The sequence below is a fragment of the Clostridium oryzae genome, from assembly GCF_002029235.1.
GTDB lineage: Bacteria > Bacillota > Clostridia > Clostridiales > Clostridiaceae > Clostridium_AE > Clostridium_AE oryzae.
Window position 1 is genome coordinate 115,344 of the sequence record NZ_MZGV01000001.1, and the last position, 115,343, is coordinate 230,686.

At 36.2% G+C, this 115,343-nt stretch carries 101 protein-coding genes (1 of these 101 only partly in view); 88 read left to right on the forward strand and 13 right to left on the reverse strand.

The features are described from left to right. Positions 1-7: 7 nt before the first annotated feature. Complete coding sequence (locus CLORY_RS00435) at positions 8-619, reverse strand: sugar transferase (protein WP_079421610.1); 612 nt, start codon at positions 617-619, stop codon at positions 8-10. A 262-nt stretch (positions 620-881) separates the two neighbouring features. Here CLORY_RS00435 and CLORY_RS00440 point away from each other — a divergent pair, with 262 nt between their 5' ends. The 3 genes from CLORY_RS00440 (at position 882) to CLORY_RS00450 (ending at position 2,999) form a co-directional block, all read left to right on the forward strand. After that, positions 882-1,709 (forward strand): YihY/virulence factor BrkB family protein, encoded by an 828-nt coding sequence (locus CLORY_RS00440; protein ID WP_079421611.1) that lies wholly within the window; start codon positions 882-884, stop codon positions 1,707-1,709. Between the two features lie 30 nt (positions 1,710-1,739). After that, positions 1,740-2,570, forward strand: coding sequence for a dTDP-4-dehydrorhamnose reductase (gene rfbD / locus CLORY_RS00445; protein WP_079421612.1), 831 nt, complete (start codon positions 1,740-1,742; stop codon positions 2,568-2,570). 87 nt (positions 2,571-2,657) lie between these two features. Next, the gene (locus tag CLORY_RS00450; protein WP_079421613.1) at positions 2,658-2,999 is read left to right on the forward strand and encodes a single-stranded DNA-binding protein; all 342 of its coding nucleotides are present in this window, start codon (positions 2,658-2,660) and stop codon (positions 2,997-2,999) included. A gap of 222 nt (positions 3,000-3,221) precedes the next feature. Here the strand turns inward: CLORY_RS00450 and CLORY_RS00455 are convergent, their stop codons facing one another. Further along, positions 3,222-5,864 (reverse strand): FAD-dependent oxidoreductase, encoded by a 2,643-nt coding sequence (locus CLORY_RS00455; protein ID WP_079421614.1) that lies wholly within the window; start codon positions 5,862-5,864, stop codon positions 3,222-3,224. A gap of 387 nt (positions 5,865-6,251) precedes the next feature. Between CLORY_RS00455 and CLORY_RS00460 the strand changes: the two genes are divergently transcribed. From CLORY_RS00460 to murB, 24 genes are all read left to right on the forward strand, one after another. Beyond that, a complete protein-coding gene (locus CLORY_RS00460; RefSeq protein ID WP_079421615.1) occupies positions 6,252-7,322 on the forward strand; it encodes a Gfo/Idh/MocA family protein in 1,071 nt (356 codons plus the stop codon). A 2-nt stretch (positions 7,323-7,324) separates the two neighbouring features. Next, positions 7,325-8,458 carry a DegT/DnrJ/EryC1/StrS family aminotransferase gene (locus CLORY_RS00465; RefSeq protein ID WP_079421616.1) on the forward strand — a complete coding sequence of 378 codons (1,134 nt, stop codon included), beginning with the start codon at positions 7,325-7,327 and terminating at the stop codon, positions 8,456-8,458. Positions 8,459-8,706: 248 nt separating this feature from the next. After that, positions 8,707-9,066, forward strand: a complete 360-nt coding sequence (locus tag CLORY_RS00470; RefSeq protein WP_242954275.1) for a DUF6514 family protein — start codon at positions 8,707-8,709, stop codon at positions 9,064-9,066. A 284-nt stretch (positions 9,067-9,350) separates the two neighbouring features. After that, positions 9,351-10,049, forward strand: coding sequence for a TMEM165/GDT1 family protein (locus CLORY_RS00475; protein ID WP_079421617.1), 699 nt, complete (start codon positions 9,351-9,353; stop codon positions 10,047-10,049). Positions 10,050-10,313: 264 nt separating this feature from the next. Then, positions 10,314-11,282, forward strand: coding sequence for an IS1595 family transposase (locus CLORY_RS00480; protein ID WP_079421618.1), 969 nt, complete (start codon positions 10,314-10,316; stop codon positions 11,280-11,282). A 241-nt stretch (positions 11,283-11,523) separates the two neighbouring features. Further along, on the forward strand, positions 11,524-11,901 hold the full coding sequence (gene acpS / locus CLORY_RS00485; protein ID WP_079421619.1) for a holo-ACP synthase: 378 nt from the start codon (positions 11,524-11,526) through the stop codon (positions 11,899-11,901). After that, positions 11,898-13,406: an NAD(P)H-hydrate dehydratase gene (locus tag CLORY_RS00490; protein ID WP_079421620.1), complete on the forward strand. Its 1,509-nt coding sequence runs from the start codon at positions 11,898-11,900 to the stop codon at positions 13,404-13,406. The genes acpS and CLORY_RS00490 overlap by 4 nt, the downstream gene beginning before the upstream one ends. A 60-nt stretch (positions 13,407-13,466) precedes the next feature. Then, on the forward strand, positions 13,467-14,078 hold the full coding sequence (locus CLORY_RS00495; protein ID WP_079421621.1) for a germination lipoprotein GerS-related protein: 612 nt from the start codon (positions 13,467-13,469) through the stop codon (positions 14,076-14,078). A gap of 81 nt (positions 14,079-14,159) precedes the next feature. Continuing rightward, positions 14,160-15,293 (forward strand): alanine racemase, encoded by a 1,134-nt coding sequence (gene alr / locus CLORY_RS00500; protein ID WP_079421622.1) that lies wholly within the window; start codon positions 14,160-14,162, stop codon positions 15,291-15,293. A gap of 309 nt (positions 15,294-15,602) precedes the next feature. Next, positions 15,603-15,923 (forward strand): CopG family transcriptional regulator, encoded by a 321-nt coding sequence (locus tag CLORY_RS00505; protein ID WP_079421623.1) that lies wholly within the window; start codon positions 15,603-15,605, stop codon positions 15,921-15,923. Then, positions 15,883-16,254 (forward strand): type II toxin-antitoxin system PemK/MazF family toxin, encoded by a 372-nt coding sequence (locus CLORY_RS00510; RefSeq protein ID WP_079421624.1) that lies wholly within the window; start codon positions 15,883-15,885, stop codon positions 16,252-16,254. Before CLORY_RS00505 ends, CLORY_RS00510 begins: the two co-directional genes overlap by 41 nt. Before the next feature lie 133 nt (positions 16,255-16,387). After that, positions 16,388-17,242, forward strand: a complete 855-nt coding sequence (locus CLORY_RS00515) for a YitT family protein (RefSeq protein WP_079421625.1) — start codon at positions 16,388-16,390, stop codon at positions 17,240-17,242. Positions 17,243-17,359: 117 nt separating this feature from the next. Further along, on the forward strand, positions 17,360-18,046 hold the full coding sequence (gene ftsE, locus CLORY_RS00520) for a cell division ATP-binding protein FtsE (protein WP_079421626.1): 687 nt from the start codon (positions 17,360-17,362) through the stop codon (positions 18,044-18,046). Beyond that, complete coding sequence (gene ftsX / locus CLORY_RS00525; RefSeq protein ID WP_079421627.1) at positions 18,036-18,926, forward strand: permease-like cell division protein FtsX; 891 nt, start codon at positions 18,036-18,038, stop codon at positions 18,924-18,926. The genes ftsE and ftsX overlap by 11 nt, the downstream gene beginning before the upstream one ends. A gap of 42 nt (positions 18,927-18,968) precedes the next feature. After that, entirely contained in the window at positions 18,969-20,216 is a 1,248-nt protein-coding gene (locus tag CLORY_RS00530) for a murein hydrolase activator EnvC family protein (RefSeq protein WP_169911482.1), read from the forward strand. A 340-nt stretch (positions 20,217-20,556) separates the two neighbouring features. Beyond that, positions 20,557-21,906: a S41 family peptidase gene (locus CLORY_RS00535; RefSeq protein WP_242954276.1), complete on the forward strand. Its 1,350-nt coding sequence runs from the start codon at positions 20,557-20,559 to the stop codon at positions 21,904-21,906. 37 nt (positions 21,907-21,943) lie between these two features. Further along, positions 21,944-23,242, forward strand: coding sequence for a PDZ domain-containing protein (locus tag CLORY_RS00540; RefSeq protein ID WP_079421629.1), 1,299 nt, complete (start codon positions 21,944-21,946; stop codon positions 23,240-23,242). An 830-nt stretch (positions 23,243-24,072) separates the two neighbouring features. Beyond that, positions 24,073-26,058 (forward strand): excinuclease ABC subunit UvrB, encoded by a 1,986-nt coding sequence (gene uvrB, locus CLORY_RS00545; protein ID WP_079421630.1) that lies wholly within the window; start codon positions 24,073-24,075, stop codon positions 26,056-26,058. A gap of 149 nt (positions 26,059-26,207) precedes the next feature. Beyond that, positions 26,208-29,030 carry an excinuclease ABC subunit UvrA gene (uvrA, locus tag CLORY_RS00550; RefSeq protein ID WP_079421631.1) on the forward strand — a complete coding sequence of 941 codons (2,823 nt, stop codon included), beginning with the start codon at positions 26,208-26,210 and terminating at the stop codon, positions 29,028-29,030. Between the two features lie 67 nt (positions 29,031-29,097). After that, complete coding sequence (locus tag CLORY_RS00555) at positions 29,098-29,532, forward strand: FHA domain-containing protein (protein ID WP_079421632.1); 435 nt, start codon at positions 29,098-29,100, stop codon at positions 29,530-29,532. A gap of 13 nt (positions 29,533-29,545) precedes the next feature. Next, entirely contained in the window at positions 29,546-30,745 is a 1,200-nt protein-coding gene (locus CLORY_RS00560; RefSeq protein ID WP_079421633.1) for an FtsW/RodA/SpoVE family cell cycle protein, read from the forward strand. Between the two features lie 16 nt (positions 30,746-30,761). Further along, a complete protein-coding gene (locus tag CLORY_RS00565; RefSeq protein WP_079421634.1) occupies positions 30,762-32,177 on the forward strand; it encodes a peptidoglycan D,D-transpeptidase FtsI family protein in 1,416 nt (471 codons plus the stop codon). Between the two features lie 25 nt (positions 32,178-32,202). Beyond that, positions 32,203-34,071, forward strand: coding sequence for an excinuclease ABC subunit UvrC (uvrC, locus tag CLORY_RS00570; protein ID WP_079421635.1), 1,869 nt, complete (start codon positions 32,203-32,205; stop codon positions 34,069-34,071). Between the two features lie 159 nt (positions 34,072-34,230). Beyond that, the gene (gene murB / locus CLORY_RS00575) at positions 34,231-35,166 is read left to right on the forward strand and encodes a UDP-N-acetylmuramate dehydrogenase (RefSeq protein WP_079421636.1); all 936 of its coding nucleotides are present in this window, start codon (positions 34,231-34,233) and stop codon (positions 35,164-35,166) included. A 138-nt stretch (positions 35,167-35,304) separates the two neighbouring features. On the opposite strand, the gene CLORY_RS00580 is transcribed toward murB, so the two are convergent. Both CLORY_RS00580 and CLORY_RS00585 read right to left on the reverse strand, forming a co-directional pair. Beyond that, entirely contained in the window at positions 35,305-37,095 is a 1,791-nt protein-coding gene (locus CLORY_RS00580) for an ABC transporter ATP-binding protein (RefSeq protein WP_079421637.1), read from the reverse strand. Beyond that, positions 37,088-38,839 carry an ABC transporter ATP-binding protein gene (locus tag CLORY_RS00585; RefSeq protein ID WP_242954277.1) on the reverse strand — a complete coding sequence of 584 codons (1,752 nt, stop codon included), beginning with the start codon at positions 38,837-38,839 and terminating at the stop codon, positions 37,088-37,090. The genes CLORY_RS00580 and CLORY_RS00585 overlap by 8 nt, the downstream gene beginning before the upstream one ends. Positions 38,840-39,187: 348 nt before the next feature. Here CLORY_RS00585 and rapZ point away from each other — a divergent pair, with 348 nt between their 5' ends. The 15 genes from rapZ (at position 39,188) to pyk (ending at position 64,614) form a co-directional block, all read left to right on the forward strand. Next, positions 39,188-40,072 carry an RNase adapter RapZ gene (gene rapZ / locus CLORY_RS00590; RefSeq protein ID WP_079421638.1) on the forward strand — a complete coding sequence of 295 codons (885 nt, stop codon included), beginning with the start codon at positions 39,188-39,190 and terminating at the stop codon, positions 40,070-40,072. Next, positions 40,069-41,406, forward strand: a complete 1,338-nt coding sequence (locus CLORY_RS00595; RefSeq protein WP_079421639.1) for a gluconeogenesis factor YvcK family protein — start codon at positions 40,069-40,071, stop codon at positions 41,404-41,406. The genes rapZ and CLORY_RS00595 overlap by 4 nt, the downstream gene beginning before the upstream one ends. A gap of 5 nt (positions 41,407-41,411) precedes the next feature. Beyond that, entirely contained in the window at positions 41,412-42,368 is a 957-nt protein-coding gene (gene whiA, locus CLORY_RS00600; RefSeq protein WP_079421640.1) for a DNA-binding protein WhiA, read from the forward strand. A gap of 8 nt (positions 42,369-42,376) precedes the next feature. Beyond that, complete coding sequence (locus CLORY_RS00605) at positions 42,377-43,681, forward strand: DRTGG domain-containing protein (protein ID WP_079421641.1); 1,305 nt, start codon at positions 42,377-42,379, stop codon at positions 43,679-43,681. A 251-nt stretch (positions 43,682-43,932) separates the two neighbouring features. Continuing rightward, entirely contained in the window at positions 43,933-44,904 is a 972-nt protein-coding gene (locus CLORY_RS00610; RefSeq protein WP_079421642.1) for an ABC transporter permease, read from the forward strand. A 19-nt stretch (positions 44,905-44,923) separates the two neighbouring features. Then, positions 44,924-45,817 carry a carbohydrate ABC transporter permease gene (locus CLORY_RS00615; RefSeq protein WP_079421643.1) on the forward strand — a complete coding sequence of 298 codons (894 nt, stop codon included), beginning with the start codon at positions 44,924-44,926 and terminating at the stop codon, positions 45,815-45,817. Between the two features lie 64 nt (positions 45,818-45,881). Continuing rightward, complete coding sequence (locus CLORY_RS00620; RefSeq protein WP_079421644.1) at positions 45,882-47,549, forward strand: ABC transporter substrate-binding protein; 1,668 nt, start codon at positions 45,882-45,884, stop codon at positions 47,547-47,549. Positions 47,550-47,693: 144 nt separating this feature from the next. Then, complete coding sequence (locus CLORY_RS00625; RefSeq protein ID WP_169911483.1) at positions 47,694-49,337, forward strand: extracellular solute-binding protein; 1,644 nt, start codon at positions 47,694-47,696, stop codon at positions 49,335-49,337. A 93-nt stretch (positions 49,338-49,430) separates the two neighbouring features. Next, positions 49,431-51,200 (forward strand): cache domain-containing sensor histidine kinase, encoded by a 1,770-nt coding sequence (locus CLORY_RS00630; protein ID WP_169911484.1) that lies wholly within the window; start codon positions 49,431-49,433, stop codon positions 51,198-51,200. Further along, on the forward strand, positions 51,178-52,713 hold the full coding sequence (locus CLORY_RS00635) for a response regulator transcription factor (RefSeq protein ID WP_079421647.1): 1,536 nt from the start codon (positions 51,178-51,180) through the stop codon (positions 52,711-52,713). Before CLORY_RS00630 ends, CLORY_RS00635 begins: the two co-directional genes overlap by 23 nt. Positions 52,714-52,950: 237 nt before the next feature. Further along, a complete protein-coding gene (locus CLORY_RS00640) occupies positions 52,951-55,236 on the forward strand; it encodes a glycoside hydrolase family 95 protein (RefSeq protein ID WP_079421648.1) in 2,286 nt (761 codons plus the stop codon). A 319-nt stretch (positions 55,237-55,555) separates the two neighbouring features. Then, on the forward strand, positions 55,556-57,691 hold the full coding sequence (locus CLORY_RS00645) for a glycoside hydrolase family 3 C-terminal domain-containing protein (RefSeq protein WP_079421649.1): 2,136 nt from the start codon (positions 55,556-55,558) through the stop codon (positions 57,689-57,691). A 130-nt stretch (positions 57,692-57,821) separates the two neighbouring features. Further along, positions 57,822-61,427: a DNA polymerase III subunit alpha gene (locus CLORY_RS00650; RefSeq protein WP_207652147.1), complete on the forward strand. Its 3,606-nt coding sequence runs from the start codon at positions 57,822-57,824 to the stop codon at positions 61,425-61,427. A 350-nt stretch (positions 61,428-61,777) separates the two neighbouring features. Further along, positions 61,778-62,737, forward strand: a complete 960-nt coding sequence (pfkA, locus tag CLORY_RS00655; protein WP_079421651.1) for a 6-phosphofructokinase — start codon at positions 61,778-61,780, stop codon at positions 62,735-62,737. Positions 62,738-62,856: 119 nt separating this feature from the next. Next, positions 62,857-64,614 (forward strand): pyruvate kinase, encoded by a 1,758-nt coding sequence (gene pyk, locus CLORY_RS00660; RefSeq protein WP_079421652.1) that lies wholly within the window; start codon positions 62,857-62,859, stop codon positions 64,612-64,614. Between the two features lie 484 nt (positions 64,615-65,098). On the opposite strand, the gene CLORY_RS00665 is transcribed toward pyk, so the two are convergent. Both CLORY_RS00665 and CLORY_RS24140 read right to left on the reverse strand, forming a co-directional pair. Continuing rightward, on the reverse strand, positions 65,099-65,401 hold the full coding sequence (locus tag CLORY_RS00665; RefSeq protein WP_169911485.1) for a hypothetical protein: 303 nt from the start codon (positions 65,399-65,401) through the stop codon (positions 65,099-65,101). Further along, positions 65,346-65,711, reverse strand: a complete 366-nt coding sequence (locus CLORY_RS24140) for a TetR/AcrR family transcriptional regulator (RefSeq protein WP_423236510.1) — start codon at positions 65,709-65,711, stop codon at positions 65,346-65,348. Before CLORY_RS24140 ends, CLORY_RS00665 begins: the two co-directional genes overlap by 56 nt. Positions 65,712-66,005: 294 nt before the next feature. Between CLORY_RS24140 and CLORY_RS00675 the strand changes: the two genes are divergently transcribed. The 5 genes from CLORY_RS00675 to CLORY_RS00695 all read left to right on the forward strand — a co-directional run bounded on the left by CLORY_RS00675 (position 66,006) and on the right by CLORY_RS00695 (position 72,549). Further along, positions 66,006-66,899 carry an alpha/beta hydrolase gene (locus CLORY_RS00675; RefSeq protein WP_079421655.1) on the forward strand — a complete coding sequence of 298 codons (894 nt, stop codon included), beginning with the start codon at positions 66,006-66,008 and terminating at the stop codon, positions 66,897-66,899. A gap of 212 nt (positions 66,900-67,111) precedes the next feature. Then, entirely contained in the window at positions 67,112-67,798 is a 687-nt protein-coding gene (locus CLORY_RS00680) for a response regulator transcription factor (protein WP_079421656.1), read from the forward strand. Positions 67,799-68,183: 385 nt separating this feature from the next. Next, positions 68,184-69,125: a sensor histidine kinase gene (locus CLORY_RS00685; RefSeq protein ID WP_079421657.1), complete on the forward strand. Its 942-nt coding sequence runs from the start codon at positions 68,184-68,186 to the stop codon at positions 69,123-69,125. 145 nt (positions 69,126-69,270) lie between these two features. Further along, a complete protein-coding gene (locus CLORY_RS00690) occupies positions 69,271-71,859 on the forward strand; it encodes an ABC transporter permease (protein WP_079421658.1) in 2,589 nt (862 codons plus the stop codon). A 24-nt stretch (positions 71,860-71,883) separates the two neighbouring features. Next, entirely contained in the window at positions 71,884-72,549 is a 666-nt protein-coding gene (locus tag CLORY_RS00695) for an ABC transporter ATP-binding protein (RefSeq protein WP_079421659.1), read from the forward strand. A 118-nt stretch (positions 72,550-72,667) separates the two neighbouring features. Here CLORY_RS00695 and CLORY_RS00700 read toward each other — a convergent pair whose 3' ends face one another. Then, positions 72,668-73,138, reverse strand: coding sequence for a GNAT family N-acetyltransferase (locus CLORY_RS00700; protein ID WP_079421660.1), 471 nt, complete (start codon positions 73,136-73,138; stop codon positions 72,668-72,670). Positions 73,139-73,149: 11 nt separating this feature from the next. Continuing rightward, entirely contained in the window at positions 73,150-73,377 is a 228-nt protein-coding gene (locus tag CLORY_RS00705; protein WP_079421661.1) for a DUF896 domain-containing protein, read from the reverse strand. Between the two features lie 257 nt (positions 73,378-73,634). Between CLORY_RS00705 and CLORY_RS00710 the strand changes: the two genes are divergently transcribed. Further along, complete coding sequence (locus CLORY_RS00710) at positions 73,635-74,138, forward strand: GNAT family N-acetyltransferase (protein WP_079421662.1); 504 nt, start codon at positions 73,635-73,637, stop codon at positions 74,136-74,138. Positions 74,139-74,362: 224 nt separating this feature from the next. Here CLORY_RS00710 and CLORY_RS00715 read toward each other — a convergent pair whose 3' ends face one another. After that, entirely contained in the window at positions 74,363-74,992 is a 630-nt protein-coding gene (locus CLORY_RS00715; RefSeq protein WP_079421663.1) for a DUF6064 family protein, read from the reverse strand. Between the two features lie 130 nt (positions 74,993-75,122). Between CLORY_RS00715 and CLORY_RS00720 the strand changes: the two genes are divergently transcribed. The 8 genes from CLORY_RS00720 (at position 75,123) to CLORY_RS00760 (ending at position 84,044) form a co-directional block, all read left to right on the forward strand. Next, positions 75,123-75,662, forward strand: coding sequence for a TetR/AcrR family transcriptional regulator (locus CLORY_RS00720; protein ID WP_079421664.1), 540 nt, complete (start codon positions 75,123-75,125; stop codon positions 75,660-75,662). An 80-nt stretch (positions 75,663-75,742) separates the two neighbouring features. Then, on the forward strand, positions 75,743-75,955 hold the full coding sequence (locus tag CLORY_RS00725; protein ID WP_079421665.1) for a hypothetical protein: 213 nt from the start codon (positions 75,743-75,745) through the stop codon (positions 75,953-75,955). A 415-nt stretch (positions 75,956-76,370) separates the two neighbouring features. Further along, entirely contained in the window at positions 76,371-77,294 is a 924-nt protein-coding gene (locus tag CLORY_RS23600; RefSeq protein WP_242954278.1) for an AraC family transcriptional regulator, read from the forward strand. After that, complete coding sequence (locus CLORY_RS00740) at positions 77,291-79,357, forward strand: beta-glucosidase (RefSeq protein ID WP_242954279.1); 2,067 nt, start codon at positions 77,291-77,293, stop codon at positions 79,355-79,357. The genes CLORY_RS23600 and CLORY_RS00740 overlap by 4 nt, the downstream gene beginning before the upstream one ends. An 11-nt stretch (positions 79,358-79,368) precedes the next feature. Further along, complete coding sequence (locus CLORY_RS00745) at positions 79,369-80,718, forward strand: MFS transporter (RefSeq protein ID WP_079421666.1); 1,350 nt, start codon at positions 79,369-79,371, stop codon at positions 80,716-80,718. A 228-nt stretch (positions 80,719-80,946) separates the two neighbouring features. Continuing rightward, positions 80,947-82,305, forward strand: a complete 1,359-nt coding sequence (gene rlmD / locus CLORY_RS00750) for a 23S rRNA (uracil(1939)-C(5))-methyltransferase RlmD (RefSeq protein ID WP_079421781.1) — start codon at positions 80,947-80,949, stop codon at positions 82,303-82,305. 328 nt (positions 82,306-82,633) lie between these two features. Then, complete coding sequence (locus tag CLORY_RS00755; protein WP_079421667.1) at positions 82,634-82,987, forward strand: helix-turn-helix domain-containing protein; 354 nt, start codon at positions 82,634-82,636, stop codon at positions 82,985-82,987. A gap of 4 nt (positions 82,988-82,991) precedes the next feature. Further along, positions 82,992-84,044, forward strand: a complete 1,053-nt coding sequence (locus tag CLORY_RS00760) for a DNA cytosine methyltransferase (RefSeq protein ID WP_079421668.1) — start codon at positions 82,992-82,994, stop codon at positions 84,042-84,044. A 44-nt stretch (positions 84,045-84,088) separates the two neighbouring features. Here the strand turns inward: CLORY_RS00760 and CLORY_RS00765 are convergent, their stop codons facing one another. From CLORY_RS00765 to CLORY_RS00780, 4 genes are read right to left on the reverse strand one after another with little or no spacing between them, the layout of a single operon-like run. Further along, on the reverse strand, positions 84,089-85,045 hold the full coding sequence (locus CLORY_RS00765) for a restriction endonuclease PLD domain-containing protein (RefSeq protein ID WP_079421669.1): 957 nt from the start codon (positions 85,043-85,045) through the stop codon (positions 84,089-84,091). 14 nt (positions 85,046-85,059) lie between these two features. Further along, positions 85,060-86,919: a Z1 domain-containing protein gene (locus CLORY_RS00770; RefSeq protein ID WP_079421670.1), complete on the reverse strand. Its 1,860-nt coding sequence runs from the start codon at positions 86,917-86,919 to the stop codon at positions 85,060-85,062. An 11-nt stretch (positions 86,920-86,930) separates the two neighbouring features. Next, on the reverse strand, positions 86,931-88,079 hold the full coding sequence (locus CLORY_RS00775) for a restriction endonuclease PLD domain-containing protein (RefSeq protein WP_079421671.1): 1,149 nt from the start codon (positions 88,077-88,079) through the stop codon (positions 86,931-86,933). A gap of 4 nt (positions 88,080-88,083) precedes the next feature. Next, positions 88,084-88,314 (reverse strand): helix-turn-helix domain-containing protein, encoded by a 231-nt coding sequence (locus CLORY_RS00780; RefSeq protein WP_000028496.1) that lies wholly within the window; start codon positions 88,312-88,314, stop codon positions 88,084-88,086. A gap of 488 nt (positions 88,315-88,802) precedes the next feature. Here CLORY_RS00780 and CLORY_RS00785 point away from each other — a divergent pair, with 488 nt between their 5' ends. The 32 genes from CLORY_RS00785 to CLORY_RS00940 all read left to right on the forward strand — a co-directional run. Next, positions 88,803-90,383, forward strand: coding sequence for a helix-turn-helix domain-containing protein (locus CLORY_RS00785; protein ID WP_242954280.1), 1,581 nt, complete (start codon positions 88,803-88,805; stop codon positions 90,381-90,383). Positions 90,384-90,853: 470 nt separating this feature from the next. Then, positions 90,854-91,423 carry an ECF-type sigma factor gene (locus CLORY_RS00790; protein ID WP_242954281.1) on the forward strand — a complete coding sequence of 190 codons (570 nt, stop codon included), beginning with the start codon at positions 90,854-90,856 and terminating at the stop codon, positions 91,421-91,423. A 46-nt stretch (positions 91,424-91,469) separates the two neighbouring features. Beyond that, positions 91,470-91,688: a hypothetical protein gene (locus CLORY_RS00795; protein WP_012103008.1), complete on the forward strand. Its 219-nt coding sequence runs from the start codon at positions 91,470-91,472 to the stop codon at positions 91,686-91,688. After that, positions 91,663-91,986, forward strand: coding sequence for an rRNA biogenesis protein rrp5 (locus CLORY_RS00800; protein ID WP_079421674.1), 324 nt, complete (start codon positions 91,663-91,665; stop codon positions 91,984-91,986). The genes CLORY_RS00795 and CLORY_RS00800 overlap by 26 nt, the downstream gene beginning before the upstream one ends. Then, the gene (locus CLORY_RS00805; RefSeq protein ID WP_079421675.1) at positions 91,979-93,127 is read left to right on the forward strand and encodes a DUF2800 domain-containing protein; all 1,149 of its coding nucleotides are present in this window, start codon (positions 91,979-91,981) and stop codon (positions 93,125-93,127) included. The genes CLORY_RS00800 and CLORY_RS00805 overlap by 8 nt, the downstream gene beginning before the upstream one ends. Then, complete coding sequence (locus CLORY_RS00810; RefSeq protein ID WP_001064737.1) at positions 93,120-93,668, forward strand: DUF2815 family protein; 549 nt, start codon at positions 93,120-93,122, stop codon at positions 93,666-93,668. Before CLORY_RS00805 ends, CLORY_RS00810 begins: the two co-directional genes overlap by 8 nt. A 72-nt stretch (positions 93,669-93,740) precedes the next feature. Next, on the forward strand, positions 93,741-95,675 hold the full coding sequence (locus tag CLORY_RS00815) for a DNA polymerase (RefSeq protein ID WP_079421676.1): 1,935 nt from the start codon (positions 93,741-93,743) through the stop codon (positions 95,673-95,675). Between the two features lie 93 nt (positions 95,676-95,768). Continuing rightward, the gene (locus tag CLORY_RS00820; RefSeq protein ID WP_079421677.1) at positions 95,769-96,530 is read left to right on the forward strand and encodes a phage antirepressor KilAC domain-containing protein; all 762 of its coding nucleotides are present in this window, start codon (positions 95,769-95,771) and stop codon (positions 96,528-96,530) included. Continuing rightward, positions 96,520-96,954, forward strand: coding sequence for a DUF7768 domain-containing protein (locus CLORY_RS00825; RefSeq protein ID WP_079421678.1), 435 nt, complete (start codon positions 96,520-96,522; stop codon positions 96,952-96,954). Before CLORY_RS00820 ends, CLORY_RS00825 begins: the two co-directional genes overlap by 11 nt. Beyond that, positions 96,951-99,317, forward strand: a complete 2,367-nt coding sequence (locus tag CLORY_RS00830) for a virulence-associated E family protein (RefSeq protein WP_079421679.1) — start codon at positions 96,951-96,953, stop codon at positions 99,315-99,317. Before CLORY_RS00825 ends, CLORY_RS00830 begins: the two co-directional genes overlap by 4 nt. A gap of 220 nt (positions 99,318-99,537) precedes the next feature. Next, on the forward strand, positions 99,538-99,819 hold the full coding sequence (locus CLORY_RS00835) for a VRR-NUC domain-containing protein (RefSeq protein WP_061129976.1): 282 nt from the start codon (positions 99,538-99,540) through the stop codon (positions 99,817-99,819). Continuing rightward, entirely contained in the window at positions 99,800-101,161 is a 1,362-nt protein-coding gene (locus CLORY_RS00840; RefSeq protein WP_242954282.1) for a DEAD/DEAH box helicase, read from the forward strand. Before CLORY_RS00835 ends, CLORY_RS00840 begins: the two co-directional genes overlap by 20 nt. Then, positions 101,158-101,379, forward strand: coding sequence for a hypothetical protein (locus tag CLORY_RS00845; protein WP_015926212.1), 222 nt, complete (start codon positions 101,158-101,160; stop codon positions 101,377-101,379). The genes CLORY_RS00840 and CLORY_RS00845 overlap by 4 nt, the downstream gene beginning before the upstream one ends. After that, positions 101,376-101,789: a DUF1492 domain-containing protein gene (locus CLORY_RS00850; RefSeq protein WP_079421681.1), complete on the forward strand. Its 414-nt coding sequence runs from the start codon at positions 101,376-101,378 to the stop codon at positions 101,787-101,789. The genes CLORY_RS00845 and CLORY_RS00850 overlap by 4 nt, the downstream gene beginning before the upstream one ends. Positions 101,790-101,943: 154 nt before the next feature. Next, entirely contained in the window at positions 101,944-102,303 is a 360-nt protein-coding gene (locus CLORY_RS00855; protein ID WP_079421682.1) for an HNH endonuclease, read from the forward strand. A gap of 111 nt (positions 102,304-102,414) precedes the next feature. Then, positions 102,415-102,966, forward strand: coding sequence for a P27 family phage terminase small subunit (locus CLORY_RS00860; RefSeq protein WP_079421683.1), 552 nt, complete (start codon positions 102,415-102,417; stop codon positions 102,964-102,966). A gap of 20 nt (positions 102,967-102,986) precedes the next feature. Beyond that, a complete protein-coding gene (metK, locus tag CLORY_RS00865) occupies positions 102,987-104,162 on the forward strand; it encodes a methionine adenosyltransferase (RefSeq protein WP_139375936.1) in 1,176 nt (391 codons plus the stop codon). Beyond that, positions 104,143-105,384 carry a site-specific DNA-methyltransferase gene (locus CLORY_RS00870; RefSeq protein ID WP_079421685.1) on the forward strand — a complete coding sequence of 414 codons (1,242 nt, stop codon included), beginning with the start codon at positions 104,143-104,145 and terminating at the stop codon, positions 105,382-105,384. The genes metK and CLORY_RS00870 overlap by 20 nt, the downstream gene beginning before the upstream one ends. Then, complete coding sequence (locus CLORY_RS00875; protein WP_079421686.1) at positions 105,377-107,536, forward strand: DNA cytosine methyltransferase; 2,160 nt, start codon at positions 105,377-105,379, stop codon at positions 107,534-107,536. The genes CLORY_RS00870 and CLORY_RS00875 overlap by 8 nt, the downstream gene beginning before the upstream one ends. Positions 107,537-107,636: 100 nt before the next feature. Further along, positions 107,637-108,329 carry a virulence protein gene (locus tag CLORY_RS00880; protein ID WP_079421687.1) on the forward strand — a complete coding sequence of 231 codons (693 nt, stop codon included), beginning with the start codon at positions 107,637-107,639 and terminating at the stop codon, positions 108,327-108,329. Then, positions 108,326-108,553 carry a DUF4314 domain-containing protein gene (locus CLORY_RS00885; protein WP_055742201.1) on the forward strand — a complete coding sequence of 76 codons (228 nt, stop codon included), beginning with the start codon at positions 108,326-108,328 and terminating at the stop codon, positions 108,551-108,553. The genes CLORY_RS00880 and CLORY_RS00885 overlap by 4 nt, the downstream gene beginning before the upstream one ends. A gap of 23 nt (positions 108,554-108,576) precedes the next feature. Continuing rightward, entirely contained in the window at positions 108,577-108,765 is a 189-nt protein-coding gene (locus tag CLORY_RS00890; protein WP_079421688.1) for a DUF5049 domain-containing protein, read from the forward strand. Between the two features lie 94 nt (positions 108,766-108,859). Further along, positions 108,860-110,464, forward strand: coding sequence for a terminase large subunit (locus tag CLORY_RS00895; RefSeq protein ID WP_079421689.1), 1,605 nt, complete (start codon positions 108,860-108,862; stop codon positions 110,462-110,464). A gap of 43 nt (positions 110,465-110,507) precedes the next feature. After that, on the forward strand, positions 110,508-111,752 hold the full coding sequence (locus tag CLORY_RS00900; RefSeq protein ID WP_079421690.1) for a phage portal protein: 1,245 nt from the start codon (positions 110,508-110,510) through the stop codon (positions 111,750-111,752). Next, entirely contained in the window at positions 111,753-112,442 is a 690-nt protein-coding gene (locus tag CLORY_RS00905) for a head maturation protease, ClpP-related (RefSeq protein WP_039236527.1), read from the forward strand. A 19-nt stretch (positions 112,443-112,461) separates the two neighbouring features. Further along, positions 112,462-113,655 carry a phage major capsid protein gene (locus CLORY_RS00910; RefSeq protein ID WP_079421691.1) on the forward strand — a complete coding sequence of 398 codons (1,194 nt, stop codon included), beginning with the start codon at positions 112,462-112,464 and terminating at the stop codon, positions 113,653-113,655. Between the two features lie 12 nt (positions 113,656-113,667). Beyond that, positions 113,668-113,880 (forward strand): head fiber protein, encoded by a 213-nt coding sequence (locus CLORY_RS00915; RefSeq protein WP_079421692.1) that lies wholly within the window; start codon positions 113,668-113,670, stop codon positions 113,878-113,880. Positions 113,881-113,906: 26 nt separating this feature from the next. Then, the gene (locus CLORY_RS00920; RefSeq protein ID WP_063442158.1) at positions 113,907-114,227 is read left to right on the forward strand and encodes a head-tail connector protein; all 321 of its coding nucleotides are present in this window, start codon (positions 113,907-113,909) and stop codon (positions 114,225-114,227) included. Between the two features lies 1 nt (position 114,228). Then, positions 114,229-114,564: a head-tail adaptor protein gene (locus CLORY_RS00925; protein WP_079421693.1), complete on the forward strand. Its 336-nt coding sequence runs from the start codon at positions 114,229-114,231 to the stop codon at positions 114,562-114,564. A gap of 5 nt (positions 114,565-114,569) precedes the next feature. After that, a complete protein-coding gene (locus CLORY_RS00930) occupies positions 114,570-115,001 on the forward strand; it encodes an HK97-gp10 family putative phage morphogenesis protein (protein WP_079421694.1) in 432 nt (143 codons plus the stop codon). Then, positions 114,998-115,339, forward strand: coding sequence for a hypothetical protein (locus CLORY_RS00935; protein WP_079421695.1), 342 nt, complete (start codon positions 114,998-115,000; stop codon positions 115,337-115,339). The genes CLORY_RS00930 and CLORY_RS00935 overlap by 4 nt, the downstream gene beginning before the upstream one ends. 3 nt (positions 115,340-115,342) lie before the next feature. Continuing rightward, position 115,343: a 1-nt sliver of a major tail protein gene (locus tag CLORY_RS00940; RefSeq protein WP_035197483.1), read on the forward strand. It continues 590 nt past the right edge of the window; a 1-nt sliver of its 591-nt coding sequence is all that appears in the window; the start codon is cut by the window's right edge — 1 of its three bases falls inside, at position 115,343; the stop codon falls past the right edge of the window.

The window sequence follows — 115,343 nt, forward strand, 5'->3', positions numbered from 1 at the left end:
AATATATCTAATAAGCATTGTCTCGCATCAGTACGCATACTAACGTGCTACACAGAATTTTGAAATCCTCATATAATGAAAAATTGTCGATATATTCTAAATCATAATCAATAGTCTCACTTAAAGTGAGAGCGCTTCTTCCATTAATTTGCGCAAGTCCTGTAATTCCAGGAGTCATGATAAGCCTTTTTTTATAACGTTTAGGGTATTTAGCAACAATTTCTGGAATTTCTGGACGAGGCCCAACTAAACTCATATTTCCAATAAGTACATTAACGAGCTGCGGTAATTCGTCTAAGCTTGTTTTTCTAAGAAATCTCCCTATTCTCGTTATCCGATTGTCATCTTTGTGCTGGAAAATAAAATCATCTATACATTCTGTATTGATTTCATATTGATAATTAACACTCGTATCTTGCAGCATAGTTCTAAACTTATATATTTTAAATTCTTTGCCCATCTTTCCAACTCTAGTTTGTATAAATAAGTAGTTTCCTGGCGAATCTAATTTTATTAATAATGCTATCATCATAAAGAGGGGAAACAGCAGTATTAATAGTAACAGTGAAACTACTATGTCAAACCATCTTTTTAGTAATAGTTCAGTTTTTTTTCTCATTTTATCACCTAGATATTTAAGTTCTGTAGTAGTTTTTCTAAATAGAAGTATTTTATGCTGTTAATTTATGGCACTTATTGGTAAAGAGTACATAGATGGTCTATTGATACATTACGTTTATTATTTACCTTACATATGTTATAATAATAGAATCTTATAGTGAGATTTTGTACACTTAAGAATACGTGTAGATTTTTTTTCATATAATATTTAATGATTTCATTTACTTAGTTAATATTAAGCGATTTTGTCGAGGGTTATTATGAATAAAAAGCTGCATTTTATATCATTACTTATAAAAAGATACAAGGAAGATGAACTAGCGGTGATATCTTCAAGAATAGCATATAGTCTCCTTTTATCGTTTATACCACTACTTATTTTTTTACTTACTATACTAGGATTTACTCATATAAAAAGTGGCAACATCATGATATATATATCTGATATTGTCCCCAAAGATGTATATCAGCTTATAAGTGAAATACTTAAGGAAGTGGTGGATACTAAAAGGTCAAATCTTCTGTCTTTTAGTTTGATAGCAACATTATGGTCTGCATCAGGAGGAATAAAATCTATAATGTGGGCACTTAATAGAGCTTATGATGAAAAAGAAAAAAGAGGGTTTATAAAATTTAACCTAATCTCTTTGCTATTTACCATAGGTATAATAGGTATAGTATTTATCTCAATGATTATGGTGGTATGGGGCAATGTCATTGGACAGTATGTCATTTATAAATTACATATAACTGGTATATCGATATTATTATGGAATATTTTGAGATATTTAATAGTAACTGTGTTTATGTTTATTATTTTTATATCTATATACTATTACTTGCCATGCAGGCGGCAAAGATTTAGGGATATAGTATCAGGCACTCTTTTTTCTACAATAGGGTGGATTTTGAGTTCATTTGCATTTTCTTATTATGTAGATAATTATGCTAATTATTCTAGAGTGTACGGAAGTATTGCCTCTATTTTTATTCTTATGCTGTGGTTTTATATTTCCTCAATAATACTTCTTTTAGGAGGAGAAATAAATGCAGTGCTTTTGGAGGCAAAAAAAAGAAACACAATATAATATATAGAGCTACTGAAGGGAGATTTTTAATTGAAAGTACTTATTACCGGAGCTAACGGCCAATTAGGAAGAGAAATGACTAAAGTTTGTTCAAACTTATCATATGATATGCTTTTAACAGGCTCAAAGGATTTAGATATTAGAGATATTGATGCGACCTACAAAATAGTTAAGGATTTTAGACCGGAGCTTGTTATTAACTGTGCTGCACATACTGCAGTTGATAAATGCGAAGAGGATGTGGATAATGCTTATAGGATAAATGCCATAGGAGCAAAAAATTTATCACAGGCCTCTTATGCTGTAGGTGCAGAGCTTGTGCACCTTTCTACAGATTATGTATTTGATGGAGAAAAGGACAGGCCACTTACAGAGTTTGATGATACAAATCCTCAAACGGTATACGGAAAATCTAAGCTTGCTGGTGAAAAAATGGCAGCTGAATTTAACCCTAAACATTATATACTTAGAACAGCGTGGCTTTATGGAGATGGAAAGAATTTTGTAAAGACAATGCTTAACTTAGCTGCGGGAGATAATGAAATAAAAGTGGTGACAGATCAATTTGGATGCCCAACAAGTACAGCTAGTGTAGCAAAGCTTATCATAAAACTTATTAATGAGAAAAATTATGGGCTTTTTCATGCTGCTAGCAAGGGAAAATGCAGCTGGAACGATTTTGCTAAAGAAATATTTAGATTAAAGGAAATTAATAAAACAGTAAATCCATGCACTTCTGAGGAATTTGTTAGACCAGCAAAAAGACCCCAATATTCAGTATTAAGAAATTACATGCTGGAGCTTACAACTGGTGATATAATGCCAACTTGGCAGCGAGACATATACGAATATCTAAAATAATTTTATTGATTATGATTACAAAAACCGAAAATGGCTATAATCACTAATATAAGTTATAAACTTATTAAATTATTTGGAGGTTTTTGTATGAACAGAATTATTTTAGTGGGAAGGCTTACAAAAGATCCGGAGCAAAGAATGATTGAGGATAAGAATAAGCTGATGGCCAAATTTACACTTGCTGTAGATAGGGGTTTTAAGAATGCAGAAGGTGAAAGAGAAGCAGACTTTATTCCCATAGTTCTATGGGGAAAAAGAGCAGAAGTTGCAATGGAATTTTTGCAAAAAGGAAGCCTGATAAGCATATGTGGAAGACTGAATTGCAGAAGCTATGAAGATAGTCAGGGAATAAGAAGGTATGTATCAGAAGTTATTGGAGAGTCTTTCCAGTTTATAGATAATATCAAAACTGAAAATACGGCAGTTTAGTATATAGTGCCAGATGCCTGCATTAATGTTAGTCAGGTGTCTGGCATTAATATTATCAATTATAGAATGCTACAAAAAAGTGCTGTTACACCAAAATGTTGGTGTGAGTAAACACCAACACTCTTTTGTAACAACACTTTCATATAACATAGCCTGAGGGCAAGTTTGTAGTAGCAGCAGCAAATAACATAAACATGATATCTTCAATTTTTACTTAAAGTTTTAAACCAGAAGCTTTTCTGCATTAGCATAGCTTGAATTATTTTTCATGGCTAATATAATTTTTCCTGCATTTTTGGTATCACCTAATAATATAGCACCTGCTAATGTGTCGTCCTTAAAAAATAATTTTTTATATACACCTTTTGTTTTATCCTCTAAGATGCTGCTTTTTAATGAACTATCGCTAAAATCAATAGTCCCAGCGGAGAAAACTTCTGTATTAAGAGCTTTAAAAATAACAGAGGATACGAAATGCTTAAATTTACTGTTTGTAGAAGCATCTACTGAATTGGCGCCAGCAACTTTTCCCATTTCAATAGCTGCAGTCCAATTCCCGTACACTAATCCGTTAAGTTCTGCCACATCGCCGCAGGCAAATACATCTTTAATATTAGTTTCCATTTTTTCGTTTACTATGATACCCTTATTACAAGCTATACCTGACTTCTCTGCAAGGTCTTTATTAGGCCTTATACCTGTTGAGAATAACACTAAATCGGCGGATATTATTTTCCCACTGCTTAGCTTTACAGCATCTACTTTATTTATTGAATCATCGGCAATAAGTTCAGCAGCAGAGTCATTTAGAATTAATTCAACTCCGGAATTGTTAATTAATGCTTTGAAGAGTTCTGCACTTTTATCATCAAGCTGTCTTGGTAAAAGTCTGTTAGCAAATTCAACAACCGTAACAGCTATGCCGGATTTTTTTAGTTCCCAAGCTGCTTCAAGACCGAGAAGGCCTCCTCCTATTATTACTGCTGATTTGGCATCTTTCATGGCTAATTTAATTCTATTTGCATCACTCTTGTATTTCAACGTATAAACTCCAGAAAGATCTGAACCCTTAATATGGGGAATGAAATTATAGCTGCCATTAGCAAATATTAATTTGTCATATTTAAGTGTATAGCCGTCCTCTGATACAAGTTCTTTATTATTGACTCTTACATTAGATATTTTTTTACCTAAAATTAATTCGATTCCATTTTTATCATACCATTCTTTATTTGATATATAGAACGAACTTTCTTTAATTTCCTCTGAGAGATAATCTGAAAGTTGAGGTCTATAATATGTCAGTTCATTTTCAGCTGAAATAATTTTAATTACAGCTTTAGAATTATTTTTTCTTATAGTAGCAGCAGCGTAGTATCCAGCTGCTCCGTTCCCAATAATAGCATAGACTTCAGCTTTGGCAGTATCATGAGAAGCTTTTTCGTTTAATTCGTCTGTTACATCAATAAACTGATCTGCTCCAGCTCCACATACAGGGCACGGATCAGGAGGAAATTCACCTTCGAAAACTTCGTTACACACTAAACATTTCCATTTTCTGACTTTCCCGGTGTTTACGCTATTCATTTTATCAGCTAATTTACTGTCAGATTGCTTTTTTTTTTCTATAGCTTGAGGCACAGCATCAGCAGGAAGTTTACCAAGGTTAACTAAAACTCTTTTCCCGAACTCAGAGCCGAAGTCAAAAGCTTTTTTTAAATCGTCTTTAGAAGGTTTAAAGCTAATTTTTAATCCAGGCTGCTGCTTCATTTTAAGCTGTTTTAATCTTGCCTCAATATTAGGAACAGCCTCTCCGCTCCAACCATAAGAACCAAAGGCTGATGCTACTTTACCGCCATGAACTATTGGATTGAGCTTTAAGAGAAGTTCTCCTATAGGTTCCAATAAATCACCATTTATTGTAGGTGACCCGAAAAGTATACCATCGGAAGTAGAAATATCTTCAAGTATTTTATTTTTGTCGTGATGAATTACATCATATAATGTTATGTCAAAATCTCCGTTGGATTTTATTCCGGCAGCTATACTATTTGCAAGTTCTGCAGTATAACCATAAGCGGATACATAGGAAATTGTAACTTTAGGTTTTTCTGACTTAGCAGCAGCAGTACTCCACTCTTTGTAGAGATTTACTATTCTCCATGGATCCTGTCTCAATATAGGACCATGACCAGTACAAATCATATCTATATCAAGATTTTTTATTTTATCTACAGCTTTTAATACATAAGGCTTAAATGGTCCCATGATACAATCGAAATAATAACGAAGAGCTTCCATATATTGTTCTTCATTCTCGTTCAGGTCATTAAAAACTTTACTGTTGCAATAATGACTTCCAAAAGAATCACAAGTTATTAGAACTTTATCTTCTTCCACATAAGTATACATAGTATCAGGCCAGTGTAAAAATGGAGCAGTAATAAATTTTAAGGTTTTGTTGCCAAGGCTAAGGGTATTACCGTCAGCAACAGTTATATATTCAAAAGGTCTATTTACTATAGATTTTAGAAAATGAAGCGCAGGCGTTGTTCCTACAACCTTTGCATTTGGAGAAAGATCTAACAGCCTTTCAACTGAACCAGCATGATCAGGCTCAGTATGATCTACTATGATGTAATCAATTTTCGTAATGTCGATATTCATTGATTTTAATCTTTCTAGATATTCATCAAAAAACTGTGCCTTTACTGTTTCCATTACAGCAACTTTTTCGCTGCCTTTAACTACATAAGAATTATAAGTAGTTCCATAAGGAGTGTACATTATAATATCAAAGATTCTAAGTCCTGGGTCTAAAGCACCTACCCAATAGATGTTATTTTTTACTTCTAAAGATTTCATTAAAAACACGTCCTCTCAAAAAAAATGGATTGTGAAATAATTAACTTCAATTTACATAGCTTATTATTAGTATTATATCCTTTTCAAATTTTAAAAGTACTTTTAATTAAATAGAGATAAAGCTAAAATTATGTATCCAATAAAAAAGACGTGATCCCCAATGAATCACGTCTATTAGGGAGTCAGAGGTGGATAAAACGGTAATGAGTTTATCCAGTACATTTTATTGGAAGTAATATTTAGATAATAATAATTATCTATTAATAATTATATAGCTGATTTTCTAAAATATCAATACCTTTTGTGTAAAATTAGTACATATTTAGTATGCGCTAATAATATATATAAATAATAAATTTAGGTATTTTGTTTAGAGAGGAAGAATTCATGAATTATACTTTGATTGGATGCGGACGTATATCACCTAATCATATTCAGGCAGCTATTGACAATAAATTGAATATTGTAGCCTTGTGTGATGTTGATGCTGACAAGATAGGGAAAGCACTGAACCTATTTAAATTGTCACCTGATATAAAGCAATACACAGATTATAAGGAAATGATTAAAAATGAAAATATAGACATTGCAGCTATTGCTACAGAAAGCGGCAAGCATTCAGAGATTGCGTTAAATTGTATTGAGAAAAATATCAATACAATTATAGAAAAGCCCATTGCTCTTTCACTAAGTGATGCAGATAAAATAATAGAAGCTGCAGAGGAGCATCATGTGAAAGTAAGTATAAGCCATCAAAATAGATTTAATAAATCTATCAAGAAAATTCGAGAGGCTGTTGATAATAATAAGTTTGGCAGGTTATTCTATGGCACTGCTCAAGTACGCTGGAATAGAGGCGAAGACTATTATAAAAAAGCAGCTTGGAGGGGAACCTGGGAACAAGATGGAGGTGCGCTGATGAATCAGTGCATACATAATGTTGATATTTTGCTGTGGATGATGGGCAGTGAGGTATCTGAGGTTATGGCTTATACCGATAAGCTGGCTCATGATTATATAGAGGCAGAGGATTTTGGGATTGCACTTATTAAATTTAAAAATGGTGCTTATGGTGTTATAGAAGGCACTACCGATATATATCCTGAAAACCTTGAAGAGACGTTATATATTTTTGGTGAAAAAGGTACAGTTAAGGCAGGAGGAAAATCGCTGAATACTATTGAGCAGTGGAGATTTGGAGATAAATCTGACAATGAGGAGGAAATAAAAAGAATATACAGTGAGAATCCTCCCAATGTTTATGGATTTGGGCATAAACCGTTATACGCTGATATGATTGATGCAATCAAAAATAATAGAAGACCATATGTTGATGGTAATACAGGTAGACGGGCCTTGGAATTGGTTCTAGCTATTTATAAATCGGCAGCCCTTGGAAAGCCTGTTACATTACCTCTTGAGAAATGTAGCACTATAGATTTTAAAGGGAGATTTTGATTATGGAATTTAAGGGATTAAAAGCTCAGTATAAAGCGTTAAAGGATAAAATAGATTTAGCTATGATAAGAACTGCCTTAGAAGGAAATTTCATTATGGGTAAACAGGTAAGTGAGCTTGAAGATAGTCTTGCTGAATATGTGGGAGTTAAGCACTGCATAACATGTGCAAATGGTACAGATGCATTGACAATGTCGTTAATGTATTTTGGAGTAAAAAAAGGGGATGCTGTTTTTGTTCCAGATTTTACTTTCTTTTCGTCAGCAGAAGTCGTTTCTTTTCTTGGAGCTACACCTGTGTTTGTAGATGTAGATCAGTATACATTTAATATTGATCCTAAAAAACTTAAAGAGGCCATTACTATGGTTAAAAAGCAAGGTAAGTATAATCCTAAAGCTATAATCGCCGTGGATTTATTTGGGCTGTGTGCAGATTACTACAGAATAAAGCAGATAGCAAAGGAATATGATCTGCTGTTATTAGAAGACGGAGCTCAAGGCTTCGGAAGCACGATAAAAGGTGATGCTGCTTGCTGCTTTGGAGATATAGCCACTACTTCCTTTTTCCCAGCAAAGCCTTTAGGGTGCTATGGAGATGGCGGAGCTGTTTTTACAAATGACGATGCAGCTGATGAATATTTAAGGTCAGTGAGGATACATGGGAAAGGTTCACATAAATATGACAATGTAAGGATAGGTATAAATTCTCGGCTCGATACAATTCAAGCTGCCATTCTTCAAGTTAAGTTTCAGGCATTAAAAGAATATGAACTTGATGCATTAGCTGAGGCTGCAGCAGCATATACCGAAAGTCTTAGGAATGTAGTAGCTATACCAACCATTCCAAGAGATTATAGGTCAAGTTGGGCTCAATACACTATAGCTCTGAAAAATGAGCAGCAAAGAAATAATTTACAAATATTCTTAAAGTCAAAAGGAATACCAACCATGATATATTATCCCAAAGCTCTGCATATGCAAGGCGCTTTTAAATATTTAGAATATTCATCTGGGGATTATCCTATAACTGAAAAATTATGCAAGTGTGTTTTGTCACTTCCAATACATCCTTATATAACAAAAAAAGAGCTGTTAAAAGTTACAGATATGATAACTACCTATATAAATAGAAGATAATATATAAATTATATGCAATAAAAAATAGATATATTTCGACAAAATTCAATACCGATTAGAAAGTATTTTCCAGGTAAGGAACAATTTATAATTATAATATGTTATACATAAAGTAAAGTTGTCATATCATAAGGTTAAATTATCTTTACCAATAACATGTAACGACAGTATTCTTATCACGAATGTGATAATATAAACGTATATAAAGTGAATATGTGCATAATTATTGTATTATTAGGGGGAATTGAATGATGGTTGTAATGGAATGTTTGACTAGGAGTATAGCAGATGGTGAAATGACATACACTTATTTCTATAGAATTGTAAAGCATGAGGTGCAGTTGGAAGAGAATACAAGCATTATAAAAGTCCAAACATATGGAATAGAAGCCGAAAGATACGATTATAATAATGGCACTTTAGTTAACATCGAAAGAGATTGTATAAATAATATTGGTCCTCAAAGGCATAAAGTACATAATTTATTAAAATTGCTTTATGATAATGCGGTTTCGCCTATTCACTTAGTAGATGTTTTAGGAGTTTATGTGGATGAACAGGTGTCAGATTTTTGTAGTAATGAAAATATGGTAGCAGTACAGAATTAAATCTTGCGTTTTGAATATTGGTGTGGTAATATTACTCTTAATGATATTTGTAGTTAAGAGGGAGTAACTGCCTTTTGGTGATAAAGTCAACATACTGGTTATTTAATAACCTGGCTTTATTGTGACGTTTTGTCAAGTGAGACTTTTAACACAATAAAATTTGTTACAGAATCATTTAATAGTTTTTATTTTATGATTTTGCTTTAATTTTATTGTGCTAAGGGTCTTTTTATTTTATATAAAATAAAAACTTATAATAACAAATGATCACAGGAGGTTTTTTTATGACATCATTTATTAAAGCACTGATGTTTGTAGTTGTTGCAGAAATGGGGGACAAGACTCAGCTGTTGGCTATGGCTATGGCTGGGAAATACAAGATCAAGCAGGTATTATTAGGAGTATTTGTAGCTACTGTTGTTAATCATGGTATTGCAGTAGCAGCTGGAAAGTACTTAGGTTCACTGATACCTATGGGGACAATAAGAATAGTTGCAGCAGCATCGTTTATTTTGTTTGGTCTCTGGACTTTACGAGGAGATAAAATTGATGATGATAAAGAAAAGAAGAGTAAGTTTGGACCTGTTATAACGGTAGCTATAGCATTTTTTATGGCAGAGATGGGCGATAAAACACAACTTATGACTATAGCTATAGCAGCACAAAGTGCACAACCAGTACTTGTACTTTTAGGAACTACTACTGGAATGATGATAGCAGATGGTATAGGTATAATAGGCGGTGCTTGGATGTGTAAACATATCCCGGATAAGTATATTAAATGGGGAGCTGGAATTATATTTATTTTCTTCGGAACTCTTACTTTCTATGAAGCAGTACCAACAAAATTTTTAAACCCTGTATACATAATTATATATTTTATAGTAATAATTCTAGGAATATATATTGCAGGTGTTAAATTTTCTTATGAAAGTCAGTTATGTAATTTGACTGACAAGAATAAGCAGACTAATGAAGCATAGATTTATGCAAATTGTTAGAGCGTAAATTAGAAATATTAAATATAAATATAAATATAAATATCATAATGAACCTGTCCCAAAATTATTTGGCTATTAGTCGGGATGGGTTATTTTTGTGCCTATAGCAATGTTTCATAAAAATGTTGGTATTTTGATATTATAAATTATGGACAAACTATATTTAAAATAAATACTTGCAATGTGATTATTAGTAAAAATATGTGGCAATAATCAAAATATAAAATATCTTTAACGAGGTGCTGCATGAAGTTTTTAAAATATAGTTCAACCGTAAAAATCATAGATACTAAAAAAATGTTTGACCATTATGAGTATATTATTAAGTTGATTAATAAAGCATTTTTAAAAAGAAAAAATAATTGTCCGCATTGTAACAGCAGACAAATTATTAAATATGGTCATTTTGGTGAAAATAAGCAAAGATATAAATGCAAGGCTTGCGGAAAAACTTTTAATATATATACCTATACTATATTAAGTTACAGTAAGAAAGATGTAAAGGACTGGATAGCATATATTAATTGTATGCTTAGAAAGCTCACGGTAAGATCAAGTGCAGGAGAGATTAAAATTAGCAATACAACTTCATTTTATTGGAGACATAAAATACTTAAGCTGCTAAAAGATGAAATGCCCAACGACTTATGTGGTATTATCGAAGTAAAAACTTCTTATAGTATTGAAAACCTTAAAGGCAGAAGATACCGATGTAGTCAAATTGTTGATAACAGCAAAAAAGATAGAAGAATATCTACGATATGCTGTGTTGATAGAAGAGGCGATATATTTTCTAAAGTGGTATGCAGAGGAACTATGAACTATAGGAGTGTTGAGGAGACATTAAAGGATAGGATAGCTTCAAATTCTATACTATGTTTAGATAATAATATGGCTTATGTAAGTTTTGCGAAAAAATATAAGTTAAGGTTTCATAAAATTAACTATGCAAGACAGATAGTTAATTTTAGATTTCATATATTAAATGCAATTGGGTTTATAAAAAATGTTCAGGATTTAATCCACTGTTTTAGGGGAGTTGCTACAAGATATTTGAATTTTTACTTAAATTGGATAAAATGGATTGATGTAATGAAAAGACAAACAGTAGGGCAGTATGTTAATAATTTTTTAGATATGGTTACTAAAAAATATATATTTAGAATATATGATTTCAAAATGATCGGAGAGCTTGGACAATATACAAGACTTTAATTGTTTAGTATAGCTTGTACCAAAAAGATTAAGTAGTAACAACATTCTTTTGAAACATAAGTATATGCAATAAAAATACATACCAACATACTCACATAAAGTCAGCACCAAACCACATTGGCGAAAAAAATCTTCATAAATGGTATGTGCAGTATTTATTTACAAATATAATCACCAGTTATAAAATTGAGATAGGAGTATCGTATAAGTATGGTCAAAAAACACAGGAGTGATTAAGTAAATGATTATAGGCATTGGAACAGACATAGTAGAAATATCTCGAATTGATAAGGCACTATCATCACAAAACAGCTTCCTAAAAAAAGTATATACTGACGTAGAAATTGAATATATGAAAAGCAGAAATATGAATCCACAGCATGCGGCAGGAATGTTTGCTGCAAAGGAAGCAGCAGCAAAGGCTTTAGGTACAGGTTTTAGAAATTTTGGGCTAAAGGATATCGAAATATATAGAGATGCTTTGGGAAAACCAGAAATAAATTTAAAAAAAAATGCCCGTAAGCTGGCAGAAAGCTATGGAAACTATAAAATACATTTAAGTATTTCACATTGTAAGGATAATGCTATAGCCTATGTAATATTGGAGGTATTAACATGAGAGTTGCAGGAGCTGATGAACTTAGGCAGATCGATAGGAGCTGCGTAGAGGATTATGGCATTCCAATGATCGTACTTATGGAGAATGCTGCCCTAAAGTTATTAAAACACTGCTTAGATATGGCAGATAATGATTATGTTATTGTAGCTGGCTGCGGAAACAACGGTGGTGATGGATTGGCACTAGCCAGACATTTGCATTCTATTGGAAAGAAAGTCAAAGTGTTTTTTGTTGGAAACATAGAAAAAGCAAGTGAATGTTTTAACGTAAATTATAACATATTGATGAAGCTTAATATAAAAATACAGAATGTTGAACGAGAAGAAGACTTAGAAAAACTTCAAATGTCTGTGGAAACTGCACAACTTGTTATAGATGGTATTTTTGGCACAGGATTAAATAGAGAAGTAACTGGTTTATTTAGTGAAATTATTAAAACTATTAATTTGAAAGCATCAAAAGTATTATGCATAGATATACCTTCAGGTATGAAGTGTGATGATGGACAAATAATGAACTGTTGTATAAAAGCCAGCAGAACGATTTCCTTTGAAATGAGTAAATTGTGTTTTCTGACTTATGATGCACAGGAATTTTGCGGTGAAGTAGTTGTGGAACCAATTGGTATATGTGAAGAGATTATTCATAAATATCATAGAGGAATATTTATCACTGAGAAAAGTATTCTGAAAGAGCATATTAAAAGAAGAAACTTAATATCTCACAAAGGTGATTATGGTAGGGCAATGATAGTTGGTGGATCGCCGGGACTGTATGGCGCCCTTTATATAGCAGTATCAGCTGCTGTAAGAGCAGGAAGTGGGTTAGTTACTGCGGCTTCCTTTAGCTATGTCATCAGCGAAGTGAGCTCTAGATTTGTTGAAGCTATGACAGTGGATGTCAATAGTGAAAGGTTTAGTTCAGTGCTTGAAAAGTCAGATTGCATAGGTGTGGGACCTGGACTGGGTAAAAGCATGCAGAGTAAACAATTGTTGGAAAGGCTTATTAAGAATTGTAATTGTCCAATTGTAATTGACGCAGATGGACTTAATTTAATTGCTGAAAATGATGCTATTAGAAAGCTTGTATATAAGGCAAATCAAAAAATAATTATGACGCCTCATGTTGGAGAAATGGCAAGACTAACGGGATATACTGCAGAGTATATAAATAATAATAGAATTCAGGTGGCTAAAGATTATGCTGAAAAAGAGAAGGTTATATTGTTATTGAAAGGTTATAACACGGTGATAACCGATGGAAGCTTGGTCTATGTAAATCCAACTGGAAGCAGTGCTATGGCTTCAGGGGGTATGGGAGACTGTTTAACTGGAATTATCACATCATTTATTTCCCAGGGAATAGAACCATACTGGGCTGCAGTTTGTGCTGCCTATGTGCATGGATATTGCGGTGATAACCTTAGTGATGCAAGACATAGTGTATGTGCATCTGACATAATAGAAAAAATACCTTTTGCTCTTAAAGAAATATTGTATATCTAGAATATTACTGGAATATATGGAATATTAGTAGTAATGGTATAAATATTGCAGGAGGAGCGAATGGGTTCAATAAAAAAATCAGTATTACTTTTTCTTGTGCTCTTGTTTGCAGTTTTTACAGGGTGCAGTAATACTGAGACAAAACATGAGGATGCAATTAGACACATTAAGGCTATAAAAACGTATTATTGTAAAGCAGATATAAGTGTAATAAATGATAAACAGAAGCTAGAATATAAATGTAGGATTTATCATGACAGCAAGAGAGGCAGTGCAATAGACATAAACGATAAACGAAAGCTTATATTTAAGGACAATTGCATTTATGTAACTGATAAGGCGAGTGGTAAGAAATACATACAGAACAGAAATTTTGATGAGGTTTATCATCTAGCATTTATAGACGATTATATTAATCTTATGTATAAAAATCAAAAAGCTGAGTGCAACAGGAAAGAGATTAATGGAACGCAGTATGAGCTGATAAGCTTTGATATAAACGGCAACAACAGAAATATAAGTAAAGGTACTTTGTATTTAAGTGAAAAAGGTTTTATGCCGAAAAAACTTATCATATATGATAATACTGGAACTGAAAAAATAGTGATAACTTATTCTGGGTATGTTGCAAACAAAAAAATAAGCAGTAAACTCTTTAAATTTAATATATAAATATACAATATAATAATAAAACAGATGATTGCTTATATTCAAAATTTAACATAAATAAATGTTACGAATGAGGTGTAAAAAGTGAACAGTAATAATGAAAAGTTAAGGCCTGTATGGGCAGAAGTTGATTTAAATGCAGCTGCCCATAATATGAGAGAAATAAGAAGAGCATCAAAGTCAAAAGAGCTAGTTGCTGTAGTAAAAGCAAATGCATATGGACACGGAGCAGTACAAATGGCATCTGTGTTTTTAAAAAATGGAGCTACTAGATTAGCTGTAGCTATTATATCTGAGGCTATTGAATTAAGACAAGCTAACATAACAGCTCCAATAATGATATTGGGTTATACACCATTGGAGTATGCAGAAGAATTGGCCAGATATGAGATAGGTACAGCAGTATATTCCTACGACTACGCATTGGAATTATCCAAAAGAGCTAAAAATTATGGTATGAACATAAAAATACATATCGCACTAGATACTGGAATGGGAAGAATTGGATTTTTAATGGACGAGAAAAGCGTTGAGGATGTATATAAAATAAGCAAATTGCCCAACCTAGTTATAGAAAGTATATTTTCACATTTTTCCACCAGTGATGAGAAGGACAAAACGTATTCTATGGAGCAGTTTAAGAGGTTTAATAATTTTTGTGACAAGCTAAACAAATTGGGAGTGGACTATGGAGTTAGAAATATAGCTAACAGCGGAGCTATTATAGATATGCCGGATACTCATCTCGATATGTGCAGAGCTGGCATAATATTGTATGGATATCTTCCATCTAATGAGGTTAAGCAGCATGAGCTTGATATTAAACCTGTTATGTCTGTTAAGGCAAAAATAGTTAATATAAAAAGAGTACCAGCTGGTGAGAGTATAAGCTACGGGAGGCAGTATAGAACAGAAAGAGAAAGCATTATAGCAACTTTACCCATTGGTTATGCAGATGGATTTACAAGGCTTTTATTCAATAAGGCCAAGGTTATAGTTAAGGGGAGGTTGGCTCCTGTTGTAGGAAGAATATGTATGGATATGTGTATGATTGACGTTACTGATATTCCAGAGGTAGCTGCGGGTGATGAGGTAGTGATTATGGGTTCTCAGGGCGAAAATAGTATTACGGCCGATACTTATGCAGATTTATTAGGCACTATAAATTATGAGGTGCTTTGCGGGGTAGGAATGAGAATTCCAAGGATATATAAATAATCACCATATTCGTAGAAATATTTATTCTGGCGTATGTATGAACCATAAATTCAAATACATTTAAAGTATTAAAATATCTTGCTGGAGAAATCTTTTAAAGAGGTATTTTAAAATTCATAATATAAGAATTTTGGTGCATTATATATAGATAATGTTTTGACATATGTTTTTAAAATGGTATAATGATTGTGTGATTGTCAGTTAGCAGTTTTTTTTTATTCGTAAGTACCGTCAGTCTGTTATTAGTATCAGGTAACTCAATAAGCTTACATATTTTTGCTTAGGAGTAATAGGAGGTATAAATATATTATGTCAAGTCAAAAAAAGATGATTAAGAACCTCTCTGAAACACTTAGTAGAGAATTTGAAAAGGAACGTCATGACAATGGCAAAAAAAATAGTCAATTTATTAAGGAAGCCATAATATTATATATAGAGCAGAGAAAAAAAATTGAATATTTAGAAAAAATGAAAAAAGGCTATATTGAAATGGCAGACATTAATGTAGAGATGGCTGATATGGGATGTTCCGATGATTTTAAGAGTTTGCAAGAATATGAGGTATGGCTTACGGAGAGTGATTTGCCTGATGACAATGATAGTGAAACGAGGAGATATATTTTATGCTGACCTAAGTCCTGTAGTCGGATCTGAACAGGGCGGAGTCAGACCTGTAATAATAATTCAAAATGATGTTGGAAATAAATACAGTCCTACAGTAATTGTTGCAGCAATTACTTCACAAATAAATAAAGCTAAACTTCCTACACATGTAGAAATTTCTTCAGAGGAATATGGATTAAATAAAGATTCAGTAGTACTTTTGGAGCAGATAAGAACGTTAGACAAAAAACGGCTAAAGGAGAAAATAGGCCATATGAAGGAAGCAGATATGCTTTTAGTAGATAAAGCTCTATTGGTTAGTATTGGGCTTAGCCAGTATTATAAAGATTTGAATTAGACTATTCTGACTGCTGTTTTGGGTCATCATCTTGTGATGATGTCCCAATCTGTTATCTGAATAGTCTTTTTGTTGACTTAAGAAAATTAGTATTTAAGAAATTTAATGTAAAGAATTATTGGGTGGTGTTTGTATGAAAAAAAGAATTAGTGAATATATGATGATAACTCTAGGTGTATTTTTGGTAGCTTTTAGTATAGAATATTTTATGGCTCCTAATAATATAGCTGCTGGAGGAGTAACTGGTATTGCTATTATTTTAAATAGTATTGAGCCTAAATTATCTATAGGGTTAATAACTCTTGTTCTTAATATTTTGCTTTTCATTTTAGCTTTTGTGGCTATTGATGGTAAATTTGGAGCTAAAACCATATATGCAAGCTTGTCACTTTCGGGTATACTTTGGGTCATGGATGCTTTTGCAAAGCCCAAAGCTGGAATTACCAGTGATTTGATGTTGGCAGCAATATTTGGTACGCTGATTTCTGCAATAGGAATGGCAATAGTATTCAATATGAATGCATCTACCGGTGGTACTGATATTTTAGCAAAGATGATCAACAAGTTCTTTAATGTTGATATTGGTAAATCCCTTTTAATTGTAGATTTTTTAATAACCATATTTAGTATTGCTGTATTTGGTGTGGAAGCAGGTCTGTATGCACTTCTTACAGTTATAATAAGTGGTTTTATAGTTGATTATGCTATAGATGGTTTTAACGTTTGTAAGCAGGTTATAATTATAACTCAGAAGGAAGCTGAAATTTCAGAGTTTATTATAAAAGAGCTGGATAGAAGTTTTACAAGGCTTTATGGAAAAGGAGGCTATAAATCTTCGGAGGCTTGTATAATTTATACTATACTAAGCCGTAAGGAGTATATTGAACTTAGAAATTATATAAAGCAGGTAGATAAGAGAGCTTTTGTTGCTGTTAATGATTCTCATGAAGTATTGGGTGAAGGATTTAAAGATTTGCAAGAGATCTAAATATTTTTTAAGTTTATGATATGTTAAAAAAATAGAAACATACAAAACTTTAGGATATGCTATAATAGTATAAAAAGGCTTAAAAATTTACATTATAGTGTAGAAAGGGCTGAAAAAATGATAGAATTTATAAACGTAAATAAAACATATGATAATAAGCATTTTGCTTTGAATGACGTGAACATAGCCATAGAAAGAGGAGAGTTTGTGTTCCTCGTAGGGCCGAGTGGAGCAGGAAAATCTACTTTTATAAAATTGCTATTAAAGGAAATAGAGCCTTCATCTGGCACTATTAAGCTGAATGATATTGTAGTCAATGACATAAGAAGAAAAGAGATACCATTTTATAGAAGAAAAATAGGTATGGTATATCAGGATTTTAGACTAATTCCTACGTTAAATGTGTATGAAAATGTCGCTTTTGCGTTAAGAGTTATAGAGTCAGCACCAAGAGAAATTAGAAAGAAGGTACCTATGGCACTTTCACTAGTGGGGCTTTCAAGTAAATTTAAGCATTTTCCCAATGAATTATCAGGCGGTGAGCAGCAGAGAGTATCTATAGCTAGAGCCATAGTTAATTCGCCGTCAATCATAATTGCGGACGAGCCTACTGGAAATCTTGATCCTGAGACTGCTAGGGATATAATGTCCACATTAGAAGACATAAATAAGTCAGGAACAACGATACTTATGGCAACTCATGCAAAGGATATAGTTGATAGCATGAAAAAGAGAGTTGTCGCTATAGAAAAAGGACAAATTATGAGAGACGAGGAAAGGGGAAAATACGGATATGAAGATTAGTACTGTAAATTATTTTATCGTAGATGCATTTAAGAGCTTTAAGAGAAACTTAACTATCAGCATAGCTTCTATAGCTACTGTAGCAGTAACACTTTTCGTATTTGGAGTATTTCTTCTGCTAATACAAAATGCGAACCTATTGATGGGAAATATTCAATCTCAAGTAGAAATAAAAGTTTTCCTTACTAAGAACGTTGATTCTGCTACTCAGCAGAATATTGAAGATACTCTTAATGCTACAGAAGGAGTAAAATCTGTAACCTTTGAAAGCAAGGAGCAGGCACTTGAAAATTTCAAAAAGACTTTAGGAAAAGATAGTGATATTTTAAATGGTTACAATTCTAATAACAATCCTATACCAGCTTCTTATAAAGTAGGACTTAAGGATCCTAAATATGCATCAAAAGTGGCCGATAGTATAAAAAAGGTTAAAGGTGTGGATACCGTTGCCAATGACAGAAACTTGGTAAAAACTATAATAAAAATATCTAAAGCTGTAAAATGGGTCGGTGTAGGAATTTTTATACTGCTATTAGGAGTTTCTTTATTTCTTATCGTAAATACTATAAGGCTTACAGTGTATTCCAGAAGGCGAGAAGTTGGAATAATGAAGTTTGTTGGAGCAACAGATTGGTTTATTAGGTGGCCTTTTATTATTGAAGGTATGATTATTGGAATTATCGGTGCTGTAGTTTCAGATATAGTTTTGTTCTTTGGATATAAAGTACTTTATCAAAACGTAAAAAGTTTCATGTTTACAATGCCTCTTGTACAGCCGAGCTACGTGTTAAATCCTATTTCCTTTCTATTCCTTGTAACAGGAGCGATAATTGGAGGAATAGGAAGTATTATAGCTTTAAGAAAATTCTTAGCAGTTTAATTTTGTGGTTAGGCCATGGTTATTCACAAGTCAGGAGGAGTAATGAAAAGAAAAATATTTGCAATCTTTACATTATTGTTGATCTGTGTTTTTTCGGTTGATGCATATGCTGATACTAATATAAAAAAAGCTAACAATCAGCTGAATGATGTGAAAAACTCCATAAACAATAAAAAGGGAAAAGTTAAAGAAATTGGAGAGCATCAACAACAGGTGAAGGATGAGCTCAATACTCTGGAGCAAAATATAAGAAAGACTTCTGGTGAAATTTCTGGCATTAATATAAAGATAGATTCTGTAAGCAGCAGTATGGTTAAATTAGCTAAGGATATATCTTTGAAGAAGAAAAATATAACTAAGCAGCAGAAGCTTTTAGATAAGAGAATAGGAACATTATATAAAGCAGGCAGTTTTGGTTATCTTACGATATTGTTTGGTGCGAAGGATATATCTGATTTATTACAGAAGGCAATATATTTGAGTAAGATAGTAAATATAGACAAGCAACTTATACGTTCATTAAACAGCGATAAGGCTGATCTTGAAAAGGATAAAAAGCAGCTGGCTGGCAGAAAAAAAGAATTATTTGCTATGAAATCTCTTGCCAATAAAAAGATGGATCAGCTCAACAGCCAAAGTGATGAAAAGCAAAAGTTGATGGACAAGCTATCTAAGGATAAGAAAGAGTATGTAAAACAGATTGAAGAAGATGAACAGGCTGCTAAGGAGTTAACGGGCAAGATTAAATCTATGAAAGCTATGATACTTGCAGCAAAGAGAGAAGCAGAAAGAAAAAGGGCTGAAGCAGCTAAGAGGGCTGCTGAAGCAAAAAAAACTAAGCAGACTAAAAATAATCAGAGTAATGGTGGTGATTCTGATTCATCACCAAATCAATCAGGAAATTTTTATTGTGTTACTGGAAGACCGTATAGTATAACTTCTAGTTATGGTTATAGAATTCATCCTATAACAAATAAAAGGACTTTTCATGCAGGTATAGACATAGGTGTTCCTATGAATACACCTATATATGCTTTAGCTGATGGTATTGTTACTTATGCAGCATGGATGAATGGGTATGGAAATGTTGTTATGATAGCACACGGAAACATAATAAGTGTTTACGGTCATAATTCATCACTGTCAGTTTCTACTGGACAGCATGTAAAGGGTGGACAGCTTATTAGTCATTCAGGCAGCACAGGTAATTCTACAGGGCCGCACCTTCATTTTGAAATAAGAGATAATAATGGAAATACGATTAATCCAGTTTCATATTATGTACATTAGATTTTTTTATTATATTTGTAGATAAAAAAAACTTATAGTGTTAAAATTAAATATAATTATTCAAATATTATATAGGGCGGCTAATAGCGGCCCTATATGTTTAGTTAATTACGGTATATTAGATTGGGACGTATCACGTTTAAATAAAAACTATAGTTATTTTTTAAAAAATAGCATACAATATTAAGAGCGAAGCAAATTAATTGGGAATTAGAAATTAAAATTAGGAATGAAGGTAAAAATTCTGCTGTGCAGAATTACATCCTACCTATTTAACTCACAATTTATTTGTATTCTGGAACTAATCAGTGATATGGCAGGAAAGATGGGAGTGTAGTAAATGGACATTAAAGAGCATAAGGAAGTAGAGATGGAAAAAGACCATTTCAATGACGATGACAGAGGAAACTTTATAAGGAAAAGTAAAAGAAATAAAATAGTAATCGTGGTTATAATTTTATTGATTTCGAATATAGCCTCGTTGTATTTGGGTGCGTACGCTTCGATTCCATTAGGCAATAAAGTTATAGTTTCAAAGAAGGATTATCAGAAATTGAAGCGTGTTGAAGGTATTATGGCTTCAAACAGTGATTTATATAAAACCTTTAATGAGTATCCAGATGTGCTTAAATTCAAGCAGTTATTTCAAATAAATGATATATTACATAAATACTATTATAAGAATATTGATGAGGATAAACTTGTTGAAGGAGCAATCAAGGGCATGGCAGCTTCATTAAAAGATCCTTATACTGTTTATATGAATACTAAAGAGTTTAAAGACTTTTCTACTGAGACAGGAGGAACATATGTAGGTGTAGGCTTACAGGTAGCAGCTAAAAACAATAAGATAACAGTTATCTCAATTTTTGATGGCTCACCGGCTCAAAAAGCAGGAATAAAAGCTGGAGATGTAATTACAGCTGTTAACGGAACAACTGTCACTGGAAATGAATTAGAAAAAGCTGTAACCATGATGAAGGGTAAAAAAGGAAAACAGATAACATTGACTATAGATAGAAAAGGAAAAGGTAAAGTTACTGTTAAGGTTGTTGCAGCTAAAGTACAGATAACTACTGTAAAAGGAAGAATGGTATCCAAGAATATAGGACTTATAGAACTTAGCATGTTCGATGAAAATTCAGATGAGCAGTTTATTGCTAAAGCTAAAGAACTTAAAGCTAAAGGAATGAAAGGTATTATACTTGATTTGAGAGAAAATCCAGGTGGAAGATTGGATACATGCGTAAATATAGTTTCTCAATTTATCGATAAAGGAAAGCTTATAGTTTCTACAAAAGATAAGAATGGAACTGAAGAGAGGGATACAGCGGTAAAAGGGCAACTGCTTAAAGGAATGCCAATGGTAGCATTAATTGATGGCAATTCTGCCAGTGCTTCAGAAATTACATCTGGAGTTATAAGAGATTACAAAGTAGGTACCCTTATAGGAACAAGAACTTTCGGAAAAGGAGTAGTTCAAATAGTACTTCAAACACCAGGCAGCACAGCACTTAAGGTAACAATTTCAAAATACTATACTCCGAGCGGTGAAAATATCGATAAGATAGGAATAAAACCTAATATAACAATACAATATCCTAAGGAATTTAAGGCAGAAGATCTTAATACTGATAAAGATCCTCAGTTTAAGAAAGCTATACAAGTGATAAATGATAAGCTTAAGTAGTACTTTATGACGTAGGATTAAGGGGGATTATATTTTAATGAACTTAGGAGTATATACACTTAAAACGATAGCGTATGCTATTGTAAATAACCCATATTCACTGGTATTGATAATTTTGGCAGTAACTTTATATTTTAAAAATAGAGGAGTTACTGCCATGCAGAAGGCAGTTGTTGGACAAAGCCTTCAATCGACGTTGGAACTTACTCTGTCTCAGCTTGTAATCGGAATATTCGGCGGAGCATTGGCAAGTGTAATGATATCTTATATGGGGATTATGTTTAATGAAAAATCGGGAATAGAACTTCTTTTTTTAGTTTCTTTATTGTTGATTTTGGTTAAACCAAGATTTGTATGTTTTTCCTATTCAGGAGCTGTTATAGGAATAATTAGTTTAGTTAGTCATGATGTATATAGGATTATATATGGTAAAGCTCTGATTAGCAGCTTTAATATAAATATAGTTGCTCTTATGTCTTTAGTAGGAATTCTCCATATTGTTGAGGGTCTTATGGTCATGCTCGATGGATATAGGGGAGCAATACCTGTTTTTACAAATAACAATGGTAGAATATCAGGAGGGTTTGCTGTCAAGCGATACTGGCCTATGCCTATCATAATAATGCTTTTCATGGCAGCAAAAAGCAGCGGGCCTTCTTTTAATATAAATTTACCGGACTGGTGGCCGTTAATAAATACAGGTTACAGTGCTAAAGCTTTGGCATATGGGACTTTGGCTATGATGCCTATGTATGCCATAATAGGATATAGTTCTGTTACGTTTACTATGTCAAAAAGCAGAAAGGCTCTAAGTTCTGGCTTATGCATATTATCCTACGGAATTGTATTAACTTTGATAGCTCAATTAGCACCTTTAGGATTGGTTTTTAAATTTATTGTAGTTATTTTGGCACCTGTATTGCATGAGCTAATGCTGAATATTCAAAGCAGAATTGAGTTTAGAAGAGAGCCTAGGTACGTAAATGATGATGAAGGAATTATTGTTCTTGATGTTGTTCCTGATTCAGTGGCTGATAAAGTTGGTATAAGAACAGGGGATAAGCTTCTTAGAATAAATGGAAGAGAGATAATTAATGAACTTGATATAATTGAGGGAGTAAAAGAAACTATAGATACCGTGATGCTTACAGTAAGAAAAGCGAATGGTGATAAAAAGGACCTTGAGTACAGTGCTTTCTCGCCGCAGCAAAGGCTAGGAGTAATATTTGTACCTAAGACTATATCTCAGCAGAGCAAGGTCGTAGGCTATGAAGAGAATAACTTTAAAGAGATGCTAGATAAGCTTAAGGATGATAAGAAGGACGATGACAAGTGAGTAGGTTGCTTGTCATCGTCCTTTTTATAGGTGCAAAATCCATAAGTGTTCCGGCAATTCATGATCTTTGTATCTAGAATTTAAGCTTAGCTTATGTATCACAAAAATGTTGTTACTGCATAATTCCCAATATATTACAATACTTTGCCTTTGTGTTTCTTATCTGTATTGAATAACCTGCTTGTTTATAGGATAGAATTAATTATACATAGTGTAGTGAAAGAATTAAATATATTGCGAACTAAATGCGCTAGACGGAATAGTTTAGAGAAAGTGCATTAAATAGGTGTGAGAGTAAAGAGTAAAGAGAAAAGAGTAAAGTGAAGGTTAAAATTCAGCTGAGCTGAATTTTGATCGTATAGAGACTCTTAATTATTTAGATAATTTTTTTGTAATACTAGGTATAGTCTTAGTTTTTAGAAAGTTATTTGCCGGTAATCAGATTTAAATTCTCAGAAATTCTGCACAGCAGAATTTCTTCCTTCACTTTTCACTTTTCTCTTACCTATTTAAAGCATACTCTAACTGCTAAATATTATCTTCATTTAATTCACTTTCTTGGTTCGTAATATAATTAAAAAGCGAACTTATATTCGTAAAACTATTTACATTTAAAAATTATTAGGTATAATAAAGTTCATAGGTTATTTTTAGTCTCTAGTAATTTATATGGGATTGACAATCAGAGATAACTTTTAATTTTATAATAATATATTACTTTCAATATTTTAAAAATGCATAGAGCTGGTTTAAGGGGTGAGTGACTGGCAGAGGCATTTTCAGCAGACAGAGGTCACTTACCCCTCATTATATATTTTTGGAGTGATTATATGGGTGAATTTAGAATAAAATCCAAATTTAAGCCTACGGGAGATCAACCTCAAGCTATTGACAGTATAGTAAATTCTATAGAAAGCGGAAGCAAAGCTCAGGTACTACTTGGCGTAACTGGTTCAGGAAAAACTTTTACAATGGCAAACATAATAGAGAGAGTTCAGAAGCCAACTCTTGTTTTAGCACATAATAAAACCTTAGCGGCTCAATTGTGTTCGGAATTTAGAGAATTTTTTCCGGATAGTGCTGTGGAGTATTTCGTGTCTTACTATGATTATTATCAGCCAGAGGCATACGTACCTCAAACTGATACATATATAGAAAAGGATGCATCGATAAATGAAGAGATAGAGAGACTTAGACACTCAGCCACATCTGCGCTTTTTGAGAGAAGAGATGTGATAATAGTGGCTTCAGTATCCTGCATATACGGACTTGGTAATCCAGAAGAATACAAAAAGCTTACGCTGTCATTAAGAGAGGGTATGACTAAAGATAGAGACGAAATAATTAAGAAGCTAGTTGAAATACAATATGAAAGAAATGAAATAGATTTTCACAGAGGAACGTTTAGGGTTCGTGGAGATGTTCTTGACATAGTTCCTGCAGCAAATAATGAAAAAGGAATAAGAATTGAATTCTTTGGCGATGAAATTGAGAGAATTAGAGAATTTGATATTTTAACAGGTGAGATATTTAGTGAACTAAAGCATGTTTCCATCTTCCCTGCTTCTCACTTTGCTACGTCTCAGGAAAGATTAGAGATAGCCATAAAAAAGATAGAAGAAGAACTTGAGGATAGAGTAAAGGAGCTTACTTCCGAGGATAAGATATTAGAGGCTCAAAGGTTAAAACAAAGAACGAATTTTGATATAGAGATGATGAGAGAAGTTGGTTATTGCAGCGGTATTGAGAACTATTCTAGAATACTCGATGGACGAGAGCCTAATACATCACCGCAGACATTGCTTGATTATTTTCCTGACGATTTCCTTATGTTCATAGATGAAAGTCATGTTACGCTTCCGCAGGTAAGAGCTATGTATGCTGGTGACAGATCAAGAAAAGAAACTCTAGTTAACTATGGATTTAGATTACCATCAGCTTTCGATAATAGACCATTGAAGTTTCCGGAATTTGAGAAGAAGATTAACCAAATAGTGTTTGTTAGTGCTACACCTGCTGCTTATGAACTTGATCATGCTCAGAATGTGGCTGAACAGATAATAAGACCTACAGGATTGCTGGATCCTGAAATAGTAATAAAACCTATTAAGGGACAAATAGATGATTTATATGAAAATATAAAAGAAGTTACAGCAAGAGGATTCAGAGTACTGGTAACTACCCTTACAAAGAGAATGGCTGAGGATTTAACAAAATATCTGAAGGAATTGAACGTGAAAACAACGTATTTACATTCAGACATAAGTACCATAGAGAGAATGAAGATTATTAGAGATTTGAGAAAGGGCGAGTACGATGTACTTGTTGGAATAAATCTACTGCGAGAAGGACTTGATATACCGGAGGTAGCACTTGTAGCTATTCTGGATGCTGATAAGGAAGGTTTTTTGCGATCGGAAACATCTTTGATTCAGACGATAGGAAGAGCAGCTAGAAATAGTGAGAGTAAAGTAATAATGTATGCCGACCAGGTTACTAAATCTATGAAATACGCTATAGATGAAACTAATAGAAGAAGAGCCATACAGATGGAGTACAATAAACAACATAATATTACACCTAAAACAGTAATTAAGGATATAAGAGAGATTCTTGAAATTTCTAAAGTTTCAGAGGAAAGTGCGAAATATGACACTATGGAGGAGGCATTGGCTGGAACTAAAGAAAATATCACGAAAACTATTGAAAAGCTTGAAATGGAGATGCGGGCAGCAGCTAAGGATCTGCAGTTTGAAAGAGCTGCTCAACTTAGAGATGATGTAGCAGTACTAAGGAAAAAACTTAAGACTGTGTAAAGTTAATAAGGATTATATGCAGGAATAATCAACTGAATAAATTAGAAATTAAGAATGAAGAATTAGGAATGAAGATGAAAATTTAGTTTTGCTGAATTTTGTATTCATCATTTTTGATTATTAATTAATAAGGAACTGAGGTTTTAAATATGAGAGAAACAATAAAAATCAAGGGTGCAAGAGTAAACAACTTAAAAAATGTTAATTTGGAGATACCTAGAGATAAGTTGATAGTATTTACAGGTTTATCAGGTTCAGGAAAGTCTTCTTTGGCTTTTGATACGCTTTATGCGGAAGGGCAAAGAAGATATATAGAATCACTTTCTTCCTATGCAAGACAATTTCTTGGCCAAATGGATAAACCAGATGTGGATTACATTGAAGGATTATCGCCTTCAATATCTATTGACCAGAAGACTACCAGTAGAAATCCACGTTCTACCGTTGGTACTGTTACTGAGATATTTGATTATTTAAGACTTTTATATGCAAGAATAGGAATTCCTCATTGTCCAAAATGCGGCAGGGAAATAAAGCAGCAGTCCGTGGATCAGATGGTAGATAAAATAATGCTGCTGCCTGAAAGAACAAAAATTCAGGTGATTGCTCCAGTAATAAGAGGCAGAAAAGGAGAACATGAAAAGGTACTAGACAGTATAAAGAAGAACGGATTCGTTAGAGCAAGAATTGACGGCGAGATGTATGATCTTACAGAAGACACTATAGAATTGCAGAAGACAAAGAAACATACTATAGAAGCTGTAATAGACAGAATAGTAATCAAAAAAGATATACACGGAAGACTTTCAGATTCAATTGAAACAGCATTAAAACTAGCAGATGGGTTAGTTATAATAAACGTTATAGATGGAGAAGATATTCTATTCAGTGAGAAATTATCCTGCCCGGATTGCGGTATAAGTATGGAAGAATTAGCACCTAGATTATTTTCATTTAATACACCTTTTGGTAAATGTGACTGCTGTGATGGTTTGGGAACACTTATGGAAATTGATGAAAATTTGGTGGTACCTGATAGAAGCAAGAGTATTATGGAAGGAGCCATAGCCTATTGGAGAGAAGGAAGGCTTAAGGATGATTCTTGGACATTCAGCGTGCTTAAGGCATTAAGTGAAAAGTATAAGTTTGATTTAAATACACCATTTAATAAATTACCTGATAAAATTGTTAATATTATTTTGTATGGTACTAATGGCGAGAAAATAAAAGTAAAATATAATAAGGAATTTTCAACTGGTGAATTCAACCATAGCTTTGAAGGCGTTATAAATGAAATGAAGAGAAGATATATGGAGACTGGATCGGATTACATTAAAACTGAAATTGAGCAGTTTATGAGCAATAATCCTTGTCCGAAATGTAAGGGAGCAAGATTGAGGCCGGAAGCATTGGCTGTTACAGTAGGAGATAAGAACATACACCAGTTCTGTCAAATGTCAATTAGAGATGAATTGAATTTTATTAATGGACTTGAACTTTCAGAAAAAAATAAGCTTATAAGTGCACAGATAGTAAAAGAGATTAACAGCCGATTAAGCTTTCTAGTGGATGTAGGATTAGATTATTTAAATCTTTCTAGAAGTGCAGGAACCTTGTCAGGAGGAGAATCACAAAGAATTAGATTAGCAACCCAGATAGGTTCAAGTTTAGTAGGTGTTTTATATATACTTGATGAACCAAGTATAGGATTGCATCAGAGAGATAATGATAAACTTATTGCTACATTAAAGCATTTAAGAGATATAGGAAATACCCTTGTAGTTGTTGAACATGATGAGGATACTATGAAGGCTGCTGATTATATTGTAGATATTGGGCCTGGAGCAGGTGAACACGGCGGCGAAGTAGTAGCAGCTGGTACTTTGAAGGACATAGAAAATTGTAAGGAATCTATAACAGGACAATATTTGACTGGTGCAAAATCTATAGAGCTGCCTAAAGAGAGAAGAAAATGCCATGGAAAATGGATAAAGGTGAAAGGCGCTAAAGAGAATAACCTTAAAAATATTAATGTGAACTTTCCTATGGGAGTGTTCACAGCAGTAACTGGTGTTTCTGGTTCTGGTAAGAGCACACTGGTTAATGAAATTCTTTATAAGGGCTTATATAAACTCTTAGGTAATGCCAGAGTATATCCAGGAGCCTATAAGGAAATAATAGGTTATGAAAATATAGATAAGATAATAGATATAAATCAAAGTCCTATAGGAAGGACGCCAAGATCCAACCCTGCAACCTATACTGGCGTATTTGATATAATAAGAGAGACTTTTGCCAGCACTGCTGAAGCTAAAATGAGAGGATATAAATCAGGAAGATTTAGTTTTAACGTAAAAGGCGGAAGATGCGAAGCTTGTAGCGGTGATGGAATAATAAGAATTGAAATGCAGTTTCTTTCTGATGTCTATGTACCTTGCGAAGTATGTAAAGGAAAAAGATATAACAGAGAAACATTAGAGGTTAAATACAAGAACAAGAATATTGCAGAAGTACTTGATATGACTGTTGAAGAGGCTCTTAGCTTCTTTGAAAATATACCTAGGATTAAAAATAAAATGCAGACGCTTTATGATGTAGGGCTTGGATATATTAGACTTGGTCAACCTTCTACACAACTGTCTGGAGGAGAGGCTCAGAGAATTAAGCTAGCATATGAACTTTCTAAAAAGTCAACGGGAAATACTCTTTATATACTAGATGAGCCAACTACAGGACTTCATGTGGATGATGTAAGCAGACTTGTGGATATATTACAGAGACTTGTGGATATGGGAAATACAGTAGTAGTAATCGAGCATAATCTAGACGTAATTAAATGTGCGGATTATATAATAGATTTAGGACCGGAAGGCGGGGACAATGGTGGTACAATCATTGCAGAAGGCACGCCGGAGCAAATTTGCAAGAAAGAACAGTCATATACAGGACAATACCTCAAAAAAATGTTATAATCAATATGTATTTTAAACTAGCATTTTATAATGCTAGTTTTTAAGAATGATTTTGGCAGGTGATAAGATGGATTTAACAAAGATGTTAACACCCATATTTAGTATTGTATTTATCATTATAGTGTATTTTATTATTATTACTGCATTAAAAATAATGAATAGTGATGTTAAAAATGGGGATAAGAAAAAAATATTAAAAAAATCACTTGGACTTGAGGTTATGTCTACCAGTGAAGGTTCCAATGTAAAGAAAGGAAGTATTGTTCCTATTGGAGGAGTTGTTACAATAGGAAGACATGAAGATAATTCTGTGATCTTGAAGGATCCTTATGTTTCGGGTTATCATGCTAAGATATTTGTAAAAAATAAAGATTGTTACGTTGAAGACATGGGAAGTACAAATGGTACTTTTCTAAATGAAGAAAAGGTAAAAACTAAAACCGTATTGGAAATAGGGGATGAGATATCTATAGGAAATACGCTGTTAAAGGTTATAGGGTAAAGGTTGTGATATTATGAGAACAAGAAGAGGTGAATTTAAGCTCTTAATGCTTACTTACCTTCTTACAATTGCTGTGTTTGGAAATTTGGCAATTTTAAAACAGCCCATTGATACTGGGGCGATAATTATGGGTGCCATAATATTTGTATTGGTTACCTATGCTTATTTTATAATTAGAAAATTTTTTCCTGATGGAGATAAATTTATATTGCAGTTTGCTGCAATTTTTTCAGTAATTGGCATAGCCATGATATATAGGTTAAAACCAGCATATGCTATAAGGCAGGTAATTTGGTTTACTATAGGTGTTACTATGTTTGTACTCATAATAGTAATACTGCCGAATATAAAATCATTTGTTAAATATAAACGCATATATATGATTATAACGCTTATATTTATGGCAATGGCTACTTTTATTGGAAGAGATGTTTACGGTGCTAAGAACTGGGTGTTTATAGGAGGCTTTGGCTTTCAGCCATCAGAGATTGGAAAACTATTTTTTGTAGCATATTTAGCTGCGGCATTAAAGGATTATAAGGATTTTAAAAATCTTATTGAGCCTGCATTAGTTGTTATGGCTACATTAGGTTTTATGGTGCTTCAAAGAGATTTAGGCTCTGCCCTTTTATTTTTTGGCATATCTATTACGATGCTCTATATTGCTACGTCAAAAGCAAAATATATAGTAGTGTGCATTATTCTTTTTGCAATAGGTGCATTTGTGAGTTATAAACTTTTTGGGCATGTTAGGGTTAGAGTTGATATATGGCTGAATCCATGGGAGGATCCGACGAAAAAAGGCTTCCAATTAGTTCAATCTCTGATTGCTATAGCTTCAGGGGGATTTTTAGGTACTGGTCTAGGAATGGGACATCCAGGCTTTGTTCCAGTAGCTGATAGTGATTTTATATTTGCTGCTATTTGTGAGGAATTTGGAGTATTTGTAGGTTTTGGCATAATGATTTTCTACTTCCTGTTATTTTATAGGTGTATGAGAATATCATTATTTGTAGAGGATAAATTTACTCAGCTTTTAGTAGTTGGTTATAGTGCAATGATTGCAACACAGGCACTTGTTATTATTGGAGGTGTAGTAGGGGCTATACCGCTTACTGGTATAACTTTGCCGTTGATAAGTAAGGGAGGAAGTTCTATGTTTTCAATATTCTTCGCCTTAGGAATATTACAAAAGGCTTCTGAAGGTGAATGATTAAGGAGAGGATAACATGGGAGATTTATCTAAAAATATAAAGAAAGTTTTGATAGTCTATTTGATGCTTTTTATATGCTTAATTTCATATTTTACTTACTTCGTTGTAGCAAAGGGACCAGGTATAGCTAAGAGTACATATAATAAGCGATTGTGGGCTAAGAGAAACGAAGTGCTTAGAGGAACTATATACGATAGAAAAATGAATGCATTAACTAAAAGTAAAAAGATAAGCACATTAAATCAGAAAAGAGAATATACTGGAGGAGCTGTATTTGCTCATGCATTAGGATATGTAGATCCTGTTTATGGTATTACAGGATTGGAAAATAAATATGATTCTCAGCTTATGGCAGATAATAGTTTAAATTTTGTTCAGCTGTGGAAGAATAAGGGGAAAAACAGAAAGAAAGTTGGAAATAGTTTAAAGACTACGCTGGATTCTAAAATACAGAAAACAGCTTATAATTTACTGGGGAATAGAAAAGGTGCGGTAGTGGTTCTTAATCCATCCACTGGAGAGATACTAGCTATGGTTTCCAAACCTTCCTTCAATCCTAACGACTTAAAAAAAACCTGGAAATCAATAAATACTAATCCTCACAGACCGCTTCTCAACAGGGCTGTTTCAGGTTTATATCCGCCTGGATCTTCATTTAAAATAATAACAACAGCTTCTTCGCTTGAAAATATAAGCGGAATTGAGCAAAGAACTATTAATGATACAGGAAAACTAGTGTTAAATAGAAAGTATTCATTGAGAAATTTCGGAGGGCATGCTTACGGGGTTTTAAATATAGATAGAGCTTTTACTAAGTCCAGCAATGTGTTTTTCGGTCAGATGGCTCTAGAGTTGGGTAATGATAAATTAAGAGCTACGGCAGAAAAATTTATGTTTAATAAAGATATTACAGGTAATGGAATTGTTATAGATAAAAGCAGATTTCCCGAACTTAAGAGTTATGAAAAAGGTAATATAGCACAAAGCGGAATAGGTCAGGCAAGTGTGTTAGCTACTCCTATGGAAATGGCAATGGTAACTTCAGCTATTGCTAATGAAGGAGTTATGATGCAGCCTCGTATTGTAGATCAGATATTAACTTACGATGGGAAACCACTTTCATCTGTAGAAAATAAAGAACTTACTACAGCTGTTTCAACTGATATTGCAGATAAGATTAAAGGCTATATGCGAAATGTTGTAACTTCAGGTACAGGAAGAGCAGCTGCAGTGCAGGGAATAGAAGTTGCCGGGAAAACAGGTACAGCTGATCATGGTAAAAAAGGAACTACACCTCATTCCTGGTTTGTTGGTTTTGCACCTTACAATAAACCTACAGTGGCTTTGGCGGTTCTTGTAGAAGATGGAGGACAGGGAGGAATAGCAGCAGCACAGGTTGCCTCAGGTGTATTTAAAGCAGCATTGAAGTAGTAAACATAAAAGGAGAGAAATTTCAATGTTTGATTTTGAATATCAATTAAAGATACTCCCCGATAGACCTGGAGTATACATTATGAAGAACAGCCTTGGAGAAGTTATATACGTAGGTAAGGCTAAAATACTGAAAAATCGTGTAAGACAATATTTTCAGCATAATGTTAATCATACTACAAAAGTTAAAGCTATGATTAAGAATATAGCTGAATTTGAATATATAGTTACAGATTCTGAAAAGGAAGCACTGATTCTGGAGTGTAATCTGATAAAGAAGTATCGTCCAAGGTATAACATCCTTTTGAAGGATGATAAACATTATCCTTTTATTAAAATCACAACAAATGAAGAATTTCCAAGAGCGTTTGTTACAAGAAATTATGTTAAGGATGGAAATAAATATTTTGGACCATACCCGGATGCATCTAGTGTCCACGAGACTTTAGATACAATTAAAATGATATTTCCGCTTAGAAATTGCAAGAAGAACATCAGTGAGAATTCTCCTAAGTTCAGGGCATGTCTCAATTATCATATTGGACTTTGTAAAGCGCCATGTGAACATCTTATCAGCCGTAAAGAGTATTCTGAAATTGTGCAGGATGTTATTAATTTACTTTCTGGCAGTGATACTAAGGTTGTGAAAGTTATGGAAAAATCAATGCTGGAAGCTTCTGAAAATTTAGAGTTTGAAAAGGCAGCAGCGTTTAGAGATAAAATAAATGCTCTTAAGAAAATACGTGAAAAGCAAAAGATTATAATTGGAAATTTTGAAGATGAAGATTATATAGATCTATATAGTGATGACAAAGATACTTGTGTTCAGGTTTTCTTTTTAAGACAGGGAAAGATAGTTGGAAGAGAACATTATATGTTGGAGGATACTGCTGAGGAAAGAGTTGAGTCTGTCATATCACAATTTATAAAAGAGTTTTACGGCGGTACTCCGTTTTTTCCTGCACATATATATGTTCCTGAAGTTGAGGATAGTGATTTATTAGAAGAGTGGCTATCTGCCAGAAAAGGCAGTAAGGTAGATATAAAAGTACCTAAAAGAGGAGAAAAGAAATCACTTTTAGATATGGTGAAGAATAATGCAAAAATTACTCTTGAACAATTCAAAACAAAGCTGATAAAAGATAAGCAGATGAATGAAACGGCAATACGTCAATTATCAGAGGTGCTAGAGCTTGATGATGTGCCACATAGAATAGAATCTTATGATATTTCTAATATACAGGGATTCGATTCTGTTGGAAGTATGGTGGTATTTGAAGAAGGCAAACCTAAGAATAGTGATTACAGAAGGTTTAAAATAAAAACTGTTCAAGGCGCAAATGATTATGATAGTATGAGAGAAATATTAGATAGAAGATTTAGTCATGGTATTGAGGAGATTAAAAGTATTCAGCAGAGGAACTTACAGTACAGTATGGGAAAATTTTGTATTTTTCCTGATGTAATATTAATGGACGGTGGAAGAGGACAAGTTAATATAGCTCTTCAGGTACTTGAAAAATACGGTATAAATATTCCTGTATGCGGAATGGTTAAAGACGATAAGCATAATACTAGAGGACTTATATATAATAATGAGGAATTGCCGATATCAAGCAATTCTGAAGTTATGAAGCTTATAACTAGAATTCAAGATGAAGTGCATAGATTTGCAATATCCTATCATAGAACTTTAAGAGATAAAAGGGTGCTTCATTCATTGTTGGATGAAATACCTGGTATAGGAGAGAAAAGAAGGAAAGAATTGCTTAAAAAATTTGGATCCGTCAATAATATTAAAGATGCTACATTTGAGGAATTGACTGAGACACCATCTATAGATAGAAAAGCGGCAGAAAGTATAATAAATTTTTTTACTTCTAGCAAGTCATAGGCAGCAATTAAGGAAAAATCTTTATTCTTGATTGCTCATATGCTGCAAAAAATGCAGGTTATATTGAATTATACGCTACAAAATTGAACTTTTATGCTATACTACATAAGGGGGAAGTATAAATTATATATTTTAGAACTTTAGGTTAGGGGAAAGTTTATGAACGTATTTTTAAAATTTATACCAGATATTGTATCTTTAGCAGGTAAAGACAATGTTTTTGTAGATGAAAAAATGAGTAATCATACATCTTTTAAGGTTGGCGGACCTGTAGATATACTGGTTACACCAGAAAGCAAGGAAATTGTAAGAGAACTTATAAACTTCTTTAAAGAGAAAAAAATTCCTTTCTACGTCATGGGTAATGGTTCAAACATGCTTGTGAAAGACGGCGGAATAAGAGGAGCTATAATTAAATTAGTTAAACTGAATAACATAACTTTGGAAAAGAACAAAGTAATTGCAGAAAGTGGCGCACTATTAAGCGATGTATCTGATTTTGCTATGAATAGCAATCTGACTGGTTTTGAATTTGCTTGTGGTATCCCTGGATGTGTAGGGGGAGCAGTAGCGATGAATGCCGGTGCATATATAGGTGAAATAAGGGATATCATAGAAAGTGCATTAGTTGTGGATACAGAGGGAAGTTGCAGGAGAATATATAAAGATGATCTTGAACTAAGCTATAGAAACAGCATAATACTTAAGAACAATTATACTGTTTTAGAAGCAGTTTTCGAATTGAAAGACGGAATATATGAAGAGATAAAAAGTACCGTAGAAGATTTTCAGCGTCGAAGAAGAGAAAAGCAGCCATTAGAGTATCCTTCAGCTGGCAGTACTTTTAAAAGGCCGGAAGGGCATTATGCCGGAAAATTGATTCAGGATGCAGGTATGCAGGGAAAAGCAGTAGGCGGCGCTCAAGTTTCGAACAAACATTCAGGTTTCATTATTAATAAGAATAATGCTACTGCAGACGACATACTCAATCTTATAGAACTTGTTCAAAAGAATGTTTTGGAAATGTTTCAGGTCAAGCTAAAACCTGAGGTTAGAATAATGGGACAAGAAAAAAGAGAAAAGAGAAAAGAGTAAAGAGAAAAATTATGGAGAGAATTCAGCTTGGCTGAATTCTTTTTTATAAGAAGAAAAGCTTCCCATTTGGGAAGTTTTTCTTCTGAAATTCGGCACGGCCGAATTTCTACCTTAACTTTTCTCTCTACTCTTTTCTCTTTAGATGGCTTCTAAAAATTTATACTGTGATGTATATAGTTCGTAGTAATTTCCTTTAAGCTCCATTAGCTCTTCATGAGTACCTTTTTCTACAATAGAGCCTTTATCTATGTACATAATAAGCTTTGAGTTCTTTATAGTAGAAAGTCTGTGAGCTATTATAAAAGAGGTTCTTCCTTTTAGAAGTTCTTGAAGCCCCTGTTGCAATAATATTTCTGTGTTTGTGTCAATACTTGAGGTAGCTTCATCTAGTATTAGTATTGCAGGATTGGCTAAAAGTGCTCTGGCGAAGGCTATAAGCTGTCTTTGACCAGCAGATAATCTTGAACCTCTTTCATTTACATAGGTATAATAGCCATTTTCCATATCTTTAATGAATTCATGTGCACGAACTACTTTAGCAGCTTCGATTACTTCTTCATCGGTAGCATCTAATTTACCATAGCGTATATTATCCATTATTGAACCAGAGAATATAAAAGAGTCCTGAAGCATTACGCCCATTTGGCTTCTTAATGAATTCAATGTCACTGAGCTGATATCAACGCCATCGATAAGGACTTTTCCCTCGTCAATATTATAAAATCTACTAAGCAGATTTATAATAGTAGTTTTACCTGCGCCTGTAGGCCCTACTAATGCTACACTATGACCAGGAGGGACACTAAAGTTGATATCATTTAGAATCTTGTGGCCCGGATCGTAAGAAAAGTTTACATTTTCAAATTCAACAGTGCCATTGATTACTGGCATTTGTATGGCATTCTCTTTATCTTTTACTGTAACTTCTTCATCCAGCGTTTCAAAGATACGTTCAAGATAGGATAAACCATTTATTATTGAATTATAAGTATTTGCAATGTTGGAGATTGGTGCCCAAAATCTGCTCATATATCCTAAGAAAGCTACCAATACACCTATTGAAACATCGGAAGCTCCACCGTTAAGCCAGGTTATACCTAAAACATATATACAGCATATAACTATGTTGGAGATATTATCAACAAAAGGTGATACGAGAAATTGTATTCTTATGCATCGCATCCAGGCTTTTTTGTAGCCTCCATTTAATTCTAGAAAAATGTCCATGTTAGTATTTTCTCTTGCAAAAGCCTGAGTTACTTTAACACCACAGATACTTTCATGAATGTATGCATTTAAATTGGACAATTTATTGTTAAGGCGTCTCCAGGATTTTCTCTGCAAGGTTTTAATAACAAAAGCTACAGCAATTAAAAATGGCATTGAAGCAAGGCAGATAAGTGTAAGGCGCACATTAATAGCAAACATAAATGCGATTATTATAATCAGTGTAAACATATCAGTAAATAGATTTATTATACCTGTGGATAGCAAATCACTAAGACTGTTTACGTAATTTACTACTCTAACTAAGATTTTTCCATGGGGTCTTGTATCATAATATGTGAAAGGAAGTTCCTGAAGGTGTTCGAATAAATCTTTTCTCATATTTAAGATAATGTCTTGACCAACATGATTCATTTTATTTATTTTAAATTGAAGACCTGCTGAATTAATTATCTGAGATAAAAAATATATAACAGATAATATTAACAATCCCTTTACATCTTTATTAGGAATAGTCGTATCCAGTGCTACCTTGGTAAGGTAAGGCCCAAGCATATTAATGGCGGCACAGAATAGCATCAATATGGTAGTTATAATAATTTCCTTTTTGTATGGAATGACATACTTTACAACTCTTCTCAGGTAGTGTATATTTACACTAGAATTTAAATCCTCGTCCATGTCGAATTTATTTCTAGCCATTGCTAACCACCTCCTTTAATTCCTGTTCGGAATTTCCTAATTGGCTCATATATATATCGTAATAGTAACTTTTATTTTTCATAAGTTGTTCATGATTTCCGAGTTCTACTATCTTACCTTCATCAAGCACTATTATTTTATCTGAGTTTTTCACAGAAGATATTCTATGTGCGATAATAAAAGTTGTTCGTTTACTGCTGTAATTTTTAAGTCCTTTTTGAATTTCATGTTCTGTTTCCATATCTACAGCAGAGGTAGTATCATCTAATATCAGTATATCAGGGTTTCTCATTAGAGCTCTGGCAAGAGATATTCTCTGCTTTTGCCCTCCAGACAATCCGACTCCTCTTTCACCGATAATTGTGTCATAGCTTTCTGGAAGTTCATTGATAAAACCATGAGCCTGAGCAAGAGAGGAAGCTTTCTTCGCATCTTCAAAAGGTGCATCTGGCATTCCATAGGCTATGTTTCCTTCGATAGTATCCGAGAAAAGAAATATATCCTGCATAGAAATTCCTATGTGGCCTCGCAGGTTTTGAAGATTATATTTTTTTATATTTTCGCCATCTATTAATATGCTTCCGCTGGTACAATCATAGAAACGGCAAAGCAAGTTGATAAAGCTGGTTTTTCCTGCTCCTGTTGCACCCATGATTCCAATCGTTTCTCCTGAATTTATCTTTAGGTTTATATTATGGAGTACCTCAGTGTCGTCATAGGAGAAGCATACATCTTTAAATTCTATAGAACCGCTAAGAGAAGATTTTTCTATAGCATTTGGTTTGTTATATATTTCTGGTTTAGCTTTCAATATTTCAAGTATTTTTTCTGAGCAGGCAGAAAACCTTTGAATATCATTAATGAGCCATCCAGACATTCTTATAGGGTTGTTTACAGTAAAAATAAGTGAGTTAAAGGTTATCAGTTCTCCTATGGTAAGAGAGTTCTTAATTACCATATAGCCTCCAATTATTATAGTAACTATATTCAGTGAACCAGATAAAAACTCTAGTACAGGTAAATATTTGCACCATACGTTTGAGGATTCTATGTTTCTTTCTTTGAATTTTACATTTGCTTTCTGAAATTTTTCAATTTCGTAATTTTCTTTGGCAAAGGCCTTTACAACCTTATTACCGCTAATGTTTTCTTCAACTACAGTATTCAATTTTGAGAATTGAGTTCTTATTCTAGTAAAAGTAGGTTTTACTTCAACTGCAAGTCTTCGTGCAATATATGCAGTAGGAATTGTTATAACAAAAACTATAAGTGCAAAACGAAAATTGATGTAAAACATTATTGCTAGTCCAAAGATAAAAATAAGTGCGTTTTCATATACATTATATACAACATATGCTATGAAATGCCGCACAGCATCTACATCACCAGTAAGTTTTGACATTATGTCACCTGTTCTGGTTTTGTCATAAAACTTGGCATCAAGTGTCTGAATAGAGTTGTATAGATCTTGTCTTATCTTGTAAATTATATTCTGTGATATATTTTCAAAATTCAAGATAAAACCATATCTTAATAGTGAACGGACAAGTGTAACTGAAAGTATAATTATCATATAAGGAATTAATAGATTCATCATATGTTTCTTAATAACATTTTCAACTATTACACCTGAAAGATATGGAACTATCATATTTAGTGCAGACGTTATCGTTACGACAACAAGACCTAAGCCAAACATTAATTTGTAAGGTGCTAAGTATTTTTTAATGAATTTTAATGCCAAAGAGAGGACCTCCTTTTCAAAAAATATATAATATATAATAAATACTAACCCATTATCGTACACTAGGGTTTATAAGTAAATGTATTATATTTAAGGATTTATTGGATTTTTTTATATGTTGTTTAGTATAAGACATTAAAAAAAGAGAAAAGAGAAAAGAGTAAAGAGTAGGTAAAAATTCAGCTGTGCTGATAATGATCAAAATTAAATTCTTAAAAATTCTGCATAGCAGAATTTCTTCCTTCACTTTTCTCTTTACTCTTTTCTCTCTTGTAAGCATTGGAAAGCAATTTAGCTGTGTGTTATAATGAAAAATATAGCTAACACTAGACGAAGGAGATGGAGCTCATGAGATTTGTAATTGTTACAGGGTTGTCTGGAGCAGGAAAAACTCAGGCTATGAGAAGCCTTGAAGATATAGGTTATTTTTGTGTTGATAATTTGCCGCCTACACTTATTTCAAAATTTGCAGAAGCTTGTTTTCAAACTGATGGAAAAATAGATAAAATTGCATTAGCTATGGACATAAGAGGCGGAAAGTTTTTTGATGCTTTTTTTGAAAGTCTTAAGTATATGGAGAAAAATGAGCATAAATATGAAATATTATATTTAGATGCCAAAGATGAAGTACTAATAAAAAGGTATAAAGAATCAAGAAGAAAGCATCCCTTATCACCAGAAGGAAGAGTATTACAGGGTATTTCTCTTGAAAGAGCTAAGCTAAGTGAGATAAGGAATAGAGCAGATAATATTATTGATACATCAAAGCTTTCAATATGGGATCTTCGACAGAAAATTTCAGAGATATACGGAGAAGAGGGACAAAAAGAGATAGAGCTTATGATAACAGTTTTGTCTTTCGGATTTAAATATGGTATACCGGTGGATTCCGATTTAGTATTTGATGTTAGATTTATACCAAATCCATTTTATATACCTGAACTGAAACAATATTCAGGTAACGATGAGCCTGTGAAAAAATATGTAATGGGATTTGATGTTACAAAAGAATTTATGAAAAACCTGCAAAATATGATGGAATTTCTTATACCGAACTATGTAAAGGAGGGAAAAAGACAGCTTATTGTATCTATAGGCTGTACTGGAGGCAGACACAGATCTGTGGCTATTGCTAATGCAATATACCAAGAGCTGCTTAATAAGGGGCATAAGGTTAATATTGAACACAGAGATGTGGAAGAGGATGTTAACAGGGGTGGTATGAAATTATGAAGTTTACTGACTGGCTTAGGCCTGGAATCAAAGTAAAAAGGTGGATACTTTTTGGAATCATGGGACTTCTTTTAATATTAACTGGACTCGTAGATTTTGTGCAGCATGGTATTTATAATAATTATTATAAGGCTTTCTGGGTTCTGTTAAACTTTATGGGTATATTTGTCATATATATATCTATAACTCAGTCAATGAAATCAATAATAGGATTAATTAATAAAGGGTATATTAATGTAAAACTTGACTCTAAAAAATTAGAAACATTAATATATGAAAAAAGACTTCTGATAAAAGGAGCTAAGATAGTTGTAATTGGCGGTGGAACAGGGCTTTCTACTATGCTTAGAGGATTGAAATATTACACTTCAAATATAACAGCAATTGTAACTGTGGCAGATGATGGCGGGGGATCTGGAGACCTGAGAGAGGATTTAGGTATACTCCCTCCAGGTGATATAAGAAACTGTATTTTAGCCTTAGCAGATACTGAGCCTCTTATGGAGGAATTGCTTCAATATAGATTTCCTGACGGAAAACTTAAGAACCAAAGCTTTGGAAATCTTTTTTTGGCTGCAATGGACGGAATATCTTCTACCTTTGAGGAAGCTGTTCAGAAGATGAGTTCAGTATTAGCAGTAACTGGAAAGGTGCTCCCGGTTACGCTGGATAACATGGTATTAAAGGCAAAATTGAAGAATGGTTCTATTGTAATGGGAGAATCAACTATTGGGCAGGAAGCAATAAAGCAGAAAAGCCCCATAGAAAGACTTTTCATTGAACCTGAGGATGCTAAGGCTGTTGATGAGGCAATTAAAGCTATTAGGGAAGCTGATGCGATAATTCTTGGCCCTGGTAGTCTTTATACAAGTGTCATTCCTAATATACTAGTAAAGGATATAGGTGCAGCATTGAAGAGGTCAAGTGCTGTAAAGATATATGTATCCAACATTATGACGCAGCCTGGAGAAACAGACGGGTATGATGTAGCCGATCATATAAAGGCGATACACAAGCATATAGATGGTGAAATTATTGATTATGTTATGGTGAATAATGGTAAGATAGGCGATGATCTTGAGGAAAAGTACAAAAACGAGGGATCAAACTTAGTTGAGATAAATAAAGACAACATAAGTAAACTCGGCGTGGAGATGGTTGAAGGAGATTTTGTGAAAATAAAGGATGGCTATATACGTCATGATGCGGAAAATCTGGCTTCAATGCTTATCGAAACGATTATGGACAGAAAATTATTCTATGATAAGAAGAAGATTGTGGAGTATTTTTACCTGTCTGAGAGGCTTAAACAAAATAAAAGAAACAGGGAGTAATGGCTATGTCATTTTCAGCAAAAGTTAAGGAAGAGATATGTAGAGAAACTGATTTTAGTAAAGAGGAGGCCAGAGCTATACTTTCTGGTGTGATGAAGGTTAGCGGTACTTTGGCTTTTACTTCCCATAAACAGTTAAATTTTAGAATTACTACGGAGAATGCCGGCATTGCAAGATTTATTTTTAAAATTTTAAAAGAATATTTTAATATGCGTACTCAGCTTATGGTAAAGAAAAATAATTCATTAAAAAAGAGTAATATGTATATGGTTGTTATCAGCGAAGAGATGGGAGCAAGAGAGCTTCTTGAACAAGTTGGAATCTTTAAAGTGGATGATAATGGTACTATGTCAATAAGCTATGGTATAGAGGAAAACATTATTAATACTGATAAAAATAAGAAGGCATATATTAAAGGAGCATTTTTAGGCGGAGGAAGCGTAAGTAATCCGGAAAAGGCTTATCATATGGAATTTGTTACCCATGATCTTGAATATGCTAACTCACTCAGCAAAATAATAAACGATTATAATCTAGCATCAAAAGTGATACAAAGGAAGAATAGTTATATTGTTTATCTTAAGGAAGGAGAACAGATATCTGATGTATTAAGTGTTGTTGGTGCATATAACTCATTATTAGAATTTGAGAATATAAGAATAATGAAAGAAATGAGAAATAATGTTAATAGATTAGTAAATTGTGAAACTGCCAATTTAAGTAAAACAGTAAATGCTGCAGTAAGACAAGTGGAAAGCATAAAGTTTATAGAGAAAGAAATAGGTTTTGGGAGGCTGCCTAGAAATCTTCAGGAGATTGCAGAACTAAGATTAAAGCATCCTGATGAGTCTCTCAAAGAGTTAGGAGCCATGCTTAATCCGCCCGTAGGTAAATCTGGTATTAATCACAGGCTTAGAAGAATAGAGAAGATCGCTGATGAACTTAGAAAAGAAGGAAGGTAGGGGGATGTATGTCAAAGCACGAGGACATAATTAAATACATTCTTTCTCTGGAAGCTGGCTATAAAATTTCTGTAAGAGGAGTAGCCAACAAATTGGGAGTGAGTGAAGGTACTGCCTACAGAGCTATAAAGGACTGTGAAACACTAGGTATAGTTTCAACAATACCTAGAGTCGGTACAGTAAGAATAGAAAAGGTGGAAAAAAAGAGCATAGATACACTTACCTATGCTGAAGTTGTAAATATTGTAGAAGGTTCAATCCTTGGCGGTAAGGAAGGAATACATAAAACTCTGAATAAATTTGTTATAGGTGCTATGACAATAGATGCTATGGAAAGATATATAACTCCAGGGTGTCTTTTGATAGTAGGAAACAGAGAAGAAGCACAGGAATTAGCACTAAATAGTGAAGCAGCTGTTTTGATAAGCGGCGGGTTCAGCTGCAGTGAAAGGATAAAGAGACTAGCCAATGAAAAGTGTCTGCCTATAATATCTTCTAGTTATGATACATTTTCTATAGCTACAATGATTAATAAGGCTATTTCAGAAAGCCTAATAAAAAAGGATATTATTCTTATAGAGGATATTATGAAGGATAACCCTGTAAGTGTAGGTATAAATTGTACTGTAGTTCAGTTGAAAAAACTTATAGAAACCACGGGGCATGAGAGGTATCCGGTGGTGGACGAGAATAAAAAGGTGATGGGAATCATAACGCCAAAGGATATCCCAGCAAATTGTTCAAATGAGGAATTAGTTTCAAGAGTAATGACCAAAAATCCTATTTCTGTCACGAGTAAGACTACAGTGGCTTATGTGGCTCATATTATGGCTTGGGAAGGAATTGAGATGTGTCCAGTTGTGGATAATAAAACGCTTATAGGTATTATTACAAGACAGGATGTGATAAAAGGTCTGCAATATGCTTCTAGACAGCCGCAGTTTAGTGACACATTAGAAGACGTTATACTCAAAAATTTTGAGTTTGAATCTGAAGGAGACATTACTCATTTTAAAGGAACAATTATTCCTCAGATGCTGGACACGATAGGGACAGCTTCCTGGAGCTGCCTAAATATGCTGCTTTCTACAGCAGGACTGATGGCATTGAGACAGAAGAATAATATAAATACTGCAGTTGACAGTACTATGACATATTTTATGCGTCCTGTACAGGTGGACAACGAAGTACATTTATATGTTAAAATCATAAATGTGGGACGGAGTTTTAGTAAAGTTGAAGTGGATATGTTTGATAACAATAACAATCAGCTTGCGAAATCTATGCTATCAGTTAAAGTTATCAGAAGATAATTAATGGTTATGAATTAATGCAGAAGTTTAGTATAGTTAAATTTAAATAGTATGAAAATATGTTGGAAGAGGGACTTGCCAGAATCAAATGTTTGATTCTGGCAAGCCTTTTTTTGTTTTTAGGAATTCTCTAATTTTTACATGAAAACATATACATTTTTTGGGGTTTTTTTAAATTTTAAAAGATAATATCATTAAATAGAAGACGGTGTTTACATAGTTTATATCATCAAATTAATGGGGGAGAGTATATGGAAGCTTCAGTAGAATCTATTCAGAAAAGAAATAAAAATTTGGATAAAAAGAAAAATAAGAAAATTACCTTAAAAAAATTAAAAGAGCAGAAATTTTTGATATTAATGTCTTTTCCGTTTGTAGTATGGGTAATAATCTTTTGTTATGTACCTCTAGCAGGATGGGTTATGGCCTTTGAAGATTATATGCCGGGTCAATCATTTTTTAAACAGCATTGGTCTGGACTTAAACAATTTAAAATGCTGTTTCATGATGATCAATTTTATCAGACTCTGGTTAATACATTAGGAATGAGCTCACTAGGATTGATATTTGGATTCACTATACCTATTATTTTTGCTTTACTGCTTAATGAATTGAGATCGATAAGGTTTAAAAGAACTGTTCAAACTATTTCATATCTGCCTCACTTTGTTTCATGGGTAATAGCATCCAGCATAATTATCAAAATGCTTTCTGTTGATGGTGGAGTGGTAAATATAATTCTAATGCATCTGCATTTGATTAGTAAACCATTGAATTTTATGGCCAAGCCCAATATGTTTTGGGGAATAGTCACAGCATCAGATGTATGGAAAGAAACAGGCTGGAATGCCATCATATATTTAGCAGCCATAACTGGTATAGATCAGGAACTTTATGAGGCAGCAAAGGTTGATGGTGCTAATAGGTTTAAACAGATGATACATATAACACTGCCGGGTATAAGACCGACTATAATGGTACTTCTTATTATGAGCATAGGTAACATTATAAATATAGGATTTGAAAAACAATTTCTTTTAGGAAACAACATTGTTAAGGATAAAGGCTATGTAATTGATTGGTATGCCCTTGATTATGGTATTGGGTTATTTAGATATTCTTATGGTACTGCTATAGGCATATTTAAATCCGTAGTAAGTATAGTTCTGTTGTTTGCTGCTAATCAGTTCGCAAGAAGGACTGGTGAAGGCGCCATAATTTAAAGGAAGGGAGAATTAATCAATGACTAAGGGAATAAAAAAGATGACAATTTTTGATGTGATACTGATTTTGATATTTGCGTTTGTTATTGTAATAACGATATACCCATTTTTGAATGTATTAGCTATATCCTTTAATAATTCTATGGATACGGTAAAAGGAGGCATATACATACTTCCAAGAAAATTTACGCTGGCGAATTATCAGGAAATATTCAAATCCAGCAGTAAATTACCTCATGCATTTGTGATTTCAGTGCTTAGGACAGTTATTGGAACAGTTCTGGGAGTAATTAGTACTGCTATGCTGGCATTTACCATAAGCCGTACGGATTATGTATTTAGAAAGCCAGTTACCGTTATATTTGTGCTTACTATGTATGTAAGTGGAGGACTTATCCCTTCTTATATGCTGATAAGAGATCTCCATCTTATAAATAAATTTGCTGTTTATATAATTCCTGGACTTATAAGTGCTTATAACGTTATTGTAATTAGATCTTTTATAGACGGGCTGCCTTACGCTCTTCAGGAATCTGCAAAGATTGATGGAGCTAATGATCTTACAATATTTTTTAAAATTGTATTGCCCTTGTGTGTGCCAGTAATAGCAACTATTTCATTATTTATAGCTGTTGGTCAATGGAACAGTTGGTATGATACATATCTTTATGCAAGAGAAAAACAGAGCCTTAGCACACTTCAGTATGAACTTATGAAAGTATTGCAGAATTCACAGCAATCTTCTTTTGTTGATAATAATACTGCAGCACAGCTGGCAAAACAGAATACTGTAAATCCAGAATCTATAAAGATGGCTATTACTATAGTAGCTACAGTACCAATACTACTTGTATATCCATTTGTTCAGAAATACTTCGTTACAGGTATGACATTAGGAGCTGTTAAGAGCTGATAACCTTTTAAATGTATATATCATTTGAAGGTTCAGATAAATTTTTAGATGAGGGGGAAAAATTATGAAAAAGTTTAAGATTGCTGGAATTCTGCTTTCAGTATGTCTTATAGGAACAGTTTTTGCAGGCTGTTCTAAGAAAAAGACAGAAGATACCGGCAAGAAAATGGACAAAAGTCCTATTACACTATCATTCTATAGTGTAGATTTAACTAAGGATGATGATTTTAATAATCCTGTAGCAAAAGAAATAACTAAAAAGACAGGGGTTACATTAAAAATGGAGCATCCTACTGCAGGTGATACTACTAATGCTATCGCTCTTTTGATAGCAGGAGGAGACTACCCTGATATGATATATGCTAAAGGGGATTTGAGTAAACTTGTAGATGCCGGCGCTGTTATAAAGTTAGATGATTATTTTGAGAAGTATGGTTCAAATCTAAAAAAACTATATGGAGATCAATTTAGCAGACTTAAATATAGTCCTGATGATCCGTCTATATATACAGTTGGTGCTTACGGAGTTCATAAATCTACTTGGGATTCAGGCGGAGTAATGCAGCTTCAGAATGCAGTTTTAAAAGAAGAAGGCTATCCGCAGATAAAGACTGCAAATGATTATGAAAAAGCTATAAAGACATATTTGGCAAAACATCCAACAATAGATGGAAATAAGACCATAGGTATTTCTCTTCTTGGAAGTGACTGGAGATGGCTTATAACTTGCGGAAATCCATCAGGTTTTGCATTAGGAATGCCTGATGATGGTCAGTGGAGCGTTAATGACGAAACTGGTGAAGCTACTTATAAGTTTATGGTTCCTGCAATGAGAGACTATTATAAATGGATGAATAAGTTGAATCATGAAGGATTATTAGATCCGGAATCCTTTACTCAAAAGCAGGATACTTACCTGGCAAAGATATCTTCAGGAAGAGTTCTTGGTTTGATGGATCAAACCTGGGATTATCAAGAGGCTACAAGGAATTTAATTAAAGATAATAAAGCAGAGAGAGCTTATGCTAGACTGCCGGTTACATTAAATAGCAGCTATAAAGATCCAGAATTGAAATATATGGGGTATACCGGCGGCTATGGGATAGCAATATCCCATAAATGCAAAAATCCAAAGAGAGCATTTCAATTCTTAGACTGGATGGCATCTGACGAAGCTCAAGTACTTAATAACTGGGGTATCAAAGGCAAGAACTATGTTGTAAAGAATGGAAAGAGAATAGTTCCAGCAGCTGAAATGCAAAAGAAGACTTCTGATAAGGACTATTCGCTGGAAACTGGTGTAGGACAATATGTTTATCCATTCCCATGTCAAGGTGATGGAGTAAAGGACTCAACTGGAAACTACTATTCAACAAATAGCCCAGAAAACTATATAGCTAGTTACAGTTCAGCAGATAAGGAAACTTTAAAGGCTTATGGTGCTAAGTTGTGGACTGATTTGATGCCTTCACAGAAAGAGCTTGGAACGTCTAAACATGGACAGGCGTATTTGTATAGTGTACCAAGTAGCAGCGATCTTTCCCTTATACAGAAAAAAGCTGATGACTATACACAGAAGGCAATTACACAGGCGATACTTACTGATCCGAGCAAATTTGATGCTGCATGGGATGCTATTCAGGCAAAACTTAAGAGTTTAGGAATTGAGAAAGCTAATAAAGAGATGACAGAACTTACACAAAAAATGATGAAGTTATACGGAACAAAATAAGTTGATAGGAAATGGCAGTGGAGTGTGAAAATCTCATACTGTCATTCCTTTTTTTGAATTGATAGAGTATATTTATTCTTCCATAAATGTCTTATAATATAAATAACTATAAATATATTAGATTAAATTAGGGGCTCTATGCTTATGAAAAAAATAGCAAAAATCATTTCAATAATTGTCACACTATGTATTCTATTAAGCGGATGCAGCAAAAAAATCAATAAGAACCGTAATATTACGAAGATAACTATGTTTAGCGAAGATGCCAATCGAGATGATGATGGTTTTCAAAATCCAGTTGCAAAGGAAATAACTGAGAAAACAGGAATATCACTTGATATACAATATCCAACTATTAATGTAATTCAGCAAATAAAGATATTAGTAGCTGGAAAAGAATATCCAGATTTAATATTTGCTAAAGGGGCTAATCTTGATACCTTTATTAATGCTGGTGCTATGAGGGATTTGACACCTTTAATTAATAAATATGCTCCGAATTTAAAAAAACTTTATAAGGGAAAATGGAATACTATGCAGTATAGCGAAAAAAACAAGGCTATTTATGCACTTGATTCTGTTGCTGTAGATGATAAGCAGCTGCAGCCTAGCATGGGGTTTGAACTCCAGAATGCAGTAGTTCGGGAATTAGGATACCCTAAGATGAGAACTGTTAAAGATTTCGAGAATGCACTTATTAAATATAAAAGGAAACATCCCAGTATTGACGGAAAGCCAACTATTGCTCTTTCATTGTTAACTAGCGATTGGTATTGGGATATTACTTTAGGGAATGGAGCTACCTTTGCACTAGGTGAACCTGATGACGGTAACTGGTATGTGGACCCTAAAACTTATAAAGTAGAATACAAATTTGCTAGAAGCAATGAAAAACAATATTATAAATGGCTTAATCACATGAATAATATGGGTTTATTAGATCCAGATAGCTTTGTACAAAAGCCTGATGAATATATTTCAAAAATTGCCAGCGGCAGAGTTCTTGGACTTATTGATGCAAAATGGGATTACTGCAAGGGAGAAGATATCTTAAGGACAGAAGGTAAATTTGAAAGAACGTATGGTATGTATCCAGTACAATTAACAAAGCATACTAAAGCAGCAGATTTTAAATCAGTAAAATACTCTGGAAGCTGGGGAATAGGGATATCTACTTCCTGTAAAGACCCTGCAAAAGTTATTAAATTTCTAGATTGGATGGCGAGTGATGAAGGTCAGATACTAAGAAATTGGGGAGTAAAAGGTAAGAATTATAATATTGTTAATGGTAAAAGAAAGTTAACGGATAAAGATAAGAACGATATGGTAAATGATAACGATTATAAAAGGAGAACTGGGATTGGAGCATACTTATACCCATTTCCAAGATGGGGATCATGCAAAAAAGATTCAACTGGACAATATTACAGTACTACAAATAAACAAAGTATCATTGATAGCTATAGCAGCATAGAAAAAGAAGTGCTTAAGGGATATGGAGTTAAGATGTGGAAGGATCTTTATCCATCTTCAAGGAAATTTAAGGTATCACCTTGGGGAAAAGCGTTTATGCTAGGATTTCCTAGCGATTCAGCTTCAGCAGACAAACTAAATAAATGCGAAAAAATAGCTAAAGAGGAACTGATCGAAATGGTTTTGAATTCGCCAGATAACTTTGATAAGGATTGGAATAATTTTGTAAAAAAACTTAAAGCTAATGGAGTGGAACAAGTAAATAAAAAGTTCACTAAAATCCTTAGAAATAGAATGAAGTTAGACAATAGATAATATGAAAATTACTTTTTAGATATGAAGTGAAACTATGGATAAGAAAGGGTAATATCTATGCTAATGCTAAAGGCAGCAAGGATTATCAATAATATGAAAATTAAAAAGAAGCTGGTATTGATTTATTTAATGGCAGTTCTTTTACCAATACTTTTGGTAGGGACTTATCTTACAAGCGGTATAAGAAATATGGTAATAGACAGAGCTATAAGCGAAGCAAAGACAAATTCGGACAGAATAGTTGAGCGGTTGAATGAAATAATAAGAATCGCTAACTATGTTTCTGATAGGATGTATTTTAACGATAAATTAGCAGGAATAGTAAATAAAAAGTACAAAGATTATGCGCAGGTGGTAAAAACATATGATGACAATAAGGATATATTTGACGAATATCTTAATTATTATAAAGAAATTGCAAGTATAAGATTTTACGTGAATAATAACACGATGCTGAATGATTCAGAATTTATTAAAGTGGACAAATATATACAGCAGGCATATTGGTATAAGGAAGCTATAAAAAATGACGGAAGGATACTATGGCTTCATATATATGATGACATTTCTAGGACAAAATATCTCAGTCTTATAAGACTTATTAAAGATAGTAATGGAAAGATACTAGGAGTATTGGTTATTAACATTAGTGGAGATAGTATAAGAGATATAATAAAAGATGAACCTTATGACACATTTATATGTATTAATGGACAAACTGTTAATAGCAAAAACAATGAAAGTCTGTCTTTCCATGTGATGAAAAAGTCGTTTTTTTTAAGAGATAATAAGAGCAGAAAAACAAAGGTTAAATACAGAGGAAGAGAATATGACATTTTAACAAGCACATTCTATGACGCTAAGGCGTCGAAAAGTAAGTTTCAGGTGCATATGATAGTTCCTATCGTTAACATTACAAATGAAGCAAATAGTATCACAATAAAAAGCGGTACTATAATGCTCGTAAGTGTAGTTACCTCTATTTTACTGACTTTATTGCTGCTTAAATCCTTCAGCAGAAGGGTGGTTTTACTTCGAGAAGAGATGCATAAGGTGGTTCAAGGAGATTTTAATATAACAGAAAGAATAGACGGCAAGGATGAAATAGGAGAATTATATGAAGATCTTTGCACAATGATTAATAGTATAAAACAACTAATTAATGAGGTGTATGTTTCCAAGATTCAGCAGCAACAACTCAATAACAAACAAAAAGAAGTACAATTTGAAATGCTGGCAAGCCAAATTAATCCTCATTTCCTGTACAATACTCTTGAAACAATAAGGATGAAAGCATATTGTAATGGACAAAAAGAAATTGCTGACATTGTTAAGATGTTAGGAAAAATAATGAGAAGAAATCTTGAAGCAACAAGTAGACTTGTTACATTAAACTCAGAATTAGACTTGGTTAAAAGTTATCTTGAAATACAGAAATTACGATTTGGAGATAGGATAGACTATTCTATAGATATACTTTGTGACATAGATCATTATGAAATTTTGCCGCTGCTGCTGCAGCCTGTAGTAGAAAATGCTTTTGTCCATGGTCTGGAAAGCAAAGAGGGCAGCGGAATAATCAAAATTGTAATAAGAGAAGAAGAACGTATGGTGATAAGTATATCGGATAATGGTCTCGGTATAGATAGGGACAGGCTGGAACATATACATAAACTTCTGGAGGATTATGACAACAGTGATCATAAGAGTATAGGCCTTAGTAATGTTAATCAGAGAATCAAACTTTATTATGGCAAAAAGTATGGAGTAGAAATTAAAAGTGAAATAAATAATGGAACTGCCGTAGATATTTTTTTGCCGATAGGGGAGGAAAAGAAAAATGCTAAAAGTCTTGATAGTTGATGATGAACCATTAGTTAGGGAAGGGCTCAAAAATATAATACCGTGGGAAGATTATAATTTTTCTATTTGTGGGGAAGGCAGTGATGGAAGAGATGGCTTGAATGAAATCAAGCAATTAAAGCCTGATCTGGTACTCATAGATATCAAGATGCCTGGATTGCCTGGTATTGAAGTTATGAGGCAGGCAAGAGAGCAGGGATACCAATGTAAATTTATTATACTTACAGGATATTCAGATTTTCAATATGCAAAAAGTTCCATTGAACTTGGAGTGGAGTCCTATCTTCTAAAACCTATAGATGAGGATGAACTTATAGAAAATGTTCGAAAGGTTGCAAAACAGATTGAGGAAGAGCAGGTTATAAAAATGCATGTGGAAAACAGCGAAAAATATATGCGAGAAGCTATAATAAGAGATATTTTATTAAGCAACGTAGACATTGAATGCGTAAATGGCATTTTCAATGATGAATGCAGCGTTTTTCGGGCTGCAATTTTGGATATAGTTGATTCAATTAAGGACAGAGATAAAATAAATAATGAAATTATAAAATTAATTGAAGACAATTTTATAAGGTTAATTAACCTAGAAGCACTTGTAGTTGATAATAAAGTATGTGTACTTTTTATTAATCAGGAGAAGGATATTGTAATTGATATATTGAAAAAAATAAGTAATAATATAGAATCATATTTAAATAAAGAAGTATTTATATCGGTTGGAAGTGTTGAAAACAATTGTGAAAGCATAGGTAATTCTTACAGAACAGCTAGGATGCTCGGTGATAAAAAATTCATATTTTTAGGAAAAACTAATATTGTATTAGCTGATGATGTGGAAACGAATACTATCTCAATAGGTAATTTTGATATTGAAAAATTTGAACAGGAGCTTTCTACTTATATTGAAATTAATGATGAAGAAAAAATAATAAGGATATTGGATAGGATAGAATTTAATTTTACGAAATCAGATTATTCTGCTGAAATGATAAAAAGTATCTGTTCAAATATCTATGTTAAAATCAAATACAATTTAATTGATAATTATGATGAACTAGAAGATTATTTTCCAATGGATTCGTATATAATACAGCAGGTTTATAAAATGGATAGGCTAAGCAGTATAATAAGTTATTTACACAAAGAATTTACTTGTATAGGAACTAAGATATGCAATAGTTGTTCTGGAAACGTTATGAAGAGGATATTAAGTTACATAGAAAAGAACTACTATAAGGACTTAAAATTAGAAACCCTGGCTGAAATATTTAATTATAACAGTGCATATCTTGGAAAAATATTTAAGAATTATACTAACGAAACTTTTAATACTTATGTTGATAAGGTAAGAATTGAAAATGCTAAAAAACTTCTTCTTGAGAATAAGCTTAAGGTATATAAGATATCTGAAAAGGTTGGTTACAAAAACACAGATTACTTTTATGGTAAATTTAAGAAGTATGTTGGGGTGAGTCCGAAAGAATTTATAAAGCAAGAGGCATACAATTAACTGCCAAAGAGTGAAGCATAGAGAATATATTAATCAAACTAATAAAGGGTACTATGTAAATTCATAAACGTTTAACAATATGCTGTTTTATAAATAGGTTAGGTGTATTTATTATCTATATATAATGTGATAAAATTAATAGACTCTGTTTTCTGAAATAAAATTCATGTGCATTTTGGAAAACAGAGTCTGTTATAAATTTTAATTATACATAGAAGTGATAAGAGGAGGATTCAGATGAAATTATGGTACGAAAATCCGGCTAAACCAGATGATTGGAATGAAGCTTTACCATTGGGTAATGGAAGCCTTGGTGCCATGGTGTTTGGTGGAGTTGAAACAGAACATATACAAGTTAATGAGGAGACTGTATGGGATGGCGGCCCAAGAAACAGAGTAAATAAGGATGCTTTAAAATATATTCCGAAGGTAAGACAACTTCTGCTTGAGGGAAATGTAGCTGAAGCTGAGAAACTAACTGAACTTGCCTTATATGGAACTCCTATAGAGGCAAGAAATTATGAAAGCTTGGGAGATATATTCATAAAATTTTATAATCATGGTCAAAATGGTTATGATAAATATTCAAGACAGTTAGATTTGGATAAAGCTGTACTTAACGTTGACTATGAAATAGACGGAGTAAAATTTTCAAGGGAAATGTTTGTATCAGCTGTACATAATGTACTTGCAATAAAGATAGCTGCGGAAAAACAGAAAACCCTTTCTTTTCAGGTATCACTAGATAGAGATAGGTATTATGACGATATGAAGGCCTGTAGTGAAGATACTATAATGATGAATGGAAAGACTGAAGGCAGTAAAGGAATAAGTTTTTGTGCTGAATTAAAAGCAGTTTCAGAGCAGGGGAAAATATACGCAATAGGAAATAAACTTATCGTTGAAGAGGCTCCAGAGGTACTTTTACTGTTTACAGCAAGGACTGATTTCTGGGGAGAAAACCCTGAGGATTGGTGTAAAGCTAGACTTGAAGGAGCTGCAAAGTTATCCTTTGACGAGCTGAAAAGTGCACATGTTGCAGATTATAAAAAGCTTTATGATAGAGTAAAATTAGAACTTGTCAGCAGTGATAATGAAGAACTTGAAAAACTTCCAACAGATGAGAGGCTGGATAGAATAAAGCAAGGAAAAGAAGATTTAGCACTAATTAAGCTTTATTTTCAGTTTGGAAGATACTTGCTTATAAGCTGCAGCAGACCAGGAGGACTTCCAGCAAATCTTCAAGGTATCTGGAATAGAGATATGATAACTTCAGCCTGGGGCTGCAAGTTTACTGTAAATATTAATACTGAAATGAACTATTGGCCAGCAGAGAGCTGCAACCTTCCAGAGTGCCATATTCCATTATTTGATCACCTTGAAAGAATGAGAGTAACTGGAAGAAGAACTGCAAGAGAAATGTATAATTGCGATGGTTTTGTGTGTCACCACAATACTGATATATGGGCAGATACAGCACCTCACAGTTCATGGATGCCTGGAACTCAATGGCCTATGGGGGCGGCATGGCTTTGTATTCATATTTGGGAACATTATCAATTTACAAGAGATAGGAGTTTCTTAGCAGATAAGTATGGAACTATGAAGGAGGCGGCTGAATTCTTCGTAGATTTCCTTATAGAAAACAAGGAGGGAAAACTGGTTACATGTCCTTCTGTATCACCAGAAAATACTTATAGATTGCCTAACGGTCAAAAAGGAAGTGTGTGCATAGGACCTTCCATGGATAGTCAGATACTTTATGCTCTTTTCTCTGCTTGCATAGAAGGATCAGAGATACTTGGAATAGATGACGAGTTTAGAGTAAAGCTTACTGATATAAGAGAGAGACTTCCAAAGCCTTCCATAGGAAAGTATGGACAGATACAGGAATGGGCTGAGGATTACGATGAGGTAGAGCCAGGTCACAGACATATATCTCAGCTTTTTGCGCTGCATCCATCTAACCAGATTACTGTCCAAAACACTCCTAAATTGGCTGAGGCTGCAAAGAATACAATAAAGAGAAGACTTTCTTTTGGTGGAGGACATACTGGCTGGAGCAAGGCTTGGATAATAAATATGTGGGCTAGACTTGAAGAAGGTAATCTTGCCTATGAAAATATATTATCTTTATTTTGCAAATCTACACTTAACAACTTATTTGATAATCATCCGCCATTTCAGATAGATGGCAATTTTGGAGCTGCTGCAGCCGTTGTCGAAATGCTTGTACAAAGCCATACCGGCTATATAAAACTGCTTCCAGCTTTGCCTGATGCATGGCACAGCGGAGAGGTTTCAGGCGTATGTGCAAGAGGCGGCTTCGAATTAGATATGAAGTGGGAAAATAACAAGGTTAAGAAAGCAGTTATCAAATCTAAACAGGGTGAAGTTTGCAAACTTATTGCAGAAAATATTGCTGAGATTACCTGCGGTGGTAAAAAAGTAGAGGTTAGAAATAGCGGTGCTGCTTTAGAATTTGAAACTAAAGCTGGAGAAGAGTATGAAATAAAGTTTTGATTCGCAAATTATTCGAACTAAATGCGCAGTACGGAAAAGCAGAGAGAAAGTGCATTAAATAGGTAGGAGAGTTAAGAGTAAAGAGAAAAGAGAAAAGTGAAGGTTAAAATTCAGCCATGCTGAATTTTGATTGTATAGAGACTCTTAATTATTTAGATAATCCTTTTGTAATACTAGGTATAGTCTTAGTTTTTTAAAAAGTTATCGTCGATAATCAGATTTAAATTCTCGGAAATTCTGCATAACAGAATTTCTTCCTTCACTTTTCTTTCTACTCTTTACCATTTTCTCTCTTATTTTGCAGATTTGGAGGAAATATATGAACAAAAACTATGAAAAAAAGATTGATGATATTATTGAAAAACTAACACTTGAAGAAAAGATATCCATGATACATGGAAATGGGCTTTTTAGAACAGAGGCTGTAGAGAGACTGGGTATTCCCTCACTAAAGATGTCTGATGGACCTATGGGGGTAAGGCATGAATTTGAGAACGCACATTGGAATCCTATAGGCAATTCTGATGATTATACTTCCTATCTTCCATGCAATACCGCTTTAGCATCAACTTGGAATACAAAGCTTGCCTATGAAGCAGGTTCTGTGCTGGGAAGGGAAGCTAGAGGAAGAGGAAAAGATGTTATATTAGGGCCTGGAATTAATATAATGAGAAGTCCATTATGCGGAAGAAATTTCGAATATATGTCGGAAGACCCTTGTCTTATAAGTAAGCTTGTTGTTCCATTTATAAAGGGAGTACAGGAGAAAAATGATGTGGCAGCTTGCGTGAAACATTATGCTGCTAATAATCAGGAGACTGAGAGACTTAACGTGGATGTTGAGGTAGATGAAAGAAGCCTGAGAGAAATATATCTACCGGGTTTTGAAGCAGCAGTTAAGGAGGGAAATTCCTATTCCATAATGACAGCTTATAATAAGCTGTACGGTTACTATTGCTCTCATAGCAAGTATTTAATACGAGATATTTTAGAGGATGAGTGGGGCTTTGATGGAGTGGTAATTTCAGACTGGGGTGCTGTACATGATACTGTAGAGCCTGCAGAAGCCGGACTTGATATTGAAATGAATGTTACTGATAATTTTGATGATTACTATTTTGCTAAACCGTTACTTGATGCTGTTAAGGAAGGCAAGGTGAAGGAAGAGGTAATCAATGATAAGATTAGAAGAATCCTTCGATTAATGTATAGGATAAATGCTTTCTCGGAAGATAGAAATAGAGGCGGATATAACTCCCTGGAGACAAGGGAAAAGGTACTTAAGGTTGCAAGAGAAGGCATTGTACTATTAAAGAATGATAAGTATATACTTCCGCTAAAGGATAATAAGATAAAAACTGTGGCTGTCATAGGAGAAAATGCTGACATTACTCATTCTAACGGCGGTGGAAGCGCTGAAATAAAAGCACTCTATGAAATAACGCCATTACTAGGAATAAAGATGCGTTTAGGAGGAAATGCACAGGTAAGCTATGCTCAAGGTTACAGTGAAGATGCCTCTGAAAAGGAAAAGCTTATAAACGAAGCAGTTGAACTTGCTAAGAATTCAGATGCTGTAATTATAGTTGGTGGACTTAAGCATATGGCTGAAGCCTTGAAGCTAGAGCAAAATGCACTTGAAGTAACTAAGGGTGATAGAGTGAAGCCGCGTATTGACAGCGAAGGTTATGACAGAAGCGATTTAGAACTTCCATACGACCAAAATGAACTTATAAGGAGAGTACTAGAAGTTAACAGTAACGCAGTAGTAGTTATGTTTACTGGAGCACCAGTCGATATGACACCATGGATAAAGGATGCCAGTGCTGTAGTTCAGACTTGGTACAATGGAATGGAAGGTGGAAGAGCACTGGCTGAAGTACTTTTCGGAGATGTAAATCCATCTGGAAAACTTCCAATGACAATCCCTAAATCAATTGAAAATTGTCCTGCCCATAAGATAGGCGAATTTCCAGGTGGAAAAAAGGTCAAATACTCTGAAGGAATATTTGTGGGGTATAGATATCATTCAACTTACGATGTAGAACCGTTATTCTGTTTTGGTCATGGACTTTCTTATACTGATTTCAAGTATGAGAATATGAAGGTAAATGTATCTGAACAGTCAGAAGACATAAGGGTTCAGGTTGAAATAAACGTGAATAATGTTGGAAAAGTTAGCGGCGCAGAGGTTGTTCAGCTTTATGTATCAGATGAAACTGCTTCAGTTAAGAGGCCAGCTCTTGAGTTAAAGGGTTTTGAAAAGATAGAGTTAGCTGCTGGGGAAAAGAAAACAGTTAAACTTGAACTTGATAAAAAGGCCTTTGCTTTTTATGATGCAGAGGCTAAAGGATGGCTTGTTGAAAAAGGAATGTTTAAACTATATGCAGGAAGTTCCTGCCAAGACATAAGATTAACTAGTAATATAGAAATAAGTAAAGATTATAGGTACTAATTAAGAGAAAAGAGTAAAAAGAGTAAAGAGAAAAGAGAATGAAAGAATTCAGCTGTGCTGAATTCTTTCATTTTATGTGCTATTAGTTTATAATATAGTAGAATAATGTAGAAATAGGAGGTGTACAATTTTGGAGATTACATATGAGAATATAGATTTTGTTCATCTTCATGTGCATACAGAATACAGCCTTTTGGATGGTTCAGGAAAAATTCCTGCTATGCTCAAGAGGGCTAAAGAGCTGGGAATGAAATCACTTGCTATTACAGATCATGGAGTTATGTATGGATGTGTGGATTTCTACAAGGCTGCTAAAGAAATAGGAATCAAACCTATAATTGGTTGTGAAATATATATTGTGCCTAAATCAAGGCATATAAAGCAAAATGATAAAGAAAATGAAACTCATCACCTTGTGCTGCTGGTAAAGAATGAAACCGGATATGAAAATTTGATGAAAATAGTTTCTACAGCATCTATTGAAGGTTTTTATTATAAGCCAAGAATAGACCATGAGTATCTTAAAGAGCACAGTGAAGGGCTGATAGCTTTAAGTGCGTGTTTAGGGGGAGAGGTTCAGTCCCATCTTGTAAAAGAGGAATACGAAAAGGCTAAGGAAGCAGCTTCTTTTTATAAAAGTGTATTTGGAAAAGATTTTTATCTTGAACTGCAATATCATGGAATACAAGATCAGATTAAAGTAAATAATTATAATATTCAGCTTGCGAAGGAGCTTGATATACCGCTTATTGTAACAAATGATGTACATTATATACTGCAATCCGATTATAAGGCTCATGATGTACTTTTATGCATTCAAACAGGAAAGACTGTAGATGATGAGGATAGAATGAGATATCCGTCAGATCAGTTTTATTTAAAGTCACCAGAGGAAATGTACAGCATGTTTTCTAATGTCCCTCAAGCTATAGCAAACACAGTCAAAATAGCTGAAGAGTGTAATTTTGATTATGAATTTCATAAATCAAAGCTTCCAAGGTTTCCACTGCCGGAAGGTACAGATCCCTATGAATACCTGAGTGCTCACTGCTTTAAAGGACTTGCAGAAAGATATGAGGTTTTCAGTGAGCTGGCTGAAGACTTGAGAAATGAAGAGGGTATGCATAAGTTAGCAGAGCAGAAAGAGGAAGTAGCTTTGCTAGTTAAAAGACTTGATTATGAACTTGGGGTAATAAAGCAGATGGGCTACGTAGACTATTTTCTGATAGTATGGGATTTTATAAGGTTTGCCAATGAAAATGGAGTACCTACTGGTCCGGGAAGAGGAAGCGGAGCTGGTTCTATAGTTGCTTATACGCTGGGGATAACTAAGATAGATCCAATTAAATATGGACTGATATTTGAAAGATTCTTAAATCCTGAAAGAGTAAGCATGCCAGATATAGACAGCGATTTCTGTTATGAAGGAAGACAGAAGGTAATAGACTACGTTGTGGAAAAGTATGGTAAAAATAGTGTGTCACAGATTATAACCTTTGGTACGATGGCTGCCAGAATGTGCATAAGAGATGTGGGAAGAGCCATGCAGTATAGCTATTCAGAGGTAGATAAGATAGCTAAGATGATTCCTACCATGCTGGGAATAACTATAGATAAGGCATTAAATATAAATCCAGATCTTAAACAGGCTTATGAGAGTGATGAAAGGGTTAAAGAACTTATTGATGTAAGCAGAGCGTTGGAGGGGATTCCAAGACATTCTTCCACCCATGCAGCCGGAGTTGTTATCGCTTCACGTCCTTTAGTAGAATATGTTCCGCTGCAGAAAAATGAAGAGATGATAGTAACTCAGTTTACTATGGGCACGCTAGAGGAGCTTGGACTCCTAAAAATGGACTTTCTTGGACTTAGAACGCTTACAGTTATGAGAGACACTGTAGATATGATAAAATCGAATAGAGGAATAAACATAGAATTGGATAAAATACCTCTAGAAGATGAAGCAGTGTATAAAATGATAGGGCAAGGGAAAACTGTAGGTGTTTTTCAGCTTGAATCTGCAGGTATGACAAGTTTTATGAAAGAGCTTAAGCCTGATTCTCTGGAGGACATAATAGCAGGTATCAGTCTTTACAGACCAGGTCCAATGGCTGAAATCCCGAGATATATAAAAAACAAAAATAATAGTGAAGAAATTGAATATCTTACACCTGAACTGGAATCAATACTTAAGGTAACTAACGGAGTTATGATATACCAAGAGCAGGTTATGGAGATAGTACGAAAGCTTGCAGGCTATTCTATGGGTAGAAGTGATTTAGTAAGGCGTGCAATGTCAAAGAAAAAGCATAAGGTAATGGAAGAAGAAAGAAGAAATTTTATTCATGGAATAGTGGATGAAGATGGAAAAATCCTTGTGCCAGGCTGCATAAGAAACGGCATTAGTGAAGAGATAGCAAATAAAATATTTGATCAGATGATGGATTTTGCATCTTATGCGTTTAATAAATCCCATGCTGCCGCTTATGCTGTTATAGGTTATCAAACAGCATATCTTATGTATTACTATCCTGCTGAATATATTGCGGCTATGCTAAACAGTATCATGGGCATAAGTGAAAAGGTTGCTTTTTATATAAGATTTGCCGAAAGTATAGGCATAAAGGTACAGGCACCAGATATAAATGAAAGCTATGCAAAATTTGCAGTTAAAGATGAAAAAACTATAATATTTGGTCTGGCCTCTATAAAAAATGCTGGCATAAATGCTGTTGAAAGCATAGTGGAGAGCAGAGAGAAAAAAGGCAAATTTAAATCTCTATTTGATTTTTGTAATAAGATAGATATATCAGCTGTTAATAAAAGAGTCATTGAAAGCCTTATAAAAGCAGGAGCCTTTGACTGCTTTAATGTTTATAGGTCACAGCTTATTATGGTATACGAGAAGATACTTGATGGTCTTGGAAACGAAAAGAAGAGAAACTTAGAAGGACAGTTGAACTTGTTTGACACTTCCGAGCAGCAGGAGAGTATGGAGCCTGAAATTAAATATCCCAATATAAAAGAATATGATAGAAGAATGCTGCTAGCCATGGAAAAAGAAATGACAGGGCTTTATATATCTGGTCATCCTCTTGATGAATATGCAGATATCTTAAAAAATAAATCCAACATAAGAACTATAGATATTATGGAAGCTGTTAATAGTTCTACAACGTTAGAGGACGAGGTGGAAGGAGCAGAGGAAAACCTGATAATAAATAGGAACTCTTCAGACATCAAGGATGGTAAGAAGGTCATCATAGGTGGAATAATAACAGGTGTGAGCAGGAAATTTACAAGAAATAATGACAGAATGGCCTTTGTAACACTGGAAGATTTATATGGGAGTATAGAGGTTATTGTATTTCCTAAAGTAATGGAAAAGGTTTCTCCGATAATACAAGAAGATTCCATCGTATTAGTAAGAGGCAGGATAAGCATCAGAGAGGATGAGGCACCTAAAATCTTATGTGAGGATATAAAGATTTTGGATATAGCATCTCAATATAATAAGTTGTATATAGCTATAGAGGATCAGGATACTGCCAGAGGGTTATATGCAAATTTGAGACGGTTGTTTCTGCGCTTTAAAGGAGATATACCAGTATATATATACATGAAAAAAGAAAAATCTGCAGCGCGTATCGGAAAAGATTTAACTGTGGAACCAGATGGAGAACTAGTATCGCTTTTAAAGAGCGAATTTGGAGAAGAAAATGTTAAGTTAGTATAGTACTAAATTTAGTATGTAGTATTGCTAAATTAAACTTTTTATAGTAACATTATTGTGGAACATTATTAAAGATATATAACTTAAAAATTATTATTAAACATGTTGGAAGTTTGTATTTTCTGGCATGTTTAAGTTGAGTTTTAACGTAAAATATCTGATAATAAGTAATATAAAGACAAAATATTTGAATGTTATTTATTAGTCATCTGCGCTTTACAGTTCATGGAAAAAATGGTTTTGGTTGTTTGTCCATAGCATTAATTTAACATTTAATACTATTAATTATATAATATACATATTTGACCACAGTGGGACAAATTGTAGCCCTGTGGGTGAATGGAGGAATTAATATGAGAACAATTGCAGTATTAACCAGCGGAGGAGATGCTCCAGGAATGAACGCTGCCATTAGAGCAGTTACAAGAATGGGTATCGATAAAGGCATGAAAGTAATGGGAATTGAAAGAGGTTATGACGGACTTATCAATGGTGAGATATTTGAGATGACAAGAAGTTCAGTATCAGATATAATCCAGCGTGGTGGTACCATATTAAGAACTGCAAGATGTGAAGAATTTAAAAAAGAAGAGGTAAGAAAGAAAGCTGTAAACATACTAAAGGTATTTGGTGTTGATGGTTTAGTAGTTATTGGCGGAGACGGTTCATTTACAGGAGCAAGGCTATTATCAAAGCTTGGTGTTTCAACTATAGGACTTCCAGGAACTATCGATAATGACCTTCAATATACAGACTACACAATAGGTTTTGATACTGCATTGAATACAGTATTGGATGCAATAAATAAATTAAGAGATACTTCAACTTCTCATGAAAGAGTAAGCATAGTAGAGGTTATGGGAAGAAATTGCGGAGATATAGCATTATTTTCAGGTATAGCAGGTGGGGCTGAGAGCATAATTGTTCCTGAGAAAGGAATGGATATCGAAGATATATGCAAAACTATACTTGAAGGCAAAAGAGAAGGAAAGACTCATAATCTTATTATCTTAGCAGAAGGAGTAGGCGGAGCTGAGAAATTAGCAAAGCATATTCAGGAAGTTACAGGTATTGAGTCAAGAGCTACTATACTTGGACATATTCAAAGAGGCGGAAGTCCATCAGCATTTGATAGGGTATTAGCTTCAAGAATGGGAGCAAGAGCAGTAGAACTTTTGCTTGAAGGAAAATCTTCAAGAGTTGTAGGAATGAGGGGCGGAAAGATAGTTGATGATGATATTGATGAAGCACTTTCTATGCCAAGAACGTTTGATGAAAACTTATTTGATATAGCAAGAGCATTGTCATATTAGAATATAGGGTTTCTTTATAGAGCTCTAATTTAGGTTTGCTGCCAAACTATGACGCACTATAAATTATTAGTTTAGAAAAACCCTGTAATATATAAAATTTGCATTAAGGAGAGTATAATATGAGAAAAACTAAGATGATATGTACTATTGGACCAGCTAGTGAAAAAAGAGAGATATTAAAAAAAGTAATTGAAGCAGGTATGAATGCATCAAGACATAACTTTTCACATGGTGACCATGAAGAACATGGCGGAAGAATTAGAATGGTTCAGGAGCTTCGTAAAGAATTAAATAAGCCAATAGCTATAATACTTGATACAAAAGGACCTGAAATAAGAACTGGAGATTTCGAACCAGATAAACTTGAATTAAAAGAAGGAGATAACTTCTCAGTAATCTGCGAAAAAGATATTGTTGGAGATAAGACTAAATGTACTCTTAGCTACAAAGAACTATATAAGGATGTAGTTCCTGGAAACATGATTCTTATAGATGACGGTCTTGTAGGACTTGAAGTTAAAGAAGTAGCAGGAAAAGAAATCAAATGTGTTGTTAAAAATTCAGGAGTTGTAGGAAGCCGTAAAGGTGTAAATGTTCCTGGAGTTTCAATACAGCTTCCAGCTATAACTGAAAAAGATATATCAGATCTTAAGTTCGGTGTTGAGATAGGTGTTGATGCCATAGCTGCTTCTTTCGTAAGAAAGGCTTCAGATGTACTTTCAATAAGAAAAGTGCTTCATGAAAACGGCGGAGATCACATTAAGATTTTCTCAAAGGTTGAAAACCAAGAAGGCGTTGATAATATAGATGACATCATCAAATTCTCTGATGGAGTAATGGTAGCAAGAGGAGATATGGGAGTTGAAATTCCAATAGAAAAAGTTCCACTTGTTCAAAAGATGATTATCGAAAAATGTAATGCAGCTGGAAAACTTGTAATAACAGCTACACAAATGCTTGATTCAATGATAAGAAACCCAAGACCTACAAGAGCAGAAGCTTCAGATATAGCTAACGCAATATTTGATGGTACAGATTGTATCATGCTTAGCGGAGAGACTGCTAATGGTAAGTACCCAGTAGAAGCAGCTACTACAATGGCTAAAATAGCAGAAGAAGCTGAGAAACAGCTTAACTACGAAGCAGCTCTTAAGAAGAAGAGAAAATCCCATGTACCAAACGTTCCTAATGCAATAAGCCTTGCTACTTGCAACACTGCTAGCGAACTTAATGCATCAGCAATAATAACAGTTACACAAAGCGGACAATCAGCTAAGATAGTTTCAAAATACAGACCAGAATGTCCAATCGTTGCTGTTACTCCACATGAGGAAGTAGCAAGAGGTTTAGCATTTAACTGGGGTGTTTTTCCCGTAGTTGCAGATAAGAACATAAACCCAGATGAACTTATAGATAAATCTGTAGATATAGCACTTGAGAGAGGACTTGTTTCAAAAGGAGATCTAGTAGTAGTAGCTGCTGGAATACCTGTAAACTATGTTGGTTCTACTAATATGTTAAAGGTTCAGGTTGTTGGAGATATACTTGTTAGCGGTAAAGGTGAAGGAACTGAACCAAGACTTGGAACAGTATATGTAGCAAAGAATGCTCAAGAAGTAAAAGATATTATTGAAGAAGGTTCAATACTTGTAGTTGACAAACTTGATAAGTCATATGAAGTAGTTTTCGATAGAGTTGCAGGTATTATTGCAGAAGATTCTTCAGTACCATCAGATGTAACTATAGCATGCATGAAGAAAGAAATTCCACTTATATCTGGAGCAGAAAATGCTACAAAGGTATTAAAGACTGGAAGCTTTGTAACTATGGATGTAGCTAGAGGCGTTGTATTCAGCGGAAAAGCTAACGTTAAATAGTTTATTGCAATTAATAAAAATAAAAATTCAGCATGAACCAATTCATTAGAGGATTGGTTCATTTTTTAGCCTGTAGGAAATTTGACTGAAAGATGCGGTGAAATTGCTACTGGGTTATCTAAACATGCTCATTGCCATTCGTAGATAACCCGTTAAAGGCCATTTAGGCCTTTAACCAAGCGGAACTAGCCGACATAGGCTGTAACCATTTTTTATATGTTAAATTTTTGTTAATTAATAATTAGATATAAAAAGTATGCTATAATAAATGAATAATTTGTATTACTTATGTTAATAATAAATAAATGGAAAATACTTGGCAACCGATTCTATTCTTGCACCTTTATGGTGCATTTTTTTTGTATTTTTTAGCAAAAGGAATTGTTGATATTCATTCTAGTTATTTAATGTTAAAAAATTGAACCAATTAACCAAATAAGTGAAGCAGAGATAAGAGCTATAACAAAACCTATAAACATACCTTTTATACCACCGATAAGAGGATATCTAAAACTAATACATCAAACAGATTAGGTACCATCCATAAACTAAATGTATATAAAAATGCATGTGAAAAAGTTTGCGCCCCGGAAAAATAAGTTATAGCAGTCAATATAGCAATAAATATAACCAATGCTATTATTTTTATACTTAACTTTCTTTTATCTGTAGGAAGTTTGTCCTTATATTCAGGTAAACTTTTAACCCGTTCCTGAATTGCAGGCGGATAATTAAATACCTGCTTTAATGGATTTTTCAATGTACTGCGAACTACGGCTATTGCCATGATTTTTATGACGTTTGAAATAATATAATTTACTGGTAAAGGAAAACTTGCTTAGCAAATTGAGGAAGCTATCTTTGTCAATCCCGCCCTTCTCTTCAATGATTTTATTAGCATAGCTTATTATTTTCTTTTTATTGAACATAATAACTTCATACACGAAGTCTTCTTTGGATTTAAAGAAATGATAGAAGGTACCCTTTCCTATGTCTGCTTTTTTTGCAATATTATCAATGGTCATTTTTTTAATACCATTTTCTCTGACAGAAAAGGCATAAGTATGCCTAAATTTATATTTTCCAAAGGATTTTATATAATTATGATATTACGATAAATGATGAAATAGTTGAATTTAGCCAAATTGAACAAAAGTTACTTGTAATTAATTTTAGAATGTTGGAATGTGACAATGTCAGAATGAATGATTATCGTAAGTATTGTTGTAGGGCTATACTTCTTGTAATGGCTGGATCGATTATAAAAGACTTTGGTATGGACCAATTATATGTGGTATTATGTTTTATGATGAATATTGATGAATATATAAATGTTATTTAACATAATTTGAAAATGAGAAAATGATTAATTAAGAAAGCAGGTGGTAAAAATGTCAAAAACAAGTGATATGGTTCGAAAAATGTTTAAGGAGAATGATGATAAAAGGGATGCAGGGTTAAAAACCCCTGAAAGCATTCTTCGGTATGATGATATTATATATGGAGATAATTCGGATTGGCAGAGATTGGATGTTTATAGACCGAAAAGTAATAAGGATACGCTTCCGGTTATCATTAGTGTTCATGGCGGCGGTTGGGTTTACGGAGATAAAGAAAGGTACCAGTATTATTGCATGGATTTAGCTAAACGAGGATTTGCAGTGGTAAATTTCACATATCGGTTAGCACCTGAATATAAATTTCCAGCTCCACTGGAAGATACAAATCTTGTATTTGAATGGGTTATTTCCAATGCAAAAGAATATAGATTTGATACAGAAGCTGTTTTTGCAGTTGGAGATTCTGCTGGTGCTCATATTTTAGGACTGTATACAGCAATATGTACTAATGAAACCTATGCTAAAAATTTTGAATTCCATGTGCCAAAAGATTTTGCTCCAAAGGCAATCGCTTTAAATTGTGGAGCCTACGAAATTACATTTGATGAAAAAAGCGATGATTTGACACAAACTTTGATGGGAGACTTTTTGCCAGAAAAGGGTACATCATTAGAACTTGAAATGATTAATGTAGCAAATCATATAACAAAAGATTTTCCGTCAACCTTTTTTATGACTGCAACAGGAGATTTTTTAATAGAGCAGCCAAAGGTATTATGCCAAAAGCTGATGAAAGAAAATGTACCATTTGAATTTCGTTTTTATGGAGATGCAAAACATGAATTAGGACATGTGTTTCATTTGAATTTGAAAATGAAAGAGGCTGATTTATGTAATGATGAAGAATGTAATTTCTTTCGAAGCTTTCTTACATCAAAAGAATAGATGCCTTTAATCAATGCCTCTGGATATAGGTAAACTGTATTTTAAAATTGCTGAAATAACTTCTATCATTTATAAACTATAAATGTAACTTAAAAAGAATACAAAGATCGCAGGTGGTGTAAACGTTAAAATTTAAATTTTTCAAAGGACTTTCTATAATTTATGTAGAATAAGTAAGATTATAGATATTAGAGAAGGCGGAATTAAGTTCTATGGAAAGAAGCAGCATATTAATTGTTGAAGATGATAAAAAATTAAATGAAGGAATACGCTTGGCATTGAAAAATCCGGAGTATGAATTTCTGCAGTGCCGAACGATAATAGAAGCGTGGGACATGCTTTGCAAAAAGCAAATTCATTTGGTGCTTTTGGATGTTAATCTGCCAGATGGAAATGGTTTGGAGCTTTTAAAGAAGATTCGTATTTCAAATTCTGTTCCTGTAATAATTATTACAGCAAATAATATGGAGACGGATATTGTAATGGGATTGGAACTGGGGACTAACGATTATATAACAAAGCCTTTCAGCTTGATGGTACTTCGTGCAAGGGTTGGTGTGCAATTAAGGAGTAGGCAGACTGCAAATGATGCTCATTATGTAGCGGATGCATTTGACTTTGATTTTAAAAATATGGTTTTTATGGTTCATGGTGAAACAGTTGAGTTTAGCAAAACTGAACAAAAGTTATTAAAGGTTTTAATTGAAAACAGAGGCGGAACCTTAACCAGGAATAAACTTATAGATGCTGTATGGTCAGGTGATACGGAATATGTAGAAGAACATGCGTTAACAGTAGCAATCAAGCGTCTTCGGGACAAGCTAGGAGAGAACTCAAATCAGCCAGAGCATTTAAAAACAGTGTATGGAATAGGATATACCTGGAGTGCAGGTCATTAAATAAGTATATTACGAACTAAATGCTCTAGACGGAATAGTTAAGAGAAAGTGCATTAAATAGGTATGAGAGTTAAGAGTAAAGAGAAAAGAGTAAAGAGAAGGTTAAAATTCAGACGGGCTGAATTTTGATTGTATAGATAGTTCTAATTATTTTAATAATACTTTTGGAATATTAGGTATTATCTTAGTTTTTAAAAAGTTTTCGCCGATAATCAGATTTAAATTCTCAGAAATTCTGCACAGCAGAATTTCTTCCTTCACTTTTCTCTCTACTCTTTACTCTTTTCTCTTACCTATTTAAAACATGCACTAACTACTAAATATTATCTTCTTTTAATTCACTTTCTTGGTTCGCAATTTATTTAGATTTTAGAAAGGAATATGTATGACAGTAAAGGATGAATATCTTATCAGCTTTATGGCTGCTTTAATTATAGTGCTGGCTGCTGCAATTATATTTGTTATTATTTATCATAGAAAGCGCTATAAGAAATTGGCAAATAGCATAGAGGAAATGATTGCTGCTGCAATTGACGGCTCTTTTGAACAGAAAAAATTTGATGAGACAAAACTATCCTCCATCGAAAACAGTATGTGGAGGTTTTTGAACGACAGCAGTTTATCATCTTCAAATCTTGCTGATCAAAAGAAAAAAATTCAGACGCTGATTTCTGATATTTCTCATCAGACAGTCACGCCAATCGCTAATATAACGCTGTATTCTGAGCTGCTTGAGGAGCAGGCATTACAGTTAGGCAGCAGTTATGAGGATGGAATGAAAGAGGAAATTACTGCAATCAGAGAACAAGCAGATAAATTAGATTTTTTAATTCAATCCCTTGTAAAATTATCAAGACTTGAAAATGGAATAATAACTGTAAATGCAAAAAAAGATAATATACAGAAGGTTTTGTCAGCGGTGGATAATCAGATGAAGGCTAAGGCAAAACATAAGCAAATAGAGCTGATGGTTACAAAAACGCAAGAGCAGGCAGTATTTGATGCTAAGTGGACAGAGGAAGCAATCATGAATATTGTGGATAACGCTATTAAATATACACCGGTTTGTGGAAAAGTTTCTATTAGCGTTGAACCTTATCAGATTTTTTTAAGAATTGATATAAAGGACAATGGAATTGGTATTGCTGAAGAGGAGCAAGGCAGGATATTCACAAGATTTTATCGCTCTACAGAGGTAAGTGATAAAGCTGGAGTAGGAGTAGGCTTATACTTAGCACGAGAGGTTATAAACGCACAAAATGGCTATATTAAGGTAAAGTCCAAGATTGGTGAGGGTTCTACTTTTTCGGTTTTCTTACTTAGATAAATTATATAAATTTTCTAGTTAAAATTATATAACTTATTTCAAAACTGTGATATTTGAGAAACAGGTTGGAAATATTGAAGTGGTATAGTCTGTATTGTAAAGAATACAGGCTTTTTTAATCGAGTTTTGATAAAGGAGATGTAGTATGAAACTGCATAGGGAATATATAAAAAACTACAAAAAGAATACCCTTGCTATTTTGCTGAGTATGGTTATGACCATTGCTTTAGCTGTTTGTCTGCTGATTGTAACACATACGGATAATCATATTCAATCTTTGACGGAGCAATATATTCGAGGAGCTTATGATATAGCTTTTAAAAAGCTTACACCAGAGCAAATAAAGAGGATAAGCAGTGACAATAGACTGAAATATATTGAACTTAGCAAGTATTTATATTCCGGGGAAGGAAAAGAAAAACAAGAATTTGCAGTTATAGCGGCAAACAAAGACTATGTTTTAGAAAGAACCAAAATTTTAAAAGGGCGAATGCCGGAAAATAAAAAGGAGATTATAGGGGAGGCATGGTGCTTTAAAAACCTTGAAGTAAAACCGAAACCCGGAAGTAAACTTACTGTGAAGGTCACTGATCCTTACAATTCAAATGAAGGTCAGAAAACAGTAACCTATAAAGTTGTTGGAATCATCAGTGATAATGCTGCTAATAAAACTTATGGAGGAATAGCGTTTTATACTAAATTTAAAGATGATTATGAGCAGGCAGGCTTGTTTTTGAAATATAAAAGCGGAGTAAATGTGAAAAAAGAAGGAAAGGAGATAAAGAGCAGATTTAGGTTAAAAGATAAGCAGATGCAATACAATTATCCTGTGGGTGACTATGAGTATTATCAGTCAAAGTCTAACAAAATAAATCTTTTTACAGTTTTACTGCTCCTGGGTGTATGCACGATTGTAATTGCTGGAGTCTACCGTATTTCACTCATGAATAGAAGCAGTCAGTATGGAATCTTAAGAGCAGTAGGTATGCAGAAAAGGCAGATAAGAAAGCTTATTGCAGCGGAATTGTATGAAATTTATTTAGCCAGCATACCAATAGGAGCAGCTGCGGGATTCGTAATAGCATTACTGATTAGCTGGCTCACAAGGGATAAAACTATGCAGCTTGTATTTTGGGGAAAGGATTACGCAATAAACTTAGATATTCCTATAGTAGAAATTATGTTATGCATTTCTGGTGTTGGGTTAATTGTAGGAGTTATCGTGTTTATTACCAGCCATATGATTAATAGAAAAACAGCTATTGCAATTATTCATGGGGGACTATCTTACAATAACGATGGTAAGCATGCTTTAATGACAAGCTTTTTTAACAAAACTGAAAAGCCTTACAAAGCCATAGCATTAAAGTATGTATTTCAGGATATAAAATCAACAATATTTGTTGTGCTATCCTTCAGCATCGGAGCATGTCTGTTTGTTGGATTATTTTATCAAGCAGGTTTAACTCGTACAATGAATGGTATTGATAAACAATATTATTTCTATAATGGAGATTTTAAGCTTCAAAAAAATTATGATGATTTACTTACCACTGGTTTTTCAAAGTATGTTTTAAAAAGCATACAAAAAATAAAAGGTGTAGAAGAAATCAATACTCAAAGGGCCTTACCAATTCGAGTAATAGATGATAAAAAGATAGCAAGGGATAAAGCTTATTTTCATTTTTTTGATAGAGGAGCAAGTAAGGGAAACTTTTCTTTTGACAGTTATGAAGGAAATGATGGAACTGATCAGTTTTATTTGTCAGAATTAAAGGCCTATAACGAAAGTGCGCTAAAACATCTTCGTGATTATGTTATACAAGGGGATTATAATCCAAAGCATATGAAGAAAAATTCAGCTGTCATGTTTATGCCTATGACAATTGCAAAGAATGACTGGCGCAGGTCACAGAATTATTTTAAATCCGGATATTACGTTATGGATTATAAAGTTGGTGATGAAGTTACATTTAAATATAGAGCAGACTTTAAGACAAATGTAAAAAAGTACTATAAGTTTATGGATAAAGACGCCAGATATATTTATAAAAAGTTTAGAATTGCTGCAATTGTTTATTATCCATATATGAGGCAGGTTTCTAATATGGCAAATGCTTATCCATCTTTGATTATAAGTGAGGAACAGATGAAAAAGATTCATTCGGAAGAAGCTTTTGATAGCATTGCTCTATCAGTTGATAAATCCTTGGGGGCAGAATATCTGAAGCATGTTTATAATAAGCTTGTTGGTTTAACCATCAAGAATCAGGGAGCATCGGCTATTAGTATTATTGATGAGACACGAGATATGGATAATCTTTATCGAAAGCAGCTCATATACTCCTATGGAATAGCATTTGTTGTTCTGCTGCTGGCTTCGATAAATATTGTAAATAATTTAAAATATAGAATTTATATAAGGAAGAAAGAAATCAGCATCTACAGAGCCATTGGCGTAAAACATGATATGATTTGTAAAATGATTCGGCTGGAAAATATGATACTAGGAGGAATAGCCAGCATAATTACTTGTATTGCATCATTCCCTATAACGCTAGCCCTATATAAAAGGTCTCAGATTAGTTATCTTCAGATTGGTTATCATAACGATATTAAAATATTGGCAGCAGCATGCATTCTTATACTGATCATATGCAATGTTGTATCAAGGGTAATAACTAAAGAACTTCGCGGCGGCAGTATTGTTGAAAATATAAACGTTGTAGAGTAGGGAGTCGAAAGGAGTAGTTTGAGTATGACAATAGTAGAGGTAAAAGATTTAAAGAAATTCTATGGAAAAGGGGAGACAGAGGTCCATGCACTGGATGGGGTAAATCTCAAGGTGGAGAAGGGAGAATTTCTAGCTATTGTTGGAACGAGTGGAAGCGGGAAATCAACACTTCTTCATATGATGGGTGGACTTGATCTTCCGACAAGTGGACAAGTTGCTGTTGATGGAAAAGAGCTTAGCTCATTAAATGATGATGAACTTACTATATTCCGTAGAAGAAAAATTGGCTTTATATTTCAGCAGTATAATCTGGTACCAATACTAAATGTATTGGAAAATATAGTTCTTCCAGTAAAGCTAGATGGAAAAAAGCTTGATGAAAAATACATAAATAAAATCGTGGAAACACTTGGCCTTGAGAAAAAACTAAAGAGCCTTCCAGGCAAGCTTTCTGGGGGTCAGCAGCAAAGAGTTGCAATTGCCCGTGCACTTGTAACAAAACCAGCAATTGTACTTGCCGATGAACCAACAGGAAATCTTGATTCTAAAACCAGCCAAGACGCATTAGGCTTATTAAAGATAACCTGTGAAACCTTTAACCAGACCATTGTTATGATTACGCACAATGAAGAGATAGCCCAGCTGGCAGACAGGATTATTCGAATTGAAGATGGAAAGATTGTTAGTTAGAGGTTAGGAGGAAATTCAGCTTTTGGACTGAATTTCCTCAAAAACTATTACTTCTTAGTTTCTACTTCTTACCTCATAAATTGAATGTACTGTTAAAAAGATGTAATTATATAATATCTTACAATGATTTTATGTACCATGCATCACAAGCATAATGTTCAGTTTGAATCAGTGGCTCGTTCAATTGAATAAAACCGTGTTTTTTATAGAATTTATTTGCTGCAACCATATTGCTAAAGGTTTCTAAATAGCATTCCTTATAATATTTTTTGGCAAATGCTAAGGAGATTTTCAGCAGCTCATTGGCAGTTCCAGTTCCTCTTACAGCTTTTAAAGAATACATCTTCTGCAATTCACATACATTTTCCAGATTGTTTAATGGACCTATACCACATCCAGCTACAATTTTATTATTGTCCTCAACAACCCAATACTTAGATTTTTCATTTTGATAAACTTGGTAGAATCTTCCTAGATTTTTGTCTTCCCATGCGCAGCCTGGTTTGTTTGCTCCAAATTCTATCAAACATGTTCTGATAAGTGACTCCACTTGTTCATTATCTTTTTCTTGTATTTCCCTAATTACCATAAACAACCTGATTAATTCTTATATCCACTAGAAGGCTTGCTTTTCTGCCCTAGACTTCTTCTTGTTCCATCTGGTTCAATAACCACTGTATTATCTAAGGTGGCTTTAAGGTTTGACTTAAAAGCTGAGATATATTCTTTTCTAAGTGCGTCTCTTTCAGCTAATTCTTCCTCAGTAAGAGTGCCTTCTTTTGCTTTTCGTGCTAATTCATTTATACGGTCAATTTTGCTTTTCTCCATTTAATTCATCCTCTCTAAAGTGAAACTATATATCTATATACTAATTTATTATATAAGAAGCTGAAATTAAATAAAAGGGGTTAGGCACCTTACACAGGTTGTAAGTTTGAAGAGAAAGCGTAGTTGAAGCTTTCCTAATTTGGATGATGTATGTAAATAAGTGAACATATATGATATAATTACCAATAATTAAGTAGGCTGGCAAAGTTCAAATCTTGATTGCTGGGATTAAAAATTTAAAGGAGAAGAGAGCACAAATGAATAATATAGAATTTAGTGTTGCGGAAGATAAAGATTTAGAAGAAATATTTCAGGTATTTTCTGCAGCCATCGAAGAAATGAATAGAAATAATATTCCTCAATGGGATGAAATATATCCAAGTAGAGATATCCTTCAAGAGGATATTGAAAAGAAGCAGCTTTATATTGGTAAAGTTAATACGGAGATTGCGTGCGTATTTGCTTTGAACTGTTATTGCGATGAAGAATATGCAGACGGAAAGTGGGAATATCCACAAGCAACCTATAAGGTTATTCATAGATTATGTGTAAATCCTAAATTTCAAAAGCAGGGTATTGGAACAGCAACACTAACATATATTGAAGAGCAAGTAAAAGGAGAAGGTGTAGAAAGCATACGATTAGATGCTTTTTCACTAAATCCCTTTGCACAAAAAATGTATAATAAGCAACGCTATAAAATTGTAGGCGAGGTAAATTGGAGAAAGGGTAAATTTTATCTAATGGAAAAGAAACTATAAATAATAGAGGTGTGAAATGAAGAACCTTCCCAATCTAATTACAGTAACAAGAATATTAGCTTTCATCTATTTGTTATGTGGCGGGTAGGCAGTATTGCATTTATTCGTTTACTTCCTTACAGGGATTGGAAGCTTCCTGAAAAATTGCTGTTGTTAATTAAAAAAGCAAGATTAGATTAAAGGATATAGTTTTTATCCGGTCTATCTTGCTTTTTTATAAAATTTTATGGCTCCTTTGAAATTTGCTTAGTTAACAAGCCTTTTTCACTACTTTTGGCGGCTATCATCAGATAGATACCATAAAATCCACAAATCAGCAGAATTAAATCTTCAGGCACGTTGAAAATTAAAGATTTTATTCCCGTCATCCCCCATATGATTAGAAGCAGCATAAGCAACCTGTTTCTTTTACTGTAACAGGAATAAATAAGAATACAAAGGCTTATTAAAGGACAAGGCATTATTAATAATACTGTAAATGGATATTTATGGTCTAGCATATAACTGATTGCTGGGTAGAGCAGTACAAGTATAAATAAAATCGATGTAACTATACTTGGCTTTTTTATTGCGTCAGCTTTATTTATTTTAGCTTCATAAATAAAAAGTATGCCGCTGACTATATATAAGGGTGCTGCAAAGAAGAATTGTATAGGCTGTGTACCATAATATAAGAAAAATACTATACCAATAAACAGACAGCTGATTCCTAAAGCAATTTTAGGTAAGAAATTAATATGTTTAAGATAAGCAGCAATTATGCTTATAGCTATAAAAGATAAAAGAACAAATTGAATCAAAAGTGTATGTTTATTATATTCTGCGATTACATTCCAAAATAATGAAGCGTTCATAGATTTTCCTCCTTAAAAAGTGTTACAATTGTGACATGTCATGTTTTTAGTATAAATACAATGATAATCACTGTCAATAAAGTTAGCATATGTGCTACAAAACTACATTTTTGTGACATGGAGGTAGAAGATGAATCCACAAAAGCAGCAATCAATAAAATGGCTTACAGATGCATTATTGGCTCTTATGACAGAAAAATCATATGAAGAAATTTCAATAACAGAAATCTGTTCTAGAGCAGACTTGTCTAGAAGGACCTTTTACAGATTATATAAGTCAAAAGAAGATATCTTAAAGGAATATGCAGAAGCTCTATGTTTCGACTATTTTGAACTATTTGAAAAGCAGAAGAATCTTTCACTTACCAATGTAGCGAAAATATTTTTCTCGTTTTGGATAAATTATAAGGGCTTTCTATTAACTCTGCATAAAGAAAAACTAATTCATATTTTATTGTTTAAGTTCAATGAACTACTGCCTAAGGTATATGTTAAATACAAGGCTCACTTACTGGAAACAAAGGACAAAAAAAGCATAGAATACGTAGCATTTTACAATGCGGGTGGCTTTTGGAACCTATTGATTAAATGGCTGGAGGATGGATGTAAAAAGACTCCAGAGGATATGGCGGAGGTGGTAAATGAGGTGTTAAATTTGAAGAAAGGTTAGCGGAGAGATAAAGTATTTGCTCAATATGGTATCTCATAATTGCAAAATCATAAGAGCCACTAAAAAAATAGCTATATTTAATGCTTTGTGCTATATATCTGCTTGAAGGCAAGGATTTTAATGGTAATAAGTGTAGCGTATTCATTGAAAACAATGGTGAAGCATTAGAAAAATGTACTCCTATAATAGTAACCAATAGCGCAGATTTACAGTTTTTATCAGAAGCTGAACTGACAGCTAAGGTAACGCCTAGTGAATATGGTGTGGAGGTAAAAATTTATAATAATAAATAGATAAGGATCAGATCATATGATTGAACTCACATTTGATGAAGGCACTGCAGCTGCATTAAAGATGGCGAAATCTATAGAGAAAGGCACTCAGATTCCATAGATATGGATACCGCTATTCCAGCCGTTGTAAAGCGAAATTGTGAGTATAAGAGAAAAAATTAAATATAAATTTGATGATGGATTGAGTACTTAGGTTTATTTAACCGTTTGTATGTCAATCCTATTTTTATGATATGAATATATCTTTATATTTATAGTTGAGAAGATTTCTTAGCATAAACTTGAGTATGTACTATAAAATATATTGTTAAAATGTCCTTTTTTGAGAGTGAAACAAACAGATAATGACAACAAAAAATATAAAAATGGGATATAATTTTATCATAATATTATAAGTTACAAAAAGGAAAATAACATGAGCTCATATATTTTCGAAACAATTGAATTTAAAAATCAATATCCAGTTAATACTTTTATCGCCTCTATTCAGAGCAGCAGTTTTCATTGGCACTATGAATATGAGCTAATTGTTGTACTGAAAGGCAGTATTACAATAAGTGTTAGCCCAAAGCCAATCACCTTGTATCAGGGAGATGTTATTCTGGTGAATTCCAAGACTGTGCATGAAATAAAAAGTGAGGATAAGAACATCTGCATGATTTTGCAGCTAGATCCTGCACTTTTTAAAAAGGAGAATAATGATAACGTTTATTATCGCTTCTACTTGAATAGTGTAGTGAATGAAGAACCCATAAAAAAGGAATACAACTACTTTGTAAAAAAAGTGGCTGGGATTGTATTACTTACACTCCAGCAGGATAAGAAAAGCTGCTATCGCTTAAGAGCTGAGATTTATGGCTTAATTGCAGATTTATTTGAATATGTACAGTATGATATGCACTTGAAGACAGAGCAGTCTGACACAGATGCAGCTATGCTGATGAAAATCATTGATTATTTGAAAGACAATATGTCAGAAGAGGATGTTGTGAACAGACTTTATAAAGAAATTGGTATGGGAGAAAAGACAGTATACCGGTATTTGAAGGAACATGTGGGGATTTCTCTGAAAGAAATGCTTGATACCTTACGAGTAAACGAAGCAAAAAAGTTACTGAAAAATACAAATAAGAGCATAGGATGTATTATTGATGAATGCGGATTTGGATCTGAGAATACTTTTTATCGTCTTTTTAAGAAGAATGCTGGATTGACACCAAATGAATACCGTCAACAAAAAATAGATATGGAAGAAAGTCCTAAATTAAAAGGATACCTGGATTTTGAGCAAAGTGAAGCAAAACGAATTCTATTGAAAATATTGGAGGACAAGAAATGATGAAATACAACAGAGATAAAAGGCTGTTATTTACTGATAAGGCAAAGCACATTGTGGAAACTTTATCATTAGAAGAAAAGGTATCTTTGATGAGTGGTACGATGAAGTTTGAAGAGGTGCGCGGCGCCATAAGAAAATTGACAAAAGAGCATTATAACCAGTTCCCGTATCCCGCAGGTGGTATACCGGAAAAAGGAGTTCCTCCCATGCTTTTTTGCGATGGACCGAGAGGAGTTGTCTGTGGAAATGCGAAAAGTACCTGCTTTCCGGTTTCTATGCTGAGAGGTGCAGCTTTTGATACAGAGTTGGAGGAAGAGATAGGAGAGGCAATAGCCAAGGAAGTACTTGCATTTGGCGGAAATCTTTTTGCAGGGGTATGTATCAACCTGCCTTACAATCCAGGCTGGGGAAGAAGTCAGGAAACCTATGGAGAGGATTCATTTGAGTTAGGTGAGATGGGTGCAGCTTTGGTACGAGGGGTACAAAAGCATGGAGTTATAGCTTGCTTAAAGCATTTTGCCTTTAATCAAATGGAAAATGCAAGATTTAAGGTAGATATTGATTGCAGTAAAAGGACAGAAAGAGAGATATTCCTAGCGCATTTTAAAAAGTGCATTGATGCCGGAGCAGCATCTGTTATGAGTGCCTATAATCTCTATAAAGGAACCATGTGCGGTCACAATGGGTATTTATTAAATCAGGTTTTAAAAAAAGAATGGGGATTTGATGGATTTATCATGAGTGACTTTATGTGGGGAGTAAAGGACACGGTAGAAGCAGTAAACGGTGGTCAGAACATGGAGATGTGCGTAACCAAATTCTTTGGTGAAAATCTTGTAAATGCAGTAAAGGAAGGTCTGGTAGATGAAAGTAAGATTGATGATGCAGCCCTCCGCATTATACGAACAATATTAGCTTTTACAGAAGATAGGGAAAAAGTAAAAATGGACATGGTCGGCTGCAAAGACCACATACAGCTGGCGCTGCAGTCTGCAAGAGAAGGTATTACTCTAATTAAAAATCAGGATCATGTATTACCACTGGATAAGAAAACAATAAATCAGATTGTTGTTTTTGGCAAATTAGCACAGAGCGAAGCAACCGGTGACAAAGGTTCCAGCCAGGTTTTTCCACCCTATGTAGTTACACCTTTACAGGGAATTATGAATGCATCTTCCGATACAGAGGTAATTTACTACGATGGTGATGATCTGAACCATTGCAGGAAACTTGCGGAATCTGCCAGTGCAGTAGTCTTTGTTGTAGGATATGATTTTAATGACGAGGGTGAGTTTGTAGCTCCGAATAAGGAAGATGTTTATACAGATGCAATTGGCGGAGATCGTAGAACTGGCCTGGGTCTTCACAAAGACGATGTGGAGTTATTGAAAAGTATAGGACCTGTAAATAAGAATTCCATAGCTGTTTTAATTGGTGGCAGTACCATTATGATAGATGAGTGGAAGGATTCTGTAAATGCTATAATAATGGCCTACTATCCTGGAATGGAAGGTGGAACAGCCTTGGGAGAAATTATCTATGGTGATGTCAATCCAAGTGGAAAACTTCCTTTCGTAATTCCAAAGAAGGAAAGTGATTTACCGCAGGTAGATTGGGATGCAGAGCATCAGTATTATGAGTATTTTCATGGATATCGAAAACTTGAAAAGGAGGGAATTGAACCAGAAGTTCCATTTGGATTTGGATTATCTTATACATCTTTTACCACGGATAAGATAAAAGCATGGGTTACAGATGATGTACTTTATGCGTGTTGTGAATTGAAAAATACTGGAAACCGCGAGGGGGGTGAAGTACTGCAGTTATATGTAGGATTTGAACAGTCCAAGGTTGAGAGACCTGTGAAAACGTTAAAAGGCTTTAAAAGAGTACATTTACAGCAGAGTGAAAAACGTCAGGTCATTGTATCTTGCCCTATTTCAGAACTTGCTTGGTTTAATGAAGATAAGAATGCGTTTGAAGTAGAACATATGGAGTACGAAGTGTATCTTGGGACAAGTAGTGCGGTAAAGGATCTACTAAAGACAACGATTACAATTTAGGAGGAAAGAAAATGAAGAATAAGATATCATTTAATGAAAAACTTGCCTTTGCAGTCGGCGATGGAGGATGTAACTTTGTCTGGACAACAATTGGCTCTTTCTTAACATTGTATTATACAGACAGTGTTGGTATCAGTGCAGCAGTGATAGGTACTATCATGCTGCTGTCAAGAATTGTAGATGGATTTTCTGATTTAGGAATGGGTGTTATCATTGACAGAACACATACTCGTTGGGGAAAAGCAAGACCATGGATTCTCTGGTCTGCTATACCTATGGGAGTTGGACTTATATTGCTGTTTAGCGTACCTGGGTCGTTTAGTAGTGGCGCTAAAATAGCATATGCTGCTATTTCCTATACTATCGTAGCGGCAGTAATTTATACTGCTTGTAACCTTGGCTACAATACGTTACTGTCTCTGGAAGCTCCAGACCCTAAGGACCGTGTTACTATGAGTTCGATAAGATTCTTCTGCACAATGGGTGTTGTATTAATTATCAATTATAATACCATGAAATTAGTTCACAAATTTGGTTGGACCGGAATGGCCACTATTTTTGGTCTTATTGCAGTCATACTGTTACTGATCACTTTTTTCTTTACTAAAGAGCGTAATTTTGTTGAAGTAAAAGAAGAACAAAACGACAAAGACAAAGAAAAAGTATCAATTGCGCATTCCTTCAAAATATTATTTATGAATAAATACTTCGTTTTAATTTCTCTTATTTTTGTAATTAACTATACAGCACTTGGTATTAATAATGGTATTCGTATCTACTTTGCTAGAGATGTACTAGGAAATGTAGCATTAATGGGAACTTTGACATTATGCTTTATTTTACCTAAGATGATTGGTAACCTTATCTATCCACAGATTTCTAAGTTACTTGGAAAATGGAAGAGCCTTGTGATTGGCTACATTTTAGAAATGCTTGGCGTTGTTATTATGCTTGTAATGCCTGCTTCCTTACCAGGAACGATTACAGGACTTGTATTATTGGGTATTGGAGGTATTCCTCATACGGCAGGATTATTCGCAATGGTTGTTGATGTTATAGATTATGGTGAATGGAAGACAGGAGAACGTATTGATGCTCTTACTTATTCGGCTACGAGCTTTGGAATGAAAGTTGGTGCAGGACTTGGTGCTGCTATCGTTGGATGGGGACTTGCATGGGGTAATTATAACGGTACTCTTAAGGCTCAGGCAGTAGAAACTGTAAACGCTATCAAATTAGTGTTCACAGCAGTTCCGTTGGCATTATTTGCAATAGGTTTGGTCATTTTGTTGTTTGCTAACATTGATAAGATTTATCCTCAGATTTCAAGAGATTTAGCAGAAAGAAGATCAAATAAATAAAAGTTAATTTAGAATTTGAAAATCGCCGATAAAATTTTTATGGGCGATTTTCTATTGAACAAGAGTTAGTATGATTTATGGATAATTAGAAAAATATATACATATGCAGATATTTATAGTAAATGAAACAGTTTGGAGGTATAGAATTTCTTGTGCATCCAAAGCTTTTAGGATATAATTTGCATGAAGATAGTCTACTTATGCTATGAAGAAAGAGGATTAATTAATATGAATTTAGAAAAAAATCAGGAGTTAATTTTAGATATAGTTTCAGAAGGATATGAAGGTGAGGGAGTAGCAAAACCTGATGGCTTTCCTATATTTGTTGAAGGAGCACTAAAGGGCGAGAAGGTAAAGGTTAAAATAGTCAGATTGAACAAGAGCCATGGCTTTGGAAAGCTTTTAGAGATAGTTGAAAAATCTCCAAGCAGAATTGAGCCGGTTTGTCCAATATATAAACGCTGCGGAGGCTGCGGCCTTCAGCATATGGACTATAAAGAGCAGCTAAGGTTTAAAACTGATAGGGTACGTGACTGTGTGGAACGCATAGGCAAGGTTAGTGGAGCTGTTATTCATGATGCTATTGGCATGGAAAATCCTTATAGGTACAGGAATAAAGTTCAGCTGCCAGTGGGGAATCTTAATGGACAGAATCTGGTAGGTTTTTATGCGGCAAGATCCCATGAAATAGTGGATATAAATAAATGTTATATTCAGGATGAAATTGCTGATAAAGTTATCCAGGTTACAAAGTTATGGATGAAGGAATTTAAGATTGCTGCCTATGATGAAAAGAAGCGTACAGGTGTACTCAGACATGTTATGGTCAGAAAAGGCTTTAAAACCGGTGAGGTTATGGTGGTGCTTGTGACTAATGGTAAAAAACTTCCCTGCAAGCAGGAACTTATAACACTGCTTGCTGAAAATATAGAGGGTATAAAGAGCATAATTCAGAATATCAATTCGCAGAAGACGAACGTAATACTTGGGCTTGAGAATAAAACTTTATGGGGTAGTGACAACATAACGGATTATATAGGAAAATTCAAATTTAACATATCACCCGTGTCTTTCTTTCAGGTAAATCCTGTTCAGACAGAGGTGCTTTATGGTAAGGCACTTGAGTATGCAGGAATGACTGGAAATGAGATAGTATTTGATGCTTACTGCGGTACTGGAACAATTACCTTGTTTCTTTCTCAGAAGGCTCAGAAGGTTTATGGTGTAGAGATAATACCAGAGGCTATAGAAAATGCAAAAGAGAATGCTAGACTCAATGGAGTGGATAATGTTGAATTCTTTGTTGGTGAGTCAGAAGTTGTAATTCCCGATATGATTAAAAAGGGAATCAAGGCAGATGTTGTGGTTGTAGACCCTCCTAGGAAAGGTTGCGAAGCTTCACTGCTTATGGCTATTTCCGATATGGCTCCCAAGAAGATTGTTTATGTTTCTTGTAATCCAGCTACTCTAGCAAGGGATTTGCAGCTGTTGGAGGAGAAGGGATATAAGACTAAGGAAGTGCAGCCGGTGGATATGTTTCCGTGGACGGGGCACGTTGAGTGTGTTGTCTTGATGTCAAGGGTGTAGAAATAAGGTCTATTCAAAGTACGGATAAATAAAGGATTTCCAAGGTTGGAGGGTTTTCTGCCCGATGTCTGGCAGTGCCTTTTAATCTTGAAAATCCTTGTTTTTGTTTATTGAGGAAACAGGTCGACTGTAATAAAGTGCATGGGGTTGAGTTGACAGATTAGATAACTTCATAGGGTTGAGGAGATAGAATAGATGTGACTTGGGTATAGGAGAAGAAATGTACGATTAATTGAAAATCGCGAAATCGCTGCTTTTGAGCAGCGTATAAGTAAGATGTTCTTGACAAAAGGCAGCGAAAGTGATATGATGATGCAGAGGTGAGAGCATGCCTGAGGTAGGACAAATGATTAAAAGTCGTCGAGAAGCCATGGGGCTTTCTCTTAAAAAGTTAGCAACTGCTTGTGGCTCAAGCGACAGTGAAATAATGAAAATTGAGAACGGAACTAGAAAAAACCCTAATTGGGCAACATTATGTGAAATCGCACGTGCTTTAAATTTTCACCCGTTTGAAATATTGTTAGCCGCAGGTTATATATCAGAAAATGATATGCATCCCAATTGCCAGATTCATGGTTTAGAAAACTTAGATGATGACGGGGTAGCAATGGTGCAATTGTTCATAGATTTTTTGACTATGCGGAACGCTAATAAAATTGGTATTTCAAAGGAGGGAGAGTGATATTATGATATTTAGATTAGGTGAACTATTTTGTGGCCCAGGTGGGATCGCTTGGGGTGCAATGAATGCTAGTATTGAAGATCCAAACTTTGCGATTGTACATCAGTGGGCAAATGACTATGACGCAGATACCTGTGAAACATATAGATTAAATATCTGTCCTGATACCCCTAATACTGTTTACCATGCGGATATTCGCAAATTCGATATGTCTAAACTAGCCCCGATTGATGCATTGGCATTTGGTTTCCCGTGCAATGACTATAGTGTTGTTGGTGAGCAAAAAGGTATGGACGGGGTATTCGGACCCTTGTATTCGTATGGTGTCAAAGCTCTAAAACTGTTTAAACCCAAGTGGTTTTTAGCAGAAAACGTTGGAGGACTTAGAAATGCAAATGATGGGAAAGCCTTCACTAAGATTCTCAAGGAACTAAGGGAAGCTGGCTATACAATTACACCCCATCTCTACAAGTTTGAGGAATACGGAGTCCCTCAAGCGAGGCACCGTTTGATTATCGTTGGCATACGGGATGACATCGATGTTGAATTTAAAGTCCCATCAACAGCGCCTTATGTCGGAATCGATAATACTTGCAAAAATGCAATAGAAAATCCCCCTATTCCAGAGGATGCATATAATAATGAATTGACAAGACAATCCGAAACTGTTGTTAGAAGGTTGCAGCATATTCTACCTGGACAAAATGCATTTACGGCAGACCTTCCAGAAGATTTGCGACTTAATATTAGAGGAGCAAAAATAAGCCAAATATATAAGAGGCTCGATCCAACTAAGCCTTCCTATACGGTTACGGGAAGCGGTGGTGGAGGAACACATATCTACCATTGGGAAGAACCACGAGCATTGACTAACAGAGAGCGGGCAAGATTACAGACATTCCCTGATACTTATAGATTTATAGGAAGTAAAGAGAGTGTACGTAAACAAATAGGAATGGCAGTACCTTGTCAGGGTGCAAAAATCATTTTTGAGGCAATTTTGAAGTGTTTTGCAGGAATTGAATATGAGAGTGTAGACCCAAGTATTAAAGAATGAAAAAGCAGTTACTTTGTAGCAAAAGCAAAGTAACTGCTTTGTTTTTATACATGGAAGTCCATAAAGTACTGTTCATCGTCGATTTTGTAAAAGGTAACATCTGTTCTTCCGTAGTTTAGTAAATCTTGTTTTGTTACGAACGCACCATTTCCAAGACCTAAACGGTTTCGGAAGTATTCTCCGAGCTGAGCATTGCTAAGAGGTGTTGTAATTGCCTTATCGTTTTGTTGCTCAACTCTTAGGAGCAGAGTATGCCCGTCGTCTGTAATGACAGTAAAATGCTGTTTACCTAACGGGAAGAAACCACTTCTTGCAATTTTTGCAGGAAGATGTATATAAGCTTCGTTTTTATTTCTGCCCTTTCGTTGTCCCCAATTTAATCCAGACTTTTCTCCAACTTCACCCTTGGTTGTGAGAAGCGATAGAGTTGTAGAAGTAATACCCTCGCCAGCCAAAGTGGTTAGAGGCTTGTTTTCAGCATCAAGAATTTGATGTGTTGGACGGAGAACGATATGGTCTTCGACCTCAGCATGGTTAAAATAAATTGAGTTTGCTTCAACTTCTTCATAAAACTTATAAGCTTCTTCTGGATCACAGCATACTACTATTTCTTTTCTGGATTGAATAAATGCATTCTGCACAAAATCAGCAGAACCTGTATAGGCCTGTACTGGTGATTCTCCCTTTAGCCAAATGTATAAATTTGCGTGAACCGGAGGGTTTTCGCAAACATAACTACATGAAAAGCTATCCACTGCATTTGGGTAAGTTTTGCCATGGAGTTCCATAAAGCCCTCATGTATAGGTACACTTAACCCATCGTAAGGAACCATTCCTATAAGTAGTGAAATATTTACAGGGTGCATATTTTGCTCTTGAAAACTCTTAATAAGCCATGATGCCATATTAGGGGTAGCATATCCGCTTAATATCAATAAAGTGTCCGCTCCTTGGAGTGGAGGGGCAAATAAAATTCTTTTTGCTATGTTGTTGGTTAACATCCATTCTTGCCCTCCTATGCTTCTTCTATAGTTTCTTCAGACACATCATAATACATGGTATCGTGAGGAAGTTTAATATTTGGCACCCAGATTGCTTTTCCACCCCATCCCTTAGTACCAGTCACTTGATACATGGTCAGAACTACTTTGTCATGGAAAGTGCCACCTAGTTTCCAGTCGTTCGGAGACAACAAGGCTCCTGTCCCTTGTGCAACATCTCTTCCTCTTCTGACAATCAAAATACCCTGTCCAGCTGGTTGTTCTGAAAGAAGTGTATCAATGACAGAAAGGAATGCATCTAACTTGAAATCCGGGCTGGCAATAATGTGAGATAATATTTTCTTAATTAACCTCAAATTTACCTGGTAATAAGGATCATCATTGGAGAAAGGCTCCAATAGTTTTGATATATCATCTATGGTGTTATTATCTGGATAGAACGGATAATAGTTCGTTCCCCCTGAAAGGATATTAACTCGTTTATTATCAATTACATTCCTTCGAGTTGGATTCAATCCAACTGGATAATAAATTTTTATGTTTTCAATTCCTTGCTCTACTTGTGCGATAATGGCATTATTAGTAGCGTTAATGTCCGCAAATAATTTATAGAGTTGTTCATCTATAAATATCTTCATCATGCCAGAGTCTCTGTCATAACCAAACATCCTACTATGTTGCCACATAGTATCAGCCTGGGGCTTTTTGCTGGTTCTTGTATAATAAATTGTCTGTAGCCCTGGAAAAGTTACGCCTCGGCCTAGAGTGTTTCCGCCTACGATAAAATTACAGCCTGTTGCATAATCTGGACTCTCAACATCTGTTTTTCCATTCATAACAAGAATTTTTATACCTTTTTTTTCCAATAAGTCCTTGATAGTTTTATAGATAACTTCAAAAGAAAGTTTCTCACTTTTGTTGGGTTCTAAAGAATCATAGTGGGTTTGTAATTCTGTGATGAATTCGGTATTGATATGCTCCATACACCAATCTAGTTCCTTTGCGACATCGTCAGCAAAACGCTGGTGGACATTTTGTCGTACACTCGGATGTAGAAGGCAATTTGACACTTTTCCTTTTGATGCCAAAATCTGAGCAGATACAGCAAGGTGGCGCATAACAACACTTCGTGTCGGTCGTTTGATTGTTTCAAGAAAATCAATGCATTCAGGTTTACTGCTTGTTGGAAAGAAAAAGTCTCCACCTAAATAGCCATCCCCTGGATGGAAGTAGTATGTAAAATATGGATGCCAACCAGACGCAAGGGTCTGTAATAAGATTGCTTGAGGCGTACCTGTAACCTGTAGGTATAAGCTACTTGATGCTCCATTTTTTATAGAATCCAGATATCTATTAATTGATGACTGACTATTACGGTTTATTAGAGTATTTAAGGAAGCGGCATCTGCCTCATCATCAACGATGAATAGAGGATTGCCCTTCATAAAGCCTGTAGAATTAAATACATTTGCCCACAATCTTAGTACTCTTGCATTTTTCTTTAGAACGACAATGGCTGGCTTAACAAGGCTATTTTCAATAAATAAGCCTGAGTCGTTTTCGCCACAAATACAGAAACCGTCTAAGTCGTCTCTAACTCGATCTAAGGTTTGTTGTTGCAAGACAACATTGTCTGTTGTGAGTAAGATGAATGCAGGAAATCCTAAATCTGCAGCTTTGCACATAACGCCAAACATTTGACCGGTTTTTCCAGATTGCACATTACCAAACAACAAGCCAATCTCATGACTTATAAATGAAAAATTGCGAATATGTTGATTACCAATATCTTCAGCCGTTTTGGAAATGGACTCAGCTAATTTTTCATTACCTCGATCTTTTATTTTTTGCAGATATGTTTTTAAATATTGCATTGATACACCTCTCATTCGTTAGTAATTGTTTCAAACGATAAAACCCACACATCAAGCTCGGTGCCATCTTCGTCCAATGCTTTCTGATCTGTTTTTGAAAGTACAAGGCTATCGCAACCGTATGCTTGTAACATTTCTTTCGTAATCATTCCCTTACGATCAGTATCAGCTTGGGTGTCATTAACTGGTGTTACTAAACCTGCTGCTGCAAGTCTACCTTTAATCCAACGACCAAGAATGAGTTCATCGCCAACAGCACTGAATTGTTTATTGCCATCGCTTGTGGTATGAGCTTTAAACCAATAGCCATCATCGGTTACAACAAAAAAAGGCTTGTTTTTTTCAGGGTAACCTTCTGAACGAGTTATCGCTTTGCTAACAGTCAATTGAGTTTCGTACCAATCACGGGATTTCCTTTTACTTCGTGGTGCGGCATAGCTAACATTTATATTTGACTTTGTGAAATGCTTACCATCATCCATATGCCGCTCATCGTAAGCAGGAACTTTTAATGGCAGTACAAAAGAAACATCTGTTTTATGCTGTTCATAAAGCTGTACACCAGTTTGGGGAATCTGTGTTACCATATCAATGCCACTAAGTGATGTGTTAACTTCTCTGATTATTGGCATTCCTGTTATGTTAGCAATATTATCAGAGCAGTTCTGAGCCTTTAACTTCTCTAAAAATTCTGCGATTTCTTTACATTCAGTAGCATCATCAGTAATCGATGAGATTTCATACTGCCTACGGTTATTAGCATCTAATTTGATTACACCTAAGTTTGCGGAACCAATTATAGCAGAAAAAGGTTGCTCATCTTTATAAAAGCAGTATACTTTTCCATGATATTTGAATGCTTTTACGATCTTAATTTCACCTATACCAGTCTCTATCCATTTCTTGTTGATTTCTAAAGCAGTATTATATGATCCTTCTGGCATTCCTTCGATGAAGTACATTCCAATGGTAAGGCATATACTTGATATATTATGCTCTTCGACCAGATTGTCGAGTTCTTCCAAGGCAGCACGAGATATATATCCAACCGCGATTTCAACACGGTCTGATTTTGCAATCTGCTCGTTAAAACAATCTATAATTGTTTGTTGGCCCTCTGATGTTCCAAGGGGTAGGATATTTGAATATAACAGTTTCATTAGCTCACTCCTTTGTTTTTGGTGGGGTTTCTGTAGTTTTTTCAATCTCCATAATATCTGAAATATCGCAGTTAAGCGCCTTACATACTTTTATTAAAATGTCAGTATTAACATTTTCATTTTTTCCAAGCTTAGCCATTGAAGCTGTACTAATACCAGCTGCTTCTCTTAAGTCCTTTTTTTTCATGTCTCTATCAATAAGAAGTTTCCACAGTTTTTTATAACTTATGGACATAATATCACCTCGCCTTAGTACCTAGCCTAAGTTAATAAATAAAGTTTATCACAAAGTTAGCGAAGCAACAATTAAAATTCGCAAACGTAAAATAAATGTTGAGGCAATCAAAATACATGTTATAATTTACCTATGAACTAATGTTTGAATAGTAAAAATCCTTAAAGATATTAATTTCATATGGGTGAGGAGGGAGTGGCTTGGCGGGTAATCGTTCTTTTAAAGATTACGTGGCTGATAGATTCTATAATGAGATATTTTCTGCCATACAAACCTATGCAACGGATAGTTGTGAAGATTTAGACTTACGGTTATACAGGGTTCGAAACATTGGCGGCATAGAATTGTCAGATGTAGAAGTTAAGTTTGTGTCAGTTAATGACTTACCGGACATGAAAATAGAATTTGATGTTGCTGTTGAAGCTGAATTCGAAGTCCGTGAATCAAATCATCGTTATGATGAATCAGAAAATTGCCGGCAATGGTTTATGCTAGAATGCTCAGGTGATTTGGGTTGCAATTTGGATGATTTTTCAATCTCTAGTATAACTGAGTATACTAGCAAAAATAGGCAGCCAAAACCTATGTCAGACTCCCTTGTCCCTATCATTCATAAGGAACAATTAGAATCTGTTGCCACAGACTTCCTTAGAAGACATCACCCTGAAGCATTAAAAACCCCAATGGCAGTTGAGCCACAGGTGTTGGCAGAAAAAATGGGCCTTACAGTAGAAATGAGAGAGATTACAAAGGATTTCTCTGTTTTTGGGCAGATATACTTTCACGACTGTGATGCAGAATTTTATGATGAAGACATCGATGAAATGGTACAAACCCGTGTGAATGCCCGTACAATAATTGTGGACCCAAAAGCTTACTTTCTTCGTAACTTGGGATCAGTCAATAATACTATTGTGCATGAGTGTGTTCATTGGGATCAACATAGAAAAGCATTTGAATTGGAGCGGCTATATAACAGCAGTGTCACACGAATCAAGTGTCAGGTAGTCGGGGGTATAAAAGACAATACCAGAGATGCAACTGACTGGATGGAATGGCAGGCGAATGCTCTCGCTCCAAAGATACAAATGCCACTTGCCATGTTTAAAACCCAAGCATTTAAATTTATTAAGCAATTCCGTTCAGAAATGGGAACATCTGAACTTATAGATGTAATGGAGCCAGTTATTGACGCCTTAGCAACGTTCTTCAGCGTATCTCGGACAGCAGCTAAAATTCGAATGATTGATGCTGGATATGAGGAAGCAATCGGAACCTTTACTTACATAGATGGTCGCTACGTCAAGCCTCACAGATTTAAGAAGGGTGCGCTTGAAAGAAATCAGACCTTTTCTATAAGCGCAGAGGATGCTGCCATCCAAAGCATTACCAATCCAGAAATGGCCGCTTTAGTTAGGGACGGAAGTTATATATATGTAGATTCCCACTTTGTCTTAAACCATCCAAAATATATAACACGGGATATATTTGGACAGACTGTACTTACCGACTATGCACGAACCCATATGGAAGAGTGTTGCTTGGTTTTCGAGTTATCAGTTAAATCTGGATGTAAGGAAAGATACTATACCGAATGTTTCCTCAACCGTGATAAAACATCGAATATTGATTTTGATATAAAATTTTGTAATGGTTTTGAGTATGCGGCTCCAGAAAAGAAGGCCCAATTACTAGCCGAAACAATAGCGGAAGAAATGCGAATCTATAATGAATTGCCAAATAGTTATACCAGCTCTCTTAAAATAGTTCGTAAGTGGAGAAATGTAACTTATAACGAATTAGCAGAGGAAATAATGGTCAATGAGCGTACCATAAGAAGAATAGTTAATGGTGAAGAACCAGGCTCTATTAATTCCATAGTTTTAATTTGCCTTGGACTTCATCTGCCACCTAAAATTAGTAACCATATAATTAGCAATTCTCCATTTTCGTTGAACTTCAATAACAATAGTCACATTTGGTATGATTTTGCATTGACTCACCTATATCCAAAATCGATGGATGAGATTAGAGCATTTTTACAAGAACATGGCGCAGATCCATTATAAAATTTAATATATTTTGAAAAAGCGGACACGTAATGTCCGTTTTTTAGTTGCAAAATATGTGAGCCATACATGAATCCTTTTAAGGGTTTATGTATGGCTTTTTTTATTGTTGTTTTTAGGCGTTTTTGTGGGGAAAAGCGTAATTTTGAGCCTGAAATTAACGGGCATGAGGTGTCCGCCAAGGCTGTCCAATTCTCTCTTACAATAATGATAGACGAAGGAAAGGTCCTTCGTAGTTAGCAAGAATTAGACCATTCCTCGTCTACAAAAAAATATCAAATGCCTGATTTGCAATAAGGGCAAAGGATACATATTGCTACGTTTCAGTCCGTTATGGATTGTTATACGTTGCAATAGAAGTACCTTACCTTGTTGCGCTCATTTTCAGGACAAAGGGTCTGTGTACTTCGAGGCACAGACCTATTTTTGTATCCTTTGCCGCCAATGCAGTCCGGCGGAAAGGATGCAAAATGAAAATTAGAATTATGTACGACAACAAACCTACCTATTTGGAGGTACCAGACGAGGACTTTACCTTAATGATTGATATGGACTATGAGGACAGGCTATCCTGTGCCGAAGATAAGGAAACGGTGAGTCGACGGTCGCCACAGGAAATTATGGACGAGCGTTTCAACAAGCCAGAGTACAATAACTGGCATAAACTTGATCGTCATTCAGCTACTACTACCCCGCCTAAGAAGCTTAATGGAAAAAGGGGCTACACAAAAGCCACTGACGATAATGAGGGTAAAAACATAAAGGAAAATACGATTGAGTTATATCCTGATAACACCGATGAAGTGACTCGAGAGAAACAAGAAGAATATGAATACCTCTGTGAAATTATCCGCAAGACCCTCAAGGAAAAACAAGCAGAGTTACTGATTGCTATATTCCTAGATGGTGTTTCTGTAACAGAGTATGCAGAGCGTGAGGGTGTTAGTAAAAGCGCCATTTCACACCGTATAGATACAGCCAAGAAGAATTTCAAAAAAGTTTTTCCTGAATCCTCAACTTTCCCCTCTTGCCACGGCTAATAGATAGAGGGCAGTACATAAACGCTCTCGGAAAGAGGTGAAGAAAATGAAACACAACTTGAAAATCAGTGTTTCAAAAACTCCACAGACTGGCGGGATTGTTTCCTGTCGTAATGTCACCATAAGGGAGCGTTTCCTTCGTTTCTTACTTGGTGATAAGCAGAAACTGACTATCCTTGTTCCGGGTGACACCGTACAAGAACTCGCCATTAGTGAGATTAAGGAGGGAGGATTAAACCATGAGCAAAATCAAACTACTTCTTGATGTGGTTTCTGATATGCGCTCTTTGGCAGACAGCATACAAGCGGTTGCTGATGCAATGGCGGGCAATGAATCTGTCGAAGCAAAAGAACCGACTACACCTGTAAAAGAACCTACGCCAAAGAAAAAGGAGATCACTCTGGAGAAAGTCAGGGCAAAACTCGCTGAAAAGAGTCAAGTCGGTCTTACTGCCCAAGTGAGGGAAATCATCCAAAAATACGGCGGCTCCAAATTAAGCGAAGTTGACCCGAAACATTATGCAGATATGTTGAAAGATGCGGAGGTACTAGGTAATGAGTGATCACGCAGTACTTTCCGCATCGGGGTCCCATAGGTGGCTTAATTGCCTTCCTTCTGCAAGATTGGAACTGGAATTTGAAAATAGTGAATCCAATGCAGCCGCTGAAGGTACCGCCGCCCATGCTCTCTGTGAACATAAACTTAAAAAAGCACTTCACATGAGAAGTAAACGGCCAGTCTCGGTGTATAACTCTGATGAAATGGAAGAACACAGCGATGCCTATGTGGAATTTGTAATGGAGCAGCTGGAACTGGCAAGGCAAAGCTGTACGGACCCGTTAATACTTATTGAACAACGTCTTGATTTTTCTTGCTATGTACCCCAGGGGTTCGGAACTGGTGATTGCATCATTATTGGCGATAAAAAGCTTCATATTATCGATTTTAAGTATGGCATGGGTGTGTTAGTAGATGCAGTGGAAAACCCGCAGATGAAATTGTATGCCCTTGGTGCTTTAGAAATCTACGATAGCTTGTACGATATCGAGGAGGTTTCCATGACCATCTTCCAACCCCGCAGGGAAAATGTCAGCACATGGACAATCCCGGTAAAGGAATTAAAAGACTGGGCAGAAAATGAACTGAAGCCAAAGGCGAAGAAGGCCTATGAAGGCGAAGGTGACTATCTTCCAGGTGAATGGTGTACTTTCTGTCGAGCGGCTGTCAAATGCCGTGCAAGAGCAGAAGAAAAGCTGAAATTAGCACAGATGGAATTTAAACTGCCACCCCTGCTTACGGACTCTGAAATTGAGGAAGTTCTTTCTAAATTGTCCGACCTTACAAAGTGGGCAAATGAAATCATCGCTTATGCCACGGATGCAGCCGTTAATCACGGCAAAGAGTGGCACGGTTTTAAGGTAGTTGAGGGTAGATCCGTCCGCAAATATAAGGACGAAGAGGCTGTGGCTGAAGCAGCCAAGGCAAACGGCTATAAGGATATCTATCGTCAGAGTCTCATTACCCTTACGGAAATGCAGAAGCTGATGGGCAAAAAGAAATTTGAGCAAATTCTCGGTGGTCTCATACATAAACCACTGGGCAAACCAACGCTGGTTCCACTTTCGGATAAGCGGCCAGCTATGAATATATCAAACGTAAAAAACGAATTTAACGAAATAACGGAGGAATTGGAATATGAATAATCAAAACAGAACTAAGGTTGTTACAAGCGTCAACACACGTCTTAGCTACTTTCACGGCTGGGAGCCCGTATCTATCAATGGCGGAGCGGAAAAGTACAGCGTATCCGTATTGATTCCCAAAACAGATAAGGAAACCATCAATGCTATCAATGCAGCAGTAGATGCAGCCATTGAGGAGGGCATTGCAAAGTTTGGTGGTAAAAAGCCGAATAAGGCTGCTATCAAACTGCCACTTCGAGATGGTGACGTAGAACGTGATGATGAGGCTTACAAAGGGCATTACTTTGTAAATGCCAACAGCAAGACTCCACCTCAAATAGTAGATAAAGCAGTTAGACCTATCTTGGATCGCAACGAGGTTTACAGCGGTTGTTATGCAAGAGTATCCCTAAATTTCTATGCTTTTAACTCTAATGGCAATAAGGGGGTAGCATGTGGTCTTGGCAACATCCAGAAGATAAGAGATGGAGAGCCTTTAGGCGGAAGAACCAATGCCGCTGATGATTTCACAACTATTGAAGATGATGATTTTCTAGCATAAAGAATAAATACAGACGAGGTGGTGGAGGTTGTTCTTCTGCCACCTCGTTTGCATTGGAAAGGGCGGTTATACATGAATTCTATTTCTATTGATATTGAAACTTTTAGTAGTGCCAATCTTCAGAAATCTGGAGTTTACCGTTATGCCGAGAGTGATGATTTTGAAATTCTACTATTTGGCTATTCGGTGGATGGTGGCGAAGTACAGGTTGTTGATCTTGCCTGTGGGGAGGAAATTCCAGATGAAATTATAAACGCACTTATGGATGATTCTGTTACTAAGTGGGCTTTCAATGCAATGTTTGAGCGTGTGTGTCTATCAAAATGGCTAAATCTCAAAGGATATCTTGACCCTGCATCATGGAAATGCTCCATGATCTGGTCGGCATATATGGGACTTCCGCTATCTCTGGAAGGGGTCGGTGCAGTTTTAGGTTTAGAAAAGCAAAAATTGACAGAGGGAAAAGACCTTATTAAATATTTCTGTACACCTTGTTCCCCTACTAAGTCAAATGGCGGGCGAGTTCGTAATCTGCCGGAACATGACGTGGAAAAATGGGAGCGGTTTAAGGCATATAACCTTCGTGATGTGGAAGCCGAGATGTCAATACAGCAGAGATTATCCAAGTTTCCAGTACCAGAGAACATCTGGGAGGAGTATCGTCTTGACCAGAAAATCAATGATCGCGGCATTGCCATTGACATGACTTTCGTAAAACAGGCTGTCGAGATGGATGAACATTCCCGTGAAAAGCTAATGGCTTTAATGCAGGATATAACCAATTTAGAGAATCCAAACTCTGTGCAACAAATGAAAGATTGGCTTGCTGATAATGGGTTAGAAACAGATTCCCTTGGTAAAAAAGCTGTTGCTGAGATGTTAAAGACAGCACCTGAACCACTAGGAACTGTTTTGGAACTTCGTCAGCAACTTGCGAAATCATCGGTGAAAAAATACACGGCAATGGAGAATGCGGTTTGTAGTGACGGTCGTGCAAGAGGAATGTTTCAATTTTACGGAGCCAATAGAACTGGCAGATTCTCTGGTAGGCTGATTCAACTGCAAAATCTCCCCCAAAACCATATGTCTGATTTGGAACAGGCTCGTGCTTTAGTTCGAAGCGGAAACTTTGATGCTCTTAATTTACTCTATGATTCTATCCCAGAGGTACTATCAGAACTTATCCGTACTGCTTTTATACCGAGAGAGGGTATGAAGTTTATTGTTGCGGATTTTTCAGCGATTGAGGCTCGCGTCATTGCCTGGCTTGCAGGCGAAAAATGGAGAATAGAAGTTTTTCAAAATGGCGGTGACATTTACTGCGCCAGTGCCTCTCAGATGTTTAATGTACCTGTTGAAAAGCATGGTGTGAATGGGCATCTTCGTCAGAAAGGAAAAATTGCTGAACTTGCTCTCGGTTACGGAGGCTCTGTGGGAGCCTTAAAATCAATGGGTGCTTTGGAGATGGGAATTGAAGAAGAGGAACTACAACCCCTTGTAACAGCTTGGAGACAGTCCAATCCCAATATCACAAAACTCTGGTGGAATGTTGACCGTGCAGTAAAAACTTGTGTTAAGCAAAAGAATCCCACAGAGACACACGGCATTAAATTTATATATCAAAGCGGGATGCTCTTTATTGTTCTTCCTTCTGGCAGACGGCTTGCCTATGTAAAACCTCGTATGGGAGAGAATATGTTTGGCGGTGAAGCGGTTACTTATGAAGGTGTCGGTGGAACGAAGAAATGGGAAAGAATCGAAAGCTACGGCCCAAAATTTGTAGAGAATATTGTTCAGGCAATCAGTCGTGACATTTTGTGTCATGCCATGCAGACATTAAAGCATTGTTCCATTGTGGCTCATGTACACGATGAAATTATCATCGAGGCGGAAATGGGTATGTCACTTTCTGCTATCTGTGAACAGATGGCAAGGACACCAAGATGGGCAAATGGTCTGTTACTTGATGCTGATGGCTATGAGTGTCAGTTTTATCAAAAAGATTAAATAAATTTTTTCAAAATCCTCAACAATCATTACCTCCTGTGGCTATTAGGTAGAGGGGTTTCCTCTCTGACTATATTACAGGAGGTAATTCGTATGGACGAATTAATTAGAATTAACTATGAAAATCAACGACCAACCGTACTCGGTCGTGATCTACATGAAGCCTTGGAAGTAAAGACCGCTTATAAAGACTGGTTTCCAAGAATGTGTGAGTACGGATTTGAGGAAGGGTCAGACTTTAGCTCATTTTTGAGCGAAAGTACTGGAGGCAGACCAAGCATAGACCATCAGTTAACAATTGACATGGCAAAAGAGCTATGCATGATACAGCGTACTCCAAAAGGGAAAGAGTGTCGCCAATACTTTCTTGAAATAGAAAGAAGATGGAATTCACCAGAGGCAATCATGGCAAGAGCACTTCAGATTGCCAATCAACAGCTAACTCAAGTAAGGAAACAAAATAAAGTGCTTGAAGGTACGGTTGCTGTTCAGAATCAGCAAATTGCAGAAATGAAACCGAAAGTGTCTTATTACGATGTGGTTTTAAGTTGCAAAGACCTCATTTCCACATCAGCAATCGCCAAAGATTACGGTAAGTCAGCTATTTGGATGAACCGCTATCTTAATAAAAAGGGCATCCAATTTAAACAAGGTGGCATTTGGCTTTTATATCAGAAGTATGCGGAAAAAGGTTACACCAGCACTAAGACTCATAGCTACCTTGGCAGTAACGGGCAACAGCATACAAAGGTCCATACATATTGGACACAAAAAGGCAGACTCTTCATTTACGAACTGATGAAGGCAGACGGTATTTTGCCTCAGATAGAAATGGAGGTGTGTAATGGGAATTAACAAATTCAATCACGAAGGATACCATGACCCAACTCCCCATGAAGCACTGACCAACATAATGAAAAAGGAAAAGGCAGAGAAAAAATCTGCCTTTAAGCCGCTTGTATATATCTGTTCTCCCTATTCCGGTGATGTAGAAGGAAACATTAAAAAGGCTCGCAGTTTTTGCAGGTTTGCTCTAGACCAAAACTCTATCCCGATTGCTCCCCATCTTATGTTTCCTCAGTTTATGGATGATGAAAATCCCGAAGAACGGGAGCTTGCCATATTTATGGACATCGTGCTTATGGGCAAATGCTCCGAGGTGTGGGTGCTGGGCAATACCATCTCAACTGGTATGGCGAGGGAAATTGAAGTAGCCAAGAAACGCAGACAAACGGTCAGATATTTTAGTCCGGAGCATGAGGAGGTTGAAAGCTTATGAAAATTGCAGTAGGCAATAGCCGGATGGATAGGAAATGGAAAAACAAAGATATCTCCTGGGAGGATTTTTGCTCCCGTGTAAAGACGACGCAACGCACTACGGAAACAGTAGAAGAATATCGGAAACTTAAAAAAGGGCAGCAAGATGATATCAAGGATGTGGGCGGCTTTGTCGGAGGACATTTAAAAGAAGGAAGGCGAAAGAAGGGCAATGTTCTATGTCGCTCTTTGCTTACCCTTGATATGGATTACGGTAGACCAGATATTTGGGAACAAATCTCAATACTTTTCGATTTCAAATGTTGCGTTTACTCCACTCATAAGCACACACCGGAAAATCCGAGACTCAGACTTATCGTTCCTCTTGCTCGTGAGATCAGTGAAGAAGAATATGCAGCCGTTGGACGTATGGTGGCAAAAGAAATCGGTATTGACCTTTTCGATGATACGACATATGAAGCTCATCGCCTTATGTATTGGCCATCCACTTCCTCTAATGGTGAATTTGTCTACGAAGAGCAGGATGGAGCATTACTTGACCCGGATATTTACCTTGCAAAATATGAAAACTGGCACGATACATCAACTTGGCCCGTATCAAGCAGACAGTCTGAAGTTATTAATCGCAGTCTGAAAGAACAAGCCGATCCGCTTTTAAAGGAGGGTGTGGTAGGAACATTCTGTCGTGCCTACTCCATTTGTGAAGCAATTGATAAATTTTTAGGCGCAGTTTATACCCCTTCTGCTATGGAAGGACGATACGATTATATTCCCGCTGATAGTAGTGCTGGTGTGATTATCTATGATGATAAATTCGCATACAGCCATCATGCCACCGACCCAGCAAGCGGTCTGCTCCTCAATGCTTTTGACCTTGTTCGTATTCATAAATTCGGCTCTTTAGATGATAGAGCTTCCACTACTACGGCTCCTGGCAGGATGCCGTCTTTTGTGGCAATGTGCGAGTTTGCTATAAAAGATGAAGCGGTAAAAGCTGAGTTTGCAAAGGAAAGGCAGGCTCAGGCTGAAGAGGAGTTTAGTGCTGAGGATTGGCAGACAGGTTTGGAACTAGATAAGCAAGGTCGGATAAAAGACACACTGGATAACATCGTTCTGATTATTCGGCATGATGAAGATTTACAGCATATCGCTTTCAACTGCCATCGTGATGGTATTGATGCCAAAGGTGGTCTGCCTTGGGACCAGATTAAGGCGGGTTGGAATGATTCGGATAACGCACTTCTTAAGGTGTACTTAAGCAGCAAATACGGGGTCTATTCTCCTACCAAGACCAAGGATGCTGTGGTAGCGGTAGCATCAGAACGAGCATACCATCCTGTTAAGGAGTACCTAGACTCCCTGCCAAAATGGGATGGTATTAGTCGAGTAGAGAATCTGCTCATTGATTATTTCGGTGCTACAGATAATTCCTATACAAAAGCAGTCATTCGCAAAACGATGGTTGCGGCGGTAGCCCGTATTTATAGACCAGGCACAAAGTTTGATAGTGTTCTTATCTTAAACGGTCCTCAAGGCATCGGTAAGTCAACCTTCTTTGCCAAGCTTGCCGGAGATTGGTTTTCAGATAGTTTGACCATTACGGACATGAAAGATAAATCAGGTGCTGAAAAACTTCAAGGATATTGGTTGTTGGAACTCGGTGAGCTTGCTGGAATGCGTAAGACGGATGTGGAGATTGTGAAGTCCTTTATCTCGAGGGCGGATGATAAGTACCGTGCCAGTTATGGAGTCAACGTAGAAAGCCATCCCCGTCAATGCGTAATTGTAGGTTCTACCAATGCAGAAAGCGGATTTCTTCGGGATATTACAGGTAATCGCAGATTTTGGCCAGTCCGCATTAGCGGTAACAGTAGAAAGAAAGCTTGGCAGATGAACAAAGAGGAAGTAGAGCAAATTTGGGCAGAGGCTCTAGTTCTTTATGAGAAGGGCGAAAAACTCTACCTTGAAGGTGATGATGTAACCATGGCAACTAGTGAACAGGCAGATGCTATGGAAACGGATGAACGAGAAGGACTAGTTCGTACCTACTTGGACACGCTCTTACCGGATGATTGGGACACGATGTCTTTATACGAGCGTAGAAATTTCCTCGGAGGTAGCGAATTTGGCGGCGGCACCCGTGTTGGAACAGTAAAAAGGACCCTTGTCTGCAATATGGAAATTTGGTGTGAGTGTTTCGGTAAAGAGGCATCAATGTTAAAACCATCAGATTCCTATGCTATCGGTGCCATTATGAGAAAGATCAGTGAGTGGAACAAGTACACTGGGAACAAGAATGGTGTTGTAACGTTTCCTGTCTACGGAAAGCAACGAGCTTATTCCCGAGTCGAGGAACAACGCTAAGTTGTACCTTACCTTGTTCCCATGCTGGTTCTTTCCCTAAAGTTAGTAATGATAAGGAAAATCAACGGTTCGGAACAAGTGGAACAAGAAGTATCCTATTTATTTATTAATAGTAAAAAGAAGTAATAGTAGCCTGTGCATACACGCATACGCGCGCGTATAGGAAAATTGGGTTAAAGTTGTTTTCTTGTTCCGAAGCCTTTTTATATGGGAGGTATTTATGCTTGAAAAATATATAGAAAAGAAACTGGTAGCGGAGGTAAAAAAGATGGGAGGCATTGCGGCGAAGTTTGTTAGTCCAGGTTTAGATGGGATGCCAGACCGCCTTGTGCTTTTACCTTATGGGAAGATGGCTTTTGTGGAATTAAAGGCTCCCGGAAAGAAACCTCGCCTGTTACAGATTAGAAGAATAAAGCAATTACAGAAGTTAGGCTTTACCTGCTATGTCATTGATGATGTTAAGCAGATTGGAGGGATACTTGGTGAAATACAATCCTCATAAATATCAGACCTATGCAACGAACTTCATACTTGAGCATCCCATCGCTGCGGTGTTTTTAGAAATGGGTCTTGGCAAAAGCGTCATTACTCTAACGGCTATATTTGACTTATGTCTTGATCGTTTTGAAATTGGAAAGGTTCTGGTCATTGCTCCACTTCGGGTAGCGAGGGATACTTGGCCAGCTGAGATAAATAAGTGGGAACATTTAAAAGGACTGGAGTTTTCAATAGCCATCGGAACAGAACAGGAGCGATTGGCAGCTCTTAGAAAACCTGCAAGTGTCTATCTTATAAACAGAGAAAATATTGACTGGTTAGTAAATAAAAGTGGCATTCCTTTTGATTATGACATGGTGGTAATCGATGAGCTGTCATCTTTTAAGTCTTATGGTGCAAAAAGATTTAAAAGTTTACTAAAAGTAAGGCCGAGGGCAAAACGGATCGTGGGTCTTACGGGGACACCTTCCAGTAATGGGTTAATGGATTTGTGGGCAGAGTTTCGTATTCTTGACATGGGTAAAAGACTCGGCAGGTACATAACTCACTACCGCAATTCCTTCTTTACACCGGATAAACGTAATCAGCAAATCGTATTTTCATATAAACCATTGCCAGGTGCTGAAGATGCCATATATCAGCTCATTTCGGATATCACCATTTCCATGAAATCAGTGGATTTTCTGAAAATGCCAGAATGCATGATTAATGAAGTGCCTGTGTATCTAAATAACAAAGAACAATCCGTATATGATCGCTTTCGTGAAGAGATGGTTCTTGAATTTGCTGATGAAGAAATAGATGCCATGAATGCGGCCGTCCTTTCAGGGAAACTCCTGCAAATGGCAAACGGTGCGATCTATGGTGATGATAAAAATCCCCATATTATTCACAACCGCAAGCTAGATGCTCTTGAGGATTTAATTGAAGGTGCAAACGGCAAACCTGTGCTTATTGCCTATTGGTATAACCACGATTTAGAGCGTATTAAGGCAAAATTCAATGTCAGAGAAATTAAGACTTCCAAGGATATCAAGGATTGGAACAACGGCGATATTTCTGTAGCGGTTATCCATCCTGCATCAGCGGGACACGGCCTTAACTTACAAAATGGTGGTTCAACGCTTATCTGGTTTGGACTTACTTGGAGTCTTGAACTCTATCAGCAAACCAATGCGAGACTTTGGAGACAAGGTCAAAATGAGACAGTGGTTATTCATCACATTATTACTAAAGGTACGATTGATGAAGATGTGATGAGGGCCTTGAAACGAAAGGAAAAGACACAATCCGATCTTATCAATGCAGTCAAAGCAAATCTTGGGAAAGCGAGGGAAGTTGTATGATGGATGCTTTTGAGAAACTTGCAAATGCCATTATTCTACAGGCGGTCAAGGATTATCGTTTTGCACTGAAAAGATTAGCAAAGCACCCTCGCAATGATTCTGCTTTATATACGAAACGTGAGGTAGAGTGCTTCTTTCATTCTGGATTGTTCAATGTCCTCACTTCTTTAAACCCTGACATGTTAATCCAACAGCTACAAGAGGAGGTGGTGCGATGATGACAGCTAAGGAATTCTTAAAACAGGCTTATCGTCTGAATGAATTGATTAATTCCGACCTTGAAGAGTTACAAAACTTAAGGGATTTGTCAAGAAGTGTTTCATCCCCCGTTCTTGAGGAGAAAGTCAGTAGAACTAAGTGTACTGACCCACCCTTTGAAAAATATGTGATTAGAATAATAGATTTGGAGCAACAGATACAACAAGAGGTTGAACGATTAGTAAAGCTGAAATCAGATATCCGTGAAGCGATTAACCAGATGGAAAACGTGGATGAGAAGCTGCTTCTTCGCTACCGATACATTAACTTTCTTAACTGGGAAGAAATCTGTGTCAATCTTAATGTTTCCATGAGAACCGTGCACAGACTCCATTCATCCGCTTTGCAACATCTAAAGGTTCCAAAATAAAAGTTGGCACACCGTGGCACAGTTTGGCATACGATGACACTGTTTGTCCGTAGTGAAAGTTATATAATGGTAGTATGGAATATTAATAAACAGAAGCCTTCACGGGAGCATTTCTCCTGCGAGGGCTTTTTCTATGGGCAAAAGGAGGTGCAGTATGCCAAAGAAACCTAAGCGACCGTGCTCTTACCCTGGTTGCCCAGAGCTGACTGACAGTCGCTTTTGTGAAGAGCATGGTAAGAAGGAAGCTGCACGGTATGAAAAGTATGATCGTGACCCAGCAACCCGTAAGCGTTATGGTCGTGCTTGGAAAAGGATACGTGACCGCTACATTGCAGCTCATCCTCTTTGTGAGGAATGCAAACGACAAGGAAAGTTGACCCCAGCAAATGAAGTCCATCACATTCTTCCTCTTGCGAGAGGAGGGACTCACGATAGAAGTAATCTGATGGCTCTTTGTACCCCTTGCCACTCTGCAATCACTGCAAGAGATGGAGACCGTTGGGGAACCCGGTAGGGGGAATCAAATCTCTACAGCTTTTCATTTGTGTAACGGGCGTGGGGCAACGCGTGAAAAAACGCGGTTTCAAACGGGGTAATAGGTCCATCAACGAAAAGAGGTGAGTGAATGGCCAAAGATGGAACAAATCGTGGCGGCGCCCGTTTAGGCTCCGGTCAAAAGAAGAAACCACTTGCTGACAAAATTGCAGAGGGAAATCCAGGTAAGAGAAAGCTTGAAGTCGTTGAGTTCCAAAATACCGCTGACCTGAAGGGGCAGGAAATGCCAAAGCCAATGGCCATGCTCTCCGCAGTGCAAAAGGATGGAAAAACCCTAGTAGCGAGTGAAATCTATGAAATTACATGGAAATGGCTTGAGGAACGTGGCTGTGCCCATTTGGTACTTCCACAGCTTCTAGAGCGATATGCCATGAGTGCGGCCAGATGGATACAGTGTGAGGAAGCGGTAACTGAGTTTGGCTTTCTAGCCAAGCACCCAACCACCGGCAATGCTATTCAAAGTCCTTATGTAGCGATGAGTCAGAACTTTATGAGTCAGACAAACAGGCTGTGGATGGAGATATATCAAATCGTTAGAGAGAACTGTGCTACAGAGTATTCTGGTTTAAACCCACAGGACGATGTGATGGAGCGACTGCTATCTGCCCGCAGAGGAAAATAAAGATGAGGAGATATGATGTAATGAGTAAAAGATATTTAACAGCAGAAAGTGTATGTGCTGGACATCCTGACAAACTATGCGACATCATAGCAGATAGCATTTTGGAAGCTTGCTTACGTAAAGATAGGGCATCAAGGGTGGCTTGCGAGGTTATGGCGACTAAAGGAAAAATTATCGTGGCGGGCGAGATCTCCTGCAGCGAGAAAGTGAACATTAGAGACATTGTAAAAACTGTACTGAAAGATGTGGGATACAATCCTCTAAAATTTTTGATTTATGTATATGTACATAATCAAAGTGTAGATATTGCGGCTGGTGTGAATACCGCACTAGAAGCACGAAATGGAATAAATGAACAGTACGGTTCAATAGGTGCCGGAGACCAGGGAACTATGTATGGTTATGCTACAAAGGAAACAAGAGAAATGCTTCCTCTCCCTCTTGTACTGTCTCACAGAATCGTAAAGAGACTGGATGATTGTCGCAAAGGAAAGCTGATCAAAGGGATTCTTCCCGATGGTAAAGCACAGGTAACAGTAGAATATGAGGACGACACTCCAGTGAGAATAAAGACGATTGTGATTTCTGTGCAGCATGATAAGAATAAAACACAGGAAGAACTTAAGGCGGATATTCTTAACAATGTCTTATGGCAATGCTTTGAGGATTTCCCTTTTGATGATGAAACAGAACTTCTCGTCAATCCATCTGGTCAGTTTGTTCTTGGTGGACCCGCTGCCGACACGGGTTTGACTGGAAGAAAAATCATGGTCGACACCTATGGAGGGCTTTCATCTCATGGAGGTGGTGCTCTTTGTGGTAAAGACCCAACCAAAGTTGACCGAAGCGGTGCTTACATGGCTCGGTATATTGCCAAGCATATTGTTTGGTGTGGTTATGCAAAGAAGTGTGAAGTGAGTATTTCCTATGCCATTGGTAAGGCAAATCCAGTAGCCTTTACTGTAAATACCCTTGGCACTGGAACTGTTTCTGATGAAATATTAACTATTGCAGCTCAGGAGACTTTCAACTTAAGACCTGCGGCCATCATTGAAAAACTACGTCTTAGAAATGTGGTTTATTCTGACACAGCGGCTTATGGTCACTTTAATAGTTGTCTGTTCCCGTGGGAGGATGTAAATAAATACAGTGAATTTAGAAAGGCGGTGGAAAAGTATGTTGATAGAGAAGATTAAAACGAAACAACTCATCCCCGCTGAATATAACCCAAGGAAGGATTTAAAACCGGGTGATCCGGAATATGAGAAACTTAAACGCTCCCTTGAGGAGTTTGGATATGTAGAACCCGTTATATGGAATAAGACCACAGGCAAAGTTATCGGAGGGCATCAACGCTTGAAAGTCCTGCTGAGTATGGACATGGATGAAATAGAATGCGTAGTTGTCGAAATGGATGAGCAAAAGGAAAAGGCTCTAAACATTGCACTAAATAAAATAAGTGGCGATTGGGATAAAGATAAATTGGCACTTCTCATTACAGACCTAAATGCTTCTGATTTTGATGTTTCTCTTACAGGATTTGACCCAGGAGAGTTGGAGGATCTTTTCAAAGATTCCCTTAAGGATAATATAAAAGAAGATGATTTCGATGTAGACAGCGAGCTGAAAAAGCCCGCTGTTTCGAATTTAGGGGATGTTTGGATACTCGGACAGCATCGATTAGTCTGCGGAGACAGTACAAAGAAAGACACCTTTGATGTCTTAATGGATGGGAAAGCTGCCAATCTGGTAGTTACGGACCCTCCATATAACGTCAACTATGAAGGCACTGCTGGAAAAATCAAAAATGACAATATGGCGAATGAAGCGTTCTATGATTTCCTGCTTGCGGCATTTCAAAACACCGAGGCAGCGATGGCAAAGGACGCTTCTATTTATGTATTCCATGCTGATACGGAAGGACTCAATTTTAGAAGAGCATTCTCCGATGCAGGATTTTATCTTTCTGGTACTTGTATATGGAAAAAGCAGTCCCTTGTTCTCGGTCGCTCTCCTTATCAGTGGCAACATGAACCTGTACTCTTTGGATGGAAAAGGAAAGGCAAGCATCTCTGGTATTCAGACCGTAAGCAGACCACCATCTGGGAGTTTGAGAAACCGAAGAAAAACGGCGACCACCCAACCATGAAACCAGTGGCACTTGTGGCATACCCCATTATGAATTCGAGCCTTAGTAACTGTATCGTGCTTGATCCCTTTGGAGGTTCAGGAAGTACACTGATTGCCTGTGAGCAGACAGATAGAATTTGTTACACCATTGAACTGGATGAAAAGTACTGCGATGTCATCGTGAAAAGGTATATTGAGCAAGTGGGAAATTCTGATGGTGTGTTTCTTTTAAGAGATGGATCGAAATTCAGATATTGTGACCTGCCGGAGGTGAATGAGGATGAGTAAATTGACACTCGGTTCACTCTTTGATGGCAGTGGTGGTTTTCCTTTAGGTAGTTTGCTTTGTGGCATCGAACCGTTATGGGCATCTGAAATTGAGCCGTTTCCTATACGGGTTACGACTAAACGCATCCCTCAGATGAAGCATTATGGGGATATAAACAAATTGAATGGTGCGGAGCTTCCGCCTGTAGATATCATAACTTTTGGCTCTCCCTGCACGGATATGAGTGTGGCGGGTAAAAGAGCTGGTTTGGATGGAGAGCAATCCGTCCTTTTTTATGAAGCAATCCGAATTATCAAGGAAATGAGGTGTAAGACCAATGGACAATATCCAAGATACGCAGTCTGGGAAAATGTCCCCGGCGCATTCTCGTCAAATAAAGGAGAGGACTTCAGGGCAGTCCTCGAAACGGTCATCAGCGTCAAAGAGCCGAACACCTCGGTGCCTTTACCTGAAAAAGGACGATGGCCTTACGCAGACTTCTATATGGGAGACGGATGGAGTGTGGCTTACCGAACTATCGATGCGCAATATTTCGGAGTCCCCCAACGTCGTCGTAGAATCTACCTTGTCGCAGATTTTGCAGACAGAAGTGCCGGAGAAATACTATTTGAGTCCGAAGGCATGCCAAGGAATTTTACGCCGAGCGGCAGCCCGTGGCAAAGAACTGCCGACAATGCTAAAAACTGCACTGGAAAAACAGGCGATAGCATAACTTGCCTAAATGACCAAGGCGGAAGAGTGATGTCTGTTTCGAAGGATATTACAGCAACACTTCGAGCAGAGGAACATGGCCATCAGCCTTGCGTAATGCAGTCAAGCGGATTTTGCACCGAACACAGTGCCAAGAGTAGAAGTGTAGGATATGAGGAAGAACGCTCCCCTACCCTTAGAGCAGGTGTTGTTCCAGGTACAGTCATGTCCTTTGAACCAGGTGCGGTTTCACGTATTGGTGGTCATACAGATGAAAATTTAAGTGGATCACTTCGTGCAAGCATGGGAGATAATCAAACAGCTGTTGTAATAGAAAACTATCCAACTGATAGCCGTGTAAAACTCTCAGAGGATAATAAAGTACAGACGCTTACCTCTCGGATGGGAACTGGTGGAGGGAATGTCCCCCTTGTTATGAACACTCCTAAAACGTTAAAAATCCGCTCCGGCTGTGAAGGCGGTGGCAAGGGTGCATTGATACAGGATGACAAGTCTGCAACTCTTGGATGCAATAATGATCAGACCGTTTTTGTGCCCACCGCATATGGCATCTGTTCTGATAAAAGCAATTCCATGCAGTCTAGCAATCCGCATAGCGGTATATATGAAGCGGATACTTCTCGGACCATTGATGCCAATGGGGGAAATCCGGGATGTAATCAAGGTGGTATTGCAGTGGTTGCTCTGCAAGGCTCGATGATTGGAAGAGAGGATAAAAACGGTCCCCAAGGAAGCGGTATAGATGAAGATGTTTCTTTTACGCTTAATACCGCTGATCGTCATGCTGTTGCCTATGCCATGACTACCGGAGCCTATGCACAGGTTGAAGAAGATAAAGCACCTACTCTATTGTCGAGAGATTATAAGGATGCCCCTGTTGTGACTCAGCCTTGTTACGGTATTGATAGGGCGGCTTTTAATCAAGGAAGGAATGCTCTATATAAACCTACTGTAGATGAAGAACAGCAACCTACGCTCACAGCAAAAGGTCCTGGAGCAGTGGCGCACCCAGCTTCGTTTTATCCTCAGATGAAAGCTGAAAGTCAATGCTACAGACAGGACGGTACATCAAATACGATTATCAATGGTACCAATCCAGGCTATCAAAATGGATTGGTTGAGCCGGACTATATTGTTCGAAGGCTTACACCAACGGAATGTGCAAGATTGCAAGGTTTTCCCGATGATTGGTGCGATGATCTTGGTACGGAAAATCCTACAGAAGATGAAATTTCATTCTGGACGGAGGTTTGGGAAACTCACCGCAAAATTATAGGTAAAAGCAAAAGGCCAAAAACAAGAAATCAGATTATAAAATGGCTTAACAATCCTCATTCCGATGCAGCTGAATATAAAATGTGGGGTAATGGCGTAGCACTTCCATGCGTTTGTTTTGTGCTGACTGGCATTGTGTTATCTACACAAAATACCGCCGATTAATGGAACCGTATTTTCTACAGAAAGATGCTCTAAATGACTTGATATTAACAGCTTTTAGAGTGATATATGTACGTACCGAAAATAGAAAGGCGGTATGAAAATGAAGATTAACTATAATGTTACGGGACCAAAAAGAAAAGCACTGGTTAACGCAATCAGCCAACAACTAAACGCCCCTGTAAAATATCTCGGAGCACCTACATTTGCATATGAGGTGGCAGACTACAATGTTAACAAAAACGGAGTTCTAAGCGGACCAGATAAAAAGGAACTGGTCGATGATCTATTGGGACTTCACGACTTCAAAGCAATTTCAGAAGAATTTGACGCACCACCTCCGAAAGCAGAAGCAAATGAAACGGAAGAATCTATCAATCTGATAATTCAAATGCCACGGGCAGATTTTACCGACACGGCAATCGAGAACCTAAAAGGATTGGTAGAGAGCAAAGCAACTCTAATAAAGAAAGCAATTGATACGGATTCCATTCCCATCATTGTAAATGAGGAATTTGTAGCATTCCCTTGGTTTCAAGGTGAGTGCTCCTCAGAGGAGGTTAAGGCATACACCCATTTTGTCATGGCACTTTGCGAAATGGCGAAAAAACAGACCCGTGTCAACTCCACCGAGAAATCAGTAGAGAATGAAAAATATGCTTTCCGTTGCTTCCTGCTAAGGCTTGGTTTTATCGGACCAGAATATAAGATGGAACGAAAGATTCTCCTTTCCAAGCTTTCAGGTAGCTCCGCTTTCAAAAGCGGAACGGCCAAGCAGGAGGTGAGTGAACAATGAATATCATTCACCCAGAAATGCTAAAGCAACTTAGAAGCTATTACACTCCAGGAACACGTGTGATGCTACTTAAAATGAACGACCCTTATACTAAACTTCAGCCTGGATCTAAAGGTACGGTTACTAGTGTTGATGACATAGGAACGATTCATGTCAGTTGGGATTCGGGTGGTTCCCTTGGAGTAGCCTTTGGTGAGGATTTATGCAAGAGAATCGAAGAGTAAACATGAATCGGAGGAGGTAATAAATGAATGAGATAATCAAAGAACAAATCCTTTCCATCCGAGAAAGTGGAGTCACAAATATGTTTGATGCAAACCGTGTCCAGTATGAAGCGAATGAACGAGGGTTTTATGAATTGGTAGTCTATTTAATAGACCATAAAATGGAATATGCTCATTTCATACTGACGGGGGAAGTGGATGAAAAGAAATAAATAAAATTTAACTAGGATAAGGAGAAGGGCTTCATCTATAGGATTGAGGCTCTTTTCTTTTGTCCTTTTTCATAAAAGGGGCGGTGTTGTGTTTATGCGGAAACTGAAGAAATATAAGCCGACCGCCTTTATAGCTGATGGGTCATATTACGATAACGATGCTGCTGATTACGCTGTAGCTTTTATCGAAGCACTTTCCCATACGAAAGGTTTATGGGCAGGTAAGCCTTTTGAACTTATCGATTGGCAGGAGCAAATAATCCGCGATTTATTCGGAATTTTAAAGCCAGATGGATATCGGCAGTTTAACACTGCTTATGTAGAGATTCCTAAAAAGATGGGAAAAAGCGAGCTTGCCGCAGCAATCGCACTTCTCCTTACATGCGGAGATGGTGAAGAACGGGCGGAGGTGTATGGTTGTGCCGCCGATCGCCAGCAGGCATCAATTGTATTTGAAGTAGCAGCCGATATGGTGCGGATGTGTCCGGCACTGAATAAACGAGTAAAGTTGCTTGCTTCAACTAAGCGATTGGTGTACCTGCCGACCAACAGCTTCTATCAGGTATTGTCGGCTGAAGCCTACTCCAAACACGGCTTCAATATACATGGTGTTGTTTTTGATGAACTTCATACTCAGCCAAACCGGAAATTATTTGACGTTATGACGAAAGGATCTGGGGATGCGAGGACCCAACCGCTATATTTTCTTATCACCACTGCGGGGACGGATACCCAGAGTATTTGCTACGAAACACACCAAAAAGCGGTTGATATTATTGAGGGCAGAAAATACGACCCTACTTTTTATCCTGTAATCTACGGGGCGAAAGAAGAGGATGATTGGACAGACCCAAAAGTGTGGAAGAAAGCAAATCCAAGCTTAGGAATTACGGTAGGGATTGACAAGGTGAGAGCTGCTTGTGAGAGTGCAAAGCAGAACCCAGCTGAGGAGAACAGCTTCCGGCAATTGCGCTTGAATCAGTGGGTTAAACAGTCTGTCCGTTGGATGCCAATGGCAAAATGGGATGCCTGTGCATTTCCAGTTATACCAGAAAGTCTTGAAGGGCGGGTGTGTTATGGAGGTCTTGACTTATCTTCTACAACAGATATTACAGCCTTTGTGTTGGTATTCCCACCAGAGGATGAAACAGATAAATACATTGTTCTTCCGTATTTTTGGATGCCGGAGGACAACATTGACCTCCGAGTCCGAAGAGACCATGTGCAATACGATCTTTGGGAGAAGCAAGGGTATATTCTAACCACAGAAGGCAATGTAGTGCATTACGGCTACATTGAGCGGTTTATTGAAGAACTGGACGAAAAGTATAACATTCGAGAAATTGCGTTTGACCGTTGGGGAGCTGTACAAATGGTTCAGAACCTTGAAGGATTAGGCTTTACTGTCGTTCCTTTCGGTCAAGGCTTTAAAGATATGTCACCACCAACCAAAGAACTGATGAAATTGACATTAGAAGAAAGAATAGCACACGGTGGGCATCCAGTGCTCCGTTGGATGATGGACAACATCTTTATAAAAACTGATCCGGCTGGCAACGTGAAGCCGGATAAAGAAAAAAGTACAGAAAAAATAGATGGTGCGGTAGCAACTATCATGGCACTTGATCGTGCTATTCGCTGTGGCTCAGGTAATAGTGGAGATTCGGTGTATGACGAGCGAGGTTTGATTATCTTTTAAACCTTAGTGGTTAGCACAATGTTTATATTCGGAGGTGATGCCTATGAATCTAATAAAAGGACTGTTTCGTTCAAGAGACAAACCGCAAAACCGTGTGGGCAGTGCATTTTCCTTCCTATTTGGTGGTACGTCATCTGGCAAAACAGTGAATGAGCGTACTGCAATGCAGGCAACAGCAGTATATGCCTGCGTAAGGATACTAGCTGAAGCGATTGCCGGACTGCCACTTCATGTATATAGATATCGTTCTGAAGGAAGTAAAGAAAAGATTCCTTTCCACCCGCTGTATTACCTTCTTCATGATGAACCAAATCCAGAGATGACTTCATTCGTGTTTCGAGAAACACTGATGAGTCATCTTTTACTTTGGGGAAATGCCTATGCACAGGTGGTCAGAAACGGTCGTGGGCAGGCAGTGGCTCTTTATCCCCTACTTCCTAACAAGATGGAAGTTAGTCGAGCAACAAACGGAGAGCTGGTCTATACCTACTATCGTGATACTGATGAAAGTGGCCTAAACCCAAAAGGTGGCTATGTCACACTCCGTAAAGATGAAGTTCTACACATACCTGGCTTAGGTTTTGATGGACTCATTGGCTATAGCCCAATCGCTATGGCGAAAAATGCAATTGGTATGTCGCTTGCTACTGAAGAGTACGGTGCGGCATTCTTTGCCAATGGTGCTAATCCCGGAGGTGTGCTGGAACACCCAGGAGTAATCAAAGATATACAGAGGGTCAAGGATAGTTGGAATAGTGCCTACCAAGGCACAGGCAATGCTCACAAAATTGCTGTGTTGGAAGAGGGCATGAAGTTCCAAGCCATTGGTATCCCGCCTGAACAGGCACAATTCCTAGAAACACGGAAATTCCAAATTAATGAGATTGCGAGGATTTTCCGAGTACCGCCCCATATGGTGGGAGATTTAGAGAAATCCAGTTTCTCCAATATTGAGCAGCAGTCTTTGGAGTTTGTAAAATACACCCTCGATCCGTGGGTGGTGCGATGGGAACAAAGTCTCCAGCAATCGCTTATTTTGCCTTCTGAGAAAACTTCACTGTTTATCAAGTTCAATTTGGACGGTCTGCTTCGTGGTGATTACCAAAGTCGTATGAATGGCTACGCTACAGGTCGTCAAAATGGCTGGATGTCAGCCAACGATATCCGTGAACTGGAGGACATGAACAGAATACCAGCTGAGGAAGGTGGCGATTTATATCTGGTTAACGGAAATATGACAAAACTGGCTGACGCAGGTGCGTTTGCCAAAACCGAAGGAGGTCAGTAAATGAGGAAGTTTTGGAACTGGGTGCGAGATTCTGATGAAGAACGTACCCTCTATTTAAATGGAGTGATATCCGAAGAAACGTGGTGGGGGGATGAGGTTACACCTAAGATTTTTAAAGATGAATTGCTGGCAGGCACCGGCGATATTACGGTGTGGATTAATTCCCCTGGTGGTGATGTGTTTGCAGCAGCTCAGATTTATAACATGCTGATGGAGTATACCGGAAAAGTAAATGTAAAGATTGATGGGCTTGCGGCAAGTGCGGCATCGGTTATTGCAATGGCAGGTGGAGATGTGTATATGTCCCCAGTTTCCATGCTTATGATTCATAACCCGTCAACTATTGCTATCGGTGACAGTGAGGAAATGCTACGAGCAAAAGCACTATTAGATGAAGTCAAGGAAAGTATTATTAATGCCTATGAGTTAAAGACGGGCCTTTCCCGAACAAAGCTCTCCCATCTGATGGATGCAGAATCATGGATGAATGCAAATAAAGCCATTGAACTAGGTTTTGCAGACAAGATCATGTTCATGGAAAGTGAAACACCGGATTTGACGGATAGTCTTATCTTTAGCAGGATGGCGGTTACTAACTCGCTTATTAGTAAACTACCAAAACAACCAAAACAGAAAACAGGTACACCCATCGAGTCGCTGGATAAGCGGCTTTCTTTAATTTTGCACTAATTTAAAGGAGGAAATAACAATGAGTAAAATTCTTGAATTGCGTGAGAAACGCGCTAAAGCTTGGGACGCAGCAAAGGCATTCCTTGATACAAAACGTGGTGGTGATGGACTGTTATCCGCCGAGGACACGACAACCTATGAAAAAATGGAAGCCGATGTGGTGGCTCTTGGTAAGGAAATTGAACGTTTGGAACGCCAAGCATCTATCGACTTGGAACTGTCGAAAGCAACCAGTAACCCAATTACCAATGAACCTACTAGAACTGGAGAGGAAAAGACCGGTCGTGCAAGTGCTGAATACAAAAGAGCTTTCTGGAATGCAATGCGTGACAATGTTAGCTATGAAGTAAGAAACGCTCTAAAGATTGGCACTGATTCTGAAGGCGGATTCCTTGTGCCAGATGAGTTTGAACGTACCCTAGTAGAAGCTCTAGAGGAAGAAAATATTTTCCGTAGATTGGCTAATGTAATCACTACATCTTCTGGTGACCGTAAGATTCCTGTTGTTGCAAGCAAAGGTACAGCAAGCTGGATAGATGAAGAAGGAGCTATCCCAGAAAGTGATGACAGCTTCGGTCAAGTATCCATCGGGGCCTATAAACTAGCGACAATGATTAAAGTCTCTGAGGAGCTACTAAACGATTCCGTGTTTAATCTCGAAAGCTACATCACAAGAGAATTTGCCCGTCGCATTGGTAACAAGGAGGAGGAAGCCTTCTTTGTAGGTGATGGAACAGGTAAGCCAACAGGGATTTTAAATGCCACAGGCGGCGGTCAAGTTGGTGTTACTGCGGCAAGTGCCACTGCCATTACTTTGGATGAGGTTTTAGATTTATTCTACAGCTTGAAAGCACCTTATCGTAATAAGGCAGCATTCGTAATGAATGATGCCACTATAAAAGCTATCCGTAAATTAAAAGACGGTAATGGCCAGTACCTATGGCAACCTTCCATCCAAGCGGGAACACCTGATACTATTCTTAACCGTCCGCTGTACACCTCATCCTATGTACCTACTATTGAAGCAGGTGCAAAGACTGTGGTATTCGGTGATTTTAGTTATTACTGGGTGGCAGACCGTCAAGGACGAGTATTCAAACGATTAAATGAACTCTTTGCTGTCACAGGTCAAGTAGGATTTATTGCTACTCAACGAGTTGATGGAAAGCTTATCTTGCCGGAGGCCGTTAAGGTACTCCAACAGAAAGCGTAACGGAGGTGCTTTATGAGTTATAACACGAAGAACTATACCGAACAAGGCGGAGAAAAAACTGTCATCGGCGGTGTTTTAGAAATTAAAGAGGGGGCCTCGGTTACGGGGCTTCCTATAGCAGAAAACCAGGCAGACAGCATAGCCACCGATGTTGCTGGTTTAGTTGCGGACTTCAATTCCCTGCTTGCCAAATTAAAGGCAGCGGGGCTTATGGAGACTGACTAAGGTGGAATGTAAAGGAGGTTGGTGGTATGGCAGTGGCAGATAATCTCTTGCCTAAAGTTAAAGCGAACTTAATTTTAGCACATGATCAGGATGATGCCCTCCTTATTGGATTTATCACTGCGGCAGTCTCCTATGCACAGAGCTATCAGCACGTTCCTGAAAACCATTATGAAACACATGCTATGCCTCCAACAACAGAACAAGCAGTGATCATGTTGTCGAGTCATTTCTATGAAAGTAGAGATGGCTCGACGGCAGGTTTCTTTGCTGATAGCGTACAGGCGGGACAACAAGTATGGAATACAGTGAACTTGCTTTTACGACTTGATCGAGAGTGGGGTGTTTAGTGTGAGCTTTGGGAAGATGAACACCTTTATCGATATCATTTACACGATACCCACAAAGGATAAGGAAGGCTTCGCCACAAAAGATGACAACATACTCGCAAGTGTACTTGCTTACAAGGAAGATCGGCATGGCAGTGAGCGATGGACGAATATGGCATCATTTTCATCTGCAACTTCCCTATTCAGGTTTAGAAAAATCTTCGGACTTAAGGTGACGAATGAAATGGTTATCGTCTGCGATGATGGCAGATATCAAATTTTAAGTGTTGAGGATGTAAGAAACCGAGGGATGTATGTCGAGGTTTTAGCCGAAAAGCTAGAACCAACTGTGAGGTGATGGATATGGCAAAAGCGAATATAAAGATGCCAGAAGAATTCCTTTTAAAGGTATCCCGATTAGCTGACCAGACCGATGTGATTCTTCCTAAGGTTTTGGAAGTTGGCGGTGAAGTGGTGCTGGATAAAGTCAAGGGAAATCTAAGTAAGGTGGTAGGCAAGGGCACGAAATATCCATCCAAAAGCACTGGCGAGTTGCTATCTTCATTAGGACTCTCGAGTGCAAAGCAGGATAGAAATGGTAACTTCAATGTAAAAGTTGGCTTTGCTGAGCCGCGATCTGATGGTGAGAGCAATGCTAAACTTGCCAGCATCATTGAATATGGCAAACATGGTCAGCCTGCAAAACCCTTCCTAAAGCCTGCGAGGAATTCATCTAGGAAACCTTGCATCAACGCAATGGTCGCCAAGCTGGAGGAGGAGATCGAGAAGATATGAATATTTTAGAGGAATTGAATACCCTTGTTTCCACTATATTGCTCCCCGTGGAAACTGGGGTTTTTTCAGGTTTGGCACCAGATGAGTATGTCGTGATTCTCCCTCTTTCGGATATTTTTGAAGTTCATGCGGATAACCGTCCAGGCTTTGATGTGCAGGAAGCGAGGATATCACTGTTCTCAAAAAATAACTACCTAGAGCGGAAAAGACAGCTCACAACGGCTTTAATAAATGCAGATTTTACTGTGACCGAACGAAGATATATCGGTCACGAGGATGATACTGGATATCATCATTATGCCATCGATGTGGCAAAAAACTATAGATTGGAGGAATAACACA

Bases quoted from the DNA above. Each gene is read 5' to 3' on its own strand.
- CLORY_RS00895 (WP_079421689.1), top strand. From the start codon at position 108,860: ATGCGGAAACTGAAGAAATATAAGCCGACCGCCTTTATAGCTGATGGG.
- CLORY_RS00800 (WP_079421674.1), top strand. From the start codon at position 91,663: ATGAGCAAAATCAAACTACTTCTTGATGTGGTTTCTGATATGCGCTCT.
- CLORY_RS00710 (WP_079421662.1), top strand. From the start codon at position 73,635: ATGAATAATATAGAATTTAGTGTTGCGGAAGATAAAGATTTAGAAGAA.
- CLORY_RS00490 (WP_079421620.1), top strand. From the start codon at position 11,898: ATGAGAGTTGCAGGAGCTGATGAACTTAGGCAGATCGATAGGAGCTGC.
- CLORY_RS00770 (WP_079421670.1), bottom strand. From the start codon at position 86,919: ATGCAATATTTAAAAACATATCTGCAAAAAATAAAAGATCGAGGTAAT.
- CLORY_RS00860 (WP_079421683.1), top strand. From the start codon at position 102,415: ATGGCCAAAGATGGAACAAATCGTGGCGGCGCCCGTTTAGGCTCCGGT.
- CLORY_RS00505 (WP_079421623.1), top strand. From the start codon at position 15,603: ATGTCAAGTCAAAAAAAGATGATTAAGAACCTCTCTGAAACACTTAGT.
- ftsE (WP_079421626.1), top strand. From the start codon at position 17,360: ATGATAGAATTTATAAACGTAAATAAAACATATGATAATAAGCATTTT.
- CLORY_RS00780 (WP_000028496.1), bottom strand. From the start codon at position 88,314: ATGTCCATAAGTTATAAAAAACTGTGGAAACTTCTTATTGATAGAGAC.
- CLORY_RS00705 (WP_079421661.1), bottom strand. From the start codon at position 73,377: ATGGAGAAAAGCAAAATTGACCGTATAAATGAATTAGCACGAAAAGCA.
- CLORY_RS00635 (WP_079421647.1), top strand. From the start codon at position 51,178: ATGCTAAAAGTCTTGATAGTTGATGATGAACCATTAGTTAGGGAAGGG.
- CLORY_RS00470 (WP_242954275.1), top strand. From the start codon at position 8,707: ATGATGGTTGTAATGGAATGTTTGACTAGGAGTATAGCAGATGGTGAA.
- CLORY_RS00460 (WP_079421615.1), top strand. From the start codon at position 6,252: ATGAATTATACTTTGATTGGATGCGGACGTATATCACCTAATCATATT.
- CLORY_RS00690 (WP_079421658.1), top strand. From the start codon at position 69,271: ATGAAACTGCATAGGGAATATATAAAAAACTACAAAAAGAATACCCTT.
- CLORY_RS00530 (WP_169911482.1), top strand. From the start codon at position 18,969: ATGAAAAGAAAAATATTTGCAATCTTTACATTATTGTTGATCTGTGTT.
- CLORY_RS00875 (WP_079421686.1), top strand. From the start codon at position 105,377: ATGAGTAAATTGACACTCGGTTCACTCTTTGATGGCAGTGGTGGTTTT.
- CLORY_RS00595 (WP_079421639.1), top strand. From the start codon at position 40,069: ATGAAGTTTACTGACTGGCTTAGGCCTGGAATCAAAGTAAAAAGGTGG.
- rapZ (WP_079421638.1), top strand. From the start codon at position 39,188: ATGAGATTTGTAATTGTTACAGGGTTGTCTGGAGCAGGAAAAACTCAG.
- CLORY_RS00805 (WP_079421675.1), top strand. From the start codon at position 91,979: ATGAGTGATCACGCAGTACTTTCCGCATCGGGGTCCCATAGGTGGCTT.
- CLORY_RS00825 (WP_079421678.1), top strand. From the start codon at position 96,520: ATGGGAATTAACAAATTCAATCACGAAGGATACCATGACCCAACTCCC.
- CLORY_RS00560 (WP_079421633.1), top strand. From the start codon at position 29,546: ATGAGAACAAGAAGAGGTGAATTTAAGCTCTTAATGCTTACTTACCTT.
- CLORY_RS00680 (WP_079421656.1), top strand. From the start codon at position 67,112: ATGGAAAGAAGCAGCATATTAATTGTTGAAGATGATAAAAAATTAAAT.
- CLORY_RS00820 (WP_079421677.1), top strand. From the start codon at position 95,769: ATGGACGAATTAATTAGAATTAACTATGAAAATCAACGACCAACCGTA.
- CLORY_RS00855 (WP_079421682.1), top strand. From the start codon at position 101,944: ATGCCAAAGAAACCTAAGCGACCGTGCTCTTACCCTGGTTGCCCAGAG.
- uvrB (WP_079421630.1), top strand. From the start codon at position 24,073: ATGGGTGAATTTAGAATAAAATCCAAATTTAAGCCTACGGGAGATCAA.
- CLORY_RS00765 (WP_079421669.1), bottom strand. From the start codon at position 85,045: ATGTTAACCAACAACATAGCAAAAAGAATTTTATTTGCCCCTCCACTC.
- CLORY_RS00455 (WP_079421614.1), bottom strand. From the start codon at position 5,864: ATGAAATCTTTAGAAGTAAAAAATAACATCTATTGGGTAGGTGCTTTA.
- CLORY_RS23600 (WP_242954278.1), top strand. From the start codon at position 76,371: ATGAGCTCATATATTTTCGAAACAATTGAATTTAAAAATCAATATCCA.
- CLORY_RS00515 (WP_079421625.1), top strand. From the start codon at position 16,388: ATGAAAAAAAGAATTAGTGAATATATGATGATAACTCTAGGTGTATTT.
- CLORY_RS00930 (WP_079421694.1), top strand. From the start codon at position 114,570: ATGGCAAAAGCGAATATAAAGATGCCAGAAGAATTCCTTTTAAAGGTA.
- CLORY_RS00440 (WP_079421611.1), top strand. From the start codon at position 882: ATGAATAAAAAGCTGCATTTTATATCATTACTTATAAAAAGATACAAG.
- CLORY_RS00915 (WP_079421692.1), top strand. From the start codon at position 113,668: ATGAGTTATAACACGAAGAACTATACCGAACAAGGCGGAGAAAAAACT.
- CLORY_RS00910 (WP_079421691.1), top strand. From the start codon at position 112,462: ATGAGTAAAATTCTTGAATTGCGTGAGAAACGCGCTAAAGCTTGGGAC.
- CLORY_RS00510 (WP_079421624.1), top strand. From the start codon at position 15,883: ATGACAATGATAGTGAAACGAGGAGATATATTTTATGCTGACCTAAGT.
- rlmD (WP_079421781.1), top strand. From the start codon at position 80,947: ATGAATTTAGAAAAAAATCAGGAGTTAATTTTAGATATAGTTTCAGAA.
- CLORY_RS00775 (WP_079421671.1), bottom strand. From the start codon at position 88,079: ATGAAACTGTTATATTCAAATATCCTACCCCTTGGAACATCAGAGGGC.
- CLORY_RS00850 (WP_079421681.1), top strand. From the start codon at position 101,376: ATGATGACAGCTAAGGAATTCTTAAAACAGGCTTATCGTCTGAATGAA.
- whiA (WP_079421640.1), top strand. From the start codon at position 41,412: ATGTCATTTTCAGCAAAAGTTAAGGAAGAGATATGTAGAGAAACTGAT.
- CLORY_RS00725 (WP_079421665.1), top strand. From the start codon at position 75,743: ATGCTTTGTGCTATATATCTGCTTGAAGGCAAGGATTTTAATGGTAAT.
- CLORY_RS00480 (WP_079421618.1), top strand. From the start codon at position 10,314: ATGAAGTTTTTAAAATATAGTTCAACCGTAAAAATCATAGATACTAAA.
- CLORY_RS00790 (WP_242954281.1), top strand. From the start codon at position 90,854: ATGAAAATTAGAATTATGTACGACAACAAACCTACCTATTTGGAGGTA.
- CLORY_RS00675 (WP_079421655.1), top strand. From the start codon at position 66,006: ATGTCAAAAACAAGTGATATGGTTCGAAAAATGTTTAAGGAGAATGAT.
- pfkA (WP_079421651.1), top strand. From the start codon at position 61,778: ATGAGAACAATTGCAGTATTAACCAGCGGAGGAGATGCTCCAGGAATG.
- CLORY_RS00625 (WP_169911483.1), top strand. From the start codon at position 47,694: ATGAAAAAAATAGCAAAAATCATTTCAATAATTGTCACACTATGTATT.
- murB (WP_079421636.1), top strand. From the start codon at position 34,231: ATGAACGTATTTTTAAAATTTATACCAGATATTGTATCTTTAGCAGGT.
- CLORY_RS00475 (WP_079421617.1), top strand. From the start codon at position 9,351: ATGACATCATTTATTAAAGCACTGATGTTTGTAGTTGTTGCAGAAATG.
- CLORY_RS00685 (WP_079421657.1), top strand. From the start codon at position 68,184: ATGACAGTAAAGGATGAATATCTTATCAGCTTTATGGCTGCTTTAATT.
- CLORY_RS00700 (WP_079421660.1), bottom strand. From the start codon at position 73,138: ATGGTAATTAGGGAAATACAAGAAAAAGATAATGAACAAGTGGAGTCA.
- CLORY_RS00795 (WP_012103008.1), top strand. From the start codon at position 91,470: ATGAAACACAACTTGAAAATCAGTGTTTCAAAAACTCCACAGACTGGC.
- CLORY_RS00610 (WP_079421642.1), top strand. From the start codon at position 43,933: ATGGAAGCTTCAGTAGAATCTATTCAGAAAAGAAATAAAAATTTGGAT.
- CLORY_RS00880 (WP_079421687.1), top strand. From the start codon at position 107,637: ATGAAGATTAACTATAATGTTACGGGACCAAAAAGAAAAGCACTGGTT.
- CLORY_RS00815 (WP_079421676.1), top strand. From the start codon at position 93,741: ATGAATTCTATTTCTATTGATATTGAAACTTTTAGTAGTGCCAATCTT.
- CLORY_RS00555 (WP_079421632.1), top strand. From the start codon at position 29,098: ATGGATTTAACAAAGATGTTAACACCCATATTTAGTATTGTATTTATC.
- CLORY_RS00890 (WP_079421688.1), top strand. From the start codon at position 108,577: ATGAATGAGATAATCAAAGAACAAATCCTTTCCATCCGAGAAAGTGGA.
- CLORY_RS00535 (WP_242954276.1), top strand. From the start codon at position 20,557: ATGGACATTAAAGAGCATAAGGAAGTAGAGATGGAAAAAGACCATTTC.
- CLORY_RS00540 (WP_079421629.1), top strand. From the start codon at position 21,944: ATGAACTTAGGAGTATATACACTTAAAACGATAGCGTATGCTATTGTA.
- uvrC (WP_079421635.1), top strand. From the start codon at position 32,203: ATGTTTGATTTTGAATATCAATTAAAGATACTCCCCGATAGACCTGGA.
- CLORY_RS00495 (WP_079421621.1), top strand. From the start codon at position 13,467: ATGGGTTCAATAAAAAAATCAGTATTACTTTTTCTTGTGCTCTTGTTT.
- CLORY_RS00830 (WP_079421679.1), top strand. From the start codon at position 96,951: ATGAAAATTGCAGTAGGCAATAGCCGGATGGATAGGAAATGGAAAAAC.
- CLORY_RS00755 (WP_079421667.1), top strand. From the start codon at position 82,634: ATGCCTGAGGTAGGACAAATGATTAAAAGTCGTCGAGAAGCCATGGGG.
- CLORY_RS00835 (WP_061129976.1), top strand. From the start codon at position 99,538: ATGCTTGAAAAATATATAGAAAAGAAACTGGTAGCGGAGGTAAAAAAG.
- CLORY_RS00620 (WP_079421644.1), top strand. From the start codon at position 45,882: ATGAAAAAGTTTAAGATTGCTGGAATTCTGCTTTCAGTATGTCTTATA.
- CLORY_RS00920 (WP_063442158.1), top strand. From the start codon at position 113,907: ATGGCAGTGGCAGATAATCTCTTGCCTAAAGTTAAAGCGAACTTAATT.
- CLORY_RS00905 (WP_039236527.1), top strand. From the start codon at position 111,753: ATGAGGAAGTTTTGGAACTGGGTGCGAGATTCTGATGAAGAACGTACC.
- CLORY_RS00715 (WP_079421663.1), bottom strand. From the start codon at position 74,992: ATGAACGCTTCATTATTTTGGAATGTAATCGCAGAATATAATAAACAT.
- CLORY_RS00565 (WP_079421634.1), top strand. From the start codon at position 30,762: ATGGGAGATTTATCTAAAAATATAAAGAAAGTTTTGATAGTCTATTTG.
- uvrA (WP_079421631.1), top strand. From the start codon at position 26,208: ATGAGAGAAACAATAAAAATCAAGGGTGCAAGAGTAAACAACTTAAAA.
- CLORY_RS00720 (WP_079421664.1), top strand. From the start codon at position 75,123: ATGAATCCACAAAAGCAGCAATCAATAAAATGGCTTACAGATGCATTA.
- CLORY_RS00465 (WP_079421616.1), top strand. From the start codon at position 7,325: ATGGAATTTAAGGGATTAAAAGCTCAGTATAAAGCGTTAAAGGATAAA.
- CLORY_RS00695 (WP_079421659.1), top strand. From the start codon at position 71,884: ATGACAATAGTAGAGGTAAAAGATTTAAAGAAATTCTATGGAAAAGGG.
- CLORY_RS00665 (WP_169911485.1), bottom strand. From the start codon at position 65,401: ATGGCAATAGCCGTAGTTCGCAGTACATTGAAAAATCCATTAAAGCAG.
- CLORY_RS00630 (WP_169911484.1), top strand. From the start codon at position 49,431: ATGAAAATTAAAAAGAAGCTGGTATTGATTTATTTAATGGCAGTTCTT.
- metK (WP_139375936.1), top strand. From the start codon at position 102,987: ATGAGTAAAAGATATTTAACAGCAGAAAGTGTATGTGCTGGACATCCT.
- CLORY_RS00615 (WP_079421643.1), top strand. From the start codon at position 44,924: ATGACTAAGGGAATAAAAAAGATGACAATTTTTGATGTGATACTGATT.
- CLORY_RS00435 (WP_079421610.1), bottom strand. From the start codon at position 619: ATGAGAAAAAAAACTGAACTATTACTAAAAAGATGGTTTGACATAGTA.
- CLORY_RS00450 (WP_079421613.1), top strand. From the start codon at position 2,658: ATGAACAGAATTATTTTAGTGGGAAGGCTTACAAAAGATCCGGAGCAA.
- CLORY_RS00645 (WP_079421649.1), top strand. From the start codon at position 55,556: ATGAACAAAAACTATGAAAAAAAGATTGATGATATTATTGAAAAACTA.
- CLORY_RS00935 (WP_079421695.1), top strand. From the start codon at position 114,998: ATGAATATTTTAGAGGAATTGAATACCCTTGTTTCCACTATATTGCTC.
- CLORY_RS00870 (WP_079421685.1), top strand. From the start codon at position 104,143: ATGTTGATAGAGAAGATTAAAACGAAACAACTCATCCCCGCTGAATAT.
- CLORY_RS00900 (WP_079421690.1), top strand. From the start codon at position 110,508: ATGAATCTAATAAAAGGACTGTTTCGTTCAAGAGACAAACCGCAAAAC.
- CLORY_RS00785 (WP_242954280.1), top strand. From the start codon at position 88,803: ATGCTAGAATGCTCAGGTGATTTGGGTTGCAATTTGGATGATTTTTCA.
- CLORY_RS00845 (WP_015926212.1), top strand. From the start codon at position 101,158: ATGATGGATGCTTTTGAGAAACTTGCAAATGCCATTATTCTACAGGCG.
- CLORY_RS00640 (WP_079421648.1), top strand. From the start codon at position 52,951: ATGAAATTATGGTACGAAAATCCGGCTAAACCAGATGATTGGAATGAA.
- CLORY_RS00580 (WP_079421637.1), bottom strand. From the start codon at position 37,095: ATGGCTAGAAATAAATTCGACATGGACGAGGATTTAAATTCTAGTGTA.
- ftsX (WP_079421627.1), top strand. From the start codon at position 18,036: ATGAAGATTAGTACTGTAAATTATTTTATCGTAGATGCATTTAAGAGC.
- CLORY_RS00740 (WP_242954279.1), top strand. From the start codon at position 77,291: ATGATGAAATACAACAGAGATAAAAGGCTGTTATTTACTGATAAGGCA.
- CLORY_RS00885 (WP_055742201.1), top strand. From the start codon at position 108,326: ATGAATATCATTCACCCAGAAATGCTAAAGCAACTTAGAAGCTATTAC.
- CLORY_RS00760 (WP_079421668.1), top strand. From the start codon at position 82,992: ATGATATTTAGATTAGGTGAACTATTTTGTGGCCCAGGTGGGATCGCT.
- acpS (WP_079421619.1), top strand. From the start codon at position 11,524: ATGATTATAGGCATTGGAACAGACATAGTAGAAATATCTCGAATTGAT.
- CLORY_RS00745 (WP_079421666.1), top strand. From the start codon at position 79,369: ATGAAGAATAAGATATCATTTAATGAAAAACTTGCCTTTGCAGTCGGC.
- pyk (WP_079421652.1), top strand. From the start codon at position 62,857: ATGAGAAAAACTAAGATGATATGTACTATTGGACCAGCTAGTGAAAAA.
- CLORY_RS00810 (WP_001064737.1), top strand. From the start codon at position 93,120: ATGAATAATCAAAACAGAACTAAGGTTGTTACAAGCGTCAACACACGT.
- CLORY_RS00605 (WP_079421641.1), top strand. From the start codon at position 42,377: ATGTCAAAGCACGAGGACATAATTAAATACATTCTTTCTCTGGAAGCT.